This window comes from Alphaproteobacteria bacterium (assembly GCA_039980135.1).
In the GTDB taxonomy this organism is placed as follows: Bacteria; Pseudomonadota; Alphaproteobacteria; order UBA6615; family UBA6615; genus UBA8079.
Window position 1 is genome coordinate 573391 of sequence record JBDXCV010000003.1, and the last position, 112957, is coordinate 686347.

The 112957-nt window shown below is 62.1% G+C and carries 118 protein-coding genes and 2 tRNA genes (2 of these 120 running past the window's edge); 46 read left to right on the plus strand and 74 right to left on the minus strand.

Going from position 1 to position 112957, the window contains the following annotated elements:
• The 7 genes from neuC to ABJ363_04645 form a co-directional block, all read left to right on the plus strand.
• Positions 1-436, plus strand: partial view of a UDP-N-acetylglucosamine 2-epimerase gene (neuC, locus tag ABJ363_04615; protein MEP4378263.1) — the final stretch only. 749 nt of this gene lie to the left of the window's left edge; 436 of the gene's 1185 nt are visible here — the last part of the coding sequence; its start codon lies off the left edge, out of view; it ends in the stop codon at positions 434-436.
• Positions 433-1392, plus strand: coding sequence for a class I SAM-dependent methyltransferase (locus ABJ363_04620; GenBank protein MEP4378264.1), 960 nt, complete (start codon positions 433-435; stop codon positions 1390-1392). Before neuC ends, ABJ363_04620 begins: the two co-directional genes overlap by 4 nt.
• Positions 1389-2210 (plus strand): methyltransferase domain-containing protein, encoded by an 822-nt coding sequence (locus ABJ363_04625; protein MEP4378265.1) that lies wholly within the window; start codon positions 1389-1391, stop codon positions 2208-2210. Before ABJ363_04620 ends, ABJ363_04625 begins: the two co-directional genes overlap by 4 nt.
• 75 nt (positions 2211-2285) lie before the next feature.
• Positions 2286-2361: transfer RNA gene (locus tag ABJ363_04630), tRNA-Thr, on the plus strand.
• A gap of 268 nt (positions 2362-2629) precedes the next feature.
• Positions 2630-3289, plus strand: a complete 660-nt coding sequence (locus ABJ363_04635; protein ID MEP4378266.1) for a hypothetical protein — start codon at positions 2630-2632, stop codon at positions 3287-3289.
• Positions 3290-3312: 23 nt separating this feature from the next.
• Positions 3313-4581, plus strand: a complete 1269-nt coding sequence (locus ABJ363_04640; GenBank protein MEP4378267.1) for an alpha/beta fold hydrolase — start codon at positions 3313-3315, stop codon at positions 4579-4581.
• 66 nt (positions 4582-4647) lie between these two features.
• Complete coding sequence (locus tag ABJ363_04645; protein ID MEP4378268.1) at positions 4648-5877, plus strand: OsmC family protein; 1230 nt, start codon at positions 4648-4650, stop codon at positions 5875-5877.
• A 26-nt stretch (positions 5878-5903) separates the two neighbouring features.
• On the opposite strand, the gene ABJ363_04650 is transcribed toward ABJ363_04645, so the two are convergent.
• The 18 genes from ABJ363_04650 to ABJ363_04735 form a co-directional block, all read right to left on the minus strand.
• Complete coding sequence (locus tag ABJ363_04650; GenBank protein ID MEP4378269.1) at positions 5904-6581, minus strand: SDR family NAD(P)-dependent oxidoreductase; 678 nt, start codon at positions 6579-6581, stop codon at positions 5904-5906.
• A gap of 56 nt (positions 6582-6637) precedes the next feature.
• Positions 6638-7327 carry a glutathione S-transferase family protein gene (locus tag ABJ363_04655; protein MEP4378270.1) on the minus strand — a complete coding sequence of 230 codons (690 nt, stop codon included), beginning with the start codon at positions 7325-7327 and terminating at the stop codon, positions 6638-6640.
• Positions 7328-7348: 21 nt separating this feature from the next.
• A complete protein-coding gene (locus tag ABJ363_04660; GenBank protein ID MEP4378271.1) occupies positions 7349-8620 on the minus strand; it encodes an alpha/beta fold hydrolase in 1272 nt (423 codons plus the stop codon).
• A gap of 21 nt (positions 8621-8641) precedes the next feature.
• Positions 8642-9550, minus strand: a complete 909-nt coding sequence (locus tag ABJ363_04665; GenBank protein ID MEP4378272.1) for an SMP-30/gluconolactonase/LRE family protein — start codon at positions 9548-9550, stop codon at positions 8642-8644.
• A 10-nt stretch (positions 9551-9560) separates the two neighbouring features.
• A complete protein-coding gene (locus ABJ363_04670; GenBank protein ID MEP4378273.1) occupies positions 9561-10454 on the minus strand; it encodes an SMP-30/gluconolactonase/LRE family protein in 894 nt (297 codons plus the stop codon).
• 320 nt (positions 10455-10774) lie between these two features.
• Entirely contained in the window at positions 10775-11716 is a 942-nt protein-coding gene (locus ABJ363_04675) for a LysR substrate-binding domain-containing protein (GenBank protein MEP4378274.1), read from the minus strand.
• A 286-nt stretch (positions 11717-12002) separates the two neighbouring features.
• Positions 12003-12659 (minus strand): hypothetical protein, encoded by a 657-nt coding sequence (locus tag ABJ363_04680; GenBank protein MEP4378275.1) that lies wholly within the window; start codon positions 12657-12659, stop codon positions 12003-12005.
• Positions 12656-13381: a carboxymuconolactone decarboxylase family protein gene (locus ABJ363_04685; GenBank protein MEP4378276.1), complete on the minus strand. Its 726-nt coding sequence runs from the start codon at positions 13379-13381 to the stop codon at positions 12656-12658. Before ABJ363_04685 ends, ABJ363_04680 begins: the two co-directional genes overlap by 4 nt.
• Before the next feature lie 72 nt (positions 13382-13453).
• Complete coding sequence (locus ABJ363_04690; GenBank protein MEP4378277.1) at positions 13454-14626, minus strand: cupin domain-containing protein; 1173 nt, start codon at positions 14624-14626, stop codon at positions 13454-13456.
• 13 nt (positions 14627-14639) lie between these two features.
• Complete coding sequence (locus ABJ363_04695) at positions 14640-16316, minus strand: thiamine pyrophosphate-binding protein (protein MEP4378278.1); 1677 nt, start codon at positions 16314-16316, stop codon at positions 14640-14642.
• 48 nt (positions 16317-16364) lie between these two features.
• Positions 16365-16724 carry a hypothetical protein gene (locus ABJ363_04700; GenBank protein MEP4378279.1) on the minus strand — a complete coding sequence of 120 codons (360 nt, stop codon included), beginning with the start codon at positions 16722-16724 and terminating at the stop codon, positions 16365-16367.
• Positions 16725-16772: 48 nt separating this feature from the next.
• Positions 16773-17024, minus strand: a complete 252-nt coding sequence (locus ABJ363_04705) for a hypothetical protein (protein MEP4378280.1) — start codon at positions 17022-17024, stop codon at positions 16773-16775.
• Positions 17025-17156: 132 nt separating this feature from the next.
• Positions 17157-18446 carry a TRAP transporter large permease gene (locus ABJ363_04710; GenBank protein ID MEP4378281.1) on the minus strand — a complete coding sequence of 430 codons (1290 nt, stop codon included), beginning with the start codon at positions 18444-18446 and terminating at the stop codon, positions 17157-17159.
• Positions 18439-18975 carry a TRAP transporter small permease gene (locus tag ABJ363_04715; GenBank protein ID MEP4378282.1) on the minus strand — a complete coding sequence of 179 codons (537 nt, stop codon included), beginning with the start codon at positions 18973-18975 and terminating at the stop codon, positions 18439-18441. Before ABJ363_04715 ends, ABJ363_04710 begins: the two co-directional genes overlap by 8 nt.
• A gap of 290 nt (positions 18976-19265) precedes the next feature.
• Positions 19266-20312, minus strand: coding sequence for a TRAP transporter substrate-binding protein DctP (gene dctP / locus ABJ363_04720; GenBank protein ID MEP4378283.1), 1047 nt, complete (start codon positions 20310-20312; stop codon positions 19266-19268).
• A gap of 548 nt (positions 20313-20860) precedes the next feature.
• A complete protein-coding gene (locus ABJ363_04725; protein MEP4378284.1) occupies positions 20861-21424 on the minus strand; it encodes a cupin domain-containing protein in 564 nt (187 codons plus the stop codon).
• Between the two features lie 50 nt (positions 21425-21474).
• Positions 21475-22032 (minus strand): hypothetical protein, encoded by a 558-nt coding sequence (locus ABJ363_04730; GenBank protein ID MEP4378285.1) that lies wholly within the window; start codon positions 22030-22032, stop codon positions 21475-21477.
• Positions 22033-22044: 12 nt separating this feature from the next.
• A complete protein-coding gene (locus ABJ363_04735) occupies positions 22045-22617 on the minus strand; it encodes a hypothetical protein (GenBank protein ID MEP4378286.1) in 573 nt (190 codons plus the stop codon).
• A 152-nt stretch (positions 22618-22769) separates the two neighbouring features.
• Between ABJ363_04735 and ABJ363_04740 the strand changes: the two genes are divergently transcribed.
• Both ABJ363_04740 and ABJ363_04745 read left to right on the plus strand, forming a co-directional pair.
• Complete coding sequence (locus tag ABJ363_04740; protein ID MEP4378287.1) at positions 22770-23471, plus strand: GntR family transcriptional regulator; 702 nt, start codon at positions 22770-22772, stop codon at positions 23469-23471.
• A 118-nt stretch (positions 23472-23589) separates the two neighbouring features.
• Positions 23590-24813, plus strand: coding sequence for a M24 family metallopeptidase (locus tag ABJ363_04745; GenBank protein MEP4378288.1), 1224 nt, complete (start codon positions 23590-23592; stop codon positions 24811-24813).
• A 14-nt stretch (positions 24814-24827) separates the two neighbouring features.
• Here ABJ363_04745 and ABJ363_04750 read toward each other — a convergent pair whose 3' ends face one another.
• Both ABJ363_04750 and ABJ363_04755 read right to left on the minus strand, forming a co-directional pair.
• Positions 24828-26603, minus strand: a complete 1776-nt coding sequence (locus ABJ363_04750) for a CocE/NonD family hydrolase (GenBank protein MEP4378289.1) — start codon at positions 26601-26603, stop codon at positions 24828-24830.
• Between the two features lie 259 nt (positions 26604-26862).
• Positions 26863-27708 (minus strand): DMT family transporter, encoded by an 846-nt coding sequence (locus ABJ363_04755; GenBank protein ID MEP4378290.1) that lies wholly within the window; start codon positions 27706-27708, stop codon positions 26863-26865.
• A gap of 240 nt (positions 27709-27948) precedes the next feature.
• Here ABJ363_04755 and yghU point away from each other — a divergent pair, with 240 nt between their 5' ends.
• Positions 27949-28791, plus strand: a complete 843-nt coding sequence (yghU, locus tag ABJ363_04760) for a glutathione-dependent disulfide-bond oxidoreductase (protein ID MEP4378291.1) — start codon at positions 27949-27951, stop codon at positions 28789-28791.
• A 29-nt stretch (positions 28792-28820) separates the two neighbouring features.
• On the opposite strand, the gene ABJ363_04765 is transcribed toward yghU, so the two are convergent.
• Entirely contained in the window at positions 28821-29429 is a 609-nt protein-coding gene (locus ABJ363_04765; protein ID MEP4378292.1) for a glutathione S-transferase family protein, read from the minus strand.
• Positions 29430-29567: 138 nt separating this feature from the next.
• Between ABJ363_04765 and ABJ363_04770 the strand changes: the two genes are divergently transcribed.
• Together ABJ363_04770 and ABJ363_04775 are read left to right on the plus strand one after the other, a co-directional pair.
• Entirely contained in the window at positions 29568-30467 is a 900-nt protein-coding gene (locus ABJ363_04770) for an NAD(P)-dependent oxidoreductase (GenBank protein MEP4378293.1), read from the plus strand.
• Between the two features lie 379 nt (positions 30468-30846).
• Positions 30847-31683: a cupin domain-containing protein gene (locus ABJ363_04775; GenBank protein MEP4378294.1), complete on the plus strand. Its 837-nt coding sequence runs from the start codon at positions 30847-30849 to the stop codon at positions 31681-31683.
• A gap of 18 nt (positions 31684-31701) precedes the next feature.
• On the opposite strand, the gene ABJ363_04780 is transcribed toward ABJ363_04775, so the two are convergent.
• On the minus strand, positions 31702-32757 hold the full coding sequence (locus tag ABJ363_04780; GenBank protein ID MEP4378295.1) for a zinc ABC transporter substrate-binding protein: 1056 nt from the start codon (positions 32755-32757) through the stop codon (positions 31702-31704).
• 130 nt (positions 32758-32887) lie between these two features.
• On the opposite strand from ABJ363_04780, the gene ABJ363_04785 reads away from it, so the two are divergent.
• The 4 genes from ABJ363_04785 to ABJ363_04800 all read left to right on the plus strand — a co-directional run bounded on the left by ABJ363_04785 (position 32888) and on the right by ABJ363_04800 (position 36214).
• The gene (locus ABJ363_04785; protein ID MEP4378296.1) at positions 32888-33724 is read left to right on the plus strand and encodes a metal ABC transporter ATP-binding protein; all 837 of its coding nucleotides are present in this window, start codon (positions 32888-32890) and stop codon (positions 33722-33724) included.
• Positions 33714-34532, plus strand: a complete 819-nt coding sequence (locus tag ABJ363_04790) for a metal ABC transporter permease (GenBank protein MEP4378297.1) — start codon at positions 33714-33716, stop codon at positions 34530-34532. The genes ABJ363_04785 and ABJ363_04790 overlap by 11 nt, the downstream gene beginning before the upstream one ends.
• A gap of 4 nt (positions 34533-34536) precedes the next feature.
• Positions 34537-34965 carry a Fur family transcriptional regulator gene (locus tag ABJ363_04795; protein ID MEP4378298.1) on the plus strand — a complete coding sequence of 143 codons (429 nt, stop codon included), beginning with the start codon at positions 34537-34539 and terminating at the stop codon, positions 34963-34965.
• A gap of 136 nt (positions 34966-35101) precedes the next feature.
• Positions 35102-36214 (plus strand): amidohydrolase family protein, encoded by a 1113-nt coding sequence (locus tag ABJ363_04800; GenBank protein MEP4378299.1) that lies wholly within the window; start codon positions 35102-35104, stop codon positions 36212-36214.
• Between the two features lie 77 nt (positions 36215-36291).
• Here ABJ363_04800 and ABJ363_04805 read toward each other — a convergent pair whose 3' ends face one another.
• The 5 genes from ABJ363_04805 to ABJ363_04825 form a co-directional block, all read right to left on the minus strand.
• Complete coding sequence (locus tag ABJ363_04805) at positions 36292-37089, minus strand: DUF2971 domain-containing protein (protein ID MEP4378300.1); 798 nt, start codon at positions 37087-37089, stop codon at positions 36292-36294.
• 294 nt (positions 37090-37383) lie between these two features.
• Positions 37384-38223, minus strand: coding sequence for a sugar phosphate isomerase/epimerase (locus tag ABJ363_04810; protein MEP4378301.1), 840 nt, complete (start codon positions 38221-38223; stop codon positions 37384-37386).
• An 80-nt stretch (positions 38224-38303) separates the two neighbouring features.
• The gene (locus tag ABJ363_04815) at positions 38304-39671 is read right to left on the minus strand and encodes a TRAP transporter large permease (protein MEP4378302.1); all 1368 of its coding nucleotides are present in this window, start codon (positions 39669-39671) and stop codon (positions 38304-38306) included.
• A gap of 32 nt (positions 39672-39703) precedes the next feature.
• The gene (locus ABJ363_04820; GenBank protein MEP4378303.1) at positions 39704-40231 is read right to left on the minus strand and encodes a TRAP transporter small permease; all 528 of its coding nucleotides are present in this window, start codon (positions 40229-40231) and stop codon (positions 39704-39706) included.
• Between the two features lie 157 nt (positions 40232-40388).
• Positions 40389-41474 (minus strand): hypothetical protein, encoded by a 1086-nt coding sequence (locus ABJ363_04825; GenBank protein ID MEP4378304.1) that lies wholly within the window; start codon positions 41472-41474, stop codon positions 40389-40391.
• Between the two features lie 314 nt (positions 41475-41788).
• Here ABJ363_04825 and ABJ363_04830 point away from each other — a divergent pair, with 314 nt between their 5' ends.
• Both ABJ363_04830 and ABJ363_04835 read left to right on the plus strand, forming a co-directional pair.
• Complete coding sequence (locus tag ABJ363_04830; protein MEP4378305.1) at positions 41789-44110, plus strand: amidase family protein; 2322 nt, start codon at positions 41789-41791, stop codon at positions 44108-44110.
• Between the two features lie 83 nt (positions 44111-44193).
• Positions 44194-45540 carry an LLM class flavin-dependent oxidoreductase gene (locus ABJ363_04835; GenBank protein ID MEP4378306.1) on the plus strand — a complete coding sequence of 449 codons (1347 nt, stop codon included), beginning with the start codon at positions 44194-44196 and terminating at the stop codon, positions 45538-45540.
• 291 nt (positions 45541-45831) lie between these two features.
• Here the strand turns inward: ABJ363_04835 and ABJ363_04840 are convergent, their stop codons facing one another.
• Together ABJ363_04840 and ABJ363_04845 are read right to left on the minus strand one after the other, a co-directional pair.
• On the minus strand, positions 45832-46341 hold the full coding sequence (locus tag ABJ363_04840; protein ID MEP4378307.1) for a flavin reductase family protein: 510 nt from the start codon (positions 46339-46341) through the stop codon (positions 45832-45834).
• A gap of 23 nt (positions 46342-46364) precedes the next feature.
• Entirely contained in the window at positions 46365-46676 is a 312-nt protein-coding gene (locus ABJ363_04845; protein ID MEP4378308.1) for a hypothetical protein, read from the minus strand.
• A gap of 111 nt (positions 46677-46787) precedes the next feature.
• Between ABJ363_04845 and ABJ363_04850 the strand changes: the two genes are divergently transcribed.
• A complete protein-coding gene (locus tag ABJ363_04850; protein ID MEP4378309.1) occupies positions 46788-46919 on the plus strand; it encodes a hypothetical protein in 132 nt (43 codons plus the stop codon).
• On the opposite strand, the gene ABJ363_04855 is transcribed toward ABJ363_04850, so the two are convergent.
• Genes ABJ363_04855 through ABJ363_04875 form a run of 5 tightly spaced genes read right to left on the minus strand, consistent with a single transcriptional unit; the run spans position 46916 to position 50241 of the window.
• Entirely contained in the window at positions 46916-47809 is an 894-nt protein-coding gene (locus ABJ363_04855; protein ID MEP4378310.1) for a DMT family transporter, read from the minus strand. The genes ABJ363_04850 and ABJ363_04855 overlap by 4 nt on opposite strands.
• A 9-nt stretch (positions 47810-47818) precedes the next feature.
• Positions 47819-48184, minus strand: coding sequence for a hypothetical protein (locus tag ABJ363_04860; protein ID MEP4378311.1), 366 nt, complete (start codon positions 48182-48184; stop codon positions 47819-47821).
• Between the two features lie 28 nt (positions 48185-48212).
• Positions 48213-49028: a hypothetical protein gene (locus ABJ363_04865; protein MEP4378312.1), complete on the minus strand. Its 816-nt coding sequence runs from the start codon at positions 49026-49028 to the stop codon at positions 48213-48215.
• A 56-nt stretch (positions 49029-49084) separates the two neighbouring features.
• Positions 49085-49537, minus strand: a complete 453-nt coding sequence (locus ABJ363_04870) for a hypothetical protein (protein MEP4378313.1) — start codon at positions 49535-49537, stop codon at positions 49085-49087.
• On the minus strand, positions 49534-50241 hold the full coding sequence (locus ABJ363_04875; GenBank protein ID MEP4378314.1) for an AAA family ATPase: 708 nt from the start codon (positions 50239-50241) through the stop codon (positions 49534-49536). Before ABJ363_04875 ends, ABJ363_04870 begins: the two co-directional genes overlap by 4 nt.
• A 331-nt stretch (positions 50242-50572) precedes the next feature.
• Here ABJ363_04875 and ABJ363_04880 point away from each other — a divergent pair, with 331 nt between their 5' ends.
• A complete protein-coding gene (locus tag ABJ363_04880; GenBank protein MEP4378315.1) occupies positions 50573-50974 on the plus strand; it encodes a cupin domain-containing protein in 402 nt (133 codons plus the stop codon).
• Between the two features lie 16 nt (positions 50975-50990).
• Here the strand turns inward: ABJ363_04880 and ABJ363_04885 are convergent, their stop codons facing one another.
• Positions 50991-51281: a DUF1330 domain-containing protein gene (locus ABJ363_04885; protein ID MEP4378316.1), complete on the minus strand. Its 291-nt coding sequence runs from the start codon at positions 51279-51281 to the stop codon at positions 50991-50993.
• Positions 51282-51411: 130 nt separating this feature from the next.
• On the opposite strand from ABJ363_04885, the gene ABJ363_04890 reads away from it, so the two are divergent.
• Genes ABJ363_04890 through ABJ363_04905 form a run of 4 tightly spaced genes read left to right on the plus strand, consistent with a single transcriptional unit; the run spans position 51412 to position 55454 of the window.
• Positions 51412-52350: a 3-hydroxyacyl-CoA dehydrogenase NAD-binding domain-containing protein gene (locus ABJ363_04890; GenBank protein ID MEP4378317.1), complete on the plus strand. Its 939-nt coding sequence runs from the start codon at positions 51412-51414 to the stop codon at positions 52348-52350.
• A 36-nt stretch (positions 52351-52386) separates the two neighbouring features.
• Positions 52387-53547 (plus strand): NADH:flavin oxidoreductase/NADH oxidase, encoded by a 1161-nt coding sequence (locus ABJ363_04895; GenBank protein MEP4378318.1) that lies wholly within the window; start codon positions 52387-52389, stop codon positions 53545-53547.
• Between the two features lie 14 nt (positions 53548-53561).
• Positions 53562-54350 (plus strand): IclR family transcriptional regulator, encoded by a 789-nt coding sequence (locus tag ABJ363_04900; GenBank protein ID MEP4378319.1) that lies wholly within the window; start codon positions 53562-53564, stop codon positions 54348-54350.
• Positions 54351-54395: 45 nt separating this feature from the next.
• Positions 54396-55454, plus strand: a complete 1059-nt coding sequence (locus tag ABJ363_04905) for a DsbA family protein (GenBank protein MEP4378320.1) — start codon at positions 54396-54398, stop codon at positions 55452-55454.
• Positions 55455-55465: 11 nt separating this feature from the next.
• Here the strand turns inward: ABJ363_04905 and ABJ363_04910 are convergent, their stop codons facing one another.
• The 6 genes from ABJ363_04910 to ABJ363_04935 form a co-directional block, all read right to left on the minus strand.
• Positions 55466-56683, minus strand: coding sequence for an HD domain-containing phosphohydrolase (locus ABJ363_04910; protein ID MEP4378321.1), 1218 nt, complete (start codon positions 56681-56683; stop codon positions 55466-55468).
• A gap of 90 nt (positions 56684-56773) precedes the next feature.
• A complete protein-coding gene (locus tag ABJ363_04915) occupies positions 56774-57538 on the minus strand; it encodes an SDR family oxidoreductase (protein ID MEP4378322.1) in 765 nt (254 codons plus the stop codon).
• A 103-nt stretch (positions 57539-57641) separates the two neighbouring features.
• Positions 57642-58388, minus strand: a complete 747-nt coding sequence (locus tag ABJ363_04920; GenBank protein ID MEP4378323.1) for a Bax inhibitor-1/YccA family protein — start codon at positions 58386-58388, stop codon at positions 57642-57644.
• Positions 58389-58530: 142 nt separating this feature from the next.
• A complete protein-coding gene (locus tag ABJ363_04925; GenBank protein MEP4378324.1) occupies positions 58531-59319 on the minus strand; it encodes a hypothetical protein in 789 nt (262 codons plus the stop codon).
• Positions 59320-59414: 95 nt separating this feature from the next.
• A complete protein-coding gene (locus ABJ363_04930) occupies positions 59415-61994 on the minus strand; it encodes an FtsX-like permease family protein (protein MEP4378325.1) in 2580 nt (859 codons plus the stop codon).
• Entirely contained in the window at positions 61991-62671 is a 681-nt protein-coding gene (locus tag ABJ363_04935; GenBank protein ID MEP4378326.1) for an ABC transporter ATP-binding protein, read from the minus strand. Before ABJ363_04935 ends, ABJ363_04930 begins: the two co-directional genes overlap by 4 nt.
• A 166-nt stretch (positions 62672-62837) precedes the next feature.
• Here ABJ363_04935 and ABJ363_04940 point away from each other — a divergent pair, with 166 nt between their 5' ends.
• From ABJ363_04940 to ABJ363_04955, 4 genes are read left to right on the plus strand one after another with little or no spacing between them, the layout of a single operon-like run.
• Positions 62838-63452, plus strand: coding sequence for an arylesterase (locus ABJ363_04940; protein MEP4378327.1), 615 nt, complete (start codon positions 62838-62840; stop codon positions 63450-63452).
• Positions 63449-63991 carry an RNA 2',3'-cyclic phosphodiesterase gene (thpR, locus tag ABJ363_04945; protein ID MEP4378328.1) on the plus strand — a complete coding sequence of 181 codons (543 nt, stop codon included), beginning with the start codon at positions 63449-63451 and terminating at the stop codon, positions 63989-63991. Before ABJ363_04940 ends, thpR begins: the two co-directional genes overlap by 4 nt.
• 13 nt (positions 63992-64004) lie before the next feature.
• The gene (locus ABJ363_04950) at positions 64005-64742 is read left to right on the plus strand and encodes an NAD-dependent deacylase (GenBank protein MEP4378329.1); all 738 of its coding nucleotides are present in this window, start codon (positions 64005-64007) and stop codon (positions 64740-64742) included.
• Positions 64729-65316: a uracil-DNA glycosylase family protein gene (locus tag ABJ363_04955; GenBank protein ID MEP4378330.1), complete on the plus strand. Its 588-nt coding sequence runs from the start codon at positions 64729-64731 to the stop codon at positions 65314-65316. The genes ABJ363_04950 and ABJ363_04955 overlap by 14 nt, the downstream gene beginning before the upstream one ends.
• Here the strand turns inward: ABJ363_04955 and ABJ363_04960 are convergent.
• Positions 65313-65720, minus strand: a complete 408-nt coding sequence (locus ABJ363_04960; GenBank protein ID MEP4378331.1) for a metallopeptidase family protein — start codon at positions 65718-65720, stop codon at positions 65313-65315. The genes ABJ363_04955 and ABJ363_04960 overlap by 4 nt on opposite strands.
• Before the next feature lie 65 nt (positions 65721-65785).
• On the opposite strand from ABJ363_04960, the gene ABJ363_04965 reads away from it, so the two are divergent.
• On the plus strand, positions 65786-66094 hold the full coding sequence (locus ABJ363_04965) for a 4a-hydroxytetrahydrobiopterin dehydratase (protein ID MEP4378332.1): 309 nt from the start codon (positions 65786-65788) through the stop codon (positions 66092-66094).
• Positions 66095-66121: 27 nt separating this feature from the next.
• On the opposite strand, the gene ABJ363_04970 is transcribed toward ABJ363_04965, so the two are convergent.
• The 5 genes from ABJ363_04970 to ABJ363_04990 form a co-directional block, all read right to left on the minus strand.
• Positions 66122-66883, minus strand: a complete 762-nt coding sequence (locus ABJ363_04970; GenBank protein MEP4378333.1) for an SDR family NAD(P)-dependent oxidoreductase — start codon at positions 66881-66883, stop codon at positions 66122-66124.
• An 88-nt stretch (positions 66884-66971) separates the two neighbouring features.
• On the minus strand, positions 66972-67979 hold the full coding sequence (locus tag ABJ363_04975) for a hypothetical protein (protein MEP4378334.1): 1008 nt from the start codon (positions 67977-67979) through the stop codon (positions 66972-66974).
• Between the two features lie 4 nt (positions 67980-67983).
• Positions 67984-69084, minus strand: a complete 1101-nt coding sequence (locus ABJ363_04980; protein ID MEP4378335.1) for an LLM class flavin-dependent oxidoreductase — start codon at positions 69082-69084, stop codon at positions 67984-67986.
• Between the two features lie 59 nt (positions 69085-69143).
• Positions 69144-70034, minus strand: a complete 891-nt coding sequence (locus tag ABJ363_04985) for a DMT family transporter (GenBank protein MEP4378336.1) — start codon at positions 70032-70034, stop codon at positions 69144-69146.
• Complete coding sequence (locus tag ABJ363_04990) at positions 70031-70933, minus strand: DMT family transporter (protein MEP4378337.1); 903 nt, start codon at positions 70931-70933, stop codon at positions 70031-70033. Before ABJ363_04990 ends, ABJ363_04985 begins: the two co-directional genes overlap by 4 nt.
• Positions 70934-71141: 208 nt before the next feature.
• On the opposite strand from ABJ363_04990, the gene ABJ363_04995 reads away from it, so the two are divergent.
• The 6 genes from ABJ363_04995 to ABJ363_05020 all read left to right on the plus strand — a co-directional run bounded on the left by ABJ363_04995 (position 71142) and on the right by ABJ363_05020 (position 75957).
• On the plus strand, positions 71142-71843 hold the full coding sequence (locus ABJ363_04995) for a CoA transferase subunit A (GenBank protein MEP4378338.1): 702 nt from the start codon (positions 71142-71144) through the stop codon (positions 71841-71843).
• 35 nt (positions 71844-71878) lie between these two features.
• The gene (locus tag ABJ363_05000; protein ID MEP4378339.1) at positions 71879-72511 is read left to right on the plus strand and encodes a 3-oxoacid CoA-transferase subunit B; all 633 of its coding nucleotides are present in this window, start codon (positions 71879-71881) and stop codon (positions 72509-72511) included.
• A 100-nt stretch (positions 72512-72611) separates the two neighbouring features.
• Positions 72612-73526 (plus strand): DMT family transporter, encoded by a 915-nt coding sequence (locus ABJ363_05005; protein ID MEP4378340.1) that lies wholly within the window; start codon positions 72612-72614, stop codon positions 73524-73526.
• Entirely contained in the window at positions 73523-74422 is a 900-nt protein-coding gene (locus tag ABJ363_05010) for a DMT family transporter (GenBank protein ID MEP4378341.1), read from the plus strand. The genes ABJ363_05005 and ABJ363_05010 overlap by 4 nt, the downstream gene beginning before the upstream one ends.
• 87 nt (positions 74423-74509) lie before the next feature.
• Positions 74510-74878, plus strand: coding sequence for a group 1 truncated hemoglobin (locus ABJ363_05015; protein ID MEP4378342.1), 369 nt, complete (start codon positions 74510-74512; stop codon positions 74876-74878).
• A complete protein-coding gene (locus tag ABJ363_05020; protein ID MEP4378343.1) occupies positions 74875-75957 on the plus strand; it encodes an adenylate/guanylate cyclase domain-containing protein in 1083 nt (360 codons plus the stop codon). The genes ABJ363_05015 and ABJ363_05020 overlap by 4 nt, the downstream gene beginning before the upstream one ends.
• A 21-nt stretch (positions 75958-75978) precedes the next feature.
• On the opposite strand, the gene ABJ363_05025 is transcribed toward ABJ363_05020, so the two are convergent.
• Both ABJ363_05025 and ABJ363_05030 read right to left on the minus strand, forming a co-directional pair.
• Positions 75979-77244, minus strand: a complete 1266-nt coding sequence (locus ABJ363_05025; GenBank protein MEP4378344.1) for a class I SAM-dependent methyltransferase — start codon at positions 77242-77244, stop codon at positions 75979-75981.
• 45 nt (positions 77245-77289) lie between these two features.
• Positions 77290-78270, minus strand: a complete 981-nt coding sequence (locus tag ABJ363_05030) for an NADPH:quinone oxidoreductase family protein (protein ID MEP4378345.1) — start codon at positions 78268-78270, stop codon at positions 77290-77292.
• 70 nt (positions 78271-78340) lie between these two features.
• Between ABJ363_05030 and ABJ363_05035 the strand changes: the two genes are divergently transcribed.
• Positions 78341-78889 carry an RNA methyltransferase gene (locus ABJ363_05035; GenBank protein ID MEP4378346.1) on the plus strand — a complete coding sequence of 183 codons (549 nt, stop codon included), beginning with the start codon at positions 78341-78343 and terminating at the stop codon, positions 78887-78889.
• Between the two features lie 78 nt (positions 78890-78967).
• Positions 78968-79504 carry an invasion associated locus B family protein gene (locus ABJ363_05040; GenBank protein ID MEP4378347.1) on the plus strand — a complete coding sequence of 179 codons (537 nt, stop codon included), beginning with the start codon at positions 78968-78970 and terminating at the stop codon, positions 79502-79504.
• Here the strand turns inward: ABJ363_05040 and ABJ363_05045 are convergent, their stop codons facing one another.
• Positions 79505-79771, minus strand: a complete 267-nt coding sequence (locus tag ABJ363_05045) for a hypothetical protein (GenBank protein MEP4378348.1) — start codon at positions 79769-79771, stop codon at positions 79505-79507. It abuts the gene before it with no gap.
• Positions 79772-79900: 129 nt separating this feature from the next.
• On the opposite strand from ABJ363_05045, the gene rlmN reads away from it, so the two are divergent.
• From rlmN to ABJ363_05060, 3 genes are all read left to right on the plus strand, one after another.
• Positions 79901-81043, plus strand: coding sequence for a 23S rRNA (adenine(2503)-C(2))-methyltransferase RlmN (gene rlmN / locus ABJ363_05050; protein MEP4378349.1), 1143 nt, complete (start codon positions 79901-79903; stop codon positions 81041-81043).
• A 148-nt stretch (positions 81044-81191) separates the two neighbouring features.
• Complete coding sequence (locus tag ABJ363_05055) at positions 81192-81449, plus strand: hypothetical protein (GenBank protein ID MEP4378350.1); 258 nt, start codon at positions 81192-81194, stop codon at positions 81447-81449.
• 105 nt (positions 81450-81554) lie between these two features.
• Complete coding sequence (locus ABJ363_05060; GenBank protein ID MEP4378351.1) at positions 81555-82766, plus strand: argininosuccinate synthase; 1212 nt, start codon at positions 81555-81557, stop codon at positions 82764-82766.
• A gap of 24 nt (positions 82767-82790) precedes the next feature.
• On the opposite strand, the gene ABJ363_05065 is transcribed toward ABJ363_05060, so the two are convergent.
• Positions 82791-83492, minus strand: a complete 702-nt coding sequence (locus ABJ363_05065) for an NnrU family protein (protein ID MEP4378352.1) — start codon at positions 83490-83492, stop codon at positions 82791-82793.
• Between the two features lie 91 nt (positions 83493-83583).
• Here ABJ363_05065 and ABJ363_05070 point away from each other — a divergent pair, with 91 nt between their 5' ends.
• Positions 83584-83940 carry a DUF3253 domain-containing protein gene (locus tag ABJ363_05070; protein MEP4378353.1) on the plus strand — a complete coding sequence of 119 codons (357 nt, stop codon included), beginning with the start codon at positions 83584-83586 and terminating at the stop codon, positions 83938-83940.
• Between the two features lie 15 nt (positions 83941-83955).
• Here the strand turns inward: ABJ363_05070 and ABJ363_05075 are convergent, their stop codons facing one another.
• From ABJ363_05075 to ABJ363_05090, 4 genes are read right to left on the minus strand one after another with little or no spacing between them, the layout of a single operon-like run.
• On the minus strand, positions 83956-84354 hold the full coding sequence (locus tag ABJ363_05075) for a hypothetical protein (GenBank protein ID MEP4378354.1): 399 nt from the start codon (positions 84352-84354) through the stop codon (positions 83956-83958).
• Positions 84355-84359: 5 nt separating this feature from the next.
• Positions 84360-85292, minus strand: coding sequence for a bifunctional methylenetetrahydrofolate dehydrogenase/methenyltetrahydrofolate cyclohydrolase FolD (gene folD, locus ABJ363_05080; GenBank protein ID MEP4378355.1), 933 nt, complete (start codon positions 85290-85292; stop codon positions 84360-84362).
• Positions 85293-85308: 16 nt separating this feature from the next.
• Complete coding sequence (locus tag ABJ363_05085; protein ID MEP4378356.1) at positions 85309-85620, minus strand: DUF167 domain-containing protein; 312 nt, start codon at positions 85618-85620, stop codon at positions 85309-85311.
• 13 nt (positions 85621-85633) lie between these two features.
• Positions 85634-85915 (minus strand): YggT family protein, encoded by a 282-nt coding sequence (locus ABJ363_05090; GenBank protein ID MEP4378357.1) that lies wholly within the window; start codon positions 85913-85915, stop codon positions 85634-85636.
• 219 nt (positions 85916-86134) lie between these two features.
• On the opposite strand from ABJ363_05090, the gene ABJ363_05095 reads away from it, so the two are divergent.
• Positions 86135-86210 (plus strand) — tRNA-Ala (locus ABJ363_05095).
• A gap of 133 nt (positions 86211-86343) precedes the next feature.
• Here ABJ363_05095 and ABJ363_05100 read toward each other — a convergent pair.
• The 10 genes from ABJ363_05100 to ABJ363_05145 form a co-directional block, all read right to left on the minus strand.
• Positions 86344-86853 (minus strand): hypothetical protein, encoded by a 510-nt coding sequence (locus ABJ363_05100; GenBank protein MEP4378358.1) that lies wholly within the window; start codon positions 86851-86853, stop codon positions 86344-86346.
• A gap of 520 nt (positions 86854-87373) precedes the next feature.
• On the minus strand, positions 87374-87850 hold the full coding sequence (locus tag ABJ363_05105) for a glutathione S-transferase domain-containing protein (GenBank protein ID MEP4378359.1): 477 nt from the start codon (positions 87848-87850) through the stop codon (positions 87374-87376).
• A gap of 319 nt (positions 87851-88169) precedes the next feature.
• Positions 88170-88613: a nitrile hydratase accessory protein gene (locus ABJ363_05110; protein MEP4378360.1), complete on the minus strand. Its 444-nt coding sequence runs from the start codon at positions 88611-88613 to the stop codon at positions 88170-88172.
• Positions 88610-89275, minus strand: coding sequence for a nitrile hydratase subunit beta (gene nthB, locus ABJ363_05115; protein ID MEP4378361.1), 666 nt, complete (start codon positions 89273-89275; stop codon positions 88610-88612). The genes ABJ363_05110 and nthB overlap by 4 nt, the downstream gene beginning before the upstream one ends.
• Entirely contained in the window at positions 89272-89901 is a 630-nt protein-coding gene (gene nthA / locus ABJ363_05120) for a nitrile hydratase subunit alpha (GenBank protein ID MEP4378362.1), read from the minus strand. Before nthA ends, nthB begins: the two co-directional genes overlap by 4 nt.
• A gap of 18 nt (positions 89902-89919) precedes the next feature.
• Entirely contained in the window at positions 89920-91335 is a 1416-nt protein-coding gene (locus tag ABJ363_05125; GenBank protein ID MEP4378363.1) for an amidase, read from the minus strand.
• A 32-nt stretch (positions 91336-91367) separates the two neighbouring features.
• Positions 91368-92372 (minus strand): zinc-dependent alcohol dehydrogenase family protein, encoded by a 1005-nt coding sequence (locus ABJ363_05130; protein MEP4378364.1) that lies wholly within the window; start codon positions 92370-92372, stop codon positions 91368-91370.
• A gap of 79 nt (positions 92373-92451) precedes the next feature.
• Positions 92452-93756: a TRAP transporter large permease gene (locus ABJ363_05135; protein MEP4378365.1), complete on the minus strand. Its 1305-nt coding sequence runs from the start codon at positions 93754-93756 to the stop codon at positions 92452-92454.
• Positions 93757-93791: 35 nt separating this feature from the next.
• Entirely contained in the window at positions 93792-94379 is a 588-nt protein-coding gene (locus tag ABJ363_05140; GenBank protein MEP4378366.1) for a TRAP transporter small permease, read from the minus strand.
• 68 nt (positions 94380-94447) lie between these two features.
• Positions 94448-95530 (minus strand): C4-dicarboxylate TRAP transporter substrate-binding protein, encoded by a 1083-nt coding sequence (locus ABJ363_05145; protein ID MEP4378367.1) that lies wholly within the window; start codon positions 95528-95530, stop codon positions 94448-94450.
• A 141-nt stretch (positions 95531-95671) separates the two neighbouring features.
• On the opposite strand from ABJ363_05145, the gene ABJ363_05150 reads away from it, so the two are divergent.
• Complete coding sequence (locus ABJ363_05150; protein MEP4378368.1) at positions 95672-96295, plus strand: TetR/AcrR family transcriptional regulator; 624 nt, start codon at positions 95672-95674, stop codon at positions 96293-96295.
• Positions 96296-96594: 299 nt separating this feature from the next.
• On the opposite strand, the gene ABJ363_05155 is transcribed toward ABJ363_05150, so the two are convergent.
• The 6 genes from ABJ363_05155 to ABJ363_05180 form a co-directional block, all read right to left on the minus strand.
• Positions 96595-97938: a hypothetical protein gene (locus ABJ363_05155; GenBank protein MEP4378369.1), complete on the minus strand. Its 1344-nt coding sequence runs from the start codon at positions 97936-97938 to the stop codon at positions 96595-96597.
• Positions 97938-100676: an MMPL family transporter gene (locus ABJ363_05160; protein MEP4378370.1), complete on the minus strand. Its 2739-nt coding sequence runs from the start codon at positions 100674-100676 to the stop codon at positions 97938-97940. The genes ABJ363_05155 and ABJ363_05160 overlap by 1 nt, the downstream gene beginning before the upstream one ends.
• 60 nt (positions 100677-100736) lie before the next feature.
• Positions 100737-101546, minus strand: a complete 810-nt coding sequence (locus ABJ363_05165; protein ID MEP4378371.1) for an outer membrane lipoprotein-sorting protein — start codon at positions 101544-101546, stop codon at positions 100737-100739.
• Positions 101547-101571: 25 nt separating this feature from the next.
• Positions 101572-102333 (minus strand): metallophosphoesterase, encoded by a 762-nt coding sequence (locus ABJ363_05170; protein MEP4378372.1) that lies wholly within the window; start codon positions 102331-102333, stop codon positions 101572-101574.
• Complete coding sequence (locus ABJ363_05175; GenBank protein ID MEP4378373.1) at positions 102330-102824, minus strand: cyclic nucleotide-binding domain-containing protein; 495 nt, start codon at positions 102822-102824, stop codon at positions 102330-102332. The genes ABJ363_05170 and ABJ363_05175 overlap by 4 nt, the downstream gene beginning before the upstream one ends.
• 94 nt (positions 102825-102918) lie before the next feature.
• Positions 102919-104853 (minus strand): adenylate/guanylate cyclase domain-containing protein, encoded by a 1935-nt coding sequence (locus tag ABJ363_05180; protein ID MEP4378374.1) that lies wholly within the window; start codon positions 104851-104853, stop codon positions 102919-102921.
• A gap of 292 nt (positions 104854-105145) precedes the next feature.
• Here ABJ363_05180 and ABJ363_05185 point away from each other — a divergent pair, with 292 nt between their 5' ends.
• The 3 genes from ABJ363_05185 (at position 105146) to ABJ363_05195 (ending at position 107876) form a co-directional block, all read left to right on the plus strand.
• Positions 105146-106252, plus strand: a complete 1107-nt coding sequence (locus ABJ363_05185) for an autotransporter outer membrane beta-barrel domain-containing protein (GenBank protein MEP4378375.1) — start codon at positions 105146-105148, stop codon at positions 106250-106252.
• A 100-nt stretch (positions 106253-106352) separates the two neighbouring features.
• Entirely contained in the window at positions 106353-107093 is a 741-nt protein-coding gene (locus ABJ363_05190) for an alpha/beta fold hydrolase (protein ID MEP4378376.1), read from the plus strand.
• 66 nt (positions 107094-107159) lie between these two features.
• A complete protein-coding gene (locus tag ABJ363_05195; protein MEP4378377.1) occupies positions 107160-107876 on the plus strand; it encodes a hypothetical protein in 717 nt (238 codons plus the stop codon).
• 19 nt (positions 107877-107895) lie between these two features.
• Here the strand turns inward: ABJ363_05195 and ABJ363_05200 are convergent, their stop codons facing one another.
• The 3 genes from ABJ363_05200 to ABJ363_05210 all read right to left on the minus strand — a co-directional run.
• A complete protein-coding gene (locus ABJ363_05200; protein MEP4378378.1) occupies positions 107896-110268 on the minus strand; it encodes a caspase family protein in 2373 nt (790 codons plus the stop codon).
• A 258-nt stretch (positions 110269-110526) separates the two neighbouring features.
• Entirely contained in the window at positions 110527-112662 is a 2136-nt protein-coding gene (locus ABJ363_05205; GenBank protein ID MEP4378379.1) for an adenylate/guanylate cyclase domain-containing protein, read from the minus strand.
• A gap of 152 nt (positions 112663-112814) precedes the next feature.
• Positions 112815-112957, minus strand: the 3' portion of a protein-coding gene (locus ABJ363_05210; protein ID MEP4378380.1) for an MFS transporter. It continues 1093 nt past the right edge of the window; only the last 143 of its 1236 coding nucleotides appear in the window; its start codon lies off the right edge, out of view; the stop codon is at positions 112815-112817.

Below are 112957 nucleotides of genomic sequence, written 5' to 3' on the forward strand. Positions count from 1 at the left end.
CATGCAGACGGTCTGGCTGTGGCCGAACGTGGACGCAGGCTCGGACGACGTGTCCAAGGGGCTGCGCATGTACCGGGAGGAAAACCCGGACGCCAACGTACATTTCTACCGGAACTTTCCGGCCGAGGATTACGCCAGGTTGATCAACAACACCGCCGTGCTGGTGGGCAATTCGAGCTCGGCCCTCCGCGAGGGCGCCTATCTTGGTGTGCCGGCCGTCAATGTCGGCACCCGCCAGGGCGGCCGCGAGCATGCCGCGAATGTGCGACATGCCGGCTATGACCCGGATGCCATCGAGCTGGCAGCGCGCGAACAGATGGAACATGGCCGATATGAATCGTCGCACATGTTCGGCGATGGACACGCCGGCAAGCGGATCGCCAACTTGCTCGCGGAATCCGAGATCGTCGTCCAGAAAAGGCTGGCTTACGCATGAGTATCGCATCCCTCGAACAGGCCGCGTTCGACCTTCCCGATCTCCGCGACGCGGTCGCCTTTCCTGATTGCGGCGTGTGCGGGGCGCAGGCCTGGATTCCGATCTATGAGGGTCCGGTTCGTGACGGCGGGTTCGGGAGCAGCCGCAAGGGCGCGGCAGTCGCGGAATGCATGGGCTGCGGTGTGCGCCGCCTCGATGAACATTCCTGCCACGACGACGCGGTCTATACGGACGAGACCTACCGGGAAATCCTGGGCGAGGAGACCGATACCAACGGTTTTCACGCGGCCCATGACCCCCTCCAGCTTGAGCGGCTCAACGTCGTCGACCCGATGACGTTGCGTGGCAAGGTTGTCGCCGATGTGGGCTGTGCGGCGGGCAGTTTTCTGGATTTCGTCTCCGGCCTGGCGCGCAGCGTCATCGCGGTCGAGCCGGGCAAGCCCTATCACGACTCGCTCAAACGGCGTGGGTTTCACGTCTACGATTTTACAAGCCATGCGCTGGATGATTGCGCGGGCGCGGTCGAGCATGCGTTTTCCTTTCAGGTTATCGAGCATGTCGCCGAACCCGCCGCGTTCCTGACCGAGATTGCCGCACTCATGGCGCCCGGTGGCCGTCTGACCATCTCGACCCCCAACCGGGGCGATCTCCTGATGGAACTCCTGCCCGAGGACTATCCGCCCTTCTTCTACCGCTGTGTCCATCGCTGGTACTTCAGCGACGATTCCCTCGCCCGCTGCGGCCGTGTCGCCGGCCTGGTGCCGGTCGAGACGCGCTACGTACACCGGTTCGGTGTGGCCAACACCCTGCGCTGGTTGCGTGAACGCACGCCGGGCGGCCGCAGCCCCCTGCCGGGCCTCGACGATCCCGCGCTCGATTCCGTCTGGCGTGACACGCTGGCGCGCGAAGGCACGGCCGACACGATCTACATGACCTTCGAAAAGCCGCTGCCGTGAGCCTCGCCGAAGCCCGCAAGGCGCCTGATGAGAAGTTCTCGCCCGCGATGCTCGACGGTCATGCCGAAGTGCTGGCCGAGCGGGTGTTCCAGGTCGATACCAAGTGGCCCCATTTCAAACGCCTGCTGACCGACATCCGCGCACTTGCTGGTGAAATGCCGGCCGGTGCGTCGGTCGTCTCGCTTGAGCGTGGGCTCTTGTATGGCGGCTGCTCGCTCATCGCGCCGTTCTTCCAGGATCAGGATTACCAGGCCCTCGATTGCAGCCCGCAGAGCGCGGACGATCGCGGCGCCTACAACGCGGCGATGGTCGATGACCCGCGATTCCTCTTTGTGCCCGGCGGGCACCGCGTCGGCGTGTCCGACACCGGCCTGGAAGACTCCGCCGCGGATCTGGTGCTGGTACCCAATCTCGTACACCACGTCGCCGATCAGACGGCGTTTTTTGCCGAGCTGGCACGGATCACGCGCCCGGGCGGGCGGGTCTATGTGTTCGAGCCCCTGCTGCGTGAACTGCACCAGTCACCCGACGATTACCTGCGCTGGACGCCTTTTGGTATGGCGCGCGCCATGCGTGAAGCGGGCCTCCAACCGAATGAAGCCAAGACCGCCGGCGGCCCGTTCGAGGCGATTGCCTATTGCTGGGTGCAGGCGCTGGAGTATTTCCCGGAAGACGCCCGCGACGAGATGGCGGCCTGGTTCTATGACAAACATATGCCGGAATTGATGGGCTGGGATGCGGCGCACACGCGGAATAACGTGCGCGATCACACGTCTTTCCCCGTCGCCTACTCGATTACGGCAGGCAAACCCGGCTGAAAGAAGCCGCGGCCCGGCCCGCAAAGTCCTTGACCGGAGACCGCGTCCCACCTAGGTAAAGCGCGGCCTTTCGGCGCCGCCTTAGCTCAGTTGGTAGAGCATCGCATTCGTAATGCGGGGGTCGCAAGTTCGAGTCTTGCAGGCGGCACCATTTTCTTCGATGAGCTAGCGAAATCTCGCTGGCTCATTTTTCGTTCCGGGTTAACGCTCGGCGTGAATCCGGGCGCCATTCTTGCCGATACACCCCATGCCCCAACGGAATGACGACATTCGAATAAATTATTTCTGGTTATCGGTTGGTCTGCCTATAGTTTTCGCGGTGGCGACATGACTTTCGTTGCCGCAAGACCTGCGAATCCGGCCGTTCGCCCGTTCCGGTCAGAATTTATTCAAGCCGACCCAAACATACTGGAGCAATCGTGCATATCGTCCGATTCAATGACATAGAGTGGGAAGACCGGGTCAATATCGACAACTGGCCCTGCCGCACGCGCACATTCTACAGAAACGCAGACAGCGACCTGCGTATCCACTTGATCGACTACCCGTTCGGTTCCGTTGAACCCCGGCACGTTCACGCCGGCATGCATGCCGCAACCGTGCTGGAAAATCATGCGATCGTGGACGGCGTGAAGATGGAGCCGCTCGATGTCGTGCTCGGGCCGAGCAATGAGCCACACGGCCCTCTGGAATACCCGGAAGGCTGCCGCCTCGTCTCGGCGTTCCAGGGGAGCAACGTTCATTCCGAAGTCGAAACCCTGTCGGACGAAAAGGTCTACCGGCTGATCCTGCAGAACGACATCCCGTGGGTGCCCCAGGAAGACGGGAGCGAGACCAAGACCCTGGTCGACTACGGCCTGGGCCACCTTCACGTCGTGGCGATGCGCTTTGCGGCCGGAACCACCCACAAGCCGGACTTCCTCGCCGCCATCCTGGTCGAAGGCGAAGCGTCGGTCGGAGACGAGTCGCTCGGCGTGTGGGATTTCATCTACGCTGACGAGGGTGAACAACGCTCCGACATAAACTTTGCGCGTGACACCATCATCCTGACCTTCAGTCTGCGCGAAACCAGCGCCTAAACCCCCAACCTCGGAAACCTGCCATGTCCAAGCTCACCGAACGCCGCCGCGACAACCAACAATGGATGCTCGACCTGGCCATCAAGACCACGGGACGGGTCCAGAACTTCGCCTATGACGCCCGGGTCATGCCGCCGGAGGTAAAGTCCTACGCGCAGATTCATCGCATTCTCGACAAGCATGGTCGCCATGTGATCTCGATCGCCGAGGAGGCCGAGAAGGCCGGTCACACCCAAACCGCCGCCGAACTCTACTGGACCGCGAGCGAACATTATCGCGAGGCCCAGCACTGCATCTTCGAGGATGACAATCCCGAGAAAATCTACCTGCACAACATGCTGCTCAAATGTTTCGACAAGGTGATGGAGCATGCATCCCACCCGATCGAGCGGGTCGAAATTCCCTTCGAAGGCAACTTCATCCAGGGCGTCCTTCACATGGTGCCAGGTGGTGAGAAGGCCCCGACAGTCGTGTTCTGCCCCGGCATGGACATGACCAAGGAAGCCTTCATCGACGCCCTGAACCACCCGTTCGTGAATCGGGGCATGAACTGCCTGCATCTCGACGGCCCCGGTCAAGGCACCAGCAACATCCGCAAGATCCGCGTCACGCTGGACAATTACGAGCGGGCCGGCTCCGCCGCGATCGACTATCTGTGCACGCGCCCGGAAGTCGATGCCGACAAGATCGTCGTCTCCGGCTTTTCCATGGGTTCTTATTGGGGCATGCGCCTCGCCGCACTCGACAAGCGGGTCAAGGGCGTCGCGACCGCTGCCGCATGCTACGGCCCCAAGGTACCGATCTTCGAACAGGCGTCGCCGCGTTTCAAGCAGGTCTTCATGTATATGGCCGGCATCCATGATGAGGACGAGTTCGATGAATTCGCGTCACAAATGGTGCTCGACGACGTGGCGGGCGACGTCACCTGTCCGGCGCTGCAGGTGACGGGTGAATACGACCCGCTGGCACCGTTGGAAACCGTGCTCCCGATCTACGAAAAGGTCGCGGGGCCCAAGGAACTGTGGGTCATCGAAAACGACTTCCACAGCCCGCGAAACCGGCCGAATTTCGGCGGAATCGATGCTTTCGGGTTTCTCGCCGACTGGCTCAATGACGCTCTGGCGGGCAAATTCGGCCCCGGCCACAAGCGCGAGATACTGATACCCGAACATGGCGACGGCGGACCCTATGTTGGCCAGGTCCAGGGCGGCTTCCAACTGCCGGAGCGGGTCGGCGCGGCACCGGGGCTCAGTCCCGCGCAGCTCGGGCCGGGCGGCATCGTCGGCGGATAGGGTCGCCACAGGAGATCGCAGAATTCCGCGGGGGCCTGATATAACCGGCCCAGGAGAGCAGCACCCATGCCGATGACGCGCGAAGCCGCTCCATCCACCGGCGCCCGGCAACCCGAATCGATTATGGGCTCGGGCTATCCGCTGGCATTCAAATTCAGGCAGGGGACCGAGCGCCCGCCCCTCGTGGCGCAGGAGAATGCCCGCGGCGTGTTCGTCACAGAGGCGCGGCAACTCGCACGGTTCGGCAAGGAAGGCGTCATTCACGAGGGCGCGAACGGCAGCGTCTGGCGGCTGACGACCGACGAGGGAAAACATTTTGGCGCCGACGACGTGGCCCCTTTCCCCCTCGGCTTCTTCAACGCCGGCCTGATCGGCGATCTGGCCAACCGTCTGCTGGCCATCGCGCGGGTACGCGGCATTGCCGTCGACGCGCTTGAGGTCGATTTGGACAATCCATTCTGGATGCAGGGCTCATTCGTGCGCGGCGACGCCTTTAGTCACGCAGACCCGGCGACGATTGACCTGCGCTTGAATTCGCCAGCGGATGCCCACACGATTCGCCGCCTTGTGGACGACGCCATCAAGGCTTCCCCGCCAATGCACGGGCTGCGCACGCAACTCAAGAACACGTTCGCCATTTACGTCAACGGCCGCCGTCGCCCCGTGACGAGCATGGATGCCTCAACGGCCCCCGACGCGGCCGACCCGTTCCAGACCTATTCGACGCCGCCCGCGCCGCTCGCCAACAGCGATCAGTTCGACGACATCATCACCAAGACCGGCAAGGTTCATGACGGTGAGGTCATGCGTTACCCGAGCGGGAGCAAGGCAAAGCTGGTCCGTCACGTCATCGGCAACGGCCGGTTGATCGACCCCGCCGGCATCATGGCGACCGAGTGCGCACTCGATATGCCCGGTGTGAGTTTCTTCCGCTACAAGACCGATGAGCGGTCACATATCGAGCAAGGACCGTCCGGACTGGCGCTCTTCTCCGCCGCGATCGCGTTCTGCTACATGACCCAGATCGCCCGGTTCATCGAGCATCAGAAGCTGAGTATTCGCGGCGTACGCATTGTGCAACACACGCCCTACATGCTGACCGGCAGCATCGCCGACGGGACGTGGACCGGCACGCAAGGCCCCGTCGACACGCATCTTTTCCTGTCGGGCGATGAAACCGACGAGACCCATGAGCGGCTCATGACAACAGGTGCCACAATCTGTTTTCTGCACTCCGCACTGCGCGACGCCAACGACCCGGTCGTCTCGATCGAGCTCAACAGCAACGAAATCTAGCCCGGAAGGACCCGTCGTCGATCAGATCACCATGCGTGGATTTCACCGAGATAGTCGAGAAAGCGACCGCTTTTGGCGGGACCGACATCAGACAATGTACGCCGGATACCTGCTGCGCTGTCCTCGACGGCAACCGGATTGTTGGGCATTCGCGGCACACTCACCTGTCCCGGATGCATGACGACGACCGAAACACCACGATCGGCAAGGTCGTCGGCGAGGGCTTTCACGGCGTTGTGTAACGCCGCCTTCGAGGATCTGTAGATATAATTGCCCGGAAATTTTCTGACGAAGCTGCCGGCCATGCTGCCCATCGCGACAATCAGCTTACGCTCCGAGGCGGCGACATTATCGACCAGTCGCGCCGCCATGTAGAGGGGCGCGATCACATTGACATCAAACACCTGTGGCCAGATATCGAAGTCGGTCTCGGCGAGCGATGCACCGGGCTGCGGGTTGATCCCGGCATTGAGATAGAGCAAGTCGATCGGGCGGCCTTCAAGGCGGGTCGCCAGCGCATCGACGGCAGCGCGGTCGGTCACGTCGAGCCGCTCGACGGAAACATCTCCCGGCAGCGCGGTCAGCCTGCCGGCGGCCTCGGCATTCCGGCAGGTCGCGATGACCTGCCATCCGTCAGCGGCATACTGGCGTGCCAGTTCGAAGCCGATGCCGCCACCGGCACCTGTGAGCAGCATTGTCGGCATGTGTTTGTGATGTCCGGTTTCGGTTTTGCGCGGGTTTCTCGCCGACCGGCCCGGATTCAGACTTCGCGCATATCAGCGGCGGTCGTCCCGGTGCCTGTGTCGTACGCGTATTTCGACCAACCCTGGATGACCCTTTCCTTCGTCGGTGCGATCTCCGTTACCGACGGTCGCTGTCCCATGAGGTCGAGCCATTCCCTGACTTTCACGCATTCGTCGGGAACGCGGAAATCCCGGTAATGCTCGATGACGGAAAGCCTCAGTGAATGCGGAAGGAATGTGAAATCGACCAGGCTCACTTCGTCTCCCAGCCAGTAGGGGCCGGGTGATTGACTCAGCCCGTCGCGTTCCATCATCAGCAGCGCTTCCGTCAGCTTCTCCGCATGCACCGCCTGTTTCTCGGGTTCCTGCGCGAGCAACAGCTTGTAGAGCTGGGGAACGAATCGGACATTCGCGAAATCGATCCAGATGCGCGCTCTGGCCTTGTCCGCCGGGTCCTTGGGCAGCAACGGATGGTCGGGGAAAATATCCTCGATATACTCGTTGATCACCGAGGACTCGAATATGACGGTCTCGCCGTGGCGCAGCACGGGCACTTTGCCATAGGGAGATATTTTCAGGAACCAGTCGGGCTTGTCGTTCAGATCAATGACGTTCAGATCGAAATCGACTCCCTTTTCGCGCAAGGCCATGCGGGTCCGCAGCGCATAGGGACAAATTTCGGAACTGATGATCTCGATTTCTGACATGGTTCGTCCTCCTGTCTGCGCCTAACTTTCGTCGACGATGCCGGCCGGCCCGAGCTGGCCGTCGCTCAGACCCGGTGCCGCACCGACGCGCTCCGGTAACAGGAATCCGCCCTTGATCTGTTCGCCGTAGGGGCCGCAGCCGGAATGATCCGGCACCAGCGTTTCGCGTTGGTGATCGTCCGGATACTTACCCGCTAGCGCGTCTTTTAGCCAGTCGATGAGGTATGGGAAGAAATCCATTTTGCCGAAATTCGGCCGATTGCGCGGAATATGATAATCGTTCTCGACGACCCAGAGTTCTTTCGGCGCCGGCACCGTGTCGTAGAACGCGAGAACGGTCTCGAGCGGTGCCAGTGGATCGTATTCCCCGGTCACCATAAGAACCGGACAGGTAACATCTTTCGAGATGTCCTTGAGGTTCATTTGCGACGCGAATTCGTCGAACTCGTCCTCGTCATGGATACCGGCCATATACATGAAAAACTGCTTGAAGCGCGGCGAAGCCTTCTCGAAAATTTCCACCTTGGGCCCATAGTTGGCCGCCGCGGTTGCGACAGCCTTGACGCGGCTGTCGAGCGCCGCCAGGCGCATGCCCCAATGGGATCCCATCGAAAACCCTGTCACCACGATCTGGTCGGTATCGACCTCGGGCCGTTCGCACAAAAAATCGATGGCGGCGGAACCGGCACGTTCGTAGTTGTCGAGCGTAACACGGATCTTGCGGATGTTGCTGGTGCCCTGGCCCGGTCCGTCGAGATGCAGGCAGTTGAAACCGCGCGGAATGGCCGGATGCGTGAAGGGATTGATGATCGCTTCCTTGGTCATGTCCATGCCGGGGCAATAGACGATCGTGGGCGCCTTGGGCTTGCCCGGCAGCATATGCAGGAGACCCTGGATGTAATTTCCTTCGAACGGAATTTCGACCTGTTCGATCGGGTGATTGGCGTACTCGATCACCTTGTCGAAACACTTCAGGAGCATGCCGTGGAGGTAGATCTTCTCCGGGTTGTCATCCTCGAAGATGCTGTGTTGCGCCTCCCGGTAGTGCTCGCTGGCCCGCCAGTACAACTCCGCCGCCGTATCGAAATGGCCGGCCTTTTCTGCGGCCTCGGCAATGGACAGGACGTGCCGGCCATGTTTATCGGCGATCCGGTGAATCTGGGCGTAGGACTTGACCTCGGGCGACACGATGCGTTCGTCGTAGGCGAAATTCTGGACCCGACCATGGGTCTTGACGACCAGATCCAGCATCCATTGCTGATTGTCGCGGCGGCGTTCTGTGAGTTTGGCCATTTCTGATCTCTCTGATGGGATTTACGCGGTGCGCACGAAACCCCGGCGCGATGTTTCGGCGGCAAACAGCTCGCCGGCAGCCGTTGTGACGTACAAGGTATCGAGTTCGGGGCCGCCAAAGGCGCAGCGATTGGGCATGTCGACCGGCACGCGCCAGCTTTCCAGCACCGCGCCGTCCGGCGAGAACACATAGACCAGCGCGCCAGGCCCGTTGCGACTCCACCCGCCGCAGGCGACGATATTGCCATCGGCATCCAGGCACATGCCTTCGATGCCACGCTGGGGACCACGATGGTCAGCACCGAATGTGTGCAGCACATGGTAGTTGCCGAGGGTACCGTCCTCGCCGATCGGATAGGCACGCAGCTCGCGCACATGGTCGGCCCGCGCTTCGCCCTCGGCGACGTAGAGCGTTTTCTCGTCGTGCGACACCAACACCGCACGGGGCGCCTTGGTGTCGTAGGTCATGCGCTGCATGACCCAGGCCCGGCGGTGATCGCGCGCCACACGCAGTACGGAGGCATGATCGAGGGGCGGAAAGAATTGCGGCCCCTGTGCAAGCACCGGACTGAACGGGTCGGTGAACCAGATACGCCCCTGGCTGTCGACCGACAGATCACCGGGATGGTTATGATGGTCGCCGTCGAGCAATGCGTCGATTGCCGTCGAGCTGCCATTGGGCAAAAACTCGATCAAACGGCGGCTGGCTTCCTGGCCGCCATAAAGCTCACCGCCCGGACCGATCGCGAGACCGCCGGTTCGGCTGGTGTATTTGCGCGCTTCCGAAACGTCGCCGCTTGCCGGGTCGAGACGCATCAGGCGTTGCTCTTCTCGCAATGCGAACAACAGGCTTTCACCGTCCCAGACAACACCATTCGCCGGACTCTCGAACGGACCCGCCACGCATTCGAATTTCACGTCTTGTGCCATAGCTCGTCCCTCACCAGACAGCGACGCCGGGAACACCCAGGCGCGTGCGTACGACCGTGTGAAATGTGGTGATGTAGAACGACGTCCAGTCGTCACCGCCCCACGCAATATTCGTGCAGTGCCCAGGCACCATCAGACGGCCGATCAAGTCGCCGCTGGAGTTGGTGACGTGAATGCCGCCGGGCCCGGTGCAGTAAACGTTGTCGTTTACGTCCACCTTCATGCCATCTGCGACACCCTCTTCACTGCCGGTCTGTTTGTTGAACAGACGCCCCGGCCCGACGCTGCCGTCAGCGTTGACGTCGAAAGCACGGATGTGGCCGAGTTGGGTGTCGTTGACATAGAGCAGCTTCTCGTCGGTCGAGAAGGCCAGCCCGTTGGGATAAGTGCAGTCGGCGATGGCGAGATGCACCTCGCCATCCGGCGTCATGCAATAGACACCCTGAATATCGAGGTAGCGCTGCTGATCGTGCCCCTCCATACCCGGAATGGACAGGGCGCCGGGCGGGTCGGTCCAGTAGATCGACCCGTCGGAACGGACCACGATGTCATTCGGGCCGTTGAGCGGCTTGCCATCATGCTGTGAGGCCAGAACTGTCGTTGTGCCGTCATGCTCCATGCGCCAGACGGAGCGCGACGACCAGCCAGCAACAAGCAGCCGCCCCTCCAGATCGAATGTCATGCCGTTGGCGTGCGCACTCGGGGCCATCAGCTTGCGACTGCCGACGCCGGGCCGATACTCCCAGATTGCGTCGCCGATGATCTCGGTCCACAGGAACCGGCCCTCACGTCGGTCCCAGACCGGACCCTCGCCGAAATACAGGCCGTGCGCGATGGTATCAAGCGACGGTTCGCGGTCGCCGATGACCGCATCGAACTCCGGCGATACCCGATCAATGTCCATGTTCGTTACCCCCCGCATTCTCTGCGTCGGCGAGACCCTGGCGCGGGATTGCCGTCGGAACGGGGGCACGATGAACACCGGCTTTGCGCGGAAAACGTGCGAAATATTCCTCGCCGACCGTCAATGACATGCTGGGCGCCTCCCGAATGCGCCGATCCTTTCCCGGACCGGTCGTGATTGATAGGACGCCAGACTAAAGTCCACCTCGAATGCCTAGAAGGAATTTATTATTATGTCGTAATGCCCATTGGTTATGACGGTTCGAATCCGTCCATACACGGGTGCGGTCTGAAAAAATCAGGTTTCCGGGACCAAATCCGTCATTCTTGGTCCGGCGTATCGGCGCCGGCCATCATGCTCACGATCTCCGCCCGCGGCCAGTTCGGCGCGACCATTTGCATGAAATCATACATGTACTCGCGCAGAAACGTTTCGGGATGGAGGATGATCTGCGCTTTCAGAATGCCGAAAAGGTCGGTCGCATCGACGGCCTCGAGCGGTTTGTCGAGCTCGGCGTCAAAGGCGACGGCCGGGACCACCGCAACGCCCAGGCCAATGCGAACATAGGCCTTGATCACTTCGGCGTCGGTCGCGCTGATGACGATCTCGGGCGCGAGGCCCTCGCGTTCGAAGGCGCGTTTGACAGCCATTCCGCCCGGGTAGGAAGCATTGTAGGAGATGATCGGGTACTGGCTGATCTGCTGCAACTTCAGCGGCTGCACGTCGAGTAGCGGATGATCCGGTGGCATAACAAGCGAACGCCCATACTCGTAGATCGGCAGCTCGACAAGCTCGTGCTGCGTGTTCGGCAGTTCGCTCGTGATGCCGATATCCGCACGTCCCGATCCGACCAGCTCACCGGTATGTTCCGGGTCTATCTGCAGCAGGCTCAATCTCACCTTGGGATAGATTTTGCGGAATTTCTCGATGATCGCCGGCAGGACATAGCGCGCGTGCAGATGTGTGGTCGCGATGACCAGTTCGCCGGCGTCGGTATAGGAGAAGTCGTCGCCCAGCCGCCGGATGGCCTGCACGTCACGCAGGATCTTGCGGGCCAGTGCCACGACAATTTCGCCCGGTTCGGTCACACCGTCGATCCGACCTTTTCGGCGGCGCAGGATCTCGAACCCGAGCTCCCCCTCGAGCAGACGAATCTGCTTGCTGACGCCGGGTTGCGACGTGTTCAGGACGTTCGCCGCACGGGTGACGCTTAATCCCTGGTCAACGATCTCACGGAGAAAAAGGAGTTGCTCGAAGCGCACGTAATGCCTTCCTTGCTGCACGCTGGAAGGCAGAAGCTTAACGACTGTAAATTCATTACACCAGCCGATCACGGGCGGCGGATGGCGACATCACCTGCAGCCGTGTTTCAACCGGCTGAGCGCCGCCGCGATGAAAGCATGTCCGGAGACTCAAGTCAGTTTGCGGGCGCCGGACATATCGGTCGCCCGACCAGTCCGTCATCGCTGACTTGAGTCTCCGAACATCTCCAAACGGCGGCAACGATTCACCGGGTCTTCCGGCCGGCCGCCGTACCTATGTGTGGCCTCAGTCTTCCTCACGCATCGTGTAGGTGAGCAGGGTGGTGTCGGTCACGAATTCGATGTCGGCGCGTGCATCCCCCGTGTCGGCATAGATGAAGTCCCATACCCCCAGACTCTCCCCGCTGACCTTTATTTCGCCATCCTGCACCAACGCGGCCAGGAAGACCGGGCTGTGGGTCGCGCCGGCGGGAAACCGCATCGTCTCGACCAGCAAGCGGCCGGCGCCATGATCGACCTGTGTTTTCATTTTGCTTCCGTCCGGTCCGTCCACCCATGGCAGGTCGACATGCTGGATCAGTCGGTAGTGTTTTTCGGACGACAGTTCCTCGACCTCGGAATGGAAAAAACTACCCTGGAAGGCCGAAATGAGGTTGCAGCCGAGCGGATAGTGCAGCGGGCCGTGCGGTTCGTTGCTCGGGCCGATGACCACATCGAGCGGGCCGAGCGTGAGGCCATCGACAATCGCCGTGTTCTTCAACACAGTCGTCGCGTGAGTCCCGGCATGGACGTGACGCGGCTCGGTCGATCCGAACGGATAGTCGATCAGCCTGATGACCAGCTCCGTTTCGTCGTTGGCATAGTAAAGCCCGGCCTTGCTCAACCAGTTATCGACATTCTTCCTGTCTTCCCAGGGGATGCTATCCAATTTGACAATATTCATACGTCGCTCCTCATGTTTGCGTGTTGCCTGGTGCCGTCGGTTTGCGCCGCGGCAGGTTGTATTGAGTCCCGGTCAGCCTGACCGGATGGGGAAAACCGGCCCGCGAACGCTTCGACATCGTCGATCGACAGCGACGTGTCCTTCACGGCATCCCATTGTTTCTTGTTGATTTCGAGAGGCTCCAATTCGGTCCAGAAGGAATCGTTGAGGCGATTGATCATGTTGAACATGGCCGACGCCACCGTGACCTCGACGATCTCCACGTCGCTACACAGGCGCTTCAGTTCGTCCCACAACGCCTTGTCGCGCCGGGATGTATTGAGCGTCACGGCCTCGGCCCAGGCGATGACGGCCTTTTCCTTGTCGGTGAACAGCGAACTTTCCTTGTAGGCGTCGCTGTCGAGCAGGGCGCACTCGTCGGGGATGATACCCAGTCCCTGGCCGAACACCGACGTGTGCTCGGTGCAGTATTCGCAGGCGTTGGCCATCGAGGTCTTGATAATGGCCAGGCTCCGCAGACGCGGGTCTGATGTCGCACCCAGTGCGGGCTGACGCACGGTCGCGACAAGGCCGAGAATCCAGCGTGCGAAGTAAGGATTATGTTGGGCGAGAATGCGCTGCAGGTTGGCCGTACGGCCCAGCAGCAGGGCACAGGCATCGAGCACTTCCTTGCCAACGCCGGTGGCGTCGTCATCCGAAAGCATTTCCAGGCGCTTTGGCATAATGCGCTCCTGTGATGACCTGCCGCCCGCGGGAATCACCCGCGAGCGGCGTGCCGACAACGTGAAAAAGGCCTAGTAGGCGCCGCCATGCGATGCGATAGCAATCCTGCAGGGCGCCGAAGACTTGTTGCTCCACGCATGGTTGGTGCCGCGCTGAACCACAACATCTCCGGCTTTTACCGACACCGAGCCCGTGTCCAGGATCAGGTCGACCTCTCCTTCCAGGATGAAGCAGAAATCGAATGCTTCGACTTTCTGCATGTACGGATGCGGCGCCGACGGCGAATAGGTCGATGCGCCGGGCGAGCCCATGGACTCGAAAAATGCCGCGACATCGTCGGGACCGACCTTGCGTTCCCAGCTCGCGTCCGGCGGAAAGGTCACGACACGACAGACGGAACCGGTTTTGGGTGGCTCGATTGTGTGGGGCAAATGCAGGGTTTCCAGCATCATTTTCGCGGGCGACTGCTCGATCACCCACAGCCGCGCTGAGGCGTAACCGGGCCGTGCCGGGTCAAAGCGCATATCGGGCGCCGGTCCGTCGGCGATGATGCTCGACCGCCCCTGTTCACGGTCCGCGACGACAATTCGGCGCGCCGGTTTGACGCCATCGGGGAACTCAAACCCCTCGGGCAGCTCGACCACAGCTTCGTCGCTCTGGACGACGCCCAGATCGCCGTCCTCGAACACGGCGTCGATCATGTCGAAACCCATGATGCAGCCGAGCCGTGGAGACGACCAGTTGTGCCAGGAGCCGACCTGGATGGCGATATCGCCAGGCTCCATTAGCAGCATGCCTTCGTCCGTGGTCAACTCGCGTTCACCGGAAAGCATGATTCCGAAATCGATCGACTGGGTCTTGTGCATGCCGGCGGAGTAGGAGTTCTTCCCGCCGCGATCCCAGCTGCGCCCGCTGGGGCGTGGTGTCGGTTCATGGAAATCGTGAATGTCGGGATCGTTTGCCGGATCGTAATCCGCCTGACGTGCCAGTGTTTCAACAACGCGCACATGCCCGCCGCCGCGCGGCCCGGGAAAATCATATGGCGTATCGCCCTCATCCGTCGTCCCCGAAAGCGCAAGCGGCGCGCCATCCCAGACCCAGATGTTGGTGTTGTGGGTGCGGCTCGCGAGCGCGGTGTTCGTGGCGTTGGGCGCGGGCCCGTCCCAGACAACCGTCGAGCGACCCTGCTCATCGGTCCCGGTCACCACGCGGCGGATGGGTGTCATCGGCAGGTCATTTGACATGGTCTTGCTCCTATCAACCGATCGGCAGCGGCGCTTGCGCGTCGAGGTCGGTCACAACATCAATGATTGTCGGCCGCCGGGATGCGATTGCCTTCTCCAGTGCCGGCGCAAATTCGGACGGCTTTTCGACACGGAGACCCTGCGCCCCGAAAGTCTCGGCGACTTTCGAAATGTCCACGTCGGTCCAGACCCACAGCTCTTCGGCTTGTTCGGTCTGCTTGCCGCCATAGACCTGGTCATAGCCGAGCTTGGACTGGTTGCCGGAATGGTTGTTGTTCACGACGATCACCGCCGGGATATTCCAGCGAACCATCGTTTCGATTTCGGCGACGTGATAGAGGAAGCCGCCGTCGCCCGTGAAACAGACGACGGGCCGGTCCGGAACCCCGCACTGCGCCCCGATCGTCGCCGAGAAGGCCCACCCCAGGTGACCCGCACAGCGGACGTAGCTTTGCGTCGGCTTCTGCAAGTCGTACATGCCGCCCATCCACATCCCTGCATGGCCCGTATCGACGACGACGAATGCGTCATCGGGAAGGTGCTTGGACAGATCGCTGCAGATGCGCTCCGGCCGTGTCGGCGCCTCTTCGGAGGACAGGAGTTCGCTATACTGCTGATACCAGCCGCCCACATGCCCGCGTGCCTGGCCGATCCAGTTCTTGCGGCTCGCTGCGGTTCCGGCATCGGCATGCTCCACCATGCGCTCGACCGTGACCTTGGCATCACCGAGAACCGCCGCGTCGAGCATGTAGTTGCGGCCCAGTGCTTCCGGGTCGATATCGATCTGGATCGCCGGGGTGCCGAGCTTGGGAACCTTCCAGAAATGGGTGGTCATCCCCCCGGTCTCGGTGCCGATGAAGCAAACGAGATCGGCTTCCATGACGACCTGGTTCGCGGAACCGCGCGAATAGGTGCCGACGACGCCCACGCTCAACGGATGGGTGCCGGGAATCGAATCCTTGCCGTTGAGTGATGTTGCGACCGGGATCTGCAACTTCTCCGCCAGTGCGACCACGGCCGGGCCGGCCTCGGACCAGCGCACACCGCCGCCCGCGACGATCACGGGCCGTTTCGCCGCCTGCAGAACCGCGACGGCCTTCTTTACGCTCGCATCGTCGGGTTCCGGCCGAAACGGCGGGACTTGCGAGAACTGGGCTTCGACGAGCGGCTCCATATCCGCTTCCTCGACGTCCATCTGTCCCTCGTTGCCGCGGAACTGAAGATGCACCGGTCCGGGCGTTCCCGACACCGCGACCCGGAAAGCCTGCCGCACCATGTCGGGGAACCGTTCCACGGAATCGACCGTGGCGTTGAACTTTGTCACGGCATCGAACACCGGTACGTCGTCATTCTGCTGATAGACCTTGCGGAATTTCGTGGCGGGGTCTCGTCCGCCGGTCATGGCGATCACCGGCGAATGGGCCAGCCAGGCGTCTCTCAGACCGGCGGCGAGATTCAGCGCGCCGACCGTCTGCGCCATGCAGATGCCTGGCCGACGCGACGCCCGTGCATAACCGTCCGCCATGTACGCCGCGGACTTTTCGCCGTGGGTACGCACCCGACTGATCGAGGTCGATGCTTCGAGCTCGACCATGGTTCTGCGCAAGATCGCGGGCACATGGAATATGTGGGTGACCCCGTAATCTTCGAGCATTCGCGCCATTGCCTGGGCGCCGGTCATCTTTGCCATGACGTTACTTTCCTTCTTTGTGCGCGCCGGCTTCGGCGCAAATACGGACTAGGACTTCGAGGTCGTGCCGCCTTCTTCTTCATGGTTCCACCAGCAGTCGCGCATATAGGCGACATAGTCGGCAGGATCGATCTTCACCGACTTGGTGAACTTCTCCATCACCGGCGCGTCCTCGATATCGATCTGCAGGCTGTCGGTGAACCGGTTCCAGAAATTGAAGAATCCCGAAATCATCGTGATCTCCACAATCTGCGCGGAATTGAAATGTTCCTTCAGTTCCGGCATCGCCTTCGGGTTCTGGCCGAAATACGTCTTCTCGGTCAGCACCTCGGCCCACTTGATCGCCGCCTTTTCAGCCGGCGTAAAATGATCGGATGACTGGAAGTCCCCTTCGAGCGCCTCAACCATAGAATCTTCAAAACCCAACCCCCGACCGAGCGTTACGTTGTGACTGATTCAATGGTTGCAGCCGTTCAGCATGGACGTCTTGAGGATGATCAGTGCCTTGAGACGAACGGGCAGATTCTCGGTGATTTCCTCGCGCAACAGCGGCACGTTGAAACCGAAAACAGCCTGCGCCAGCTTCGGCGAATGGGCCGCGACACGGATGGCGTTCGCCACCCGCCCGTACAAGACCCGGTTGTGCTTGAACAGACGTGCCACGGGGCCCGTGGCTTCCTCGTCCGTTATGTATGGCAGTTGAGCCATTGAGGTTCTCCTCCTTAGCTTGGGGAACGATAAAAAACTGAGTTTACGAGGCCGCGAACCTGCGCGGCCATGGCCTGTCCGGCCGATGACCGGCGACGTCGCGGCTCTCGAACTGTTTCGGCATCATGCGTGTCAGAGCTGAGCCGGCAGCCAGAGTGCCAGTGCCGGGAAGAAAATCAGCAATATGAGACGAAGAATGTCGGAAGCGAAAAACGGCATGATTCCGGCGAAGATGGTCGACAGTTCGACATCCTTGAGCATGGCTTTCATGACGAACACGTTGATGCCGACCGGCGGCGTAATCAGGCTGATTTCCGTCGCCACCACAAGGAAGATCCCGAACCAGATAAGGTCGATTCCCATGGCGCTCACGATCGGCACGAAGATTGGCACCACCAGGAGAATCATCGCCAGTCCCTCAACGAACATGCCCAGGACAATGAGAATTCCGAGAATGACGAATATTGCAAACGTCGGGCTCGCGTCAAAGCTGGTCACAAAATCCGTGATGACGAAGCTCACGCCGGACAGCTGAATGAACTGATTGAGCGCCAGCGCACCGAAGATCACGGTAAACAACATACCCGTGGTCTTTCCCGCGTCGTAGAGCGACAGGAACAGGCTGTGCCATGACATCCGCCGCCGTCCGACCGCGAACAAAAGCGCGCCCGAGGCCCCCATCGCGCCAGCTTCGGTCGGGGTAAAGACCCCGAACATGATTCCGAACATGATCATCAGGAACAGGGCGACCACACCCCAGACCCGCCCGAGCGTGCGTATCCGATAGCGCCAGCTGCTGCGTTCACCTGCCGGACCGCTATCGGGGCGAAACGCCACGATGAGCTTGATCACGCCGATATAGAGAATAACGGTCAGGATGCCAGGCACGATGCCCGCGACGAACAGCTGGCCAACATCAGATTCGGTCAGCAGGCCGTAGACGATCAGGGCATTGCTCGGGGGAATAAGAATTCCCAGTGTACCGCCTGCCGCGATCGTGCCGGCCGCCAGACTGTCCGAGTAATTGTAGCGGCGCATCGAAGGCAGCGCGACTTTGGCCATGGTGACAACCGTCGCCACCGAATTGCCCGAAACCGCCGCAAACCCTCCGCTGGCCGCGACTGTCGACATGGCCAGGCCGCCCCTCAGATGTCCGAGCCACGAATATGCCGCGTCATACAGGTCGTCTGATAAACGCGCCTGGGATACGAACGCTCCCATGAGCAGGAACAGCGGCAGGACCACGAAACCCGGTGCAATAGCGATGTCGAAAATGACAGTACCGATGCCGTACAGGGCGATGTCCATGCCACGCACGGTCGCCGTGCCGAAAAAGCCGACGAGCAGCATGGAGAAACCCAGTGGCACACGGGCCAGCAACAGCAGCAGCAGCGCTGCCATCCCAATCGAAACTTCAAACATTGGGGTTCTCCGGCCTGTGGACTGCGTCGGTATCCTGTCTCAGGAGGCGAATGAAGTTTCGTATCGAGTAGACCGTGGCAATCATCGCCAACACGGAAAAAACCAACGAAAAGGGCCAATTGTAGAAATCGATATTCTCGTGAAACGTATTGTTGCCGTACGAGTGGACGGTCACCCTCATCAACCGCTCGGCAATGAACCCCAGCGCGCCGATGCTCACGATGTAGACGAAGATACTCTGCACTTTTCGCGCACGACCGGTGATGAAACGGTCCAGCAAGCCAACCGTAATATGTTCATCCTCGCGGCAGACGTTGATCAATCCGCTGAATATTGTCAGGCCGAGGATCATCCCGATGACGGAAATTCCCCAGGAAAGCGGCGCGCTGAAAAGATAGCGCAGCGTCACATCGACGGTGCCGAGAAGCATCATCGAACCGATGAATATCGCGACCAGAAAATTCAGTGGCCGCCATCCATCCTTGGTCGGATCCGGCGCTTCTAATGGGTCTTGTTCGTTGTTTTCCATGAATAAAAGTCCCCACCCTGACGGCTATTTTTCGTTTGGGCCGATGAGGATGGCGGTCAGGCACTCGGTACCGCCATTCTGATCGGTCCGAATCTGGCGGTTCAGACCAACTCTTCTTGATTGATTAGCCCGGTTCTCGGCTGCCGGTGGTTTCCGGTTATTTGTCGAGCCGACTTTACAGAACCGATGCGGATGGCGGCCGGAACACAAGTGGCCGCCATCCTTCTTCGGTTGGATCAGGCGAATTTGCTCTCCGGATCAATCCGCAGAGCAAATTCGGTGCTGACCGGCTATTTCTTCTCGGCCTGCACGGCTTTCAACTGCTCGTTGAAGTACGCCAGGGCAGCCTTGCCATCGACCCCGCGGTTCGCGGCTTTCTCAAGCCATTGGTCGGTGTACTTCGCCGTGATCTGCTTGACCTCGGCAGTCATCTCCGGGCTTGTCGGGTGAATCTTGACGCCGTTTGCCCGCATTTTCGCCAGAGCATTCACGTTGCCCTCGTCCCAGCGGCCACTGACATTCCGCGTGAGCGCCTCTCCGAGATACTTGTCCATGATCGCCTGGTCATCGGCGGAAATGGATTCCCACTTCTGAATGTTCAGAATCGGCGTCCAGATCAGGGAGACGAACGCGCCGGGATACTCCACCCCGTAGTTCAGGAACTGATCCACCTTGAGAACCGCGGCCAGGGCGGCAGAGCCGGTCATGCCGTCAACCACGCCCTTGGATACCATCGGGAAAATCTCGGTGGCGAGCGAGGGGATCGCCGCGGCGCCGAGATCCACGAAAATGTCCTTGGCCAGACCGTTACCGCTGCGCAGCTTCAAGCCCTTGATATCGGCAACCGAGTTGATCGGCTTGTCGATGGTGAAGATCTGCTCACCGGTATAGGTGTAGGTCGCGAGGAGCTTGGTGCCTTTGTATTCACCGGCCGCCTCGAAATGCTTCTTGTAGGTCCGCCAGCTGGCGACGCCCAGTGCCGTTGCCGACGGGTTGTGGCCGGTCAGACGACCGATATCCATCAGATGCAGGCGATTCCGCTCGAAGCCCGCATGGATATACGCCGCATCGACAAGACCGCTGGTCACATGATCCCAGTTACGCGCCGGCGGGGCGACCGCACCCGGCGTGAATTCGAAAACGACCCGGCCTTCGGTGTCGCGTTCGACATTCTCTTTCAGCCAGTTCCAGCCGAGGTTGTTGGGATAGGTGGCCGGCGCGAAGATGTGGACGAGAATTTTCGTCTGCGCCGAAGCCGGCGTCGGTACACCAGCCGATGCAACCAGGCCGGCAGAGAGCGCCGCGGCTGCAGTTAACAGTTTAATTGAGCGTTTCATTTGTCGTTTCCTCCTCGTTTCGTTCGGGCGTTCTTTTTGGAACGCTTCCTTGGACATTTCGTTCTCATTGCTACTCGAAAACCTTCATCCGATAAAACTCGTCAGACAAACACACCGGTGCCGAATGTTACCGAACCCTTGAAAAATGGCGACATTGCGAAGTTTCCGTCCCGGTGACGCAGGGTGTGCATAACCCGACGCACCAATCCCAAATCGTCTCACCATAGAGGCTAGAGGCCGTTTGGTATTCCTGATACGAATTTATTTTCATGGTCCCATTCCATTTGGTTATATGAAAGTTCGGCCGGGAAGTACCGGAAAACCGGGGGCTGAAACCATGTCTTTGCCGGGCGATGTCCGGCGGAAACCACCAGTTGAATATATTGCCCGGATGGCCCCGGACCCTGCCTGTCACGCGGGTCGATTTTTCGTACCGATGCTGCATCCGGCTTCCCGGCGCGCAGCCGGGTTCCGCACCGTGCGTACAGCTCGGCTATCGGGTGTCTTGCGTGGCGGGAAAGCGCATTGCCCTTCCGGGCGCCCGAACGTCAGTCGCTGCGTTCGTCGCTTCCATGGTGAGAAGAAATGATCAACGTACAGGGCGCCGATGTGCGGTTGCTCCAGGCGTGCCGCGCACCGCGCTGTACCACCGAATCTCCCTCGTCCAGTTCGACCTCTTCGGTGTCGAGAACCAGTGTCACCGATCCGTCCAGAACATAGACATAGTCGAGCGTCTCGGTCCGTTGCATGTATGGATGCGGTGCGTTCTTTTCGTACTGACACGCGTCCGGAGATCCGGCTTCGGAAAAGAAGGCTCTGACCTTATCTTCGTCGATCGCTTGCATCCAGGATGCGTCGGGCGGAATCGTGACGTAGCGACACACGGACCCGTCGACCGGCGGCTCGAGCGTGTGCGGCAGGTGAAGCGTTTCGCGGACACCTCGGACCGGCGCCGGCGTATCTTCGGTGACCCAGATCCGCGTCATTCCGAATCCGGGCCGGGCAGGGTCGATGCGGACGTCCGGCGACGGGCCGTCACTGAAAATCACCGGCTTGCCGGGCTCTTCGTCGCCGACGACGATGCGTCGTACCGGGGCTATTCCGTGGGGCATACTTTCACTCCCTGTCTCATCCGCTGTTGGTTTTGGCGCGATTGTGCCAGCTATTCATCGTGGGCGTACTCGCCGCCGATCATGTCGAACATCATGATGCTCGGTCGATCCAGGTTGTCCCAGGAATGCCAGTGGGCGAGCTGCACCACCACGTCGCTCTTGCGCATCACGAAGTCGGATTCCGGCAATACGTGAATGCGCTCGCCCCAGGTGACGAAGCCGTAGTCGACCGTGCGTGTGCGGTGCATGTTCCAGTGCCGGTCGCTTCCGGCCATTCGCTCGGAAAGCCCGCCGTCGTTCATTTGCTGGAACTGCGCATCGGCTTCTTCCTGGTTGACCTTGCTCGGGTCTTCAGCCGTGGTTTGAATGACCCGAAAATGCGCGCCTTCTGCCGGCGGAGAATGGCTGAGGGGCCGGTCCGCACCATCCTTTTCTCCCGCCAGGGGCGCGGGAGACGCGTCGAACGTCCATATCTCGTTGAATTGGCTTGCCGCCCCCGCACCGCGCGAATATCGGTACGGATTGGCGCTGTCGTGGAGCACGGCCGATTTGCCGTCTTTCCTCGTGCCGGTGACGACCCGGCGCACCGGTTTGTCCAGCGTGAACATTTGCGCTGCTCCCTATTCCCCTGAGCCGTCGGGATACTCCCCGCCGATCATGTCGAAGATCATGACGTTGTCGCCGCGTGTGCTGTCCCAGGAATGAAAATGGGCGAGCTGAACAACGATGTCGCCCTTGCGCATGGTGAATTCCGATTCCGGGAGCACATGGATTCGCTCGCCAAAGGTGACGATCCCATAGTCCACAGTCCGGGTCCGGTGCATGTTCCAGTGGCGGGCGCCCGGCAGGCGTTCAGACAAACCGCCCTCATTCATCGATGCGAACTGCTGGTCGGCTTCCTCCTGATCGACTTGGGCATCGTCCTCTTTCGCCGACTGAATAACCCTGAAATGTGCACCTTCGGCGGGCGGCGAATGGCTCATCGGCCGGTCGGCACCGTCACGCTCTCCGGCCAGCGGGGCCGGCGATGTATCGAACGTCCAGATTTCGTTGAAAACGATCGTGGATCCGCCGCCACGCGAGTACCGGTAGGGGTTGTCGCTGTCGTAAAGCACCGCCGACTTTCCGTCGGCGCGTGTTCCGGTGACGACCCGGCGGACGGGTCCGTTAATCCTGTCCTTCTCGCGGCTCATCTGACGTTTCCTTCGTTTGCACCTCTGAACCGGGCGCCTAGTACTGTATACAATCATAAATATTGTATACAGTCTTGAGCTACGAACCAATGACCAATTATCAACGCGCCTGAAGGCGCTCGACATTTCTGCCCGTTGGCGAGGCATTGCAGATGACCACGGACGAACACCCAGCCCGAAAGCTGCCACCCCGGCGGGCCGATGTCGAAATCACAAGCTGGCTGCGCGATTCGATCATTGAAGGCGATATCCCACCGGGTTCGCGGTTGTCGGAAACGAGCATCGGTAATGAACGGGGTGTCTCGCGCACACCGGTCCGTGAAGCGTTGCGTGTGCTCGCCTCGGAGGACCTCATCGTCTGGCAGCCGAACCGAAGCGCCGTCGTGAAACAGATCAGCGATCAGGCCGTCATCGAGGCGCTGGATCTTCTCGGTGCGCTCGAAGAGCTTGCCGTCCGTCTCGTCGCGACACTTGCCGATGATGAACAAATGGCGCGCCTTGAGGTCGCCTATGCCCGGTTCAGACGTCGGGCGCTCGACCCTGAAATTCCGAAATATTTCGGCGTGAACATGCACCTGCACTTGGCGCTCGTCGAGGCGTCGGGAAACGAAATGCTCATGCGTTTTCACAAGGCCGTGGTGACACAGCTCATTCGTGCGCGTCAGACGGTGAATATCACCGGTCGTTCGATGAGTTCATCGCTTCAAGACCATGGCGACCTCATGGAGGCCGTGTTTTCGAGAAATCCGCGAGCAGCGCAAAACGCGGTGATGGTCCATATCGAGGCAATGAAGCGGACCCTCGTGCTCGGTGACGGCGAACAGACCGATCCGGACGGCGCCAATCGACAATAACACGCCATTATTTCCAGCCGATCAGGAGCCGCTCGGTCACGCGCGAACGACCCCGGGAATACCCGGCCGCCGAGCAGCTTCAAGCGTTAATAAATTGAGCCACAGGAGGGAACGACCCATGGAATGTCCGAATTTTTTCTGGCCATGGTTTTCACCGGAAGAATATGAGCGCCGCTATACGCTGGTGCGTAAGGGGATGGAGGCAGAGGGTCTCGACTGCCTGCTGGTGTACGGCATCAGCCGCTCCCTGGGGATGGAGGTCGGACAGTCGAACCTCGTCTATCTGACGAGCGTTCCGTCGTTCAGCCAGTCCTACCTGGTGGTGCCGTTGCACGAGGATCCGACGATGTTCGTCGCGACCCCGAGCCACATCAAGAATATCCGCGACAACGCTGTCATTGATGATATCCGCGGGGCGGGATCCCTGTTCAAACAGTCGGGGGGTATGTCGTCGAATACCGGCCCGGTCATCGAGCGCCTGAAGGAACTTGGCCTCGAGAAAAAACGAGTTGGTATCGTCGGCGATTCAGGCTGGCTGAATATCAATCTGCCCCATGAGGCGCATATGACCATCACGGAGGGACTGCCGGACACGGAGTTCGAGGTGGTCACGCGGTGGTACGAAAACCTCAAGCTTGTCAAAAGCGAGGAAGAGATTGCCCGGATGCGAAAGTCGGCCGCGGTGACCGATGCCGTCTATGACGTCATGATGAACGCGGTCCGTCCCGGTGTCCGGCCCTGCGACCTCTACAGCATCATGGCGCGCACGGCGATCGAGATGAACGGGCGCCTTGCCTTGCACCATGTCGGCCGCACACCGATGAGCAATCCGGACATGGACTATCCGCATTTCTATCCGCTTACGACGCCGATCGAGATGGGCGATGTCGTGATGACCGAGGTCGCGGCGGGAATAGGCGGCTACTACGGCAAGATCTGGGGCACGTTCTTCATGGGCGATCCGACACCCGAATACGAGAAAATGTTCGAGCTTGCGGTATCGACCAGCCACAACCTGCACGCGGCGATCAAGCCTGGTGTGCAGGCGAAGGATCTGGTCCCGCTATGTCATGACGACATCCGGAAAGCGGGCTATCGGCCGAAAACCAGCATTTCAGGCTGGTCGACCATGAACGAACCGCCGGATATCCGGGCCACGGCCGATTCGGTGACCGAATCCGATTTTGTGTTCCAGAAGAACACCTGCGTGAGCGTCACCGGCTGGCCCATCAAGGATGACGAGACAATGGGTGTCTGGCTCGGCGATATCTGTGTCGTCAATGACGACGGCGCGGAGAATCTTCACCAGTACCCGATCCGGGAACTGAATGTCGTCACCTGACGTCGCCAGGACTATTAGGCCTTGGGCGGAATAACCGGCAACAGGAGAAACGGGTCTCTGCCGCCGCCGGCATGCAGCGTGACATCCGTATCGAATATTGCCGGCGGCCGGTTGTCCTCATCGTTGTGGGTCATGCCGCCGGTACCGCGAGTCGCGTAGTGGAATTTCTGCGCGAACTCCGAGAGTTCACCCTTGTACTCGTAGTCCTTGCCGCGCACCGAAAGGCAGAGGTCCCATCCGGCCGGCACGACGATGCACGATGTGAGGATCTCGACGTCGCACTCATAGACCTCACCGGGTTCCAGAGGTTCGGTCCGGTCGTGGGGATGGAAGGGGCGTTCCGGGCGGCTCTTTTCCGGATCGAGACGACGTTGCGAGGCGCGAAGCCAGCCATTCGCGATCGGTGTGTTGGGATCGGTTGACCCCATGAAGGTCACCTCTTCGCCATCGGGGTCAAACAGACGCACGATCAGGAAAAGGTCGGCATCATTGGTTTGTGACGACAGGAAGATCTTCGACGCCATCGGTCCGATGATTTCCATATCCTCGTCGCGCCGCGGTAGCCAGAAGTCCAGACCTTCGCCCATCGTCGCATACGTCGCCTCGGTCTCATCCTTGATGGGTTCGGTGACGAGGCGCGCATTGTCGAGATCGAGGTAGAATTTCGTCCATTGGGTGCGCGCGAGGGGCCATTCGTCTTCTTCGCGATAGACGAATTTCTCGCCGGGGTGCCGGATGTTCAGCATTACCTTCGGTCCGCGATCCCAGCCATTGTCCTCGCCTTTCAGGAAATGGTCGAAGAAGAGTTTCTGCAGGGCGCGTCCATAGTCGGTGTAGAACATCGACCAGTGCGAATCGCCATGGACCTCGAGCCATTTCTGCTTCGAGCTCGAATCCATATAGCCATTGAAGCTGCCCCGGGGGTGGATGCCCTGGCCGCCCCAGTTGGCGCAGGACAGCAGCGGCACCTCGATCTTCTCGAGTTCGGCGGCGCGGCTTTGATGAAACTCGTTGAACAGCGGGTTGGCCTTGATGTCGTCAAAGGTTCCGCTGCGATTTGCCAGCACCTCTTCCTCGGGCAGGGTGACGGGGCCGGCGACGGATTCGCCGGTATTCGGGTTCTTTCGCGCCCGATCGCCGTTGCCATACTGGGACCCGACGACCTGGACCCTCGACGATTGTTTCTGGAATTCACTCAGGATTCCGCCGTGATAGTCCGAATCCCGATAGGGATCCGCGACCCCTTCCCAGGGAATAATAGCCGCGAGGTGAGGCGGATGCTTGGCCGCAACGCGCCACTGGTTGCGGGCGAAATACGAAATGCCGAGCATGCCGACCTTGCCGTTCGACCATGGCTGGGTGCCGGCCCATTCGATACAGGCATACACATCCTGGACTTCGCGCGGCGACATGTTCTGCATGTAGCCCGGCGACCAGCCCGCGCCGCGCGAATCGACCCGGATCACCACATAGTCATGGGGTATCCAGCGTTCGGGGTCCGTCACTTCCCAGTTCTGATACTTGTTCGTCGAGCCTTCGAGAACTTCCGGATAATCCTCGATCATTTTCTGCCACTGCAGGGCGAACCCTTCCTGGAAAGCCACACCCTTGCCGAAGGCGCCATAGGTCAGGATAACCGGATACTGACCGTCCTCGATCGGCTGAAACATGTCGGCGCGCAGCACGTTGCCGTCATCCATCTCGATGGGTTCATGCCATGTGACTTTCATGCCATCGCGGACTTCCGTCCGGTGATAGGCGTCGGCGGGGTCGGTCGGTTTATCGGTCATTGCATCTCTCGCCCTTGTGTTTTTGTCGGTGTTTTTTTCGGCGCGTATTCGTCGGATAGTGATAAATCCGATGCCTTCCGACGTGCCTTCCGTCACACGTCTGTCCCGCCTATTCGGCCCCGATAATATGTATCGACCGCATGGCTGAAAAGCGCCCTCACCTCATGCCTTCACCAACTTTCGCGCATAGCTCGCGGGTTCGGAATGCGGCGGACGCCAGTTCGGGTCTGGCGGGCGGCAGCATTCTTTCCGCGAATGATCATCGTGCGAAGCGCAGCAGGATGGCGCCTGTGAGCGTGATGACGGTTGAGGCGACCTTGGCCAGGTCGAGCCGTTCCTTGAGGAAAAACACCCCGATCAACAAGGCGGCGATGATGCTCGTCTCGCGCAGCGCCGTGACCAGTGCGATCGGTGCCTGGGTGAAGGCCCAGACCACCAGCGCGTAGGCCGCGAAGGACGCCGGTCCGCCGAACAGGAAGGCGCGCGGCCCCTCCGTCGGGATGCGCGTCAGCAGGCCCGGCTTCATGACCCGCATGATGGCCGCAAACAGCACGGCGTTGACCAATGACAACCAGGCGTAGAAGCCCACGGCGGTTCCGGCCTCGCGTGCGCCCAACCCGTCATTCAGCGAATAGCCGGCGATGAAACAGCCGGTGACGAAGGCCAGGGCCGCGGCGCGCGGGTTGCGCAGCCCGTCGCGCTGGCGCACGAGGCTCAGGCTCATGATGCCGATGGCGATCATGAACACGGGCAGCAGCTGGCGCGTTGTGAGCGCGACGCCCAGCACCAGCACCGAAACAAGCGCCACGAGGATCGGCGCCGTGCCTCTGGCAATGGGGTAGACCTGCGTCAGGTCGCCGATCCGATAGGAATTCAGGAGGAACAGCTGGTAGCCGATATGGAGCACCATGCCGGCCAGAAAATACGGCCAGCTGGCGAAATCCGGCAGCGGCGCGAAGAGTATCGCGACGATGGAGATGGGAATGTGACCGAGCACGACCGCGGTCATGCCGAGATGCTTGTCCGCGCCGCCCTTGACGACCGCGTTCCAGGTGGCGTGCAGAAGTGCGGCGACCAAGACGATGAGAAAGACGGTGGTTTCCATATTGGCGTCCTCGGGCGCGGATCAGGCGCGCGCCCGATTTGACCCGACATCAATACCGGATCGGCCGGTGCGTTTGGGAAATTTGATGCGCGGCATGGACATACCAGCTCATTCTCGTTGGTCAGACACGTTGCGTCGCGGGCGTCTTTATCCGAAATTGACAGTGCGATCATCAGGTCCATATGACCCTCAACGCGTTTTCATGCGCGAGGGTCCGATCACAATTGGAAAGCGATAATCATGGCCGAAGAATCTTCATACACCCCGGCGAAAGTCTGGACGTTTGACAAGGAGAATGGCGGCAGATGGGCCGGCCTGAACCGGCCGATCGCCGGCGCCACCCATGACAAGGAACTGCCGCGCGGCAAGCATCCCCACCAGCTCTATTCCCTGGCCACGCCGAACGGCGTCAAGGTGACCGTGCTGTTCGAGGAGCTCCTCGCGTTGGGCAAGGAAGAGGCCGAGTATGACGCCTGGCTGATCAGGATCGGTGACGGCGACCAGTTCGGCAGCGGCTTCGTGGAGGTCAACCCGAACTCCAAGATTCCGGCGCTGATGGACTACAGCACCAAGACCCCGACGCGGGTGTTCGAGTCCGGCGCGATCCTGCTGTATCTGGCCGAAAAATTCGGTGCGTTCGTGCCGACGGAACAATCGGCACGCGCGGAGTGTCTGTCATGGTTGTTCTGGCAGATGGGCAGCGCACCCTATCTGGGCGGCGGCTTTGGCCATTTCTACCACTATGCGCCCTTCCCGCAGGAGTACCCGATCGATCGCTTCACGATGGAAGTGAAGCGTCAACTTGACGTGCTCGACCGGAATCTGGCCGACCGGCAGTATCTGTGCGGTGACGACTACAACATCGCCGATATCGCCACCTACGCCTGGTACGGAAACCTGGTGCTGAACAATCAGTACGAGGCCGCCGAATTCCTCGACGTGGCCTCCTACAAGAACGTTGTTCGCTGGGCCGAAGAGATTCAGGCCCGCCCTGCGGTGCAGCGGGGCCGTCGCGTCAACAAGACCTCCGGCCCCGAAGAGCTGCAGGTGCACGAGCGCCACGAAGCAAGCGATATCTCCTGAGCGGGGAAGCTGAGGCGGTCGCGCGCGGTCTAGGCGGCGACGACCGCCTTCACCGTGTCGCGGGCGCGCATGCGCTCGAGCCATGCGGTGACGTTGCCGGTCTTTTTCAGCAACTCGATGCCTTCGGGGGCCATCGAAAGGTAGTCGACGACCGGCACGTAGAAGCAGTCGGCCAGTGTCAGCGCGTCGCCGGCAAAATACGGCGACTGCCCGAGAACTTCGTCGATGACAGCAAGGCTTTTCTCGGCGGCCGGGATGCCGGCCGCGATCATCGCCTCGTCGGACGGGTCACGGAGCAGGCGCTGGATGACAATCTGGCGCATCACCGGCGGGTCGAAATAGGCATTGTAGACCGAGATCCACTGGTCCATGTGCGCCCGACCAGCCGGGTCGGCCGGCTGCAGGGCGGGGCCGTCGAAGGCCTCGTCGATATAGCGGGTGACTGCCAGAGTTTCATACAGGCAAACATCGCCATGGGTCAGCGCCGGGAGCTTGCCCCAGGGGTGGCGGGCGAGTTGCTCCGGGGTCTGCGGTCGTGCCGGGTCGAGGGTGAATTCGACCCCTTTCTCGGCGAGCGTGATAAGGCAGGTGCGTACGAGGTTGCTGCGCGGTGCACCATGTAGAATCAGCTCGGGCATGATTGATCTCCTGAAGTGTCGGGCCGAGACTATCACCGAATGCGACCGGCGCGATGCCGGGGATCGTTGCGTTGCCTTGGTAGCGCGCGGGTCATACTGTCCCGCGGCGTGCGCAGGATGAAAAAATCGGGGATGGAAATGGCTGAGAATTTAAACGACACGGCGACGGCGCCTGAACGGGTCGTGGTGATCGGCGCGGGCGGTTTCGTCGGTTCGGCGATCGTAGTGGCGGCACGTGACCGCGGTTTCACGGTGCTGGAACTCGGCCGGGGCGAGGTCGATCTGCTGGCGGACGGCGCGGCCGACACACTGCGCGGCATGCTCCAGCCCGGCGATGCGGTGGTGTTCGTGTCGGCGCTGGCGCCGTGCAAGGACTATGCAATGTTCGATCAGAACATCCGCATGGCGCGGAATGCATTGGACGGCCTGACGGGCCTGCCGCTGGCGCAGCTTCTCTATATCAGTTCGGACGCGGTCTATAGCGACTTCGATGGCTCGCTGACCGAGGCGTCGGTGACGGCACCGGACAACCTCCACGGCCAGATGCATGTGGCGCGCGAGACGATGTTTTCGGCCGCGCTCGCGGAATCGAATCCCGACACGGTGTTCGCGTCGCTGCGCCCGACATTGATCTACGGTGCCGGCGATCCGCACAACGGCTACGGCCCGAACCGGTATCGTCGTCTGGTGCTGGCGGGAGAGAATATTTCCCTGTTCGGCAACGGCGAGGAACGCCGCGACCATGTCAGCGTCCTGGATGTTGCCGAGCTCGCGGTGCGCATGCTCGAACATCGGACCAGAGGCGCGCTTAACGCCACCACCGGCACAGTGGCGTCATTCCGCGATCTGGCCGAGATGACAATCGGTTTCGCCGACCAATCGATCGAAATCGAAAATCTGCCGCGCTCGGGGCCGATGCCCCATAACGGCTATCGGCCGTTCGAGCCGTCTGAAGTCAAACGCCTGTTTCCGGATTTCGCGTTCACCGATCTGGAGGCGGGCCTGCGCGCGGCCTTCAACGAAGTGCGGGATACCTAGGCCGGGCTGCCACGGGAAATTTCTGGCCGCTAACCGAATTTTAGACATTGTCCGCGATACATATGGCGCGTCTGGAAAAATTCGGTGATCCCATGCCCTATGTAACGATCGATGGCCCTGTTTACGAACGTTCCAAACCCCGCCGGGGTGCACACCTTGTCTTCCGGGCGTTGGTGCTTGTCTGTGCCGCGATCGGGATCGTCGGTATCATTCTGCCCTGAATGCCGTTGACGGCAATGGTCGTCTGGCTCCCGGTTGCATCTGTCACGCGCTGACCGAACAACCTGGAACGGTCCCTGGCCGCTGATTCTTCGGGTCCCATTGCTGTGCACATCCCTGGGCCTTAGAGTCGGGCCAGACAACACAGGGGAGCCGGACCATGGCGACGTCCAAATACTTCACTCACATCAATGACGTGACCCCGGAGAACATGGACGCCGGCGACGGCTGGCTGATTACCGAGTTCCGCCTGCCCTTCAGCGACCGTCAGGGATTGGGCACGACCATGTTTCACGCGCGGTTCAATCCCGGTGCCGTGCACAAGAAGCACAAGCACGAGAATTGCGAAGAGATCTATTACATCGTCAGCGGCAGGGGCATTGCCGGCGCGGGCGGTGCCACGGAAGAGATCGGTGCCGGGCATTTCCACTATGTGCCGGCCGACACCGAACATTGGTTGGCCAACGAGAGCGACGACGAACCCATCGTGGTGATCGGCTGGTATCTCGGCGCGGGTAACGTGGCGGCCACGGGTTATGTCTATATGGGCGATGTCACCGAGGCCGATCTCAAGGGCCCCCACAAGGGCTACGATGTGGGTTCGCTGGTGAATGTCGCCGACGTCGCCCCGTCCGATATGAGCGGGATTGAGGGCTGGGGCGGGTCCGAATTCCGCGCCTGCCTTGGCGCCGCACAAGGCATCGGCCACTCGACATGGCAACCGGTGCTCGCGGGCGGTCAGGCCCTGAAGGCCCACCGGCACAACAAGGCCGATGAATATTATCTGGTGACCTCCGGCGCGGGCCGGGCCGGGATCGGTGATGCGGTCGCCGATCTGAGCGTGGGGTCGTGCGTGCATGTCCCGGCGGGAACCGCACACTGGTTCCAATCGACCGGCGCGGACCCCCTGATCACGGTCGGCCTGCACGAGGGCGTGGATTCGCTCGTAGCGGGCGGCTTCGAGGCGCTCGGCGATATTCCGGCCGCGGCCGAATAGGGACCACCCCGTCGGCGGCTACCCCGTCGGCGACAGGCAGGCGCGCATCGACGCGGCCATGTCCCGCATCAGCGTGAAGTAGAGATCCGGCCCGTTGGGGATGCCCGCGCCTAGCGGGTCCAGCACGCCCGCCTTTGCCGCGGTGCCCTCGGTCACGACATTCACGAGCCGCGGCGTGAACTGCGGTTCGGAAAACACACATGTGGCGCCGAGCTCTTCGACCTTGTGTCGAATGTCGCTCACACGCTCCGCGCCGGGGATCACCTCGGGGCTGACGGTGATGGAACCCGCGGCATTCAGGTCGAAACGGCGCTCGAAATGCTGGTAGCCGTCGTGGAACACAATGAAGGGCCGCTCATGTACCGGTTCCAGGGTCTGGCGCAGCTCCGCGGTTAGACCATCGATGCGTGCCTTCAGAGCCTCGGCATTGGCCTCGTAGCGCGCGGCGTTGGCGGGATCGGCGGCACTCAGCGCCTCGGCGATCTCGTGGGTCATCGCCTTGGCATTCTCGGGGTCGAGCCAGATATGCGCGTCACGCCCTTCACCGCTGTGATCATCGTGTCCGTGCCCTGCGTGTTCGTCTTTCTCGTGGTCGTCGTCGTGACCGTGCTCGGCGTGGTCTTCTTTTTCGTGGTCGTCGTCGTGACCGTGTTCGGCGTGATCTTCATCCTCATGGTCATCGTCGCCATTTTCGTCATGGGCGTGGTCTTCGAAGGGGCCGCCTTCGCGGAAGGACGCGTGTTGCAGGCCGTGAGCATTCATGAGGGTGACGACGCGCGCATCCTTTCCGAGAGAATCGATCGGTCGGTCGAGGAAGGCCTCCATCCCGGGCCCGATCCAGAAGATGACATCCGCATCCTGGAGCGTGCGGGCGTTCGAAGGACGCATGCTGTAGGTATGGGGCGAGCCCGCCCCCTCGATGACCAGGGACGGGGTGCCGACCCCCTGCATGACGCCGGCGACCAATGCGTGGACGGGCTTGATCGAGGCGACAACGGAGGGCGTGTCCGCATAGGCGCTGGTTCCCAGCAATGCCAGTGACCCGGCCAGAAGGCATGTTCGGTTCAATTTCATATCTCTCGTCCCTGTGGCGTGTTCGCCGCCGTGTGGTTGTCCATAAATGTAATGTCATAACATTATTGCGTGATGGTATAACGTGTGCGATCACCCGCTTTCAAGGTTCTTGTACGAAATACGGTGTGGAATGCTCGACCGAACGACATCGTTGGTGACGCTGGAGAATGTCGGCCTCAATCGAGGTGGCCGCTGGCTGGTGCGCGGCATCGATCTGGCGGTTCGCCGCGGCGAGTCCGTGACCCTGATCGGCCCGAACGGGTCGGGGAAGTCCACGACGGCCAAGATCGCCCTTGGCCTCCTCGCCCCCGATGAGGGCCGTGCCGCGCAGGCGCCGGGCCTGAAGGTCGGCTACGTGCCCCAGAAACTCTCGATCGACTGGACCCTGCCGCTCACGGTGCGCCGCTTCATGTCCCTCACCAACAAGGTCAGCGACCCGGAGGTGCGGGACGCCCTCGAAACGGTGGGGATCGTGCACTTGGCAGATGCGGAAGTGCGCCATCTTTCCGGCGGTGAGTTTCAGCGCACACTGTTAGCCCGCGCGATCGCCCGCAAACCCGATCTTCTGGTCCTCGACGAGCCGGTCCAGGGCGTGGATTTCACGGGCGAGATCGCGCTCTACGAGTTGATCGGCAACATTCGTCGAACGCTGGGCTGCGGCATCCTGATGATCTCCCACGACCTGCATGTGGTGATGGCCGATACCGACAGTGTGGTTTGTCTGAACGGGCATGTCTGCTGTCAGGGGCCGCCGCAGATGGTTGCCGAGAATCCGGAGTATCTCGCGCTGTTCGGATCGCGTGCAGCGGGGGCGCTTGCCGTGTACGAACACACGCACGACCACACCCATCTGTCCGATGGCACCGTCCGGCATGCAGACGGTTCGGTCACCGATCATTGCCACCCCGACGACGGGCATCACGGGGCAGAATCCGAAGACAGTCAGGCGCATGACCATGCTGGATGATTTCTTTGTCCGCGCGCTCGTCGCCGGCGTCGGCGTGGCACTGGTTGCCGGTCCGCTCGGCTGCCTGATCGTGTGGCGCCGGCTCGCCTATTTCGGCGACACGCTCTCCCACTCGGCGCTGCTGGGCGTGGCGCTGGCGCTGTTGCTGCAGGTCAATATCACCGCCGCCGTCTTCGCCGTCTCGGCCCTTGTGGCCCTGTCGCTGCTTTCGTTGCAGCGGCACGCCAGCCTGTCATCGGATTCCCTACTCGGGCTGCTCGCCCATTCTTCGCTTGCCCTCGGTCTGGTGGCGCTCGCCTTTCTCCCTTCGGTGCGTGTGGATCTCCTGGGCTTTCTGTTCGGGGACATACTCGCGGTCTCGAACCTCGATATTGCCGTGATCTATATCGGCGGCGCGGCGGTTACGCTTGTGCTGATATTCGTCTGGCGGCCGCTCTTCGCCGCGACGGTGAATTACGAACTCGCCGAGGCGGAAGGCATGAAGCCCGCCCGTGCGAACGTGATCTTCATGCTCCTCATGGCGACGGTTATCGCGATTTCCATGAAAATCGTCGGTGTTCTTCTGATTACCGCGCTGCTGATCATCCCGGCCGCCACGGCACGCCGCATGGCATCGGGCCCGGAGGCAATGGCCCTGATCGCGATCGTGCTGGGGGTCGTCGCCGTGGTGGCGGGCCTGTTTGGCTCCCTGGAATGGGATACACCATCCGGCCCCTCGATCGTCGTCGCGGCCCTGATCCTCTTCCTGTTGGCGTTGCTGCCGGCAGCAGGCATAATCCGTCCACGCCCGCCCAGCCAGGGAAGCTGAGTCCATGAATGCCGCCGCCGCGCCACAGACCCAACCTGACCTGACCCGCAACCAGGCGCTGGTGTTCGGGGCGCTTCAGGAGGCCGACACGCCACTCAGCGCCTACACGATCCTCGACCAACTCCGCGACGACGGCCTGCGGGCGCCGTTGCAGATTTACCGGGCACTCGACAAGCTTGTCGCGTTCGGCCTTGTGCATCGTCTCGAAAGCCTCAATGCCTTCGTCGCCTGCAACCATCCGGCCGGTGAATCGTCCGGCGAATCTCACGGCGCGGCGGCGTTTGCGATCTGCGAGAATTGCGACAGCGTGGCCGAGTTTGCCGAGCAGGATGTGACCGAGCGGTTGCGCAGCCTGGCCCGGGCCGAAGGGTTCGAATCCCACAGCACGGTGATCGAGTTACGCGGTTTGTGCGAAGCCTGCCGCGCGGCGTAAGCAGGGCCACCGTACCGGGCCACCTTACCCGACCATCGTACCGGGGCATCTTTCACCAAGTTACGCTTGACGCCACGCCCCCCGTTTGGGACACCCGCACCTCGAATTCCACAAAAAGAAAATTGGAGGCGCGGCCATGGCCGGCAATGTTGCAAATATCGATCCCTATGGTTCCAGCAAGGGCCGGGTTCATCCCGATCACTACCAGCGCCCGGACACCCTGATCGTCGACATCCATGGCCACATCATGACCGAGGGTATCGATGAGGAAGTCCGCAAGCACGTGCCCGCCATGTCCCTGGACGCGGTCAAATATGCCAGCCCGCTGACCCGTGAAATCAGCAAGAAGCAGAATGAAGACCGACATGAAGAGCTGACCGGTGTGACCAAGCGCCTCGAAGATATGGACAAGATGTGCGTCGACGTGATGGCGATGTCGCCCCAGCCGCCGCAGATGCATTATGACGCGCCGGATGCGCTGGGCCAGGAAACCGCCCAGAAGGTCAATGACAACATCGCGCGCGCCGTGTCTGAGGCGCCCGACCGGCTGGTCGGCCTCGGTACCGTGCCCCTTCAAAACACCGACATGGCGCTCAAGGAGCTGGACCGGCTGATTGGCGAGCTCGGCTTCAAGGGCATCCAGATCGGCGCCCAGGTCGGTCAGGACGAGCTGTCCGCCGAGCGCCTTGAGCCCTTCTGGGCGAAATGCGAGGAGCTCGACATTCCGATCCTGCTCCACCCGACGTCGTTTGCCAGTGAGCGTTTCGGCGCACACTACCTGACCAACATCATCGGCAACCCGCTCGATACCACGGTCGCGATCCACTACCTGATCTTCGACGGTGTGCTCGCCCGTTACCCGGGCCTGAAGATCGTCGCGGTTCATGGCGGCGCCTTCGTGGCGGCCTATGCCGCGCGCATGGACCACGCCTGGGGCCAGCGCGAGGATTGCTGCCTGCACATCGACCAGCCGCCGACGAGCTACCTCAAGCAGATGTATTTCGATACGACGGTCTTCTCAACAGACCAGCTCGATTTCCTCGCCAAGAAATACGGTGCGGACAAGATCGTGCTCGGCACCGACTATCCGTTCGACATGGCCGATTACGACCCGACCGAACACATCATGGGTCTGGAAGACTTCTCGGCGACCGACAAGGAAGCCATGTGCGGCCTCACCTCTGCCGGCCTCCTGAAGATCGACGTTAACGACTTCGCCCGCGCCAAACCCCAGGAGAACTGGAGCTAAGCGCCGCTGCCGGGAATATCGTTTCAGAGTGCGCGAAAGCCGCCGGGTGACCGGCGGCTTTTTTGCATGTGGTTGGATCAGGTCCTAAGTGGAATTTCTGAGAAGTAAACTTTTGAACTAGCGTCTTCTACCCCGAGCTCAGAGAGCGTAGTAGCGAATGCTTCGTAAATTTGGAAATGATAGTCCGACGGTCCGATAATAACTCGATCTAGAATCTCTGGAATCTCGGCGCCGACCAGTCCTTGGTCAGGTATGTTCACAAGAGGAATCTTCTTCACTATTTGAGGGACGCCTTCAATTACTTCGACTGCCGTTTCCAGGTGGTCCACTTTGCCTGTGAAGGCGCCTGGCAAGTGTATCAGTCTCCATTCTCGCTCTTCGTGGAATCCAGGATTCTTGGAACAAGTTACCGCGAACAAAAGTGTAAAAAATATGTACGCAACTATGTGTTCTCGCTGGACAGTTTTCAGGAATTCTTGTTCTGACCGAATGTTTTCCACGATTTTTATGAAGTCACCTAAAAACTCTTCCTCATCTACGTATGCGACAGGACTTGAGTAAACTTTGAGGGCATCAGATTCAGATCGAAACACATCTGGCTTTAAAACAAGTGCTACGCCTATGTCTCGCTGATAGGCGCGCCACATGGAGAGGCGCCCGTACTTGTCTTCGGATTGGTCATGTTCGGAAAGGCAGGTGATGAAGGTCGAAGTTCTTATCCGATCTATCCAATCATCGAAGAGCCCGATTGTTTCTTCTGCCAACTTTGGGGAAACGGCGTTCAGCGCATTGAAGAATGAATCTTTGCGCTCCTCCTCAGCAAAGCAGTTTCGAAGGTTCTCAAATCCGTGCTCAACCTCCGAAATGTCGTTCATGCATCGTGCATTCCTCATCCAGACTTTGCTCGAGCGGAGAATGCTGATGGCATTTGATGCCGTGGTGTAGTGAACAAAGCGGTTCCCACTTTCAAAAAATTTATCCATTCGCTCTTGGGCGCGAGGTTGGAAAATTTTTGCGAGTCGCGAGAAGTCGGTTTGATGTTCCATGTCCAGACTTTCGAACGTTCGAGTAGAACTCTCTTTAACGTTAAAGATTTCGGGTGAGTCTGGAAGAGTTTTGAACCACGAGAGAATTGCCGAATGACCAGCGGCTTTCTCGTTTGCGGTGCGCTAGGGCACGTCCCCGAAAATCTCCCGGTGTCGCGCGATGGCGACCTCGATCACCTCGTCGGGGTCGCGCTGCCACCAATTGCGCTCCGAGAAGAGTTCCAGCTCGTCGAAGCCGTCGAAACCCGCCGCGCGGACCTGATCGCCCAACACACGCAGGGGGATCACCCCGTCGCCGGGCATGCCCCGGTCCGAGCCGTCCGCGGCGGTGGTGTCGCGCAGCCAGTCGCTGATCTGGAACGACACGATGCGGCCCCGCGCAGCTTCAATCGACGCCGTCAGGTTCGGGTCCCACCAGACATGATAGGCATCGACGATCAGGCCCGTCCCGTCACCCAATTCTTCGCAGACCGCGTTGGCCTGGGCCAATGTGCTCCAGACGCAGCCGCTGGCCACGCGCATGGGGTGGATCGCCTCCAGCGCCAGGCTGACACCTGCCGCGCGTGCTTCGGGCAGAAGTTTCGCGACCGCGTCGCGGGCGCGGGCGCGGGCGCCCGCCAGATCAGTTGAGCCTTCGGGAAGGCCGCTGGAGATCATCGCCAGGTTGGTGGCCTGCAGTTCGGCTGCCAGCGCGATGGCGCGGATGTTTTCCTCATGGTTCGCCGCGATCCGGGCCGGGTCGTCTTCGGTGAGTGAGGCGCAGCGCGACACGCCGAGCACCTTCATGCCGGCATCGGAAATGAGCCGGGCCGCATTCGTGATGCCGTATTCCTCTACCAGGGAGCGGCGCACGGTGAGAGCGGGGATGCCGTGCCGGGCATAGCCTTCGACGGATTCGACGAAGCCCCATTTGCGTTCGGTTGTGCCCTGATGCATCGCAAAGTTTGCCGGTGCGGTTTCCATGTTCTCTTCCCCAGGTGATGAAAAAGCCGCCGGGCGGACCCGACGGCTTTTGGCATTCTTAATCTAGTGTCGCGTCAATGCTACGGGAATAACGCGTTGGGCAATAATGTCGCGATCTCCGGGAAGCGGACGAGCAGCGCCATGGCGGTGAGCATGATGATCCAGTAGGGGATCGAGCTCTTGAAGATGGTCATCACGTTCATATTGGGATCGATATCCTGGATCGCCGATTTGACCGTGTAGACCAATAGGCCAAAGGGCGGCGTCAGCAGCCCGGCCTCGATGGCGATGATCGCGATGATGGCAAATGCGATCGGATCATAACCCAGCTGGATGGCGATCGGCGAGAAGATTGCCGCGGTCAGGAGCATGATCGAGATCGAATCGATGATCATCCCCAGCGCGAACCAGATCAGCACCATCACGGCGATGATCATCCAGGGCTCCATGCCCGAGCCGATGAACAGGCTCTCGATGGCGTTCGCCATGCCGGTCATCGCAAGCGTGCGCGAATAGAGCGAGGCGGCGACCAGCAGCAACAGGATCGGCGCCGACGTCTTGCCCACCGACAGGACCGCGTCGATGAAGTCCCGGAATTTCATGCCCTTGATGAGCGCCAATATCAGACCGATGAACGCACCCGCGCCCGCGCCCTCGGTCGGCGAAAAGATGCCGAACCAGATGCCGCCCAAAACGGCGACGATTACGGCGACGATGCCGAACAGGCTGATAAAGAACTGGGTCGTCGAAACGTCGGGCGTTTCTTCGCCCGGTTCCGCAACGGCGGCTGCCGGGTTCTGAACGACGCCGACACCGACAACGCTGGGCTTCAATAGCGCCATGGCGAAGACATACATGATGAACATGGATGTCAGCATCAGGCCGGGCAGGATCCCGCCCGCGAAGAGCTGACCGATCGATTGCTCGGTCAGGATGCCCCAGACGATCATGAGAACGCTCGGCGGGATGAGCATGCCCAGGCAGCTCGACCCGGCCACGGTGCCGAGCGCGAAGCCCGGGTGATATCCGAAGCGCTTCATCTCCGGATAGGCGATGCGCGAGAAGGTGGCGGCGGACGCGATGCTGACCCCCGTCACGAAGGAGAACAGCGCGTTGCCCAGGACCGTGGCGATGCCGAGCCGGCCGGGCAGGTGGCGCAGCATGCGGTTCAGCCCGCGATAGACATCCGTGACGGTACCCGATTTGCTGATGAATTCACCCATCAGCAGGAACAGGGGTATCACGGCGAACACGAACTCGCGGATCGCCTCATAGGCGGTCGCGGCGAGCATGCGCTGGACGGTGTTGAAGGCGTAGCTGTCGGCCCCCGTCACCAGGAAAATGCCGAGCGCGCTGGTCATGCCCAGGGCGATGGCGATGTGCACGCCGATGGCCACCAGGGTGATCAGGCACACGATCAGCAGGATTGCGGTATTGGCTTCGAACACGTCGGTGGTTCCTTATTCGTCGCGCGGCGGGGCTAGTGCTGCGGCGTCGCATCCGGATCCACTTCGGAATCCAGCAACTCGGGTTTGAAAAGGTCGGCATAGGCCATGACGAGATAGTTGATCATCGCCAGGGCGCTGCCGCCGATCACGGTCCAGCGCGCGGGCCAGGACGGCACGCGCAGCGCGCCTTCGCCTTCATATTCACCTTCGACGAAGGAGGAGATGCTCTCCTCCCAGCCGCCGGTGATGATCATCAGGAAGAAGGCGGCGCCCAGCAGATAGCCGATTGCGGCGAGTGCGCGCTGGACACCCGGCGAGAGATGGACGACGAGGAAGTCGGCGCGCAGCATGGAGCGGCTGCGGATGGCATAGCCCGCCTGCAGGAACACGATGATCACGATCGAGGCCGTGACGAGTTCCGTGGTCCCGTTGATCGGGGCGGCGAAAGCGCCGCGTCCGATGACATCCGCGAGAATCATGAAGGTGAGGCCAAAGGCCCAGATTGCGGCCAGCACCATCAGAAATTTGGAGATGCGGTCGCTCAGCGTAATCAGGTTCATTTTGTCTTCCCTCAGATGCCGCGTGGCGCATCGACGTTCGGAAGGTGTCAGGGGTCACCGGGCAATTCCGGCCCCAATGAACGACCGGCTGGAATCCCCGTCACAGGGCCCCAGCCGGCTATTCAGTCAGATCGGCACGGGCCGATCAACCCATGCGCTACTTGATGGTGTAGCGCACGGGCCATTCGTAGCCCTGCTTTTCGGCAGCGGCCAGATAGTCATTGAGAATGGCCTTGGCCGGGAAGCCCTTGCCTTCGAGCTCGTCGGCATGCTTCTGCGGCCAGTGAGCCAGACCTTCGGCCCAGCCCTGACGTACTTCGGCCGGCAGGTCGGTGACGGTGATGTTCTCACGCAGCCACTTCATGTCCTTCTCGTAACCGGCCTTGTTGCCGGTGCCGGTCAGGGCCTGGAAACGGCCTGCCACTTCCTGGACGATCGGCTTGGCGTCGGCCGGGAGACGATCCCAGAACCGGTTGTTGACCGTCAGGCCATGCCAGGTGATCGAGCCGAAGCCGATGGTCGTGTAGTACTGGCCGACCTCATGGAGCTTGAACACGGGACCCCAGGCGCTGGGGAACATGATGCCGCCCTCGGCAACGCCCGTCTTGATCTTCTGGTACCAGCCCGGGAGACCGTCGGTCACCGGAATGATGCCGATACCGGCCTGTTCCATCCAGTTCAGGTTGAGGCCCGCACCCAGGATCTTGTGACCCTTGAGATCTTCGAGCTTCTTCCAGGGGAAGTTGGTGCCGAGGTTGTAACCGCCGTCGCCGATGATGGCGATGAGGGTCTGATCGAAACCCTGGAACCGCTCGGCCAGGCTCGGATACTTCTCATAGATTTCCGCGGCTGCGGCGACACTCTGGACCGGATCCATGGTGCCGAAGGGCAGCATGATCTGGAACGCGTGCATCGGCAGCTTGGAGGCCTCGAAGCAGTAGCAGAAGCCGCCGATGTCGACGACGCCGTTCTGGACGCCTTCGAAGGTGTCGAACACCTTGACGATCGAGCCGCTGTAACCCTCGATGAAGTTGACCGTGTGATCGGTCTTGGCCTCGATGGCCTTCTTCAGTTCGGGCTGGAAGAAATTCTTCATCAGGCCCGCATACACGACGGTCGGCGGATGGCCGGACGCGATGCGGATATTGATCGTGTCCGCGACCGACGGGGCGCTCGCGGCGACCATCGAGCCGGCGATCGTGCCGGCGGCGAGGGCCAGTTTCATGTTCTTAAGGTATTTCATCGCGATTCCTCCCGGGGTAGTGCGACGTATGGAAAACGTTTGACGTGTTGCGGGATGGTTCACGCGTTCGCGCGCCTCCCGACGTTATGGTTGTACAAGACTAGACCAACGGGACGCTCCCGGCGACCCGTCTGCGTCGGAATCCTTGTCCATGCAGGCACAACTGTACGGAAATCTCGGTCACAAGGGATGGATTTTATCGCCGGTCCCCATTTTGTGATCGCCGGATGGGCATTGGCCATCTCGCGCGCCCTGGCCGCTGGATTTTTGCCCCCATCCATTCCACTATCGGACCAGATTGATGGGGGACGTTCATGGCCACGAAACCGGGGAATCCCGACACATCCTTCGACGTGGTCGAAGCGACGATCGATGATTTGCACGCCGCCATACGGGACGGTGCCACGACCCTGGTCGAGGTGGTGCAACAATATATCGACAGGGCGAAGGCCTATAACGGCGTCGCCGGCATGCTCGTCACCGAAGACGGCCAGCCGGTTCCCGAGGCGACCGGGACCGTGCGCGCCGGTGCGGCCCTGACATTCCCGACCGAGACCGTCGCGGCGTCCGATGTTCTGCCCGACCTCGACAAATATGCCGGCCCGCCGCTGGAGTACGGCCGGATGGAAGCAACGGCGTCGGACCCCGACGTGCAACAGCAGTTCGGCATGCTCCGGGGGGTTCCTGAGGGCGGACAGCTCAACGCCCTGCAGACCCTGAACATCCGCGGCGAACGGTCCGTGACCTGCAAGGGCGATTTCGACCGGCATCCGTCCGAAGGCCCGTTGCCCGCGGGTGCGCCGCCGGTCTGCGAGATATTCCGCCAGATGCCCGATGCGCTGGAGCGCGCCGCCGAACTCGATGCGGAATATGGCAACGACCCCGATCTCGAGGCGATGCCCATGTATGGCGTGGTCTTCTCGTTCAAGGATCCGTTCGACACCAAGGACATGCGCTCGACCGGCGGTGCCGACGCCGCCTATGACATCGACTTTCCCGCCCGCGACCACACGCTGGTGGCACAGCTGCGCAACAAGGGCGCGATCATCTTCGCCAAGGCGGTGCTGACGGAATATAACGGCCGGGCGGGTGACCCCGGGGGCACGCACAAACGCGAAAAGGTCCTGCCATCGACGGTTGGGTACCAACGCTCGACCTGGGCCGGCAACCCCGCCAATCCCTATGATACGACCCGCGCCGCCTCGCTGGGCTCTTCGTCGGGTTCGGGTGTTTCGGTGTCGGCAAACCTGGTGATGGCGAGCCTCGGCGAGGAAACGCGCGCCTCGACCCGCGGGCCGGCCAATCACAACTCGGTTGCGTTGATCCTGCCGCACAAGGCGCTCATTTCATTCCACGGCAACGCGATCGGCGCCGATATCCAGTGCGATCGCACGGGCATCCTGTGCCGGCGGGTCGCCGATTCGGCCAAGGTGCTCGATGCGCTGAAGGACCCCGAGGACGGCTACTATGATCCCCGCGATCCCTGGACTGCGGTGCCGCGTTCCGGCGTGCTCGACGGCTACGCGAAACACATCGCCGACGGCGCGCCCGGCGTGCTCACCGGCATGCGTATCGGGATTGTCCGGGAATCGATGATCGCGACGCCGGGTTCGAAAACCGAAGGGCCCATCACCACCGCGGCGGCCACCGAAATCAAGGCGGTGCTGGCCGATACACTGAGCGCGACCCTGGTCGAATCCCGGCATTCGCGTTGGGAACCCGACCCCGACTGCGAGCAGATGACGGTCGATTTCCGGACCGCGCTATGCCGCATGGTGGGCATCTTCATGCCCAATCTGATGTTCTATCTGAAGCCCGACGGCACACCACTCTATCCCGAATTCGCCGCGGCGATCGAACCGACCGAGTTCGCCCCGGGCAAGATGTTCGGGTCCGGTGAATTGACGCCGATGGAGTATTTCGTCGGCCTGTCGGAGGGCCGGATCGAACCGCCGGCGGATTTCGACATCCGCAATATCCAGCCCCAGGCGCTGGCCCACACCTTCCAGTTCCACATCGCGCAGTATCTGATGCGGCGTAGCACGGACTGGGCGGCGATGGGCTTCGAGGAGACGCTCGCGACGTGGTCGGATCTGAACGCGCGCTCGAAATTCTGGGGCGAGGATCACCGGGCCGGGTTCGCGAACTGGGAAGAAACGGCGGATCCGCGCAACAAGCTGGGGCAACGTCAGGGCATTGACGAGCGGATCATGCTCCGCGAGCTGTTGCGGCGCATCGACATGATGGTGATCCTCGAGAACAAGCTCGATTGTCTCGTCCGGCTGCACACGCCCTGGGCACCTGCCGTCATCGGTGGCGCGCATCAGCCGGCGGGCGGGCCGAACAATCTGGCGCTGGAATCGCTGTACGGGCCGAACGCCGGCCTGACCGAAATCCTGATCCCGGCCGGTTTCGTCACGACCGTCTATGATCCGGTGTTCAAACTCTCCGAGGATGGTACGCGCTACGAGAGCCACCATTCCGATGTCGCGACCGAGCTGCCGGAACCCGGCCTGCCCTTTTCGCTGACCTTCCGGGCCGAACCCGGCATGGAGGATGTTTCCCTGAAGGTCGCGTCGGCCTATGAGGCGGCCTCGAACCGCCGCGTGCCGCCGCCGGCCTTCGGTGCGCTGTAATGGCGTTTTGACCTGTTGGCCGGGAGGCCTATTTTGTATCTCGTCCAAGCAACCGCCACCGACCGGCGACAAATGAGGCAGCCATGACCGACAACGGCCGAATGCATCTCGCGGCGTTCATGCGTCCGATCAGTATTCACACCGGCGCGTGGCGCTATCCGGGCGGCACCCCCGACGCCAACTTCAACTTCCCGGCGATCGTGAAATATGCCCAACGTCTGGAGGAGGCGAAGTTCGATGCCTTCTTCATGGCCGACCATCTGGCGATGCTCAACATGCCGATGGATGCGCTGAAGCGCAGCTCGACGGCGACCTCGTTCGAACCCTTCACCCTGCTGTCGGCCCTGTCGATGGCCACCGAGAATCTCGGCCTGATCGCGACCGGCTCGACGTCGTTCGACGAACCCTTCCATCTGGCGCGCCGGTTTGCCTCGCTCGACCATATCAGCGGCGGGCGTGCAGGCTGGAACATCGTCACCACATCGAACCCCGACGCGGCGAAGAATTTCGGCCTCGAGGAGCATCTCGACCATGGCGAGCGCTATGCCCGTGCGCGCGAGTTCTACGATGTGGTCACCGGCCTGTGGGACAGCTGGGCCGATGACGCCTTCATTCGCGACGTGGAGTCAGGCGTCTACTTCGATCCGGACAAACTCCACACCCTCGATCACAAAGGCGCGTTCTTCTCGGTGCATGGCCCGTTGCATGTCGCGCGGCCGGTCCAGGGCTGGCCGCTCATCGTGCAGGCGGGGGGATCGGAGGCCGGGCGCCAGCTCGCCGCCGAGACCGCCGAGGCGATCTTCGCGGCCCAGCGGACGATCGAGGACGGACGCGAGTTCTACGCCGATGTGAAGGGCCGGATGACGAAGCTCGGCCGCAACCCGGACCATCTGAAGATTCTGCCCGCCTGCCTTGTGGTGGTCGGCGACAGCGTCGAGGAGGCCCGCGAGAAGCGTGCGGTACTCGATTCGATGGTGCATCTGGACAGCGCGATTGCGTCGCTCTCGATTTCGCTCGGGCATGACGCCTCCAAATTCGATCTCGACGGGCCCTTGCCGGATATCCCCGAGACCAACGCCTCCAAGAGCGGGCGCGAGCGGGCGATCCGGTTGGCCGAGGCGGAGAATCTCACGGTGCGCCAGTTGGCCCAACGCATGGGCGGTTATTCGGGGCTTGCACTGGTCGGCACGGCCGAAACCATCGCCGACGACATGGAAGAATGGATCGAGACCGGGGCCAGCGACGGTTTCACCATTATGTTCCCGTTCCTGCCCGAGGGTCTCGACCTGTTCGTGGACCGTGTGGCGCCCGAGCTGCAGCGGCGTGGCTTGCTGCGAACCGAGTATGCAGGCAAGACCCTGCGCGAGAATATGGGCCTGCCGCGCCCGGAGAACCGGTTCTTCGCGGCGACCAACGAGGCCGCGCAGTAGGTCTGCCGGACGGGCGGGACACAGACCCACCCCTACATGTCTCTGGCGCATTCCGGTGAAACCCGCCGATATATGCATTCGAGACTATCTGTAGGGGCGGGTTTCAAACCCGCCCGCATTCAAGAAAATTTTATCGTCATGCGCGGACTCGATCCGCGCATCTCGGCGACCCTTCGTGACGCCCGCTTCGCGGGCTCCTCAGGGTGAGAGCATTTCCTTTTAGCTTCATGCTGAGGCGCGTTCTGACGAAACGCCCTTCAAAGCATCCGGGTAACGAAATCACCTTGATTGCTAATCCAGATACCCGCCGCGGAAATACACCAGCGGTGCGGCATCGGGATCACCACCGACGGCGACAACCCGGCCAATCGCCAGAATGGTGCCGTGGCGTTCGAGCGTTTCCTCGAGCCGGCAATCCATGACACCGACGGCGCACTTGTAGACCGGTGCGCCGGTCGCGAGCGAGGACCAGCTATGGGCGTCGAACCGGTCGGGACCCTTGATGTCGCTCTTGCCCGAGAAAAGGTCGACCACGTCCTCGGTGCCGCGCGGCAGATAGTTGATGGCGAAATGGCTCGAGTCCCGGATCGCGCCGAGCGCCGACGTGCGGGCATCGATCGACACCAGCATGGTCGGCGGGTCGGCGCAGACATGGGTGGCCGACAGGCCGAGGAAGCCCGCAGGGCCGGCGCTGCCGCGCGCCGTGACGATGGTCGCCGCCACCGCGCGCTGGCCGACCGCTTGCCAGAAGGCGCCAATATCGATGTCGGCATTGCCGGCGCCCGTCCCGTCCGTTCCCATCATGTGCTCCCGTGTCTGCGCGGCTAGGCCTTCTGACCCCGACTCTCGATGCGGTCGTTGATCCAGTCGGAGTAAATGTCCACGGCCAGCCAGATCGCCTGCGCCGCGGCGTAGTTCAACATGCCGAACAGCCAGGGGAACTCGAAACCGCCCGCGAACCAGACGCCCGCGGCCAGGAAAACGGCGATGCAGATGATGGCCGAGGCGATATTCGTGGCAACGAGCCGGGAGAGCTTGCCCTCCCATTTTTTGGTGAGCCGGAAGATGATCCGGCTGACCAGGAAGCTCGGCACGAACGCCGCCGCGAAGAACCCCATATTGAAAACGAAACCCAAAGGGACCTCACAAGTCGATCCAAACGTGTCACTAGCATACAATGCGCGCACGCGTGGCCGAACCGCATTTCGGCGTTATCTGTGATTTTTCGCTCCCGAGGGAACCGATTTATGGATGAGCAGACAAAAAGCGAAGAGCGGCCCGCTTCGGGCCGGCTGATGCTTGCGGCGGTTCTGACCGTGGTCGGGCTCGGCGCGGCGGCGATGCTGGTTTTGGCCGCGGCGTCGGTCGTATTCCGCTAGGCGGTCCTGCGGCGCCGTGCGCGGCTTTCGCGGTGCGCGATATAGGTGGCGCTGGCGACGATGATGCCGCCGCCGACCCAGGTCCAGATTTCCGGCTGTTCGCCAAACAACGTCAGGCCCAGTAATGTCGCCCAGACCAGTTGCAGGAACTGGATTGGCTGGGTGACCGTGATGTCAGCCGAGCGAAACGCCTGGGTCAGGGTTACATGGCCCGCTGTGGCGCAGACGGCCGTCGCGAACAACCAGCCCAGTTCGACCAGCGTGGGGGTCCGCCAGACAATCATCGCGGGCGGCAGTAGGGTCAGGGTCACGAAGATCGACAGATAGGCGACGATGGCCGGGCTTGATTCCGTGCGGGTCAGGCGCTTGGCGATCAGGAACGAGCAGGCAAACAGGGGCGCGGCCACCAGCTGCGCGACCGACCCGATGCTGATTTCCTGGAAACCCGGCTGCAGCACGACAATCGCACCGCCGAAACCGATCAACACAGCGCCGACCCGGTACAGGTGGAGTTTCTCGCCGAGAAACAGTGCCGCGCCGAGCGTGGTGAAGATCGGGGCGGTGAACCCGAGCGCGGTGACCTCGGCGATGGGTATCTTCGCCATCGCGAAGAACCAGAGCATTACGCCGATCCCATGGATGAGGCCGCGCACCGCATACAGTCCCATGGTGTTTCGGTCGCGGATGAAATACCCGACCTTGAAGAACACCGGCGCCAGCAGCAGCAAGCCGAACACGTAGCGGATGAATGCGGCCTGAACCGCGCTCATGTCCGTGCCCAGATGGCGCACGATCCCGGTGACCGCCACGAACAGGACGCCGGTCGTCGCCATCCAGAAGATGCCGCGGAGGTTTCCGTTGATACGCGAACCCGCGTCGCTGACCGACATCGCGTTGGGTCAGGATGGCCGCGACGCGTGGCCGATGGTCACGAAGGCCTGCAATATCAACAACAGCGACAGGACGAAGACCGGGCCGTCGGGTGCGTTGGTGCGGCCGCCGACGAACGCGTTTGCGGCCAGTCCCACGACCCCGATGACCAGCGCGACCAGTGCTGCACGTTTCAGGAGGCGGGCCTGGTCATGGGTCGGCCGGATGAGTTGTCGCCAGGTGACTACCGAGGTGCCGATCACCAGTACGGCGACCGTGGCACGGGCCGAGCGCCAGATGGTGAGGCCGTCATCGCCGGTCACGGACAGATAGATCGTGTACAGGGCGCCGAGCCCGGTCAGGCTCGCGATCAGGAGGAGTGCAGCGCGGTTCATACCCGCGTCATAGCACGGGCGAATGCGCTTATCGTCCGAAAAGCCGTTTGATCCCGGTGCGGTCGCGCGGCGGCAGGCTGTGTTCTGCGTCGATCTCGCCTTCAACCACCCGGTCGTCGACGCGATACAAATGACAAAGCACATGGTCGACGCCCGTCTCGGCACCGAAGGGAAGCGCGATCACGCCGCAATTGATCGGGCCGGCGCCCGTGGGTACCGCGTCGGTTTCGTGGACCGGCCCACCGGTGATCACCACTTCGCGTCCCAGGCCGACGATCCAGTCGACGGTCATGGCATCGATGGGGATCGCGGATGTGGGGCCGCCGGCGGTCGGCGCGAACATATGTGCGACCTCCAGCCCGGGGCGGCGGCCGCCCTCGGTCACCCGTAAAAGAAGACTGTTGGGCCATTGTCCGGCGATCGTGACCGGGTCGACATCGGACATGTTCGGGCGCAGGCGGTCGGCTGCCAGATGTTCCCAGAGATCGATCATGGCCGACGGCGCCACATGGGCATGCCGGCGTGCGGCGGCCCCCGTCGTTTCGAGAGTTTGAGTTTGCGCAGAGGGAAAGGCCCGGCGTGGCGCGGACGGGGTAGTGTCGGCGCATAGTTCGATGACGGTGGAGGTGTCGGCCTTGTCGGGAATCGTCGTCGGGTCGGTTTGCGCTATCTCGGCACACGCGGTCTCGGCATGTGCGCTCTTGGCATGTGCGGTCTCGACGTGGACGGCTGGCATGGTGCGGCGGGCGGCATGCCGGATAGACACCCGGGTCAGCGACGCGGCGGGTGCCCGGGGGTCGGTTTTCGCGCCATCGGCGCGCGCTGTCTGATCATGCTCGGTCATTATCTGCTCCCCATCGCCAGCAGTTGCGCTCTCATGTCCGGACGTCTGCGCGGGTTTCAAAGAAGCGGCCGCCGGGTCGCGGAATCGGCGTATACCGGCGGCGCACCGGCACACGCATGGTGTGTGCCGTTCGGCTGCCCGGCGCTTTGGGGCGGCGCTTGGGCGGGCGTATGACCCGTTCGGGCGAGCAGGGCGTCGAGTGCTTCTGTGAGCAATCGCTGCCGGCTGACGTTCCGCGCCTCGGCCGCACGGCAGAATGCGCTGTGGCGGGTCGTGTCTATCCGGAACGTGAATTTCCGCTTCTCGGTTGCGGCCGGCCCGGTCAGACGGGCGGCGCGTGGCGGCTGTAACCGGCTCCGCGCGATGTTCGCCGCCGATTGCGGCACTGTCATGTGCAGGTTGATCGCAGGAAGCAGGATCGTCCGGCGCGCGTGAAATCGTGCCGCGTCGCCGGGATGAGTCGCGGCGGGGACCGCAGCACCTTTCCGCACCAGGAGTGGGTCGCTCATGACGCGCCGTTCCAGCGCGTTTCGCCGTTTGCGCGGCCAGGCGCCAGGCGGGTGAATCCGTCGGAGATTATTGTCGGGCGGCTGCGTTGGGTCAGGCGGCCGTCGAGATAGCCCCAAAGGTCCGAAATCTCTTCCGCGGACTTTCCCGCACGGGGCAGCTCCATCACGGTCCGCCCGTCGATCATGCTGGCCGCGAAATCGGTTCGTTGATGGATCGTGACCGGGGCGACCGTGCCATGCTGAGACAGAACCACCGCCGCCTCGCCAGTGATGCGCGCGCGTGGGTTGGCGGCATTGATGACGAAGACGAGCGGCTTGGCGGCGGATTCCACCATGGCGATGGTCGTGCCGGCGGCGCGCAGGTCATGGGGGCTGGGACGGGTCGGGATAACGATGAGATCGGACAGCGCGATGACCTGCTCGATCATGTCGGTGATGGCCGGCGGCGTGTCGACGATCACCTGATTGAAACCCAGGTCGCGCGCCCGCGCCAGATCCGTGTTCAGCGTTGCGACCGAGGCGCGCAGGAACGCCGGTGTCGAGGCCTGCCGCTCGTTCCACCAGTCGGTCAGGCTGCCCTGCGGATCGGTGTCGATCACCGCGACGGGGCCCGCACCGGCGGCCTGGGCCGCGACGGCGAGATGTCCGGCGAGCGTGGTCTTGCCGGAACCGCCTTTTTGAGAGGTCAGTGCGAGAATATTCATGGAGACCTCCGGGTCGATCTACGGGGCCCAAACTCGGGGCATGTTCGAAGCGGAGGCTAGATTCCGGAGGGCCCGATCGCCAAGCGGCATTGGATAAACATGATCCTGTCTTTGATCGAAAAACGCTGATTGTTCCGTTGTTTCATCGATGCAAAGTCAATCGATTTTTGGCGTGATCCGCGTTCCTTATCGAACATGTTGCCGCCCACGGTTTCGCCCCGGCCGGGAGTGGCTCCGGCCTCGCACCGTCGCTATTGTGGGCACACGGAAGAATACGGGCGGCGCGATGAGTGCCGCTTCGCCGGAACGGAACAGCAAGGGAGGATCAGTGATGGCAAATGCCGAAACCAAGACGGAGGGCGCCTACAAGGCCGGCAATGGCGCGTATGTGTTCGACGTCGACAAGTTGCAGGGGCTCGATGCCGGGCCGGGATACGCCGAGACCTTCGGACCTGTGGTCGAGGGAGAGCTGACCCAGGTCGGGGTCATGACCCTGCCCGCCGGTCAGACCTCCGCGCCGCACATGCACCCGAACGAACAGTGGATCTACCTGCTGCAGGGGCATTTGCATGCCACGGTCGACGGTCAGGAGTCCGATGTCGGCCCCGGTCAGCTGATCTATATTCCGGCGAACACCGTGCACTCGGTCACGATCTCGCCGGACGAGGACTGCCACTTCTTCACATGCAAGGACCTGCGTAGCGGGATCGCCGGAACGCCTGTCGGCAGTTGATGGCGCGGGGCGCGCCCTAGAGCGCGTCGAACATCAGCACCGGACCGGTCGAACCGTCATTGCGCGACGCCAGCCAGGGTTTGTACTCAGGATCCGCGTACAGGGCCTCGACTGAGGCCTGGTCGGGGAACTCGAGGAGGACAACGACGTTTGGGGCGTCGCCGTCGCCCTCCATTTTCCGGACATCGGGAGTCTGGGCGAGGTAGCGTCCGCCATGCTTGGCGACCAACGCATGGACGGGTGGTCCATAGGCCTCGATCCAGGACGGGTCGGTGATGGTCAACGCGGCTGTGACGTAGGTGGTCATGCTGTTTCCCCTGCTGTATGGCGCTCGACGGCGCGGCATTGCATCATTGTAGCAGGCGGCGCAAAACTGCCCCACCGCGGGCGCGCTGTCGGCGTCGACAAATATCAAGCCGTAAATGCCGGAGAGAGACATGGAACGATCAAATATTTCCACCGTCGGGATTGTCGGCGCCGGTACCATCGGTTCTTCATGGGCGGCGTATTTTCTGGCGCAGGGGCTGAAAGTCCGATGCTGGGACCCGCTCGACGGCTATGCCGAGAATGTGACGTCGTTTGTGGTGCGGGCCTGGCCGCTGATGACCGAGTTGGGCCTCGCCGACGGCGCGTCGCTGGACAACCTTTCCTGCCATGACCGGATCACCGAGGCGCTGGACGGGGTGCAATTCGTCCAGGAAAGCGGCCCGGAAGACTCGGAGATCAAGGCGCGCTTGATGGCCGAAATCGACCGGGACATTCCTGAAGACGTCGTGATTTCGTCGAGTTCCACGGCCTTGCCTGTGTCGGAGTATCAGCATCTGGCGGCCCATCCCGGCCGCATCGTGCTCGGGCATCCGTTCAACCCGCCCCATCTGATGCCTGTGGTCGAGGTCGGCGGCGGCAAGCAGACCGAGACCTGGGCCGTCGACCGGGCGATGGAATTCTATGACGCGGTCGGCAAGACGCCGATCCGGCTGCGTGCGGAAATTCCGGGTCATCTGGTCAACCGGCTGCAGGCTGCGCTCTATCGCGAGGCGGTCTATCTGGTGGCGGAGGGCTATGCCTCGGTCGAGGATATCGACAAGGCGATCACCGGCGGTCCCGGCCTGCGCTGGGCCTTTATGGGGCCACACATGACCTATCATCTCGGCGGCGGAGACGGGGGCATCCGGCGCTATCTCGAGAATCTCGGGCCGAGCCAGGAACGCCGCTGGGCCGCACTGGGCGACCCCAAACTCACCGATGATGTGAAACAGAAGATCATCGACGGGGTCGATGCGGAGGCCCATGGCCGCTCGATCGGCGAATTGGCCGCGGACCGGGACGCAACCCTGTTGAAGCTGCTCAAGGCGCTCGGCAAAACTGAAGACTAGGGCCTCTGCCACGGTTGGTTTTCCAAGGAGTATTCCATGTCCACGACCGAGCCATCATCCGCGTCGTTGTTTTCGCCGTTCGATATTCGTGGCGCCCGGTTTCGCAACCGGATCGTGATTTCGCCAATGTGCACCTATTCGGCGCAGGACGGCATGGCGAGCGACTGGCATCTCGTGCATCTGGGCAAGTTCGCGCTCGGCGGCGCGGCGGCCGTATTTACGGAAGCTGCCGCCGTGGAACCGCGCGGCCGGATCACCCATGGCGATCTGGGCATCTGGTCGACCGACCACGCCGCTGCCCTGAAACCGGTAACGTCGTTCCTGCGCCGGAACGGCGCGCTGCCCGCAATCCAGATCGCCCACGCCGGACGCAAGGCGAGCATGCAGCGCCCCTGGCACGGCAACGGGCCGCTCAATGATGGCGATCGGGCGCGGGGCGAGGATAATTGGGATATCGTCGCGGCCAGCGCCGAACCCGTCAAGGACGGCTGGCTGACGCCGACGGAACTGTCGCTTCCCGAGATCGAGGATATACAGGCGAGCTTCGCGACCGCCGCCGGACATGCAGTGGCCGCCGGGTTCGAGGTACTGGAGATCCATTCCGCGCATGGTTACCTCGCCCATTCATTCCTCTCGCCATTGTCGAACCATAGAAACGATGCCTATGGCGGTGACCTGGCGGGGCGCATGCGGTTCACGCTGGAAACCGCCGAGAGGGTTCGTGCGGTCTGGCCCGACGACAAGCCCCTGTTTGTTCGTATTTCTGCGGTCGATGCGGATGGCAGTGGGGAAGGCTGGCAGCTCGATGATTCCGTCGCTCTGGCGGGTGAACTGAAGGCGCGCGGGGTCGACGTGGTGGATTGCTCCTCGGGAGGCATCGCCGGGCTGGCGACAGCTGCGCTCGGGCCGCGGGGGCAGGGATTTCGCGGGCCCTATGGGTCGCGGATACGCGACGAGGCGGGTGTATCGACGATGGTTGTCGGGCTCGTGCTCGACGCGGCAGTCGCCAAGGATCTTGTGGCCTCCGGGGCGGCAGACCTCGTTGCCGTCGGCCGCGAAGTCCTCTACAACCCCAATTGGCCCCATCATGTGGCGCATGAACTGGGTGCGGATCCGGACTATGCGGCCTGGCCCGAGCAATATGGCTGGTGGTTGGTGCGCCGCGAACCCCTGCTGCAGGCCGCGCGTGATGATTGACCGCGTCAGCTGATATGACGGAAGCCCGCTACCAGAACCAGTCGGCGGAACGCAGTTTTGCGATCCTCGAATGTGTGGATGCGGCCGAGAACCCGGTCCCTCTGGCCGTCATCGCGCGCGAGACCGGCCTCAATCGGGCGACTGTATTTCGGATGCTCGCGGTGCTGACCCGAATGGGCTGGATCTACAAGAATGAAACCGACGCCACCTATGCGCTCGGGCATAAGGCGTTTGCGCTGGGACGCCGGCGAAATCATCTCGAAACCATCGTTCATCATGCACGGCCGTTTATTCGCCGCCTCGCCCGGGACCTGGAGGAGACGGTGCAACTCGCGGCGCTCGAGGGCCCGCAGATCGTCTATTGCGACAAGGTCGTGCCGCCGGATGGACATTCGGTATCGACCGCCGTTGGCATGCGTCTCGATGCCCACGCAACCGGTGCGGGGAAAGCCATGCTCACCTGGCTGGCTCCGGACGAGGTGCGCGATCTCTATCGCCAGCATCCGCCAGTCGGCCACACGCCGCGCACGATCACGATTGTCGATGCGTTGGTGCGCGAACTGGAGGTGATCCGGCTGCAGGGATATGCCGTGGATGAAGGCGAGATGATCCCGGGGCTCGCCTGTGTCGCGGCACCGGTCCTGAACACACTGGGGCGCGCGGTCGCAGCGCTCTCTGTTTCGGCCCCCGCTTCCGGATTCGATCCGGCGCGTGTCGCCCGGTTGGCCGGTCGGCTGACCGCGACAGCGACGGAACTATCCGATTATATTGCCGATCACGATTCACGAACCGACAGCCGCTGAGCGCGCGTAGCGCGCCACAAAGAGTATTTTTCTCAAGGGGACAGCATGTCAGCACCAATCAAGTTCTACTTCGATTTCGTATCCGCCTATTCCTATGTCGCGATGAACCGGATCGATGCGCTCGGCGCGCGCTGGGGGCGCGAGGTCGAATGGAATTGTGTGCCACTGCCGCAGATCCTCAACCATCACGAGGCAACGTCGCCACGTGATCAGCCGGCAAAGTTCGCCCACAACATGAAGGATTTCCCGCGCCTGTGCGAGATGAACGGCCTGCCGGTCAGCTTTCCGCCGGAGGTGCCGCCCTATGGCGCGACATTGCATCGCCTGGTGTTCTGGCGTCTGCAGCGCAAGGACCCGACCCTGGCGAGAGCCTTCGCGCGGGCCGTCGATCACCGCTATTTCGGCACCGGCAAGGAGGTTCGTACCGCCCAGCAACTCACCAGCGCCTGCAAGGCGCGCGGCGTGGCGGTGAGCGCGAAGGAAATTCGGGCGGCGGCCGAGGATAAGCGCGCGCAGAAGGATCTCGACAACGCCTATCGCCGCGCGTTGAAGGACGGCATGTTCGGCGCGCCGTTCATGGTGCTGGACGGCGAGAGTTTCTGGGGCGCCGACCGGCTGGATCATCTGGAGTATCGCCTCGAGCAGGCGATCAGGGTGCCGCGTGGGTTCGAGACGTTCCAATTCTCCAGCCCGTTCACCACGAACAACGGCCCGCTTTTCGTGAAGCTCGGCAAGGCCAGGGCCGTGTTCGGGTTTCGTGCCGACCACCGCCATCTCAACCCGCGCGACGTCGTACATGGCGGCTGGATGACCAGCTTCGTCGATGTGGCGATGGCGCAATCTGCCATGTACGAGATGGGCGTGGTCGGGCTGACGCCGACGATCCATCTGGAGGCCGATTTCCTGGCGCCGATCTATCCCGGCCAGTGGGTCACTTGCGATGCGCGGCTGGTGAAGACGACCCGCACCATGAATTTCGTCGAGGGCACGGTCATCGCCGATGGCGAGCCTGTCCTGCGTTGCTCGGCGATCTATCGCAAGCCGCGCGACGTCAAACCGCGTATCGGCACGATCATGTCGACGACCGATCCGGTATATGGCTGACCGGCGGGGCGCTAAAGACCAGCCCTGTTGCCGATAAACGCCTGCCAGATGTCGTCGAACTTCTGGTGGGTATCGGCGAAGGCTTCGACGAGTAAGGGGTCGAAATGCCCTTTGGAATCGATGCGTTCGTCACCCAGAAGTATGATGTCGCGCGCCCGCCCATGATCCAAAGCCGGCTTGTAAGGGCGTTCCGAGCGCAGCGCGTCGTAAATGTCGGCCATCTGGACGATCCGCGCGGCGAGCGGAATTTCGTCCTCCCGCTTGCCGGCGGGGTAGCCGCTGCCATCCCATTTTTCATGATGGTTGAGCGCGATGTCGGCGGCCATGCCCAGCCGCGGTGATCGGCTGAGGATGCGCTGGCCGTAGATCGTGTGGTTGTCCATTTCGCGCCGTTCCGCGCCGGTCAACGCGCCGGTCTTGCGCAGGACCGCGGGGGCGACGCCCATCTTTCCGACATCGTGAAGCTGCGCCGAGTAGCGAAGTTCCCGGCAATAGTCGGCCTCCCTGCCGAGGGTGCGGGCGAGAAAATGGCTGTACTCGTTCACCCGGAACACATGGTTGCCGGTCCCCTCGTCATATATTTCTGCGGCGCGCGCAAGCAGTGAGACGGCCATTCTGAACGACTCGTCTCCATCGTCGTCGAGCCGCGCCAGTTCCTCTGCCTGGTCGCGCAGTCGCTCATTTCGTTCCTGCTTGTCGATGTCGATGCTGCCGATCCGTTCCAGGATGTCGGCGCGCTCCAGCGCCGCCCCGACCAGCCGGTTGAAGCGCGCGAGCAGGCCGAGATGTTCGTCGGCGAATCGCCGCCCGGCGCGCGCCTCGTTGGCCAGGACGACAACGCCGACGATCTCTCCCGCATGGTTCGACAGGGCAAAGGCAATCAGCGCGCCGGCGTCGGTGCCGTGGCAGGCATCGATCATGGGGTCGAACGGCACGTCGGCGGCCTCGGTCGTCGCATCGGACAATTTCAGGGTTTCGCCGGTTCGTGCCACCTGGGTCACGATCGACCGATGTGTCAGAGGGATCGCCTCACCGCAGGGTGCGGGGTCGGGCTGGGCGGCCGCGCATTCCAGTAATTGTGTGTCGTTCTCCTGGCGCAGGAGATATAGCGCACCCGCATCCGCGCCCATCAGTTCGCGGGCCTGGCGCAAGGCTTTGCCCGCCAGTTCGCGCGCGGACTGGCCGGGGTGATGGTCGAGCAATTCTCTGAATGATAGACGGTCGGTCATCGCGCGCTGTATGTCTGCCTGGAAACTCGGGGTCTCCCCGGGTCACAGTTTAAGCCGCGCGGGGTGAACACAATGTTACCCCGATGAGGGTCAGACAATCTCGATCCCGGCGCGCCGGGTGAGGTCGTTGAACTGCACCTGGTTATGGACACCCGCCAGATCCGCCGGGGCCTCGCGGGCGAGCCACGCCAGAATCTTGGCAGGGCGCTCGGGTGGCTGGCCATCGTCGGGTGTCATCGCGGCCGCGCGAAACACCGGATTGGCATAGATGTCATCGACCATGTCGGTCTGGGTGAAGCCGGGGGACAGGGCGAAGATTTTCACCTTGCTGTCTTCCAGGTCGTAATGCAGGCACTGGGTCATCGACAGCAATGCGGCCTTGGACGCGCAATAGGCGGCGTAGAACCGGTCCGGAATGAAGGCCCGGGCGCTGGTGATGTTGATGATGACGCCGTCGTCGCGCTCGGTCATGGAGGGCAGCGCGGCCGAGATCATGTTGTACGGGCCCATCACATTGATCTTGAGCACGTCGAGAAAGGCGTCCGGCGGCACGTCCGCGACCGATCCCATCAGACCGGTGCCGGCGTTGTTGATCAGCACGTCGATGCGGCCATGTTCGGCCAGTACGCCTTCGACGAAGGCTTTGTCGGCGTCGAAGTCCGCGACCTCGAACCCGTGGGTCTCCGCGCTGGCGCCGAGCGCCTCGACGGCAGCCCTGGTTTCGTTACAGGCCTCTACGCTGCGCGCGCACAGGACCAGATGGGGTCCGTCCGTCGCGAGTTCCCGCGCCGTGGCGGCGCCGATGCCCCGGCTGGCGCCGGTGAGAACGATCACCTTGTCTTTCAGGCTGGCCATGATTTTCCCCTTCCGGTTGATAAATGAATTCTGACCCGCCTCGGTGCAAAAGAAAACGCCCGGGCGGAACCCGGGCGTTTTGTTATCGTTATGTTCTGCCGTTCTAGTCGCGCTGGCCGAACAGGTGCAGCAGCATGATGAACAGGTTGATGAAATCGAGATACAGCCGCAACGCGCCCATGATCGCCTTCTTGCCGGCAACCTCGGAGCCGTCGAGCTCGTCATACATCTCCTTGATCTTCTGGGTGTCGTAGGCGGTCAGGCCGACGAACACGATCACGCCGATCACCGAGATCACGAACTGCATCATGGTCGAGGCGATGAATATGTTCACGATACTCGCAATAATGATGCCGATCAGGCCCATGAACAGGAATGTGCCCAGGCCCGTCAGGTCACGCTTTGTCGTGTAGCCGTACAGGCTCATCGCGGCGAAGGTCGCGGCGGTGATGAAGAAGACCCGCGCGATGCTGGCGCCGGTGAACTGCAGGAAGATGTGGCTGAGCGAAAGCCCCATCACGCCGGCGAACAGCCAGAAGAGGAGCTGTGCCGTGGAAGCCTTCATGCGTTGGATGCCGAACGACAGCACCAACACGAAGGCCAGCGGCGACAGCATGGCAATCCATGCCAGCGGCGTTGAAGCGACCTGGCCCTGCGGCCCGACCGCGTAGAAAAGGTTGAGCACAGCCGGGGTATTCGCCACCAGATAGGCGATGATGCCCGTCAGCGCGAGGCCGGTCGTCATGTAGTTGTAGACCCGCAGCATGTAGGACCGGAGGCCCTCATCGATCTGCGCTGTGTCTGCGGCGCGGCCCTGAACAACCGTCCCGCGCTCGAATTGATTAGCCATGGTTTCGTGACCCTCCCAAGGGTTTCCTGTCATTCGAAAATGTTAGCTGCGAGGAATATGGGGCGTCCGCGGGCGCAATTCAACCGGTACCGGGTTGGATTTTACGTGATGACCTTTTCTCTAAACCATTGATTTAAAATGATTACGTGGATGCATCGCCGCGTCGTTCCAGCAGCGCGTAGCCCATCAGGCCGAAAGCGATCGCCGTCGCCAGGACGGCCAGCGCCGTCACTGCCGGCGGTGGTGCCGTGGGCACGATCGCGGCGGCCAGCGCGACCCGCACAACCAGATCGGCCCCGGTCCGCCAGATATCGCGTTGCGGGGTATGGCGTCCGGCCTGCAGCGCCGCCTCGGCGAAACCGAGTCCACCGGCAGCAATGACCCAGACACCGGCCAGCCCGAGGCGCCAGACGAGGAGCGACAGCGACAGCACCAGGAGTGCGCCGGCCATCGTGCCGAGCCTTTCGCTGAAGCCGCTCGTGGAATAGGTGATCCGGGCAAGCCAGCCGTCGACGGCCCCGAAACCCGCGGCCGCGACCCCCATCAGGGCGACCGACCAGAGCAGCGGGTCGGGCGGGTTTCCCGTCGGGACGATGGCGAGACCGCCCAGCAGGCAGGTCATGCCGACCCGCGCCACCGTGAATCGGGTGCCCGTGGTGGCGGGTGTGCCGGATGGATTGGGCGTGACCGCCGCAAACACGATCAGCAGCGCGAGGAGGCCGATGCCGGCGACGGGCGGCGCGGAGCCGAGTTCGAATGCCAATGCGAACAGGCCGGATATGGCGATGGTGACGAGGATCGTCAGCGGCAGATGGCCCATGCGCATCGTGTGCACCTTGGGCGGGTGCAAGGTGGGTTTCGGCCCCGATTGGAACGGCGCCTCGGGGGGGGCGCCGGATGGCGGGTTTGATTTGTTCGGTTCTCCGCTCACGCCTGATCCTGCTTCGTCGAGATGTTGCTACGCGCTTTGTAACCCTACCCGTTTCGCAACCCTATTCATTTCGTAACCGTATTCGTTCCGAGGCCTTATTCGTTCCGCAACCACGGTGCCGCCGACTGACCCATCGCGCGCCAGGTGCCGACAAGACCGGCGCCGACGGTGATCAGGGTCCCGATCACGGCGGTGACGATGACGGCAGCCGGTTCCGGCGTCCAGGCAATCCCGAGCAGCCAGGTCACCACGGCCCAGCCGGTCACGCTGCCGACGATGGCGGCGATGATCGCGGTCACGAGGCCCAGCAGTCCGTATTCCAGGATATAGGCGGTGACGATATCGCGCCGCGTGGCACCGAGCACCTTGAGGACCACGCTGTCATAGATGCGCCGGCGGCGGCCCGCGGCGATGGCGCCGGCGAGAACCAGCACGCCCGAGACCAGGGTGATCACGGCCGTCAGACGGATCGCCGTGCCGACATTTCCGACCAGAGTTGCCACGGTCTCGATCGCCGCGCGCACCCGGATGGAGGTGATATTCGCGAACGCGTCGGTGACTTCGCGCTCCAGCGGATCCTCGGCTGCGGCGTCGGCATGGACGATGGCGATATGCATGCGCGGCGCGGATTCGAGGATTCCCGGCGAGAACACCATGACGAAATTGATGGCCAGGCGCTGCCAGTCGATCTGCCGGGTGTTGGCGATGGTGGCGGTGAAAGCGCGGCCCAGCACATTGACGGTGATGGTGTCGCCGATGTCGAGTTCCAGTCCGTTCGCGACCCGCTCGTCGAGGCTGACCAGCATGTCGCCGCGATAGTCTGCCGGCCACCATCCGCCCTTGACGATAGAATTGTGTGCCGGCGCCGTCGCGGCCCAGGTGATCCCCCGATCGCCGCGCAGCACCCAACGCGCGTCGGGCGCGATGTTGGCCTCGGCGGCGGGAACGCCGTTGATGCCGGTGATCCGGCCGCGCAGCATCGGTACCTGCTCGCTGCGTTCCACGCCCGCGACATCGGCCACCAGCGCCTCGAACGGGGTGACCTGCTGGGGCTGGATGTCGACGAAGAAAAACGCCGGCGCGTCTTGCGGAAGCTCCTCGGAGATCTGGCGAGACAGATTTCCCTCGATCGTGGCGACCGTCACCAGCATCGACAGGCCCAGGCCGAGCGACAGGACGACGGACGCCGTCGCCGCACCCGGCCGGTGCAGGCCCGCCAGCGCCAGGCGTACGGCAGGTCGGCGGACCCGCTTGACCCGTGCGGCGGTGGCGGCGATCCCGACGGCGGCCAGCCTGAAGGCGATCATGGCGCCGACCGAGCCGACAACGAACCATGTGGCGAAGCCCGCATCCGACGCGGTCGTGATGGCGAGCCCCGCGAGGGCTGCGGCCAGCGCCGCGGTGGCAAGGATATAAGCCGTACGTGGCCGCCCCCGGGTCGGCGAGACCAGCGCCCGAAACAGCCCCGCGGGCGGAATTTCGCCGGCCCGCGCGACCGACCAGACCGAAAAGACCAGCGCCGTCAGAAAGCCGAACAGCGCGGCGATGGCGAGCGGGACGGGGTACAGGCCCGTGGCCACCCGAATGGGGACGACGCTCGAAAGCGCGTCGGCGGCCAGCAGCGGCAGCGCGGCCCCCAGCACGAGCCCGATGGCGATTCCGCCCAGTGCGAGGACCATCACCTGCAAGAGATACACGCGGAAGATCAGGGTGCGGGGTGCGCCGATGCATTTCAGCGTTGCGATGGTCTCGGTCTTGCCGTCGAGCCAGGCCCGGACGGCGTTGGCGACGCCAACCCCGCCGATCAGCAGCGCTGTCAGCCCGACGAAGGACAGAAACAGCGTGACCCGGCCGATCAGGCGGCTGAGCCGGGGCGACGATTCGTTGAGGGTCCGGATGCGCCAGCCGGCATCCGGGAATTCGGCGTTGATGTCCGTGATGAACGCCGCCGGCGTCGTCTCGGCGGGCAGGCGAATCCGGTAGTTGTAATGGATGAGGCTGCCGGGCTGGACCAGCGCGGTCTCGTCCAGCGCGTCGCCGTCGATCAGCACCCGTGGACCCAGGGAGAAGAGCCCCGACCCGCCGACGCGGTCCGGCTCATGCAGGATTGTCGCGCGCACCTCGAAACTGGCGTCGCCGATCCGCACTTTGTCACCCCGCGAGATGCCCAGCTTTTCGATCAGTTCGGGCGCGACCGCGGCGCCCCACAGGCCGTCGCGCCGTCCGAGCATGTCCGCCAGGGGCAGTGCGGGCGCGGTCTCCAGGGTGCCATACAGGGGATAGGTCGCCTCGACCGTCTTCAGCTCGATCAGGGATTGCGCGCCGGAACGGCCGGCCGTTCGCGCGCCGGCGCGGGCCATGGCGCGCATCTCGGCGCTGCCGGCCAGGGCGCCGGCGGCGGCAAGTGAGTCGCGTTCGGCAGCCGTGGCGGGGCGGTGCACGATGTCGACGAGCACGTCGCCCCCGAGGATTTCCCGCGCGTCGGAACTGATGCTTTCTTCCAGCATGGCGCGGGTCGAGCCGACCGCGGCGATCGCGGTCACGCCGAGAGCCAGACAGGCCAGAAAAATGCGAAAGCTGCGCAGGCTGCCGCGCAGCTCGCGGCGCGCCAGCTTTGCCGCCAATGGCCATCCGGCGTCGTTGGTTGCGACCCTGGTGATGGGGGTGTCGCTCACGCCGCGCCGTCTTCCGGGGCATCAAAGATCTGCCCGTCGCGCAGGTGGACAACCCGGCTGCATCGCGCCGCGATGGCCGGATCGTGGGTGATCAGCAGCAGGGTCGATCCGCGCCGGGCCGACAGGTCGAACAGGGTATCGATGATCGCCGCCCCGGTCTCGCCGTCGAGGTTGCCGGTGGGTTCGTCCGCCAGCAGCAGTTCCGGCCCGGGTGCGAAGGCGCGGGCAATGGCGACCCGCTGTTGTTCTCCGCCGGATAATTGCGAGGGGTAGTGATCGAGGCGGTGGCCGAGCCCCACGGTCTCGAGGCTCTCCCGTGCCACGGCGAAGGCGTCAGCGTTGCCCGCGAATTCGAGAGGCACCGCGACATTCTCCAATGCGCTCATGGTGGGGATCAGATGGAATGCCTGGAACACGATGCCGACATTGGCGCGACGAAAACGTGCCAGCGCATCCTCGTCGAGTGCCGCCAGATCGTGACCGGCAACCGCGACGGTGCCGCCCGTCAGCCGCTCCAGTCCGGCGATCACCATCATCATGGTGGATTTGCCCGACCCCGACGGGCCGACCACGCCGACGGTCTCGCCCGGGGTGATCGACAAATCGATTCCGCGCAGGATGTTGACGTTGCCGCCCGCACCCGCCAAATGAAGTTCGGCACCGTCGAGCGCGATCATCGGTGCCGCGTCGCCGCCACGCTGTGTGGCCGGGCCCGTTTCGGGCTGATCTTTCATGCTGGTTTACCTTCAACCGATGACTTGCTGTTCGACTTCTACATATGGCCGCGCGGTCCGCATCATCAATGCCGGAGCGATACAGCGGCTGTGCGCAATCGCGGTGACGGTGGCGCTTCTTCTGATTCTATCGGCATTGCCCGCGGCAGCGGATGACAAGCCGGTGATCATCGCCTTCGGTGACAGCCTGTCGGCGGGGTTCGGTCTCGATGAGGCCGATTCCTTCCCGGTTCGCCTCCAGGCCGCCCTGCTGGCGGACGGGCTCGACACAAGGGTCGTCAATGCCGGGGTGTCGGGGGATACCACCGCCGGCGGTCGCGCGCGCCTCGACTGGTCGTTGCCCGACGATGTCGATCTGGTGATCCTCGAGCTGGGCGCGAATGACGGGCTGCGGGGGATCGATCCCGCGAACACCGAGGAAAACCTCGATGCGATTCTGCAGGTATTGCGGGTGCGCGGTTTCACCGTGCTGTTCACCGGCATGCTGGCGCCGCCGAACCTCGGCCGCGAATACGCCGCCGCGTTCGATGCGCTCTTCCCGCGCCTGGCGGCGAAGCACGACGTGATCTTCTACCCGTTCTTCCTCGAAGGTGTCGCGGCCGAGCGATCTCTGAATCAGCCCGACGGCATTCATCCGAATGGCGAAGGGGTGGATCGTATCGTGGCGCGCATTCTGCCCTTCGTCCGACGGGCGCTGGCAGATACGGCATCCGCAGCTCAATGATCCGGCTGTTCGTCGGCATTGGTCTTCCCGATAGCCTCGGCGAACGGCTGACCGGCCTGCGCGGCCAGATTCCGGGCGCGCGTTGGGTGCCGGTCGAGAATCTACACATCACCCTGCGTTTCGTGGGCGAAGTCGACGAGGACAGGGCCGTCGATCTCAACACGATTCTGGCCCGCCTGGATGAACCGGTACTCGATGTCGCGCTGGGCGGGGTCGGGCATTTTGAATCACGCGGTTTGGTGCGCTCCCTCTGGGCGGGGGTCGATCGCACGCCCGCACTCCATCATCTGCAGGCGCGGGTCGAGACCGCCTGCCAGCGCGTCGGCCTGACACCGGAAAGCCGCAAATTCCATCCGCATGTGACCCTGGCCCGCTGCCGCGACACGCGGACCGCGCGGATCGCCGGGTATCTGGCCGACCATGGCGGCTTTCGTGCGCCCGCATTTCCCGTCCGTTCATTCGCGTTATATTCGTCGACCCTCGGGCGGGGCGGCGCGGTTTACACGCGTGAAGTCGACTACCCGCTGGGCCGCCCGTGAACAGGAAACGCCCATGAGCCTTCGCGACAATATTTCTCCCACCGACCCGATCGTCATCCTGACCGGCGCGGGCATTTCCAAGGAATCCGGGTTGCAGACCTTCCGTGACCCGGACGGGATCTGGGCGACGCACAAGATCGAGGATGTCGCCACGCCCCAGGCTTTCGCGCGCGACCCCGACGCCGTGCTCGGTTTCTATAACCTCCGCCGTGCCTCGATGAGTGACACGGATATCCGGCCCAACGCGGCCCATAAGGCACTGGGTGCGCTCGAGGGCGCATGGCCGGGCGGCGTGCTGCTGGTGACGCAGAATATCGACGATCTGCACGCGCGTGGCGGCAGCCGGAACCTCATCCACATGCATGGCGAGCTGGCGAAGACCCGCTGCAACGATTGCGGCCATCTGGTAGCCGGGATCGGCGACATCGAGACCGACATGACATGTGCCGAATGCGGCGCGGCCGGGACCTTGCGCCCCCATGTGGTCTGGTTCGGCGAGATGCCGTTGGAGATGGACCGGATTGGTGCGGCGCTCGGGCGCTGTGGCCTTTTTATCTCGATTGGCACATCGGGCAATGTCTATCCGGCCGCGGGTTTCGTGCAGGAGGCGCGCAATCACGGCGCCTACACGGTCGAGCTCAACCTCGAGGAGTCTCTCGGTGCGAGCCAGTTTCGCGAAGGGCGTTACGGCCCCGCGACGGAGGTCGTGCCCGCCTTCGTCGAAGAGTTGGCGGCTCTTGCCCGGGGCTGACACATCCCTCGATGCGATCCTGGCGGCGGCCCGAGCCTGCACGGTCTGCGAAGGGCTGCCGCTCGGGCCGCTGCCGCTGGTTCGGGCCGGCGCGTCCGCCCGCCTGTTGATCATCAGCCAGGCGCCCGGCACGAAGGCGCATGCGAGCGGGCTGTCCTTCGATGATCCGTCCGGCGACCGGCTGCGGGAATGGCTGGGGATGGACCGCGATGTTTTTTATGACGAGGGCCATGTGGCGATCATGCCGATGGGGTTTTGCTATCCGGGGCGTCTGCCACGCGGCGGGGATGCGCCGCCGCGTCCGGAATGCGCGCCGCTCTGGCATGACTCCATTCTGTCCGCGATGCCGGATGTGCGGCTGACGCTCTATGTCGGCAGCTACGCCATTCGCGCGTACCTGCCGGGCTATCGCACGATGACCGATGCGGTGGTCGATTGGCGCAGCCATGGAGACACCAGCCTTCCGTTGCCCCATCCGAGCTGGCGCACAGTGTCCTGGGAAAAGAAGAACCCGTGGTTCACCCATGAGCTTTTGCCGGAACTGAAGAGACGCGTCGGAGACCTCGGGCTTTAGCCCGGGCTGGCCTCGATCTGTTCCATGTCGTCGTCGGAAAAGCCGAAATGGTGGCCGATCTCGTGGATCAGCACATGGCGGACGAGGTGGTAGAGGTTTTCGTCGGTCTCACACCAGTAATCCAGCAGCGGGCGGCGATAGAGATAGATGCGGTCGATGTCGCCGGGTATATCCGAGAGTGACTTTTGATCGAGGCTGACCCCGACATAGAGCCCCAGAATGTCAAACGGGCTCTCGAGCTCCATCGCCTCCATCGTCTCGTCGTCGGGGAAATCCGTGACATGGATGGCCACATCCGCGACATGGCGCGACAGCGCGCGCGGGATCGTCGCAAAGGCCTCACCGGCGATTGCTTCGAGTTCCACGAGGGACGGGGACGATTCGTATCTTCCGGTCGCAGCCATGAAGCCATCATATAGGGCCCCTTGATCCCGGCGCCAAGCGCGGTCAGGTTTGGGCTCTGAATTTATTGGTTTCACGGGAGGCGCAAATGGCCGAAAAACTCGAACTTGCGGACCGCGACACGGCGCTGGCATCCCTCGATGGCTGGGATCTGGTCGAGGGCCGGGACGCGATCACCAAGACTTTCCAGTTCGCCGACTTCAACGCGGCGTTCGGGTTCATGAGCCGCGCCGCACTCAAGGCCGAGGCGATGAACCATCACCCCGAATGGTTCAATGTCTGGAACCGGGTCGAGGTGACCCTGTCCACCCATGACGCGGGCGGGCTCACAGCTCTCGACATGGAACTCGCCGCGTTCATGGATGGCGCGGCCTGACTTATTGAGCGACTACGGCTTGAGCGCCTAACGCGCGGCCATGCGCAGCGCGCCGTCGAGGCGTAGCACCGTGCCGTTGATCAGCACGTTCTCGCACATATGCATGACCAGGCTGGCATATTCGTCGGCGCGGCCCAGCCGCTTCGGGAATTCCGGCTGTTCGGCCAGGCTGGCGCGGGCCTCGTCGGGCAGGCCCGCCATCATCGGCGTATCGATCAGGCCCGGCGCGATGGTGTTGACCCGGATGCCGCGGGACGCGAACTCCCGCGCCGCCACGAGGGTCAGGGATACGATGCCGCCCTTGGATGAGGCGTAGGCGGCCTGGCCGATCTGGCCTTCCGAGGCCGCGACCGAGGCGGTGCTGACGATCAGGCCGCGCTCACCGTCCTCGAAGGCGTCGGCCTCACCCAGGTCGGCGGCGAACAGGCGCATCATGTTGAACGAGCCGACCAGATTGACCTGGATGACGGTATTGAAGGCGTCAAGCGGCAGGGGGCCGTTTCGTCCGACGATCCGTCCCGGCGTGCCGATACCGGCGCAGTTGACCAGCAGGCGCCCAACCCCGTTGGCATCGCGCGCGGCGGCGATGGCCGCCTCACCGCTTTCGGCGCTGGTGACGTCGCATTCGACGGCGGCGCCGTTGATTTCGTCGGCGACAGCATTGGCGCCGTCCATGTTGACGTCGAGGAGGGACACCTTCATGCCCGCCCTGGCGCAATGACGCGCAACCTCGGCGCCGATGCCCGAGCCGCCGCCCGTGATGACCGCTGCCAGTCCGTTCACGTCCATCCGAATTCCCCCTGAAGAATGATTGTTTCTTGGCACCGGTTCTACAGTGCCGGTCGGCCGGCATCAATTGGTCCCGCGTCGGCGCGGCTCAGGCGCCGCGCGGCCGCAGACGTGCCGGGTCGAGCCCGAGAATCCAGCCCTCGATGTCCCGCTGCACCGGATCGGCTGGGTCGCCGGGCGGGCGATGGCCGAACACGACGTTGAGCATGCCGAGCAGCCCGACCGTCGCGTCGAACCGGTCCTCGCCGTCACCTCCCGGCCCGAACCCGTCGCGGATGTCGGTGGCCAGCGCGGACGATAGTTCGACGTCATTGTCCGCGGCCCAGGTGAGCATTGCGTCTGCGTCGTCGCGGCGGTCCGCCTGATTGCGCTTGGACTTGTTGGGGGCGCCTATTCTCAGACGCAGGTGGGCATAGACCTCGCCGGGGTAGGTCTCGGCCACGACGATCCCGGGGCGGTCGAGCAGGGTCGCGAGATTGCCGTCGAACGGCCAGATATGAAAATTGTTGCGCGCGCGCCGGGCGGGCGCGATCAGGTCGCGCCAACCGCTGATCGCCGCCTTGCCGACCTGCTGTCCGCCCAGGGTCCAGAATAACGGGCTCGCCGCGAAGCGTTGATCGGTGGGGTGATCGCAGACCCGGCGCAGATCGTCGATCCCCGCCACGCCGAGGCCGTCGGTGAGATGCTTGTGGCGGGTGCCGCCGGGCTTGTCGGGGTAGAATGGCCGGCGGATCGAAATCTCGTCCGGCTTCCCGGCGGGGCTGTAGAAATCGGCCCAGCGCCCGCGGCCGAACCGCGCCAGCGCGGGAATGAAATGGTCAAGGCCCGCCGCCGTACCATAGCTTTCCGGCAGGCCCAGCGGGAAATCGAAACCGGCGAACACCGTCTCGCCTGCGCCGGCACCCGCGGCCAACCGGTCGAAGAAATCGCCGATCCGGCTGACGGGTTCGGGCGCCAGGGCCACATATCCGCCCGTCGCCGTGCGGGTGGCGCGGGCGACCCAGCGCTTGCGGGCGTCCACGGACCAGTCGGCATGGGCGAGAATCGCCGGCGAGGCGAGCCCGGCGACGCGCCGGATCGCGTGTGAACCCGTCACGGGACTATTTCGCCGCCGCACGTGCCGCGCTTGTCGCGCGCGCATACCGTCCGGCACCGGCGAGGGGTCCGAGGCTTTTCTCGACCAGCGGGATAACCTCGTCCCCGAAGCGTCGGATCGAGCGCATGACCGACTCATGGTCGGTGTCGCCGATGGTCATGTAGAGGGCGATGTGGTCCGATCCGACCTTCTCGATTTCCTCGACCAGCCGCGCGGCGACGGTCTCGGGATCGCCGATCGGGTTCCATCCGAGGATGTCCTCCGGCGACATCTCGTCGTCGAAGGCCTGTTCCGGCAGCCACGGCGCCTCGAGCGCGGTCTGTCCCTGGCGCAGATAGGCCGACAGCCGCACCTGCGATCGCGCATTCTCGGCGAAGGCCAGTGCGGCGGATTTGTCGTCGGTGACGAAGCAGTAACGCAGCGTGCCGAAGCGGATCGTCTCGGGGTCGCGCCCCGCCGCCCGCCAGGTCTCGTCGGCCCCCGCGCGTATTTCGGCCAGGGTATCGGCGTCGCGGCCGAACCCGGTGGCGATCAGCGGGTGGTCGCCGTTCAGCGCGCGCCGCTGCGACCCCGGGCTGTTGCCGGCGATCCAGATTTCCGGTCGCGGCGTCTGCACCGGGTCGACCGTGAACCATGTCTGTGGCAGGTCGATATATTTGCCGTGGAACTCGAAGGATTCCCGGCCCAACCCCTGGGACAGGAAATCGATCCACTCGTCGGTGATGGCGCTGGATTCGGCGAGGTCGATGCCGAACCGGCGCAACTCGTAGGCCTGATAGCCGCTGCCGAGGCCGAGGACCAGCCGGCCGCCGGCGAGATTGTCGGCGAATGCGATGTCGCCGAGCAGCCGGGCGGGCTGATACAGCGCGGGAAGGACCACCGCCGTGCCGAGCTTGATGCGTGTGGTTTGCGGTGCGAGATGGCTGACCATCATCAGGGGCGAGGGGGCCATCGAGTAGTTGGTGAAGTGATGTTCGGTGAACCAAGAAATGCCGAACCCGGCCGCCTCGGCGGCCTGGATCTGTGCCACGGTCTCGGCGATGACCTGCGGCACCGCCTGGCTGCGGTGGCGCCGGTTCATCAGATTGAAGATCCCGAAATCCATGCTGTCCCCCCGGATGCGAACGAGCCGTATTAACCCGTCGCGGGCGGGATGGAGTCAAGTCATCCGGGGTTTGGTTTGCGCGTTCCCAGTCGGGCCGATGCGAGCGTGGCCCCGACGATCACGAGGGCACCGATGATGGTGAAAAGGTCGGGCACCTCACCGAAGGCGAGGTAGGCGATCAGGGCCATCAGCGGCAGGCGAATATAGTCGAACGGTGCGACCAGCGAGGCCTCGGCCAGATCGAAGGCCCAGGCGACCAGGAATATGGCGGCCGTGCCCAGACCGCCCATCGCGGCCGCGCGCCAGGTCGTCTCCCAGCTCGTCCATTGCCAGGCGGGCAAAGCGATGAGGGTCAGCAGGAGCGCCGACCAGGCGGTCTGATAGAAGGTCGTGGTGGTCTTCTCTTCCGTGCTGCCCAGCCGTTTCATGAGGATGAACCAGATGGCGTAGGCGACCGCGAAACCCAGCGGCAGGATGGAAGCCGGCGAGACCGGGGCGACGCCGGGGCGCAGGATGATCAGCACGCCGGCGAACCCCACCGCGATGGTAAGCCAGCGCGCGGCGTTCACCCGTTCCTTGAGGATCACAATCGCCAGGACGGCCGCGAACAGCGGTGCGGTGAAACTGAGTGATGTGGCGAAGGCCAGCGGCAGCAACGAAAGCGCGGCGAACAGACACAGGGTCGAGGTGACGGTCATCACGCCGGCGAGAAAGTGCAGCCCGTGGCGGCGCGTGTGCAAAATGCGGCCGCGGCTGCGGATCAGCCAGGGCAGCATCAGCGGCAGAGCCCACAGAAACCGCAGCGCGGAGGTCTCCAGTGCGCCGACCTCGTCGGCCACGGACCGGACCAGCCCGTGATTGCCGGCCAGGCAGGCGGCGCCGATGACCATGGCCAGGATGGCAACCAGAGTCCGCGGCAGGCCGAAGATATGCGTTCGCTGGTCGGTCAAGTGCCGGTGGTCGTGGTGACGCGCTTGGCGGCGAGCGCTTCACGCCGGGCGATATAGACCGCCGAGCAACCGATGATCGTCGCACCCACGATCGTCCAGACATCAAGGATTTCCGCAAACCACACGAAGCCGATCAGGACCGCCATCGGCAGGCGGATGAACTCCAGCGGGACGATCGCGGAGGCCTCGGCGAGACTCATGGCCTTGGTCAGCATCAGGTGCGCTACGGTCGTGGTCACCCCGACCGCGAATGTGACAGCCCACATCACCGGGCTTGGCCAGACCCAGACGATAATCGCCGGGATGAGGGTAAAGAATGTGATCGCCAGATTGAATGTCAGGACGATGGCGCGGGTGCTGTCTTCCTGGGACATGATGCGGATCAGCAGAACATTTACCGCGATCGACATGGCGCTGCCGAGCGCCAGCAGCGCGCCGAGTTGCACGGTCTCGACCCCGGGCCGCACCACGATCAACACGCCGATGAATCCGATGATGGTCGCGGTCCAGCGTCGGACGCGGACCATCTCGCCCAGGAAGATCGCCGCCAGGATCGTGGCGAACAGGGGCGCGGTGAAGTTCAGCGCCACCGCTTCGCCCAGGGGCATGATGGCGATGGCGGTAAACCAGGCGAGCGTGTTCACGGCGGACAGGGCGCCGCGAATAAGGTGCAGCCTGGGGCGTTTGAGGCGCAGGTCGGAGAAGTCCCAGCCGCGAAGGATCAGCGGCAGCATGAAGACCAGACCGAAGCTCGAACGCAGGAAACCGATCTGGAACGGGTGCAACTCGCTGCTGGCATATCGCACCAGCCCGTGGCCCATGGAGAACAGCACCATCGCCCCGACCATCAAGGATATCGCCACGACGGTGGGGGACAGGGCGGAGAAGCGGTTGGGCATGGCCAGCGAGCATAGAACAGGTGCCGGCCGTCTCGATAGTCGCCCGCCGCATCTCAGGGCTGCGTGCCCGTATTGCGTACCTGTCCACCTGAAAACCGCTTCCCGGGCTATGAAGGGGCCGCCCGGTTGGGCATAATCGGGTCAGATCGGGTTCGTTGACATTGGGCGCAAGACCCAGAAAACAGAACAGGCAATTCGGGGCGAAGAGATGAGCAACAAAGTTTATTCGGACGCAAAGTCGGCACTCGACGGGCTGCTCCACGACGGCATGACGATCCTCGCGGGTGGTTTCGGCCTGTGCGGCATACCCGAGCATATGATCCTGGCGATCCGGGATTCGGGCGTGAAGGACCTGACCATCGCGTCGAACAACGCCGGGGTGGATGATTTCGGTCTCGGGTTGCTGCTGCAGACGCGCCAGGTGAAGAAAATGATCTCGTCCTATGTGGGGGAGAACAAGACCTTCGAGGCGCAGTTTCTGGCGGGCGAGCTGGAGCTCGAGTTCAATCCGCAAGGTACGCTCGCCGAGCGCTGCCGCGCCGGAGGTGCCGGAATCCCGGCCTTCTACACCAAGACGGGTGTCGGCACGCTGATCGCCGAAGGCAAGGAAACCAAGGAATTCGACGGTGTGACCTATCTGATGGAACGCGGTTTGACCGGCGATCTGGCGATCATCAAGGCGTGGAAGGGCGACACCACGGGCAACGTCGTGTTCCGCAAGACGGCGCGCAACTTCAATGCTCCCATGGCGACGGCGGGCAAGACTTGCGTCATTGAAGTCGAGGAACTGGTCGAGCCCGGTCAGCTCGATCCCGATGGCATTCACCTGCCCAGTATTTACACCGACCGGATTTTCCAGGGACAGGATTTCGAGAAACGCATCGAGTTCCGGACCACCAGCGACGGCTGACCGGGACACGAAGAACAGATTGAAGGAGACGGAATATGGCTTGGACACGCGATGAAATGTGCGCCCGCGCGGCGCGGGAACTCGAAGACGGCTTCTATGTGAATCTCGGCATCGGCATGCCGACCAAGGTGGCCAACTTCATTCCCGACGACATGGATGTGAACTTCCAGTCGGAGAACGGCATGCTCGGCATGGGCCCGTTCCCGACGGACAACGAGGTGGATGCGGACCTGATCAACGCCGGCAAGCAGACCATCACCGAGACACCGAAGTCGGTGTATTTCGACAGTTCGCAATCCTTCGCGATGATCCGCGGCGGGCATATCAACATGTCGATCCTCGGCGCGCTGCAGGTGGCCGAGAATGGCGACCTCGCGAACTGGATGATCCCGGGCAAGATGGTCAAGGGCATGGGCGGCGCGATGGACCTTGTCGCCGGCGTCAAGCGCGTGGTGATCCTGATGGACCATAACGCCAAGGACGGCTCGGCAAAGCTGCTCAAGGAATGCAATCTGCCGCTCACCGGTGCCGCGGTGGTGGACGACATCATTACCGAACTGGGTGTGTTCCGGATCGGCGACGGTGGCGTGCACATCCATGAACTGGCGCCGGATGTCACGGTCGACGAAGTGCGGGACCGGTCCGAAGCCACCATCGTCACCCAGTAGTCACCGCCACTGCCGGCCTGGCCCGGGCGTGTGAGTGTCAATGAGGCCCCATGTTGCATGATCTGCCATATGGGGCCTTTTTGCTGAAAGGATCTCGCGCGTGAATCGTGACGCGGCCCTCGGCGTCGGTGCGGGCATGGGCGTGATGTTGCTGTTCGCGGGGATGCTGGTGGTGTCGCGGTTTGGCGCAACCTCGAGCCTTACCGTCTACGACATGGCCGGCCTGCGCTTCGGCATCGCGGGCGTCTGCACCCTGCCGGTCATCCTGCGCATGCGCTGGCCGCGTCTCGAAATCTGGAAGATGCTGGTGATCGCGGGCACATCCGGCGCACCGTTCGTGCTGTTTTTGTTCGGCGGCTTGTCGTTTGCGCCGGTGGCCCATGGCGGGGTCGTGACGAACGGCGCCATGCCGGTCCTTGCCGCGTTGATTGCCTGGGCCGTGTTCGGCGATCGTCTCGGCGGGTGGCGCGTGATCGGGATCGCCATGATCGTCGGCGGCGTGCTTGCGACCGGCTGGGACGCGCTGGCCAACGGGATACCCGGACAGTGGCGCGGACATCTGCTGTTTCTCGGTGCCGCGGCCTGTAATGCCGCCTTCCTGACGACCGTTCGCGGCTGGGGCATCACCGCGTTGCAGTCCCTGATCATCGTCAACGGCATAAACCTCCTGTTCTATGTGCCGCTCTGGCTGTTCTTTCTTCCCAGCAATTTTGCCGTCACACCGTGGCCTGAAATCGCCCTGCAGGGCGTCTACCAGGGCATCATCGCGGCCTTCTTCGCGTCGATAATGATTGCCCATGCCGCGCGCATGCTCGGCGGCATGCGCCAGGCGGCGATGATGTCCGGGGCGCCCGCGGTGGCCGTTCTCATCGCGATCCCGGCGCTGGGCGAAATTCCGTCCGCCATCAGCATCATTGGCGTGGTCGTTGTCACGGCGGGTATTCTGGTGGCGCTGGGTCCCGGTCTGTTGTCGGGTGTCGCGTCGCCACGCAGAGGAGGGAGCGCCGGAAAATGAACGGGGGATCGCCAAGCTATGCTGTCGGGCTGAGCTGCGGGCTCGTCGTGCCGTTCATCTGGGGCGGCTGGATCGTGGCGTCGCGGTTCGGTGTGCTCAACGCGCTGACTCCGTATGACGTGGCCGCGATCCGGGTCGGTTTCGCCGCCATCATCGTGTTGCCGCTGTTGCTGGCGCGCGGGCTCGCCGGCCTGTCCTTGTGGAAGGGCGCGGTCATCTCCTTCGGCGTGGGCGCGCCGTTCGCGCTGACATCGTTCGGCGGCATGTCTCTGGCGCCGGTCATTCATGCCGGGGTGCTCACGAACGGCGCGATGCCGATTTTCGCCGCGCTCATCGGATACTACTGGTTGCGCGAACTGCCAGCGCGGTCGCAGATCGGCGGGTTGTTCCTGATCGTCGTCGGCGGTGCGATGATCGGCGGCGACAGTTTCAGTCTCGACGCGCCGCCAACGCAATGGTTTGGAGATCTATTGCTGATCGGTGCGGCGGGGTGTTTCGCGCTCTACATGACGGCGCTGCGCCGCTGGAACGTCACAATCCTGCAGGCGATCATCGCGGTGCCGACGATCAGTTCGGCGATCTACATTCCCGTCTGGCTCTTTTTCCTGCCCTCGGGACTTTTGCAGTTCGACAATTTCCCACCCTGGCAGGAGGTCGCGCTCCAGACCGTCTATCAGGGGATCGTCGCCAGTTTCATCGTCGTCATTTTGGTCACGCGGGCGACACGGTCGATCTCGGCGACGACGATGGCGGTCCTGCTTGCGGGTGCGCCGGCGTTGGCGGTGTTGTTCGGGATCGTCTTGCTCGACGAGGTGCCGAGCGCGCTGGCCTGGGCCGGCCTTGCGGTGACGACATCGGGCATGGTTCTGGCGGTCGGCCGGCGCGCGAACTCATAACGCTACGCGCGAAATGTCGGGCCCGCGCAGGGATATCGGAATTGCGGAAATCTGCAGGTTTTGGCAGATTGGTGGGCGGGGGCTTCGATGAGCAGATCTTTGTTCGACAAGTACGGCGGTTTTGCGAGCGTCAGCAAAGTCGTGTCTGCGTTTTATGACAAGGCCGTCGAATCCGACATTATCGGACCCTACTTCGACGATATCGATATGCGGGCACAGGTCGACCATCAGACGAAGTTCATTTCGTCCCTGATGGGCGGGCCGGCGAGCTATTCCGACGAGGCACTTCAAAAGGTGCACGCACATCTTGCTATTGATCGGACATCGTTCGAGGAAATGGCCAACCTTCTGCGCGAAACGCTCGAGGAGTACGAGATCGAGGGCGCGGACGTCGATCGGATAATGCACGAAATCGGGTCACGCGCCGATATCATCATTACACGGCAAGACTCTTGACCGATGCAGCGGAGCACATCTCCATGGACATGGAGCAGTTCCGCTCCATGCTGCTCGATTCCGTCGGTGTCGGATTGGCGGTTGTCGAGCAGGAAACATTTGGTGTGCTTCTGCACAACGCGATGTTCGGCGAATGGTTTCCGGACATCGTCTCAGGTGAAGTGAGTTTCACGGACCTGCTGCCGAAGTTCGATGCCGAACTCGTCAAGCAACGAATTGCCCAGGGCGAATCCTGGAAATGCGAGGCCGAGGTCAAGCCGAAGCGCCGGGCGATTTCGCTCGCCGTCGAGTTTGTACCCGCGGATGGTGCCGGGCATGGCGAAATCATGGTTCAGTGCCAGAACATCTCGAAGATCAAGGAACTCGAATATATGATCGAGTCCTACTCGAAGATGATCGAGCGCCAGAACCGCGATCTGAAAAAGGAAAAGGAACGGGTTGAGAAGCTGTTGCTCAACATCATGCCGCAGCAGGTCTATGAGGAGTGGAAGGAGTTCGGTGTCACCACGCCGCAGCGTTTCGACAGCGCCTCGGTCCTGATGCTCGATTTTGTCGGCTTCACCCAGATGGCGATTTCTCAGGATCCGACCAAGCTGATTTCCGAACTCAACGACATCTTCACGGCGTTCGACCGGATCGTCGAGCAGTTCGGCTGCGAGCGGCTGAAAACCATCGGCGACGCCTATGTCGCCGTGTCGGGATTGCCCGAAGCGAATCCGGATCACGCGCGCAATATTGCCCGTGTGGCGCTGCGTTTCGTGCGTTACCTCAAGCGGCGCAATGAAAACAGCGAGGTTGAGTGGAACTGCCGCGTCGGCATCAACACCGGACCCGTGATCGGCTCGGTCGTGGGGGTGCAGAAATATGTCTATGACATCTTCGGTCCCGGCGTGAATCTCGCTGCCCGTATCGAGGCGGTGTGCGAGCCGATGGAGATTCTCGTCGGTGAAGGAACCTATACCCAAATCCAGAACGAGTTCCGGCTGAGCGATGTCGGCGAACACGAGATCAGGGGTTTCGGGTCGCAGCAGCTGTACCGCCTCGACGGCGATTTCACCCCGGCAAACGATTCCATTTAGCGCGCATTGGTTTGCGTTTGTTCAAGCCGGCAACCTGAGCACCATCCGGTTGATCGCGTTCATCACACGGTAGAGCTCGTCGAACTGGCGCTTGAAGGCGTCATAGTCCAGATCCCCGCGTTTCTCCCGGATCCTCGCGTGAATTTCGGCCAGTGAATGCTTGCCGTCGCACAGGGCCGCGATCGGCCGGGACAATGCCGGGACCACCATGTCGGTCTTCAGGCCCTCGGTTGTTACGGTGATCTTGCCGCCCGGCGGCAGTGTCTTGCCCGCTTCCTCGGCGCTCTGGTTGAGCAGGTGGGGGATGGTGCGGGGGTCGTCGGTGGTGGGCAGGGGCACGGGATTGCTGTCGCGCACGGCGTAGAAGATGTGCTTCTTGAGATTTCCGGTGAACAGCTCCGCGAAGCTTGCCCGCGCGATCGGGTCGAGGCCGCGCAGGCGTTTGAGGATGCGCGGTTCGCGGACCAGCCAGTCGGGGTCATAGCGGAACGGCTCGATGAAAGTCGTCAGGCGCAGGCCCGCCTGGGTCACGAACGCCGCGACCTCGGGCACCCGGTAGGCCCGGTCGCGTGAATGCAGGAACAGATCATAGACCCCCGGGTCGCCGCCGCCGACATGATCGCGAATCAGGCCGTTGCGGGTGAGCCATGACGTGCTGGGCAGGTTGCCGGCCAGGCGCTTGGCCATGTCGACCCGCTGATCGTCGGGCATCTCGCCACCCGGCGCGATCGCGCGCAGCATGTCTTGCATATGATAGACGCCCGTCCGGCCATACTCGCCATAGACCATGACCCCGATCCCGCCGTCGGGCGCGAGTTGCCCCGCCAGGGCCGAGAGACCCGCATCGGGGTCGTCGAGATGGTGCAGCACGCCGCAGCAATCGATGTAGTCCCACGGCCCGGGTGCGACCTCGGCGATGTCGAGCAGGGAACCCGTCACGAACCGGATATTCTCCAGGCCGCGCACCGCGGCGCGCGCCTTTGCGACGGCCTGGCTGGGGCCGCTCAGGTCGAGATGCACGACCTCGCCCGGCACGCCCGCATCACGCATATGCTGTGCGAGCATGATCACGGCGTCGCCGGTCCCGCCGCCGGCGACCAGCGCCCGCAGCGGCTGCGACAGGTCCCGCATCCCGCCGAACACATAGTGGTTGAGTTCGAACAGATTGCTCGGTGAGCCGGCGATCAGGCGTGTCTTCTCGTCCTCGGGATTGCGCTTGGGGTAGGGGTAGGATTCGTACTGGGACTGGACGAGCCGGTCGCGCGCGTTCTTGTCGGGGTCGGTCATGGATTCTGTATCCGGTCAGTCGGGTCGTTCCGGCAGGCTTGTGCGTCAGCCATCGATGTCGATGACCAGCCGTCCCGTGGCCTGCCGGCCCTCGAGCATCGCCAGCGCCTTGGCAACGTCGGCCAGGGGCAGCACCTGGGACACGTGGGGGTTCAGCTTCCCGGCGGCCCACCATTTGGTGAGATCCTCGAATCCGGCACGGAAAGTGCCGGGCTCGCGCGTCCGGTAGGCGCCCCAATAGACGCCGACGATCGAGATGTTCTTGACCAGCAGATAGTTGGACGGAAACTGGGGGACATCGCCGCTGGCGAAGCCGATCACCAGCAACCGGCCAGACCAGGCCAGAGATCGCATCGCGGTTTGCGCCAGTTCCCCGCCGACCGGGTCGTACACGACGTCGACGCCGTTTCCGTCGGTCAGCTTGCGCAGTGCGCCGCGTAAATCCTCTTCGGTGTAGTTGATCAGATGGTCGGCCCCGCGCGCGCGGGCCAGCTCCAGTTTCTCCGCCGTGGACGCCGCAGCGATCACCGTGGCCCCCAGCGCCTTGGCGCATTCGACCGCCGTCAGCCCGACACCGCCGCCGGCGCCGAGCACCAGCACGGTCTCGCCCGCTTTCAGTTTTGCCCGGTGGACCAGGGCGAGATGGGATGTGCCGTAGGCGACGGGGAAGGCCGCCGCAGTCGTGTCGTCCATGCCGTCGGGCGTGTGGAACACCGTGGTTGCCTCGCACACCGCTTGTTCGGCATAGGCGCCGGCGGAGACGACGGCCATAACCCGGTCGCCGGGCTTGAAACCGGTCACGCCGTCGCCGACCTCCATGATTTCGCCCGCGCCCTCGAGGCCCGGTGCGAAAGGCAGTTCCGGCTTTTCCTGATACTGGCCGCGCACCAGAACACAATCCGCAAAATTCACGCCGGCGGCGCGCATCCGGATACGGACCTGACCCGGGCCGAGTACCGGTTCAGGCAGTTCGCCGAGTTCGAGCGTATCCGGGTCGCCCCATTCCTTGCAGACGATTGCGCGCATGAAATCCAGTCTCCTGTCCGGGTTTGTTGCCAACTTGCCTCGGCCCCGGAGGCCATGCAAGTAAGGTCCGATGAGCGATACGAAAATGCGTGGATATTTCGGCGTCGGCGTCGAGGGTATCTCCAAGCCGATGAATGTGGGCGCGATCATGCGCACCGCCCACGCGTTCGACGCCAGCTTCGTCTTCACGATCGGCGCGGTCTACGCCAAGCGCGAGGGCGGGCGGTCGGATACGTCGGATGCGCCCGAGCATCTGCCGCTCCATGAATACGACTCGCTCGATGAATTTCGGTTGCCGCGCGGTTGCGACCTGGTCGGCATCGAACTCATCGAGGATTCCGCCGACCTGCCGAGTTTCCGTCACCCGCGCCAGGCGGCCTATGTGCTGGGGCCGGAGCGGGGTTCCCTGTCGCCCGCACTCGTTGAACGTTGCGACCATGTGGTGAAAATTCCCACCCGGTTCTGTGTCAATGTCGGCGTGGCGGCCGCGATCGTGATGTATGACCGGACCCTGACCCTCGGCCGTTTTCCGCCGCGCCCGATGACGCCGGGCGGCCCGGTCGAGGCGCTGCCCGAGCATGTCCATGGCGGGCCCGTGCTGCGGCGTCCGAAGAATTGATAAAAGGCCGAACAATAACAAGACGTTGATCAGGCCAAGGCTTGGCAAGACTCGGCGCCGCTTGTTAAGGGCCGGGTCATGAATGCGATCTCCAGAATTATCCTCCCGGCGGCGTCCTTCGCGCTGGTCTGTGTGCTGGCCCTGACGCTGCTGGCGCCGGCCACGGCCCATGCACAGGACGCCAAGCGCATCGGTCAGCATGGTGACTGGGATGCCTATACGCGCGGCACCGGCAACAGCCAGTTCTGCTACATGGTCTCGAAGCCGAAGACCGCGAGCCTGCAATCGCGGCGTGGCGAGATTTTCTTCCTCGTCTGGCACAGGCCCGGCCAGAAGGAGTTCGATGTGGTGCAGGTCGACATCGGCTACCCGTTCAAGGAAGCGTCTGAGGTCGAGGTGCGCATCGGCGGAGAATCATGGTCGCTGTTCACCAAGGACGAAAGCGCGTGGACCTATAAACAGGCCGACGATCAGGCGCTCGTGGCGGCGCTGCGCAAGGGTGCACGGATGACGGTCAAGGGTACGTCCAGCCGCAACAACCCGACCACCGACAGTTACTCCCTCAAGGGGACGAGCGCCGCCTACGCCGCCATCAACAAGGCCTGCGGGCGCTAATCAGAGCGGGTAGTCGCGCGCGGGATCCACGCCGGCATCCTCAATGAATTTTGAAACCCGCCGGACTTCATCCGGGTGCAGCGTGTGCTGTGGGTGATGGAACTCGGCGAAATGCTCATTCAGCCGAAACCCGACCCGCCCGCCATGGCGTTGTTCGATGGTGCCCCCCAGTTCCTCGATGACGGATTCGACGGCCCGTGGCGCGATGTTGGCGCTGACGGGGTGGGCAAAGAGGGAATGCAGGACTTTCCGGTGTTTGTGATTCATGATCGCCCTCCGCATCTGTGTATCGATTCCCGGAAGTATGCGTCCCCGGGCCGTTGGCGCATTGATCTGGCTCACAATCGGGGCAGCGCGCGGTTGCGTTCACCCGCCGTCGGGCCTATTTGAACCGTCATGCCGATCACACCCGAAAATTTTGCGGCCCCGGAGTCCGCACCGGCCCCGTCCGAAGCTGGCCCGATCAACCTGATCGGGATGAGCCGGGCCGAATTGACGGCGACCCTTGAAGGCCTCGACGAACCGCGTTTTCGGGCCGACCAACTGTTCAAGTGGATCTACGGGCGCGGTGCGACCGAGTTCGACCAGATGACAAATCTGTCGAAAACCCTGCGCGCCAAGCTGGCCGATGATTATGTCGTCGCCCGGCCGCTGATTTCGCAGGATCTTTCCTCCACTGACGGGACCCATAAATGGCTCCTGCGTCTCGACGACGGCAACGAGGTGGAGTGCGTCCATATTCCCGAATCCGACCGGGGCACCTTGTGCGTGTCGAGCCAGGTCGGCTGCACCCTGAACTGCCGCTTCTGCCACACCGGCACCCAGCGGCTCGTGCGCAATCTCGGGCCCGCCGAAATCGTTGGGCAGATCATGCTCGCCCGTGACCATCTCGGCGAATGGCCGACCGCCGAACGGCCGACCATCTATGAACGCGAACTCTCCAACATCGTCATGATGGGGATGGGCGAGCCGCTGTATAACTTCGACAATGTGGCGGCCGCGCTCAAGATCGTCATGGATGATGCCGGGATCGCGATTTCGCGCCGCCGGATCACCCTGTCGACCGCGGGCGTAGTACCCCTGATCGAACGCTGCGGCGCCGAGCTCGGGGTCAATCTCGCCGTGTCCCTGCACGCGGTGCGTGACGAGCTGCGTGACGAGATTGTCCCGATCAACCGCAAATACCCGATCGCCGAGCTACTGGCCGCGTGCCACGAATATCCCGGCGTGCGCAATTCGCGGCGCATCACCTTCGAGTATGTGATGCTCCGCGACGTCAATGACAGCGATGCCGATGCCCGTGAGCTGGTGCGCCTGATCGCGGGAATTCCGTCCAAGGTCAATCTCATCCCGTTCAACCCCTGGCCGGGCGCACCCTATGACCGCTCGACGGATGCGCGGATCGAGGCGTTCGCTGATATCGTCCGCGCCGCAGGCTACCCCTCGCCGGTGCGCACCCCGCGCGGCGAGGACATCATGGCGGCCTGCGGGCAGCTGAAGTCCGAGAGCGAGCGTCCGCGCCGCTCCGCTGCGGGGTAGAGTCCGTAACTTTTTGATATAGCTAGAATTTTTCCCCTCTCAGAATCGTGTTCTTGCCGTTTTGGGCCGACGACACTAGGTTCATCGCAAGGGAAGAGGACGACGCACCCAGGATCCAAGCGCGCAACCATCGCCGGATCAAAGGGACATGATCGATGATTTTCTAATGGGACTGGCCCTCACCATTCTTGGTGGGACCCTTGCCGTTATGGGCTTGCCGACCATACGCCGCTGGCGTTTGCCTTCCCTGACCCCTCATCATACCAGCCGCGCGGGCCGGGTCTTCCGGATACTGATGTCGACACTCGCGATTGGCGCGGGATTGCCCCTGGCGTTGGCCGGACTGGCCATTGTCGCGGCGGCGCTGGCCGGCATGCGGATTATCTGGCCGGCCTGGCCGATCTGAGCATCGCGGAACCGTACGGGTTTCGCCGCTGCCGCACCCTTGCTCCCGGGGCGCGCGCGACTATACTCCGCCGCGATTTACCCAAACGCGAAACGGATCAGAGCCATGGCGTCAGGTGACGTGAAAAAAGTCGTGCTCGCCTATTCGGGCGGCCTCGACACTTCGGTCATTCTCAAATGGCTGGTGGAGACCTATGACTGCGAGGTGGTGACCTTCACCGCCGACCTGGGACAGGGCGAAGAGCTCGAGCCGGCCCGGGCCAAGGCCGAGATGTTCGGCGTCAAGGAGATCTACATCGAGGATCTGCGCGAAGAATTCGTGCGCGACTACGTGTTTCCGATGTTCCGCGCCAACGCGCTGTATGAGGGCGTCTATCTGCTCGGCACCTCGATCGCCCGGCCGCTGATCGCCAAGCGCCAGATCGAGATCGCCCATGAAACCGGCGCCGATGCCGTGTCCCATGGTGCGACCGGCAAGGGCAATGATCAGGTCCGTTTCGAACTCGGCTATTATGCGCTCGACCCGGACATCAAGGTGATCGCGCCCTGGCGGGAGTGGGATCTGACGTCGCGGACGAAGCTGATCGATTTCGCCGAGAAGCATCAGATTCCCATCGCCAAGGACAAGCGCGGCGAGGCGCCGTTCTCCGTCGATGCGAACCTTCTGCACATTTCGGCCGAAGGAAAGGTGCTCGAGGATCCGTGGCACGAGCCCGAGGAGTATCTCTACTCCCGCTCGGTCTCGCCCGAAGCCGCACCCGACACGCCGACCTATGTCGAGATCGGTTTCGAGGCGGGTGATCCGGTCTCGATCGACGGCGAGAAAATGTCCCCGGCGACATTACTGACGAAACTGAACGAACTGGGCGGGGCCAACGGGATCGGCCGGCTCGACCTGGTCGAGAACCGATTCGTGGGTATGAAATCCCGCGGCGTCTACGAGACCCCCGGCGGGACCGTCTTGCTGGCGGCGCATCGGGCGATGGAATCGCTGACGCTCGACCGGGAGGCGGCCCATCTCAAGGATGAGCTGATGCCGCGCTACGCAAAGCTCATCTATAACGGGTTCTGGTTCGCGCCCGAGCGCGAGATGATTCAGGCGCTGATTGACAAGAGCCAGGAACATGTCGCCGGCACGGTCCGCCTCAAGCTCTACAAGGGCAATGTGGTGGTGGTTGGCCGCCAGTCTCCGAACAGCCTGTATTCCCTCGACCATGTCACCTTCGAGGATGACGAGGTCTATGACCAGCGCGACGCCGAGGGCTTCATCAAGCTGCAGGCGCTTCGCCTGCGGCTGGCCAAGGCGCTGCGGGATTAGCTGGCGGGACGGGCCGAACCGCCGTTACCCCAGCCCCGGCCAGGCGGCCACGCCGAGCGCGAACGGGTGGAGCGCGACCAGGCCCAGATAGATCGCGACCGTAAGAAGAAGCCGCCACCAGCCGATCCCGGCCCAGTCGAAGCTGGTGCGTTTCGACAGGATGGCGCCGAAGGGAACCAGGCTGGTGGTCAGCAGGATCGGACCCCAATCCGCGCCGTACAGATACTCGCGCCGCTTGTCGATCCGCCACATCCCGACCACGGACAGGATCAGCATGCCCGCGAACAGGGTGACCGCGCGGGTGTCGCCATTGACGACAAGATGTGCGCCGGACCACAGGGACATGCCGTTGAGAAAGGGGTGCCGGGTGATGCGAATGATGCCGCGGGTCAGGTCGCGCCCCGGGTCGTCCGGCGCGGTGCCGGCGATTGTCGGTGATGGCGTCGTCACGCCGCAGATGATTAGGAACAGCGCCAGTGGCATGGCGATCGCGGGCAGCCAGAGCAGGGCGTCCGGAGTCTTCCAGAGCGGATCGATCGGCGCGCGGATATAGGCGAGGATCATCCACGCAAATACCACCACCATCAGGATCGAGTAATAGGCGAGAAAACGCGTCTCGCCCATCCGGTTGATGAGCGCCAGGCGAATCGGCGCGCTGGACAGCATGAAATGGCCGCCGACGAACAGCGCGGTGGCCGCGAAAAGCGCATCCAGACTGCCGATCATGATGTCTCCCGATTTACGAGCTGTGGTGCCGTGATTATCCGGCGGGAAACTGGGAGTCGTCCAGTCATACCCCGGCATGCTAGTCAGGGGCATGACCGATACGAATGACACAAATCAATCCGACGAAACGTCTGACGCGGACACGCCGACGGATCCGTCAACCAACACGGCACCCACGCCCGACCCGGTCGCGGCGATGATGCTCGAACAACTCGCGGCGGCGAAGCCGGGGGGATCGCTCTCGCCCGAGGAAATGGCACGCGCCGTCGCCGACGTGCGTCGCAAACCGAATGATCCGCCCGATCTCTGGCGGCGCTACATGTCGGCGGTCAAGCAGCAGGGCATTCATCTGGCCCGTGCCGGGTCGATCCAGGTGTTGCGCAAGGGCAAACTGGTCGAAGATCCGGCCCGCGTTAAAGGCGTCATCCGCTACCGATTGCCGGCATAGCCGGGCCGTTGGCGTCTATCGCGCCGCGAACAGTTCTTCCATCGTCGGTGCGGTCGTGACACCGGTGAAATAGGCGGTCTGCGCCGGCACATCGTCCGCGCCGGTCGCCGCCACATAGCGGCTGACAAAGGCGCGATAGACCCCGTATTTGAGATAGAGTTCCCGGGCCGTGACGGTGGCGCCGGCATACTCGGATTTCAGCGCGCCGACGCCGCACTCGCCCGGGTGCACCTCGAAACGTTCGATCGTCGCCGTCGGCGCCGCGCCGGTTGGATCGGCGATTACCGTGTAGCCGTGGGGCGTCGAATTCTGGGAGCGGCGGAATTCGCCCAGACCGCCATGGCCCGCGCCCGGGCTGCAGGCGCTCAGGACCAACGCGCCGGCAATCGCAACCGACGCGGAGAGGCGGGTCATACCCTCTACCAGGCCGGCGGCTCGATGCCGTTCTGACGGCAGGCCGCCGTCACCGTGTTGGCCAACAGGCAGGCGATGGTCATCGGGCCGACCCCGCCGGGTACGGGCGTGATCGCGCCGGCGACCGCGACGGCCGCGTCGAAATCCACATCGCCGACGAGGCGCGTCTTGTCCGGGTCGTCGTCGGTGGGCGCGGCGATCCGGTTGATGCCCACATCGATGACGGCCGCGCCTGGCTTGATCCAGTCGCCCTGCACCATCTGCGGGCGGCCGACCGCGGCGACGAGAATATCGGCCCGGCGGCACACGTCGGCGAGGTCCTTCGTGCGCGAGTGGGCGACCGTCACCGTGCAGCTCGCTTGCGTAAGGAGGGCGGCCATCGGCTTGCCGACGATGTTCGAGCGGCCGAGTACCACGGCGTCGAGCCCGGACAGGTCGCCCAGCCGGTCTTCGAGCATCATCCGGCAGCCGAGCGGGGTGCACGGCACCATCGCGGCATCGGGGCCGGCCATCTGGCCGGTCGCGAGGCGCCCGGTGTTGATCACGTGGAACCCGTCCACGTCCTTGTTTGGCGCGATCGCGTCGATGACGGCATTCGGGTCGATCTGATCCGGCACCGGCAGTTGCACCAGGATTCCATGCACCGTGTCGTCATTGTTGAGTTGTGCGACGAGCGCCAGCAGTTCGGCCTGGCTGGTAGACGCATCGAGGCGGTGGTCCGTCGTGGTGATGCCGGCCTCGGCCGCGGCCTTGCCCTTGTTGCGGACATAGACCTGGCTTGCCGGGTCGTCGCCGACCAGCACCACGGCGAGGCCCGGAGTCAGACCGTGGGCGTTCCTGATCCGGGCGACATTCTCGCCGATGCGGCCGCGCAGGGCCTCGGCGAAGGCCTTGCCGTCTATGATCTTGTCCGCGTACGTCACCTTGGGGTCGGTCATTTTCTTGCTCGCTCGTTCACGCGCTGTGATTCACCAACGCCTCTAACATGGAGATGAGAGTCGGGCCATCGCCGGCAATGTGGATCCGCTTGTCGCGTCCGGCAGCTCCCGAGGTCACCGACAGGGAGGATTTCGGCACACGCAGCGCGTTCGCCAGCAGCGCACACACGGCCGCGTTGGCCTTGCCGTCGGCGGGCGGTGCGGTAACCGAGACCTTGAGGGCCGCGCCGTCGCCGGTGTCGAGGATGCCGTTGCGCCGCGCGCGCGGGGTGACGCGCAGCTGCAGGCGGATGCCCGCCTCAAGGACATCCCACGGGCGATCTAGCAAGGGTGGGCGGGGCTCAACCCAGCAACAGCCCCGGGATGAACTGCTGCAGGAAGCCGAGGATCAGGATGACGATCAGCGGCGACAGGTCGATGCCGCCGACGGCGGGGATGACCTGCCGGATCGGGCGCATCGCCGGGTCGGTGATCCGGTAGAGGAAGTCACCGATCTGGTAGACCATGCGGTTGGACGTGTTGATCACGTTGAACTGGACGAGCCAGGTCAGGACCACCGAGATGATCACGGCCCACATATAAAGGCCGATGATCGTGCTGATGAGGTTGGCGATAGCGAGCATGTTCTTCGATCCGCAGGTGCGAAAATGGGCGTCGGAAACGCCATGTACTGGCGGGTTCGAGACTAGCCAGCGCCTTTATCCGTGTCCAGTCACACGCAGGTCATATGGCGATCCGCGCATGACTTGACACGGATGGCGGCCCGCACCCATATTCCCGCCGCGCCGCGATGCCCCCGACCGACTTCCGGGGGTCGCGCGCAGGCCGTTTTCGGCATCGGTGGGGCCGTAGCTCAGTTGGGAGAGCGCTACGTTCGCAACGTAGAGGTCAGGGGTTCGATTCCCCTCGGCTCCACCATTTTCTCTGACGTATCCAATGGAATTGACGATCCAAAGACGCTCATCTGCGCATGGGATACCTACTGTTTCAATTTCGCGCATAGGTATCGCGGCGCCAGCGTCAAGAATCTTGGCTTAAAACCTAAAACGGGTCACGCTAAACGACCCATAGCCAGAAGCGCGCCATAAATGAATAGACCATAGGACCCAGTTGTTCCGAGAACCATTCCAATTGCGCAAACGGGTTGGAAACGCTTCAAGGGCCTTTGGGTGCCATTCCCTCTTAAAACATCGAATGCGTGCTGATAAACCTGCGTGGTCAAGGTTTGGAAAAAGTAAGCGAAGCCAGCCGCGACGCATCCGCTAATTAGCCCAAACACAAACCAAGCTGTAACAGGTAATACACCGGGAATCTCTGATTGTTGGTTGGTCCAAAGTTGCCCAACAAACGCAAGTAGGGCGACGATAGCACCGCCGTTAATGAGGATGGCGGAACGAATGGAAACCAGACCGATGTCTACAGCAGCTTGATTACTAGTGTTGATTCGATTGGTCAGAACCTGCCAAACCGGGTCGTTGGGTGGTGGTTCTTTCAAAGAGTCCAACGCGTCTTCATCGGGGTTGTTAGTAGCGTGGTTCTGATGTTGGTCTGGATGTGTCATCTCTGGCCTTGAATTCAGAGCGGCTGTGCAAATTCGCGCTCAGCCAGGATAAATGAAAGAGTATCATCCATGCTGGGTATATTTCGGTCGTTATCGGGTCATAACGAGGAAATTTGACCAGAGACGAGTTCGCTCGCGCCTCGAAGCACCACCAAATTTCTTAGTGTCTCTGCAGAACGTCAAAGCTATCGACCGAACCTCCGGGCTTCCGGGGGTTTTGTCGTTCAGGGTTTAGGAAGTGTTGGACGTTTCGTCGAATGCTGGCGGAATATGGCCATTCGTCTCTGTTCTCGATTTCGCGATCCAATACTTTTTCGCGATTGGCCTGCTGTTCAGGCGGTGCTTAAGCCGAAGTGGCGACGCTACTGATGGCAGTCCGTTAGCAGATCGCACCGGCGCTCAAGATGGGCAGCTAAGAGGATTGTTGCCTGACGTACTCCGAAGACGAACCCGACCAATCTCGAGTGCAGGGTGAACGTGCTGTGTTCAGTCACCTTGCGACATGAAACCGAATATCGATCTAGTATCCCCGCTCTTCCTTTAGCTCCGCTGCGGTCTTGAAGTACTCGGGGAATTTTTCCGATAGCCGGGAGGTGAAGTAGAACGCCGCTTCGTAGGACGGTCGGGCCTTAATGTCCTCCCACCAGTCACTCATAAGCTCCAGGTCTTGCCAAATGGTGTCGTAACCAAGGTCGTCCATCCGGTCGATCGACGGCGTCACCTGGGCATCGATGAGCGTGTACTGGCCCCCGAGTATCCAGGGGCCGCCCAGTTCGTCGAGCGACCTTTCAACTCGTTCACAGGTCTGGCGGATCTGATCGCAAGCGCTGTCGATCTCCTCCTTTCCGAAACCCTGCTGGGTCATCCGCCTGTAGAACTGCTTGCGGAGCGGAAGCCGGTCAGCGTGGGCATCGAATTCCGCGTCGCTCTGCTTGGCATAGCGCATCGGCGCGAGCAGGTTCGCAAAGCTGGGCACGCGGACAGCCGACGTCGGCACCTCATCGATATAGCGATCCAGGCGCGTGCCCGCGCGCGAAGGACGGGATCCTTGGGCATCAAGGAGGGCTCCGGGTAGACGTCGTCCAGATACTCCATAATCGCTGATGACTCGTAGATTGCCTGGCCGCCATCAACCAGGGTCGGGATAACCCCGTTGGGGTTGAGCTTCATATATTCCGGTTCCAATTGTTCGTTCTTCCCGAGATTCACCTCATGCTCAACCCAGTCCTTGCTCCGTTCGGGGAACCCCTTTTCTGCCAGAGTCAGTCGGACCTTCTGACTGCATGTCGAGCCAGCCGTGTGATAAAGCTCAATGGTCATCGTATTTGATCTCCTGAACCATGGTCGTGTTTCGCATGCTCTGCTGTACTGCGATCGTGGCCGAGAACAATGGGTTCGCCATGCGCTGTTGCACGTGCCGCGAGGTCCCAGGCATCTCGGCGGCAGGCGAGTTCGTCTGAACCAATCACGCCCTTCTCGGCGACAATCAGTTCCAGGGCACGAAGCCAGTGGCTGTAGTAGGTGTCGCCCAGATCGGCGTCACCGAGGTGCTGAGCGTGTTTGATCTGGGCACCAAGTCGGTCCGCCCATTCCGGCCATGTAAACAGACCGCGCGCGTGAAGACTCACGACCATGGCGAACGCCTGGGCCTGCCAAGGTTCAGCAAAGATCGGGCCGTCCTCATCACGTGGCAGACCGGGCAATACGTCTGACCCCGGGTCATCTGCTTTTCTTGTTTCGGTCGTGTTGTTCGCGCTCATCCGGCGGACTCCAGATGGTCGTCCCACAAATCGACCATGATCGTGTCGTGCGCCGCCGCGCCGTCGCCCCATAATTCGCGTGTCGTAAACCGGACAGCATAGACGTGCTGTGGCTTTTTGTTTCCGTCGATGGCGTTGGTGTCGGGAAAGGCAAACACGCCATGATCCCGCACGATGGTGCCGGTGCATCCACGCACGTAACGTGGTGCCCGCGTGTGCGTGACGCGATGCCGGTTTATGACTCTGACGGCGTCACCTTCGTTGAACTTTGCTGTGACAGCTTCATCCACCCGGGCTGAAGCACCGCGCGCTACTCCCGGTGCGACCATTTCGGGCTTGAGTGGTGGCTCTTCGGTCCGTGGAATGGACTCACCTGCCGTCGCGGCATCGAGTTCGGCTTGGGTGACGAGTTCTTTTTCCAGGAGCAAGGTCACCAGGCCATGGAGCCAGGTCTCGTAGTAGCTGCGGTTGAGATAGTCTCTGGCGGGTACGTTCTCGCGGGCGGATCGAACCATGTCGATGTTCCAGCGCCGCCAAGCACCACAGGCGAACGCCATGGCCAGAACCCGGCTTTCCCATTCGGCGTGGAACACGGGTTCGTATTCCTCGCGAAGGATAGCCCCCATGCCATGCATGCCCCCCATATCATGCGCGCCGTTCATCTCGGAGCGTCCCCGGGTGTCGCGGAGACCAGACCGACACCTATCATCGAATCACGAGTGACGATGGCGGTGAGTTCCTCCTCGCTCCACCCCTCGGTTCCGTCGGGCCGCATCGGCAGGACGAGATAACGCAGCTCGGCTGTACTGTCCCAAACCCGGATCTCGGTTTCGTCCGGCAGAGTGACTCCGAATTCCTCGAGAACGGCCCGTGGTTCGACGACAACGCGGCTGCGATAGGGAGCCGATTTGTACCAAAGCGGCGGCAGACCCAGCACCGGCCACGGGTAGCAAGAGCACAATGTACAGACGACCATATTGTGGACTTCGGGCGTGTTCTCCAGCGCAACCATGTCCTCACCCTGATAGCCTCCGAACCCTAGCTCGGCGATTGCTGCCGAAGCATCATCCCGCAACCTTTGTAGGTAGTCTGGATCGGACCAGGCACGGGCAACCACGCGCGCTCCGTTGCGCGGCCCAATTTGATTCTCGTACAGGTCGACAATCTCATCCAGCGTTGCCCGGTCCACCAGACCTTTCTCGGTCAGCAGGGACTCAAGGGCGCGTACTCTGAGTTCTGTTTCACTCAGTTCGGAGCCTTCATCGGCATGTCCATGGTCAGACGACATAACGGGCACTTCCTCCAGTCAATTCAGCAGGGGCGGCTTTCCGATCCGCGATTTCACAGTTCCCAGTTTCCGTTCCGCGGCCAGAGCGACGGCCAGAAGCTTTTCCTCGCTGCCGCCGGGCCCCATGAGTTGCAAACCGACAGGCATATTCTCGGAGTCCAGCCCGACCGGCAACGTGATCGCGCACCAGCCAAAGAAATTCGCGGGCGCGGTGTTGCGGGCCCAGGTGATCTCCGGCGGGTCGCCAACGGCATAGTGAGGTACGCCATCGACGAGCGCGGGCGGAGTTCGCGGAACGGTGGGACAGGCAATCACATCAACATTTCCAAAACACGTCGTGGCCGCCGATGCCAGTGTGTGCACCCGCGACTTGCTGGCCTGATCTTCGGTTATGGTCAATCGCTCCATATATTTGCGCCGCTTCGCAAGGCGTGGCTCCAACTGCTCGATCCATTCCGGGAGCTCGCCTTCCAGGAAGGAATATAATTCGGGCATGGGTATTCGCCCTCGGGAGAAGTCGTGTTGAATCTCACGGCTCTCGGGCGAGATGGTATCTGTCAGCCGGGCACCTGACGTTTCCAGTTCGGTCAACGCCTGGTGGACCGTTTCTGCAATACCCGGGGAGCATTCATCCCAGAAACAGCTATCGGCCATACCAATGGTGAAATCACCCAATCGCGCGCCCGCGAGGTCATTCAGCAGTGCTTGAGAGTCAGCGGAGTGGGTTGGGTCGATGGCGCCAAAAACGAACGCAGCATCCTCGACCGAAAGGGCAATTGGCCCCGGCGTATCGTCCTGTGGATCAAGCGGTACAATGCCTTCGGTCGACCAACGCCCAGCGGTTGTCTTTAGGCCAACAGCGCCTGTCATTGCCCCGGGTATACGAACCGAGCCCCGCGTGTCGGTCCCAAATGCGGCCATGCACGACCCTTCCCACAGGCTCACCACCGCTCCGCTCGAAGACCCGCCCGTGCCGCGAGGTGTCTCAGCATCCCAGGGGTTTCGAGGTGCGCCCCAATGTGGATTGTCACCGATGACGCTCGCTGCAAATTCCACCGTATGGGTCTTGCCGACGAACACGGCAAGTTGCTTCTTCGCTTCCTTGACGATTGGACCTTCGGTCTCCCACTTGATAGGCAACTGTTTTGAGGACCCGGCATAGGTCGGCAAGCCGGCAACGCCATAATGGTCCTTGAAAGATATCGGCAGGCCCTGAAGCGGTCCGAGGTCGAGTTTTGCCGCGAATGCCGCGTCGGCGCCCGTCGCCATCTGTGCCGCCAAACCGGCGGCCCAAACAACATAGGCGTTCAGCTTATTTCCGCGAGCATCATGACGTTCGCGCATGGTCGCCCACAGCGTAGAGGCCGAAAGCTCGCCAGCACGCAGTCGTTTCGCCGTTTTGCCGAGTGTCGCTGTTTCGTTGTCGTGGCCCATCAATACAGGATCCGATGCCCAGCGGAAAACGACTAGGCGTTGGGGAGAACCAACACCTTACCGTCGCGGTGCGCCATGGCGTGGGTTACCGCCTCCTTGATGTCCTCGAGTGGGTAGGTTGCTTCGATGTTCGCAAACATTCGGCCTTCCAAAATGTAGTCGCGCAGTTCGTTGTAAACGGCGGAACGTGACTCGGGCGTTGATCCACGTCCCTGCAGCCACTTGCTGGTCCAGATGCCCTGGTGGCGGATATTTCGAAAGATTATATCACCGGCCGAGAGAACGCATGGATCCCCAGACAGCAAGCCATAGGTGGCAATCACACCGTTTTCGCCTAGACAATGCGCAAGCCGTTGGGTGGCCTCTCCAGCAACCGCATCGATGCCAAGTTTGATGGTAGCTCCGCCCGTCGCCTTTTTCACCCGCTCTCCGAGGTCGGGGCCGTCGACGATACAGATATCTCCGTTGGAGGTCGCGATCTGCTGTTCGAGTCCTTCTCGGCGCACAACATTGACCGTGTGGTAGCCATAGATCCGGGCAAGCTGCATCAGGTAGTTGCCCACGCCCGAATTTGCAGCGTTCTGAATGACCCAATCACCCTCCTCCAGCTCGACAACCGTCTTGAGCAGTTGCCAGGCCGCCGGCGGGTTCGCCATCAGCATGGAAACCTGTATCGGGTCGCAATCAGAAGGAAACTTGACCGAGATTTTGTCCGCCGAAACAACGATCTGCTGACGCCAACAACCTCCGGAATAGAGCGGGATCATCACCCTTTCTCCGACACATACGTTGCTCACATCCTTGCCAACCTCGACAATCGTACCGGCACCTTCGCCCCCCGGTACCGCGGGCAATTCGGGCTGAATCCCGTATCCACCCTGGATCGTCAGAATATGGGGTGGATTGATAGCTGCCGCTTCGATGTCGATCAGGACATCGCCTGGACCTAGGGGATCTGTCTCCATTTCGACGACTTCGAGTACATCAGCCGGTTCTCCGGTCCTCGAAAATTGAACAGCTTTCTTGCCCGCGCCCATGTTGCGTTCTCCAGTTTTCAGTCGTTAGCTCGTCTGCAACGGTTGTCTGATTCCGTGCACCCATCACCCGCCTGCGTGTCTATCGCCCCAGCTCTACAAAGAAGAGGCTGATATCGGGAAAGACCATCACGAGGATCAGCACGATCAACATCGTGACGGCGTAGGGTGCCGCGCCAATGAATATATCGGCGAGGGTGAAGTCCTCGTTTTGGAGCGTTGATTTTATGACGTAGACCGCCAGACCAAGAGGAGGGGTCAGCAACCCAATCTCGACGGCAATAATCGTTACGATTCCGAACCACACCAGATTGACGTCGAACGGTGCCAGGATGGTCAAAAACAGAGGCACCATGATCAGAATGATCGATCCTGAGTCGATGATCGTGCCAAGAATCAGGATGATGACAACATAGATCAGCAGCAGCATCACGAGACTGGCATTCATTTCGCTGACCCAGTTTCCGAGCAGTGTCGGGAGGCCCGAGACGCCGAGCATGCTGCTGTACATGTGGGCGGCGACCAGCAGGAACAGGAGCGTTGCTGTGATGTCGCCGGTTTCAATGAGAATGTCCCGCATACGGCGCAGCGTCAGCACACGACGCCAAAGAGCAAATAGCAGCGCGACAAAGGCGCCCGCTGCGCCGGCTTCCGTTGGCGTGTAGAGACCGGCATAGATGCCGCCCAGCACCACAAGAACAAGAACGACGATCGGAAACAGCTTGGCAAAAACCTCACGGGCAGAGAGCTGTTCCTGGTCGATCGTGGAATCTTCGCTCAACTTTACGATGGCGGCAGGATTGAGAACCTTTGTCGGCAACACATAGGCCATGAACAGAATCAGGCCACAGTAAGCGAGGGTTAGCAAAAGCCCGGGACCGATGCCCGCGAGAAACATATCCCCGACGGACTGTTCTGCGATGAGTGCGTAGATGATCAGCAACACCGAAGGGGGGATCAGCATGCCAAGCACCGATGAACCGGCGACCGTGCCGACAGCGAACCGCTTATTGTAGCCGAAGCGGAGCATCTCCGGGACGGCGATACGGGAGAAGACGGTCGCGGAGGCGATCGAGACTCCGGTGATTGCGGCAAAAATGGCGTTTGCGACAACGGTCGCCATGCCAAGCCCGCCGCGAATTCGGCGTACGAAGAAGTGAGCGACCTGATAGGTGTCTTTCCCCATCCCGGCGGCACTTGTAAGCAAGCCCATCAGCACGAATAGAGGAATGACCCCGAACAGGAATTCATTGACGGTCTTGAAGGCTGAAATCCAGAGCAGGCTTGCCGCAACATTGGCGTTGCCCTTGAGGACCCAGACACCAATGAATGAAACCAGTGCCAGCACGATCGGCACATGCATGCCCATGTAGATCAGGAACAGCATCACCGCGACGGAAACCAGTCCGATCTCCAAACCGCTCATGACGGGTCACCCCGCTCGGCCGCTTCGGCCTCGATATCGACTGATTCTTCGGTTTCGAGAGGCGGCTTGCCCAGCATCGCGCGCAGGTGATCGATCCCCATGATCAGGAACTGGATGACCATCGCCGTGCAGCCGATGACGACCATTAAGCGCTGCGGCCATTCTGGAATTGTGAAGACATCCGTGTTGCCGACAAAGTACCCGCGCTCTAACGCCTGCAACCATTTTGGCCATCCCTGCTGGACGATCACGCCCATCAAGAAGACGCCGGCGAGACTGAACGCCACCCCCATGGCGTTGCCAAATTTGGGATGTTTTTCCAGGATTCTTGCAAACAGCGCGTCTGAACGAGTGATGCGTCCGGCCTTGAGGGCGTGCGTGACCTGCATGAACAAAATAACGACGATCGAGATCTGGACGATTTCGATAACACCACTCAGCGGTGCCCCGAATACGAACCGCAGGGTGATGTCGAGTGTGATCAAAACCATGATCACGAAGATCCAGACCGAGGCCAGCACACTCATGGATCGCACAAACCATGCAAAGAGCTTGTACAGGGTGATCAGCACGTCGCTAAACACGGCTATTTCTCAGATGGAACATGGAACACCGCCCTTCTCGATCGCTGACCCAAGCCAGCCTCTGATGATTAGTCCCGATCCCAGTGTCGCAGAATGGGCTGGTTTGCTTCGCGCATGGTGTCCATGTAAGCCGTGAGAACCTTGGTTCCCGGCTGCCCCTTGCCATCGAGCACACCCGCCCATTTCTTGGCAAAGTTGGGCATCATCGTCGCCCACTTGGTGCGATCTTCGTCGCTCATGACAGATGTCTTCGCGCTGAACTGTTCCTTGCAGCGCGCAAGCCCTTTGGCGGCGCCTTGGGTCACCCGTTGAACGTTGGCTGCGTGCCAGGTCTCTGCTGCAGAGACGAAGGCCGTCTGAACCTCTGCTGGCAAACCATCAAAGAAGTCCAGGTTGATGTTGATGCCGCCGGTCTGAACCGCACCGAGCTGAGGATCGATCATGTACGGAGCAGGTTCACAGAGTTTGAACGCACCCATTGCCTGTTTCCAGGCGAGCATGTTGTCGAAGATGCCGGTCGAGAGGCTGTTATAGGCTCCACCGATATTGGTCTGCACGCCAGCCGCACCGATCGCCAGCACCCAAGGCAAGTTTGGCCCAGCTGCGCCGACCTTGCGGCCTTTGACATCTTCCAATGTCGTGATGGGTTTCGCCGAAATGAGGACGTAGTTCTCGACCGTCCCTGTCGGATGCAGGTTCATCTGATTGAATCTTTCCCAGCCTTTCTGGAACTCGGGAAACTGATCCTGCAACCCCTTCACCGTACGGGCGACCAAATCCAGATTTTGGGTTGTAAACGGCGTTTTGAATGAAATTTCATAGAGCGGCACTTTGTCCGCATGGAAGGCTGAGACGACGATCCCGACATCGCCCAAGCCGGATTCCAATGCCTCAAGCTCGCCTCGCACTTTGACGACCTGACCGCTGTGCGCCAGATTCCAATTGATCTTGTAGTTTCCCGTTTTTGCCAAAGCCTCGTCGATGGTCGGTGCGAACGTCTCTACCGCGGCGCCAACGACCGTCGTTACCGGCGGCAACCCCGAGATAAAGGTGACATCGATCGACTGTTGAGCATATGCGCCGCCACTCTGAAGAGCCATCGTTGCTGCGACGGCGGTGGTGACAAGCATCGTTTTGAACTTGGCAGACATTTTTGGCCTTCCCTTCATCGTCCCTCGAACTGAGCGCGCTTTTCCTGCGCTAAGATTGGCATGTGATCCCAGGTTGAATTTTTTAGTGATTGATATAATAAAAGGCCCAACCCCAACGTCAATCATTTTGTAGTGATCACTATGAATAATTCTGCTGCTAACGGCAAACGCCGCGGACGGCCTCGCTCATTTGATCGCGAGGCGGGGCTCGACAGCGCCATCCAGGTTTTTTGGGCTAAGGGCTACGAAGCCACATCAATTGATGACCTAACGCAACGAATGGGAATCAAGCCCCCGAGCCTGTATGCAGCGTTTGGGAACAAGCATGATCTGTTCATGCAGAGTCTGGACAGATATGCCGAGACAATCGGCCATACGCCGACTAATGCGTTTCTGGACGAGACGGATCTTCGCCGAGCAATAAAGGCCTTGTTCGATAAGACAATCCAATGTGCAACGATGCCACGGAAGCCCAGAGGTTGCTTGCTGGTCAGCGTGGCGACACAAATGGCGGAGACTGATCCTGAGGTCCAGGCGTGGATGTCGCGCGCTTATGCAGCCCGTGTGTCTCTTGTTGCCGAACGTGTCGCTGCAGAACAAAAGACCGGCCGGATTTCGAAAACGCCCGACGCGGCCAGTTTTGCCAAAATGGTCGTGTCCATCACGCACGGACTTGTTGCCCGGGCACGAGTTGGATCAAGCCGCAAAGAGATATCTGATCTGGCTGAAAACTATGTGGACCTACTGGTCCCGCCATCAGTTTGATCCGAGCCTTTACCGGCCTAGAAACGACGCTTTATTCGAAACTGGATTGGAAAGTCGAACAAGGGGTCGTTTGCTCGCGACCTCTGTCTTCTATTGGCTCTCTATGCCCAGTGAGGGCGTTTTCTGGACAGTCTCAAGGACGCAAACGTCCGTAAGCCATTTAGTAATACAAAGGAAAACAAAGCGATTGTTGGATCGAAGTTCGCAATTCGATTCCCCTCGGCTCCACCATTTTCACTGGAAAATCGGCCAATAAACGATTGGCCCCGATCTGAATTAGCGAAACACGCGCGCGCATATCAGAAGCTGCGAATGAAGCCCAGCTCGATATAGTCGTTCTTCCGCCAGCGTCCGAACTGGGTGTCGTCGGGCCCATTGTAGAAGCCCCCCGAAAGCCGGAACTCGGTGTTGTCGTCCGGTTCGAAGCTGATCTGGCTGCCGAGGCTCGAATCACCATCGCGGAAATTATGGGTCCCGCCGATCCGGAAGCTCCATTCGTCGTCACGCTGGAAAGTGATGCGCATGAGAACGCTCTGGCGGTGGGGGCGTGAGCGGGCCGAGTTGGTGACGAAGTTCGTCGCCGTCTGGGACGACATCGACAGGTCCTGGGAGAATTCGAGGACCGGGCGGATCTCCTCCAGGCCCAGCTCTGAAGCGAATTCGGTTTCGCGCACGGTGCCGCCGACAGAATATTTTATGAATTTCTGATCTTCATCGTCATAGGTGTGCTGGTAGATGGCGTCGGAATAGAACTGCCATTCACCGAAAGTGACCGAGGCACCCGCCGCCGGCGAAAACGCCTTGGGCTGGCTCTTGATGAAAACATTGGGGGCGGTGGTGCTTTCGAGCACCGGGTATACCGACGGCCCGACATGCGCGAGCGCGTAAAAATCGAACCCGTCGCGTACGCCCTCATACTTCGTCATGTAGGACCAGTTCGAAACGCTGCTGTCGCGGAACCGCTCGTTGATCCTTACGGGCGGCCCGCCCACCACGGTCGGCGTGCTTACGGAAAAGAAGGTCCCGTCGCCCGAAAGGCCCTTCCAGCGCGAATCGCCATCCGATGACTGCGCACGCTCCTCGAAGGGCATGACGTAGAAGGACAGGGTGTCGTTTTCGATGAAGTAGTCGAAACGCCCCTGCCAGACCCCGAACTCCTGGGCGTGAAGCGGGTTCGCCCCCGCGACAAAACCGAACCTGTCCGTCGGGGCGTAGAGATTGGCGAATCCCACCTCGATCGGCGCCTTGCCGACAACAACGGTGTAGTCGAACTTTTCCAGGCTCAGGAAGGCGCGGTTGACGTCGATCCATCGCGCTTCCGACCGCTCGTTGCCCGGCGGCGTCAGGAAGCGGCGCGTTTCGCTGCGGCCCGTATTCGCGACGGCCTGCGCGTTGAAATTGAAAAATAGCTCATCGGTAATTCCGGTGAACGTGTCCATCTCAAGGCGTGAATAGAACTGGAAATGCTTGTCGTCGATCTTGTCCGACTGGTTCTGAACATTCTTCAGAAAACCGGTCACGAATGCTTCGCCCCGATAGGTCGAGTTTCCGAAGAACTCTTTCGCCGACGTTACAAGATCGACGGCCGCGGCCGGTTGCGTCGCCGCGACAAGCAGAAAGGTTGCGATGGCCAGTTTACGCATCAATTCGATTCCCCAACCTGTGCGCGCGTCTCGATGGCGATTAGCCGGCTCGCGAGGACGCGGCTGATATTGTGGTTCAGGCGCGATGCAATACGCGGATAGAAGCGCAAGGCGCGGCTGACCTGTTCGGCATCCAGGGCCAGGAGCTTACCGGCACTCTTCGCGCGAATGGTCGCCGTGCGATCGGCATCGCCCAGATATCCGATCTCTCCGAAGGCCTCACCGGCCGTCATCACGCCCAGGGTTGCCGTCGCGCCCCCGCGGTCCTGGAGTGCCTCGAACTCGCCCTCGAGAACAACATACATATTACTGTCCCTCTGACCCTCGCGGATAACCTCGGTTCCGGCATCCACGTCGCAGACCTCCGACAACAGGACGGCCTTCTTGATCTGCCCCTGCGACATATCGCGGAATATCGGGCTGTTGCGGACCACGTCCTGTGCCAGGTGAAGTTTCAGAACATCCCAGATGCCGACGAGCCGCAGCCGGCGCAGGATGATCGGGGTGAGCAGGAGGTCTGCGAGCATCGCGTAGATCATCGTGAGCGCGGCCAGCGCACCGAACTGGGCGACGATGGCGAAGTTCGAGAACATCATGATCCCGAAACCGAGGGCGAGCGACACGGAAGTTGAAATAACCGGCACCGCCTCCGACCACAGCGTCTCGCGCACGGCAAGTTGGTGGTCGGGATTGTTGCGACACTCGTCATTGTAGCGCGTGAACAGATGTGTCGTGTCGTCGATCGCGATGCCGATCGCTATCGCTGCCACCGTTGCCGTGCCCGGATTGAGCGGGATATCGAGCATGCCCATGAGGCCGAAGTTCATGATCACGGGAAAGGCATTCGGTACGAGCGATACGAGCCCGGCCAGCGGCGATGTGAACAGGACCGCAATGATCACGAAAATAACCACGAGCAGCACCGCCAACGAGGATACCTGTCCGCCGAACAGGGATTCGGCAGCCCGGTTGATCATCAGATTCTCTCCGGAGAACTGATAGGTAATGTCTTCGTCCAGCGTGCGCGCGAGGTAGGCCTCGACCCGCGCAAGCTGCGCGTTCAGTTCCGATGATTCCGACAAATTGTGCCGGACGACGATGTTGGTGCGGCGGTTGTCGGCGCTGATGTAGCGCTCGAGATCGTCGCGCTGGAACATCAGCATGTATTGTTCGACCAGCGGTCGCTGGTCGGGCACCGTGTGAAATGCGGGATCGGCGCCGTTCATTTCCCGGTTCACGAGTGCCAGATGGTCCGGAAGCGAGATGACCTTGTCGTACACCCTCTGTTCGCGCAGGAAGGCAACCGTTTCCTCGGCTTGCTTGAGGAACTCGGGCTCCAGGAAGGCGTCCTCGCGCTCCGACTTCAGGGTCAGGTAGAAAACCTGCATCCCCGACAATTTCTCATGGAGCTGGTTGGCGTCCTCCACGATCGGATGTGCGCCGCGAAAATAGGATAGCGGGTCGTTGCTGACCTTGATCGTGGTCGCAAAAAAGGCAAACACGACGACGACCGAAGCGGTCACGATCATCACGACCTTGCCGTGATTTTCGACCAGATTGATAAACATCAGCACGAGGGCCCCGATGATACCCTTCGGGCGCTCGCCTTCCGGCGCGAGCTTGCTCTGCTTTGGCCCGATGACGGTCAGCAGCAGCGGCACGATTAACACCGTACAGACGAGATTGGCGATCATCGCGAAAGCGGTGGCGAAGGCGAAGTCCCGGATCAGCGGGATGTCGTTGAGGGCGTTGGATCCGAAACCGATCGCCGTCGTGAATGACGTGATGAAGATCGGCAGACCAACATGCTTGGCCATATACCGAATGGCGCGCCGCCGGTCCTTCTCGTCGTCAAGGCCCTGCAGATAGGCCGATAGCAGATGGGTGTCCTCTGTCGAGCCGATGACGATGACGAGAGAGGGCACGATCGCCGTCAGGAGCGTCAGCGGCAGGCCGAAATGTCCCATGAAGCCGAATGTCCAGGCGACACTCAGCAGGGACGTGGCGATCGGAATGACCGCCGCGCTCGACGTCCGCAGGAAAAAGATGATCGAGGTGATGAGAATGAGTGTGGAGATCGGCGACAGGACCTGCATGTCGGCGAACATGCCGCGTTCGATCTCGACGTTGAGGCGGGGCGGCCCGACCTGAAAAACAGCGCCCAGTTCCTCGCGCAGGGGTGCGATCGCTTCCTCGACAGCGTCATGGAATTCGAGGTTGAACTTGGGGTCACGGCGATCGCGCTGGATCGTGACATTGATGGCGGTCGTGGTGCCGTCTTTCGAGATAAAGTTGTCGCGGACCAGCGGGCTGTAGAGCGCATTTTCGCGGGCCTTGTCGATCTCCTCCTGCTCGAAGGGGGTCTCGTACATGATCTGACCCATGTCGAGGAATCCGGCCTTGTCGCGAATGTTCAGTACGCTGAAGAGGCTTTCGACGTTTTCGACCGCATCGAGCGATTCCAGCGCGACGACCGTGTCCTCGATCGCGAGAAGCTTATCCTCCGTCCACAGATCCGTGTCCCGGATATAGATGATCGTCGTGTTGTCGGAGCCGAATTCCGCGACCGTCTCGCGATAACCCGGCCAGCCCGGGTCGTTCTCGCTGATGAGGCTGTCGTAACTGGTGTCGATCTGCAGATTCGGCAGGCCGGAGACAAGCCCCAGGGTAATCAGGATGAGCAGAACGAGCGAAACCAGCCGGTTGCGTGCCCCCAGCGTCATGATCCATTCGACCATCGTGCCCCCAAATAATCGTCGTCAGTTGTGCCGAAGCGATCCAGATATCCCGAAGGCGAACTAGCGCAGGTGGCGGTTCGAGGTGATAAAGCGCGTGTGGAACAGCTGTTCGGGAACGTCGCCTTCCTCGAAGGTGCGCTCGATCACTTCAATTCGGGTCTTGTGCTTGAGTTTTTCATTGTCCATCAGCGAGATGCGTGCCCGATACATATCGCCGTCGATCTGTTCGATCTGCTCGGCGGCCTGCTTTTTGATAAAGCGTCCCCGCCGATCGAAATAATCGGTGCGGGCGATAAAAAAGATGTCCTTGAGAACGAAGAAGCGGCGGGACTTGTAGCCGGTTTCCGCCTTCACCGTGGCATCCTGCGGGAAGGCATCGACGACGAAATACTCGGTGCCGTCAATCGTCTCGTCCGGCAGGCGTTCATAGCTGAACTTGTCGCGCGATTCCGAGATGAGGTCCTCGAAGGTGTAGTCGGTTCCCATGAAGTAATTCTTGCGGCCGCCCTCTGCGATGCGTTTTGCCCTGTTGCCTTGCGCGGGCAAATAGAGCCACTGGTCGTCATCCTGGTTGTCCTGCTGCCATGTGAGCAATGCCGTACCGCGAATGCCGGATGGTGCGTGGAAGGCCATCAGATAGCGCGTCTCGTCGTCGCTAATTTCACGCGCATAACGCTGAACATCGCGCTTTTCTTCATTCCCGCTCCGGTCGATGAGCGTCATCTTCTGGACTTCGAATTCAAAGGGTCTGTCGTGGCGCTCCGAGACCTCATCCATGATCTGCCGGCCCGTGAGATTGTCTTGCGCGCCCGCCGGTGAAACCCAGACTGCGACCGCGGCCGCCGCCACAAGCATTGTGAATCGCCCCATCATCTGCTTCCCCATATTCAACTGTTCAATGTCCAAAGACCGACACCGGCTCGCCGTTGCGCCATTCCTGCAGGCTGACCTCGCCATTCTCGATGACGACGAATGTCGGGTTGAACAACCAAGTGCCCGTATTCACATATAAACGCCCTTCGCCCAAGTTTACCACACCTGCATGGTGGGTGTGACCGAAGCAAACAACGTCGAAACCGCGCCGTAGAATCTCGTCCGCAGCAGCGCTGAAGGCCTTGTCTTCGCCCTCGATTCCCTCGCCGTCCTCGGGCCTGCGAAAGCGCGACTTCAGCTTCTCGAAACGAATCCACTGGTAGTAGAGGCGCGGCCATGCGTGCAGGAAGTAACCGGCCAGATGGGTTACAAACTCATAGGCCGCCGGGTGGTTCGAGAAAAACGGGTCGTACAGATGCCCATGTTCGACGCGGATACGCTTGTCGCTTGAGCGCACATTGAGGAACGGGACGACCTGGAATCCGCCCCATGCCTCGATGAAATGCTCAAAAACGATGTCGTGATTTCCAACCACGTAATACAGGTGGTTGCCGGCATTGAATATGCTGCTCAGGCGCGACATGAGCTCCGGTGCCTCGCGCGCCAGTTTCGTGAACGAGGTCTGCGCGATTTCCAGCCAGTCGCCGTTGATGCACAGCGCGTAGTCGGTCGTGGAGACCCACTCCAGAAACTCCCCGATTTCGCGCTTGGTCGTGCAGAACGGATTGCCGAGATGCACGTCCGACATCAGGATGATCTTGTCCTCGCGTACGTTCGTCTTCACGACGCGTCGTCTCCGCTGCCGGGTTCGTTCTCGTCTTCGGGCTGATGCTGGTATTCCGGTCCGGTGATTGATTTGTGCATCTGCTCCGTGCCCATGCTCGCCTGACGCTCGACCTCGTCGGCATAGCGACCGCTGAGCGAGCGGATGCGCCCGCTCATCTTCTGGAGCATCTCGAACGCGAAGGTCGGATCACGGCGGATCTTGAGCAAAAACCCGCCCGAATGAATGACGTACACCCTGACTTCGCCCTTCGCACGTACGGTCGCGCTTCGGGGCTCGGATTCCAACAGCGACATTTCACCGAAAAAGTCGCCCTTTTCCATCGTGTTGAGAATGATTTCATGATCGCCGGCGCGCTTCGTGGCGACAGCCTGACCGGACTGGATGATGTACATTTCGCGGGTCAGGTCGCCTTCACGGACGATCACTTCACCGTCCTGAAAGACCTTTTCAAGTTCCTGTTCGAAACGCTGATCTTTCTTGAAAAACATACCCTCGGGCCCCCGTCCGTCCCTTCTATATCGCAGCGATAGCGCGGACGCGAATCGCGACAGTCAATTACGCGGTCAATCGGGTGGCCGCGAATCACTTCGTTGTCAGATTGTTGATCGGCTCCCAGTCCGCCTCCGGCGGATCCGCGGCGAGCGCGCGCACCCGCGCGCACCATACCGAAGCCACCCGGTCGTCCGCCGCGATGCTTTCGAACAGTTCGGCGGAATCGTCGAATCGTCCTGCCCTGTATTGGGCTAGGGCTTCGGCGAAAGTCGCGAGACCGGCCCTCTGCTCCTCACTCACATTTTCCTCGAAGCCCAGCGGTTCGAATATTCGCACCGGCGTGTCCCGCCCCTTGACCCGAACCACATCGAGCTCGCGAAACAGGATCCCCTCTCCACATTGACCCTTCGTCACCTCGTTCACGATGATCGTCGAGCCGTACATCTTGTTCACGCCCTCAAGGCGCGAGGCGAGATTGATGTCATCGCCGACAATCGAGTAGCTCAGCCGGCGCCTGGAACCGATGTTGCCGACCAGAAGCGGTCCGGTACTGACCCCGTATCGATTGCGAAGACCCAGGCCACCGGGGAGCGAAATCTCGTCGTTCAACGCCTCGACGCGCTCTTTGCAGGCGAGCACCGATTCGATCGCGTTGCGTGCGTGGTGGGGGTCGTCAAGCGGCGCGCCGAATGCCGCGACCACCGCGTCACCGACGAATTGCGCAACGAAACCGTTATATTCCTCGATGGTATCGGCCATCACGGTGTAGACGGTGTTGAGGAAATCAACCAGTTCGGACGGGGACAGAAGTTCGGAATAGGTCGAATAATTCTCGAGATCCGAGAGCCAAACCGTCATCTCCCGTTCCTCGCCGCCTTGCTCGGGTATCCGGCCCTCCTCGACGAGGCGTTCGACCACGGCCGGTGCCAGGTAATGCTCGAATGCATTGCGGATGTGGCGCTGCTGGCGCCGGTAGAAGCCGCCGACAACCGCGCTGCCGACCCCGTAGGCCGCAGCAATCCCGAGCGACGGCATCACGACCGGGAAGATGAGCGCGTAGGAGAAAAAGACCCAGAATGCGCCCACCCACCAGGCTATAATGAATAAGCCGACGGCACCGAGGCGCAGGAATTGCGGCCAGACCGCGAACGCCAGCGCGATGCCCAGCGCGACCATGAACAGGACACTGACCGTTTCTTCGATGAGCGACGGCACATGGCGCTCGCTGCCTTCCAAGAACTGGGCCAGCGCGTGGGCATGGATGACCACGCCCGGGATGTTCGAAAGATCCGGGTCGAATACGGCGGCGTAGGGCGTTCGGTGCCGGTCGGAATCCGGCAGATCGGCCCCGATCAGGACGATCTTGTCGGCGAACCAGGCATCGGGCAGCAAGGTTGCAGAGTGGATGGGGAAGCGCGCGAAGGTGGCTTTGTTCGTGTCGGCAGGCGCACCACGCCACACCAGAGGGCGGCCGTCATCGGGCGCCGCATGGCCGAGCGCCCCTGCGATGGCGAGACTGAAACCCGGGACGCGCGCGTCACCGGTCCCGGCGCCCGCGGATACGGCGCGTACAACCCCCGAAAGGGTGTCGGAAATCAGGACGATGTGGCCGCGATTCTCGGGCGGGACAAATGCCGTCTGGAATGCGTACTGGCTTTCGGTCAGCCCGTCTTCGATCGTCGACCAGCCGACGATTATCGGGACCGAAAAATTACGCAGAGTCTGCGCCAGCAGCAGATCCTTTTGTTGTTCCGTGCCGCGATCGAACAGCATGTCGATTCCCACGGCACGAACCTTGGCGGCTTCGAGCTTCCGCAAGACCGTCGTCAACACCGCGCGGTCATAGGGCGAACGATATGGGAGTTGCGCCAAACTCTCCTCGGTGATCGTCAAGATCAGTATATCCGGGTGTTGTGCCGCGTTCGGCGTCAACATGGCCACGCGCAAATCGGTCACTTGTCGTTCAAGCAGGACGAGGAAGGGCAGCACGCGTGGAAGCGCGATGATCACTGCGGACAGCGCCAACGTGATCGCTACGGTCGAAAAAATACGCCGCGTGAGATGTCGCTGATGGAACCGCAAACTCCGCTCCGAAATGCCCCCGAATTATGCACCAAACATAACCGACCGAGGGCCACACAACATCCTTTTCGCGCAAAGAAGCAAGCGGCCGGCCATTTCAACTCGGGGCCGAGACCATTCTTGGCCTTCAATAAGGCATATGCTAAAGAGCACTCGCTACATTTGGTTAATATTTGGGGAACAGGCTGTGGCTCGTCATAATCTCGTGGATTCTCGACATGGATCGCTGTCGGCGATGGCTGAAAAGCTGTTCCGCACCAACCGGTTCGATTTCGGGCCGCTGCTCGCGGCAGCCGTGTTGGTGGCGTTTTCCGTTACCGATGCTCAGGCGACAAACAACAGCGATACAACCGAGTTCAACCCGGGTTCGCAGGCCGTCGATTCACAGTTGAGTAGATCGAACACAACCAACTTTGTCGCGGTTATCGGAAACCAGATCAGCCGGTTCGGCGGCAATCTTGCGAGTTTCATTCTGACCGTCGAACTGCCCGGCGAACGCGAGGGTCTGGCTGCCGGTTACGAGCCCGAGCGCGTGGGTGTCTGGACGAACATCTCGGCCACCAATATTCGTGACACCGTCACCGCGACACGATACTCCGGCGAACTTCGCAACTATGTGGTGGGTGCGGATTATCGGTATTCCGACGAGCTGCTGGCCGGCATCGCGCTCGGCAAGGATCACGGCGAAATTGACACGCCCTTCAACAGCGGCAAGGTCAACACGGATTCGAAGACGTTATCCGGCTATGCCTCGTATTCCTTCGACGAGACGTTCAGCGTCGATTCTATCCTCGGCTATGCGCATGGCAGTTTCGATCAGGTCCGCAACGCCGGCGGCATCATCAATGCGAGCGACACGTCGTTCAACCGCTGGTTCGCCCAGGTAAACGGCAATGGCGTATTCCCTATCCCCGAAGTCGACAATCTGCTGCTCGCCGGCCAGGCAGGAGCGCTCTATGCCTTCGAGCGCGTCGATGACTTTACCGAGACGGGCGTGGGTGGCAATCAGGTTCTGAGCAGAAGCAATCCGCTGACCCAGCTTCAGTTTTCCGGGCGGGCCGGCTATAGCTTTTTCGATCTTGCTGACGGTTGGGTCGTCCATCCTTACGGCCAGCTGCGATATATTCGCGATCTTCAGGCCAACCGCGTCGATGTCGGGCCGGGTCAAGTGGACCACTCGAATGACGACAGCGAGGCGCAGCTCTCGCTCGGTGTCGATTTCTTCGGCGGTCCGAACCTGAGCGGGAACCTCGAATTCACGCACAGCATGCTGCGTGAAAATTTCCGCAGCAACGCCTTTTCCGTGAACCTCCGCTGGCAATTCGGACCAAGCGCTGAATAAACCCCAGCGCCCTTTCGCACGCGGTCGGCTCCTCGTCATAGCAACGGCGCTGATCGCTGCGGGATGTACATCCCTCAGCCCCTCGCGCGACCTCGAATCTGTGGCCCTTGAGGCAGGGTTCGAGCCGGTCTCAATCGCGACGACACGCTTCGATCTGTTTTCATGGGTGCGAACACAAGAGAAGACCGGTCCGCTCATCGTGTATGTCGAGGGTGACGGACCCGCCTGGCCGAGCCGATACCGGCCGCCGCGCGACCCGACACCCAGGCGGTCCCTGGTCCTGCGTCTGGCCTCCGCCGACCCCGCACGGCAGGTCGCCTATCTCGCGCGTCCGTGCCAGTTCACCGGCGGCCGCGATGCGCGCAACTGTTCGCTCGCACACTGGACCGAACGCCGATACGCCCCCGAAATCATCGATGCGATGGATGCCGCTCTCGATACCTTGCTGGACATGACCGGCAGTTCCACGGTTGAGCTGGTCGGCCATTCGGGGGGCGGCACGATCGCCGCCCTTCTTGCCGCGCGCCGCGACGATGTGGTCCGGCTGGTCACGGTCGCCGGCCTGCTCGATATCGGGCATTGGGTCGCACATCACGAGCTGACGCCACTGACAGGATCGCTCGACCCGGCCGATTTCGCGTCACAGCTGCGCCATGTGCCCCAGCTTCACCTTGTCGGGAGCGACGACGACATCGTGCCCGCATCCGTTGCGCGCGCGTTCACGGCCGCGCTGGGGCAAAACACGCGGGCAAACGTGGTCAGCGTGGCCGGGTGGGGCCACAATTGCTGCTGGGCGGAAGGCTGGGGCACACGTATCGCGCAAGCGCGTTCGGACAAGTGACAGACAGTCCGTGTTTGCTTGTTTGCCCATTCGGTTTATCGTGAGGGCAACCTACGGGAAATCAAGATGGCTATACTTCGCAACCTCAAGATATGTCTCGCCGCATTGCCGCTGGTCATGGGAACCGTCGCCCAGGCTGCAGATATGGTCGTCGTCGAAGCGTCGGGTGTCTCGTTGGCACCGGGCCAGGTTGTGGATGGCGACAAGGAAATCGAACTGCCGGCGGGCGCCAAGATCACGCTGATCGGCCAAGACGGCACGCCCATCCAGCTCGCGGGGCCGTATTCGGGTGCGCCGGGAGCAGGTTCGAGCGCGGGCGGCAAAAACGATGTGGTCGGCGCACTCGCGCAACTGCTTGGTGGCGGCAATGACGGGCAGACCCGCATTGGCGCCACGCGCAGCGTGACCAACACGACATTTGCGCTTCCGAATCCCGGCTCCGTTCCGGTCGGCCGTTCGGGTGATTATTGCGTGATTGTCGGTGGCCCGACGTCCCTGTGGCGTGTCGATGCCAGCGAAGGGATCGTCGTATCCATGACCGCCTCGGACGGGTCGTGGGAGGGGAAAGTGCCGTGGCCTGCCGGGCAAAGCCATATTCCGCTGCCGCCGAACTTCCCGCAGACGCAGGCGCAGGCCTTCAAGCTGGTGGTCGGCACGCAATCGTCCGACATTGTGCTGCACCGGATGCCGAACGGTCTCAACAAACCCGGGCTGCAAGCGGCGTGGATGGTTGGGGCCGGATGCGACCTTCAGGCAAAGGCGCTGCTCGCATCACTGCAGTAGCCGTCTGGTGCGGCGAAGGTTAACCGTCGGACGTCCTGGCGAGCGCGAAGTCGGCCCCCTCCTGCAGCGATACCGGGGTTTGACGCACCGTGTCATGTTCCATCGCGATTACCGCCACCCGCTCGCGGATATAGTCAATCAACTCGTCGACGGTGACGACACCGTCGCGCGCTCCCGCATCGGCGGCCCCCTGCAGCCCATCGAGGGCGGCGGACGTGAACACACCGTGGCCCAGCGCCGATAGTTCGGTCGCCAGCTGTTCATTGTCGGACGAGGCGATGATGTGAACCCCCGCATTATGTGCCAGCAGGCGCAATGCCTTGATCTCGTCGAACCCCCGGAAACTATCGAGCAATGCCCCTGATTTGCAGGTGTCGATCATGACGAAGATTTTTCGCGCGCCGATCTGGATCGCGCCGTCGCGCAGGTGATCGGAGTTGATCCCGCCGGCGGCCAGAACGTCAGGGTCGGCGGCGTCCGCGACCTCATGTGGGACAAAGTACCAGTCGCGTCCGATCGCCTCACCGTGTCCGGCGAAAAAAATCATGATCACGTCTTCGGGTTTCGTCGCGCGGACCACATCGAGCAACGCGAGGATTCCGTCCCGGGTCGCCGCCGCATCGTAGATTTCATGAACCTTCACCTGTTCGAACGGCAGGTGACGCACACGTTTGAAGAAGTTCGCGATGCCACGCCCGTCAGGCACCCCGTAATTCAGGTTGAGCGATGGATTCACATATTCATTGATGCCAACGACGATCAGGTGCAACTCACCCTGTCCGCCTTCGCCCGACTGGCTCACGGTGAAACTCGCGGGCTTGCTTTCCACGTTGGCCTCATTGGCTGCGATCGCCTGAAACTGATTCTGACCGACCACCAGGGGGACGATCAGCCGCAGCCGGTGCTCGTCGGCCTCTGTCTCGTCCGCGACCAACTGCACGCCGGCTGTCTTCCCGCCGATAATCCGGTTGTTGTGATACAGCCGCAGCTCGGACACGCCGCCGCTGTTGTCGTTCTTCGCCACCACCTCCAGGTCGATCGCGGGCCGGCCATCTAGCGTGGTGGTGCCCTTCGACGCGATGGTGACCCGCGGCGGCACCGGAAAGCCCTCCGATATCGCCGCGCGCGCGCGGACGGTTGCCGCGCCCTCGTCGATCAGTTGGGAAAGCACGCCGGGTTCGAAGTCTTCCGAAATTTTCTGATCCAGCTCGAACCCGCCTTCGGATGTTTGCCATTGGACCGCGTTGATGCCGCCCTCGGAGCCGTCATACGCGCCCGACGCGTCCGCGACGACCCAGCCGGATTTTGTCGAGATCACCTGGGCCAGTTGGTCGCCGGTCGGCAAATCCCAGACCCGCGATGTGCCATCCACGCTGGCGGTGTGCAAAAACTGGTTCGTCGGCTCGAACGCCAGGTGGCGCACCGGCCCCCCATGACCGCGAAAGACACGGGATTCTTCGCCACTTCGCATGTCGTACAAACGTACGATCGCATCCTCGCCGCCAACACCCACGAATCCCCGCCGGTCGTTGACCGCCACCGACAGAGGTTTCGAATCGCTTTGAAAGGACAGGGTCTCGGTCCCGGCTTCACGGTCCCAGACGACGATTTCCCCGCCCGAACCGACGCCCGCGACAACCTTTCCGTTTGTCCCGACGGCGACGGACACAATCGGTCTGTCGTGGCCGGTGAGCGTTTTCAACGCCGTGCCGGCCTCGAAGTCCCACACGCGGACCGTGCGATCGTCCCCGCCGGTGATCAGGAAACGACCGTCCTGGGTCATTTTCATCGACGTTATCGCCCCGGCATGCCCCGATAGTTCCGCGGTCCGTGACGCGCCCGCGATGTTCCAGACCCTCACCATGCCGTCCTCGCCCACGGTGACGAGCGTCCGCTCCGCAGGCTCGATCGCGACGCCGGTGACGGCCCCTTCATGTGCCGCAAACTCCGCGATGCGCCGGCCGTTTGAAAGCTGCCAGACACGCGCGAAACCGTCCTCGCCGGCGGTGGCCAGGAACTGGCCGCCGGCACCGATTGCCAGGTCGAGAATTTCGCCCTCATGGGCGTCGATCGTGGCGGCTTCGCGTCCGAATTCGAGATCCCATATCCGGACGGAGCCATCGCCGAGCCCGGTCACCAGGAATCGCGGTGAACTCAGCGCCAGCGCATGGACTTCGATGGCCTCGCCCGGCTTGATCACAAGCCGTGCGTTGCGGGCGAGGCGGATGTTGGTCTGAATGCCGCGCGTCAGTCTGTCGGTCTGCACCCGAAGCGTCGGGATTTGAATTCTTTGCGCGGAGGCTGTCTGGGTTTGCGCGACAGGAACGATGGTCAATGCGACGAGGACCGCGACGACCCTCAAACCCATCAAGCTATGCCAGTTCAGTTGCATCGAGAAATTCCTCCACATGACACGATCTTTCGTGTTGGTCCGTTCGTTCCGGGAATGTGCACCGGCCCGGTAGCTTAGCGTACTCGCGGTCCAGGCCAATCGAAGTTTCGTGGACGAAGTGAACTCCCGGCCTTCAGAATCCCGGGAAAATTCCACACAACATCATGATATTACGTGATTTTTCCTGACTACCGCCGCCTGAAGGGAAAGCCCGGTCTCGATGCGCCAGGGACCGAGTCCGGCCCCGGCGCGGCCGGACTATTTGGAGGTGAGGTTGTTTATGGCGTCCCAGTCGTCGGGCGGGGGGTCGTTTGCGAATTCCTGCGCGCGTTCCATCCAGCCGCGCGACACCGGGTCGTGTTCGGCAAGCGCCGCGAAGCCTGCCGTTGCCTCTGTGAAACGCCGCCCCCGATAGTCCGCCAGCGCCGCGGCGAAGGCATCGATGCGGGACCGGGTCATGTCGTCCACATCGGCCTCGAACCCGACTGGTTCGAATATGCGGACCGGTGTGTCACGCCCCTTCACCCTTACAATATCGACCTCGCGGAACACGATCCCGTCGCCGCACATGTCCTTCGTGATTTCGTTCACCAGAATCGTCGAACCATACATCTTGTTCACACCCTCGAGCCGCGACGACAGGTTGATGTCATCGCCGACGATCGAATAGCTCAGGCGGCGTTCGGATCCGATATTGCCCACCAGAAGCTGGCCCGTGCTGATTCCGTAGCGGTTGCGCAGCCGCAGATTTCCCGGCAGGGACACGTCGTCGTTGAGCGCTTCCACGCGTGTTTTGCACATGAGCGCCGAGGTGACCGCGTTTCGTGCATGGTTGGGGTCATCCAGGGGCGCACCGAAGGCCGCGACCACGGCATCGCCGACGAACTGGGCGACGAAGCCGTCATATTCTTCCACGGTGTTGGTCATGACCGTGTACACGCGGTTCAACAGTTCCACGAGTTCGGGCGGCGACAGAAGTTCCGAATATGTCGAGTAGTTTTCGAGGTCGGAGATCCAGACCGTCATCTCGCGTTCCTCCCCGCCGAGTGTCGGCATCTCCTTTCGTGCCACCATCTGGCCGATCACCGTCGGCGACAGGTAGTGGCCGAACATCTGGCGCAGCAGATGCTTGTCGCGGTCGGTGACCATGAACCGGTAGGCCGACATGATGGCGAAAGCGAGTGTCGCGGCGGCCGGTGGTTCGTAAAGCGGCACAAGCGTGCCTGTCTCGAAGACCATCGTCGCGAACCCGGCCCAGGCGGCCCATATGCCGACCGTGAGAAGGCCGGCGATTGGCGCGGTAAGCCAAAGCGTTACGCCGGCCATGGCCAGGGCGACGAGGAAAGTCACCAGCGCCGACCAGGACGGCCCGATATCGCGCAGGAAGTTGCCCCGGATGAGGTTGTTCACGGCAAAGGCATGCAGGTAAACCCCGGGGAGGCTGTCGCGTATCTGGGGGCTGTCCTGCCGTTCGGTTTGCGGTTCGAGCCGGCAGCGTTCGCCGAATGCTTCCCCGTCGGGTGCGGTGGCGAAGCGCAGTGAAGTCAATTTGCGGTCTTCGAGATCGGTCACCAGTCCGATCAGCACGATTTTTCCGGCGAAGTTGCGCGCGAAGAAATCATGATCTCCGGTCTCGGCACAGGCATGCATGTCGGCGAAGGAATATGTCGGGATGCCGCGCTGGTTGTCGTCAAAATTGATCAGCAGGTTGTTGCCTTCGCGGGTCGGCAACTCCACGCCATCGCGAATCCCCCGCCCGTCTTCGGCGAATGTCAGCCGGTCACCCAGCGCGCGTTGCGCGAGTTCCAGCGACAGCGATGGTTCGTATCGCGGCGGCCCTTCTTTGGCCGGAACCGGAAAGCTCACGGGAACGCCGCGCACCACGCCGACGTCGTCGGTATAGACATTCGTGGACCGGATATTCCGGGCAGCGCCGACCGCGAAGCGTTGTCCCACGGCCGGCAGGATAGGCTGCCTGGAATGCTGCACCTTGCTCAGGACGATCTTCCCCTTCTGTGCATTGCGGCGCAGACTTTGGAGAAAATTCCGATCGATGCCCCTGATGCGGGACTCCAGCGAGGTGGGCAGGATGAGGTCGATCCCGACAACAGCTGCGCCGCCGGCGGTCACCGAATCGAGAATGGTGGCGATCTCGTCCGTCCACATGACTTTCGGCGTGCTCTGGAACGGTTCGCGGCGATAAGTCTCCTCATCGATTGCGATCACCACGCTCGGCGATTGGTCGCGGTCGTGCTGGGCCCCGAACAGGCTCTGGCGCAGCCAAACCAGCGAATCGAACGAGAGGCCGCGGACCGGCGAAGCCCAGGGACCGGATATCGCGACCATCGCCACAACGGCCGTTGCGATGGCCAAAATCACGGAGCGAAGCAACATGGACTCAATTCCTGCATCACAGGATGATCGTCACTATTGCACAAAATGTGCGGCAGTTTGTCCGGGTGGAGTAAGCCCCGGTAATCCGGGGATATCTCGGCCCGCATTCGGCAACGCGGATGCCGGGCATGGGATTGCGTGTTCAAGGCTTTCTACGCATAGGCCCGCTCGAATCGCGGTGTGCGGACGATCAGGCTGGCGATGATGGCCAGGTTGCCGGCGTTGAAGGCGACACCGATCAGGAACGCCGTCCGGTAGGTGCCGGTCGCGTCGAATACCGCGCCACCGAGCCACG

Excerpts from the sequence above, each read along its gene's own strand:
- ABJ363_04785 (MEP4378296.1), top strand. The coding sequence starts at position 32,888 with ATGCTCGACCGAACGACATCGTTGGTGACGCTGGAGAATGTCGGCCTC.
- ABJ363_05075 (MEP4378354.1), bottom strand. The coding sequence starts at position 84,354 with ATGACCCGCCTCTCCGCGTCGGTTGCGATTGCCGGCGCGTTGGTCCTG.
- ABJ363_05065 (MEP4378352.1), bottom strand. The coding sequence starts at position 83,492 with ATGATCGGCAGTCTGGATGCGCTTTTCGCGGCCACCGCGCTGTTCGTC.
- ABJ363_05200 (MEP4378378.1), bottom strand. The coding sequence starts at position 110,268 with ATGCAACTGAACTGGCATAGCTTGATGGGTTTGAGGGTCGTCGCGGTC.
- ABJ363_04960 (MEP4378331.1), bottom strand. The coding sequence starts at position 65,720 with ATGGCTGCGACCGGAAGATACGAATCGTCCCCGTCCCTCGTGGAACTC.
- ABJ363_04830 (MEP4378305.1), top strand. The coding sequence starts at position 41,789 with ATGGCCACGAAACCGGGGAATCCCGACACATCCTTCGACGTGGTCGAA.
- rlmN (MEP4378349.1), top strand. The coding sequence starts at position 79,901 with ATGCCGATCACACCCGAAAATTTTGCGGCCCCGGAGTCCGCACCGGCC.
- ABJ363_05070 (MEP4378353.1), top strand. The coding sequence starts at position 83,584 with ATGACCGATACGAATGACACAAATCAATCCGACGAAACGTCTGACGCG.
- ABJ363_05030 (MEP4378345.1), bottom strand. The coding sequence starts at position 78,270 with ATGCGCGCAATCGTCTGCAAGGAATGGGGCGACCCGGATACGCTCGAA.
- ABJ363_04890 (MEP4378317.1), top strand. The coding sequence starts at position 51,412 with ATGGAACGATCAAATATTTCCACCGTCGGGATTGTCGGCGCCGGTACC.
- ABJ363_04670 (MEP4378273.1), bottom strand. The coding sequence starts at position 10,454 with ATGGACATTGATCGGGTATCGCCGGAGTTCGATGCGGTCATCGGCGAC.
- ABJ363_05010 (MEP4378341.1), top strand. The coding sequence starts at position 73,523 with ATGAACGGGGGATCGCCAAGCTATGCTGTCGGGCTGAGCTGCGGGCTC.
- ABJ363_05125 (MEP4378363.1), bottom strand. The coding sequence starts at position 91,335 with ATGGGCCACGACAACGAAACAGCGACACTCGGCAAAACGGCGAAACGA.
- ABJ363_04990 (MEP4378337.1), bottom strand. The coding sequence starts at position 70,933 with ATGCCCAACCGCTTCTCCGCCCTGTCCCCCACCGTCGTGGCGATATCC.
- ABJ363_04790 (MEP4378297.1), top strand. The coding sequence starts at position 33,714 with ATGCTGGATGATTTCTTTGTCCGCGCGCTCGTCGCCGGCGTCGGCGTG.
- ABJ363_04735 (MEP4378286.1), bottom strand. The coding sequence starts at position 22,617 with ATGAGCCGCGAGAAGGACAGGATTAACGGACCCGTCCGCCGGGTCGTC.
- ABJ363_04910 (MEP4378321.1), bottom strand. The coding sequence starts at position 56,683 with ATGACCGACCGTCTATCATTCAGAGAATTGCTCGACCATCACCCCGGC.
- ABJ363_05205 (MEP4378379.1), bottom strand. The coding sequence starts at position 112,662 with ATGTTGCTTCGCTCCGTGATTTTGGCCATCGCAACGGCCGTTGTGGCG.
- ABJ363_04705 (MEP4378280.1), bottom strand. The coding sequence starts at position 17,024 with ATGGCTCAACTGCCATACATAACGGACGAGGAAGCCACGGGCCCCGTG.
- ABJ363_04805 (MEP4378300.1), bottom strand. The coding sequence starts at position 37,089 with ATGAACGACATTTCGGAGGTTGAGCACGGATTTGAGAACCTTCGAAAC.
- ABJ363_04810 (MEP4378301.1), bottom strand. The coding sequence starts at position 38,223 with ATGGAAACCGCACCGGCAAACTTTGCGATGCATCAGGGCACAACCGAA.
- ABJ363_04855 (MEP4378310.1), bottom strand. The coding sequence starts at position 47,809 with ATGTCGGTCAGCGACGCGGGTTCGCGTATCAACGGAAACCTCCGCGGC.
- ABJ363_05150 (MEP4378368.1), top strand. The coding sequence starts at position 95,672 with ATGAATAATTCTGCTGCTAACGGCAAACGCCGCGGACGGCCTCGCTCA.
- ABJ363_04755 (MEP4378290.1), bottom strand. The coding sequence starts at position 27,708 with ATGGAAACCACCGTCTTTCTCATCGTCTTGGTCGCCGCACTTCTGCAC.
- ABJ363_05040 (MEP4378347.1), top strand. The coding sequence starts at position 78,968 with ATGAATGCGATCTCCAGAATTATCCTCCCGGCGGCGTCCTTCGCGCTG.
- ABJ363_05135 (MEP4378365.1), bottom strand. The coding sequence starts at position 93,756 with ATGCTGTTCCTGATCTACATGGGCATGCATGTGCCGATCGTGCTGGCA.
- ABJ363_04660 (MEP4378271.1), bottom strand. The coding sequence starts at position 8,620 with ATGGCCAAACTCACAGAACGCCGCCGCGACAATCAGCAATGGATGCTG.
- ABJ363_05060 (MEP4378351.1), top strand. The coding sequence starts at position 81,555 with ATGGCGTCAGGTGACGTGAAAAAAGTCGTGCTCGCCTATTCGGGCGGC.
- ABJ363_04685 (MEP4378276.1), bottom strand. The coding sequence starts at position 13,381 with ATGCCAAAGCGCCTGGAAATGCTTTCGGATGACGACGCCACCGGCGTT.
- ABJ363_05130 (MEP4378364.1), bottom strand. The coding sequence starts at position 92,372 with ATGGGCGCGGGCAAGAAAGCTGTTCAATTTTCGAGGACCGGAGAACCG.
- ABJ363_04920 (MEP4378323.1), bottom strand. The coding sequence starts at position 58,388 with ATGGCTAATCAATTCGAGCGCGGGACGGTTGTTCAGGGCCGCGCCGCA.
- ABJ363_04750 (MEP4378289.1), bottom strand. The coding sequence starts at position 26,603 with ATGACCGATAAACCGACCGACCCCGCCGACGCCTATCACCGGACGGAA.
- ABJ363_04895 (MEP4378318.1), top strand. The coding sequence starts at position 52,387 with ATGTCCACGACCGAGCCATCATCCGCGTCGTTGTTTTCGCCGTTCGAT.
- ABJ363_04875 (MEP4378314.1), bottom strand. The coding sequence starts at position 50,241 with ATGAATATTCTCGCACTGACCTCTCAAAAAGGCGGTTCCGGCAAGACC.
- ABJ363_04745 (MEP4378288.1), top strand. The coding sequence starts at position 23,590 with ATGGAATGTCCGAATTTTTTCTGGCCATGGTTTTCACCGGAAGAATAT.
- ABJ363_04640 (MEP4378267.1), top strand. The coding sequence starts at position 3,313 with ATGTCCAAGCTCACCGAACGCCGCCGCGACAACCAACAATGGATGCTC.
- ABJ363_04905 (MEP4378320.1), top strand. The coding sequence starts at position 54,396 with ATGTCAGCACCAATCAAGTTCTACTTCGATTTCGTATCCGCCTATTCC.
- ABJ363_04980 (MEP4378335.1), bottom strand. The coding sequence starts at position 69,084 with ATGGATTTCGGGATCTTCAATCTGATGAACCGGCGCCACCGCAGCCAG.
- dctP (MEP4378283.1), bottom strand. The coding sequence starts at position 20,312 with ATGAAACGCTCAATTAAACTGTTAACTGCAGCCGCGGCGCTCTCTGCC.
- folD (MEP4378355.1), bottom strand. The coding sequence starts at position 85,292 with ATGACCGACCCCAAGGTGACGTACGCGGACAAGATCATAGACGGCAAG.
- ABJ363_04970 (MEP4378333.1), bottom strand. The coding sequence starts at position 66,883 with ATGGACGTGAACGGACTGGCAGCGGTCATCACGGGCGGCGGCTCGGGC.
- ABJ363_04775 (MEP4378294.1), top strand. The coding sequence starts at position 30,847 with ATGGCGACGTCCAAATACTTCACTCACATCAATGACGTGACCCCGGAG.
- ABJ363_04820 (MEP4378303.1), bottom strand. The coding sequence starts at position 40,231 with ATGAACCTGATTACGCTGAGCGACCGCATCTCCAAATTTCTGATGGTG.
- ABJ363_05015 (MEP4378342.1), top strand. The coding sequence starts at position 74,510 with ATGAGCAGATCTTTGTTCGACAAGTACGGCGGTTTTGCGAGCGTCAGC.
- ABJ363_05025 (MEP4378344.1), bottom strand. The coding sequence starts at position 77,244 with ATGACCGACCCCGACAAGAACGCGCGCGACCGGCTCGTCCAGTCCCAG.
- ABJ363_04935 (MEP4378326.1), bottom strand. The coding sequence starts at position 62,671 with ATGATCGCGCTCGACGGTGCCGAACTTCATTTGGCGGGTGCGGGCGGC.
- ABJ363_04730 (MEP4378285.1), bottom strand. The coding sequence starts at position 22,032 with ATGTTCACGCTGGACAAACCGGTGCGCCGGGTCGTCACCGGCACGAGG.
- ABJ363_04915 (MEP4378322.1), bottom strand. The coding sequence starts at position 57,538 with ATGGCCAGCCTGAAAGACAAGGTGATCGTTCTCACCGGCGCCAGCCGG.
- ABJ363_04865 (MEP4378312.1), bottom strand. The coding sequence starts at position 49,028 with ATGACCGAGCATGATCAGACAGCGCGCGCCGATGGCGCGAAAACCGAC.
- ABJ363_05165 (MEP4378371.1), bottom strand. The coding sequence starts at position 101,546 with ATGGGGCGATTCACAATGCTTGTGGCGGCGGCCGCGGTCGCAGTCTGG.
- ABJ363_05195 (MEP4378377.1), top strand. The coding sequence starts at position 107,160 with ATGGCTATACTTCGCAACCTCAAGATATGTCTCGCCGCATTGCCGCTG.
- ABJ363_04780 (MEP4378295.1), bottom strand. The coding sequence starts at position 32,757 with ATGAAATTGAACCGAACATGCCTTCTGGCCGGGTCACTGGCATTGCTG.
- yghU (MEP4378291.1), top strand. The coding sequence starts at position 27,949 with ATGGCCGAAGAATCTTCATACACCCCGGCGAAAGTCTGGACGTTTGAC.
- ABJ363_04800 (MEP4378299.1), top strand. The coding sequence starts at position 35,102 with ATGGCCGGCAATGTTGCAAATATCGATCCCTATGGTTCCAGCAAGGGC.
- ABJ363_04770 (MEP4378293.1), top strand. The coding sequence starts at position 29,568 with ATGGCTGAGAATTTAAACGACACGGCGACGGCGCCTGAACGGGTCGTG.
- ABJ363_04655 (MEP4378270.1), bottom strand. The coding sequence starts at position 7,327 with ATGTCAGAAATCGAGATCATCAGTTCCGAAATTTGTCCCTATGCGCTG.
- ABJ363_04665 (MEP4378272.1), bottom strand. The coding sequence starts at position 9,550 with ATGGCACAAGACGTGAAATTCGAATGCGTGGCGGGTCCGTTCGAGAGT.
- ABJ363_04690 (MEP4378277.1), bottom strand. The coding sequence starts at position 14,626 with ATGTCAAATGACCTGCCGATGACACCCATCCGCCGCGTGGTGACCGGG.
- ABJ363_04880 (MEP4378315.1), top strand. The coding sequence starts at position 50,573 with ATGGCAAATGCCGAAACCAAGACGGAGGGCGCCTACAAGGCCGGCAAT.
- ABJ363_04710 (MEP4378281.1), bottom strand. The coding sequence starts at position 18,446 with ATGTTTGAAGTTTCGATTGGGATGGCAGCGCTGCTGCTGCTGTTGCTG.
- ABJ363_04725 (MEP4378284.1), bottom strand. The coding sequence starts at position 21,424 with ATGCCCCACGGAATAGCCCCGGTACGACGCATCGTCGTCGGCGACGAA.
- nthA (MEP4378362.1), bottom strand. The coding sequence starts at position 89,901 with ATGTCGTCTGACCATGGACATGCCGATGAAGGCTCCGAACTGAGTGAA.
- ABJ363_04695 (MEP4378278.1), bottom strand. The coding sequence starts at position 16,316 with ATGGCAAAGATGACCGGCGCCCAGGCAATGGCGCGAATGCTCGAAGAT.
- ABJ363_05100 (MEP4378358.1), bottom strand. The coding sequence starts at position 86,853 with ATGACACATCCAGACCAACATCAGAACCACGCTACTAACAACCCCGAT.
- ABJ363_05160 (MEP4378370.1), bottom strand. The coding sequence starts at position 100,676 with ATGGTCGAATGGATCATGACGCTGGGGGCACGCAACCGGCTGGTTTCG.
- ABJ363_05000 (MEP4378339.1), top strand. The coding sequence starts at position 71,879 with ATGGCTTGGACACGCGATGAAATGTGCGCCCGCGCGGCGCGGGAACTC.
- ABJ363_04870 (MEP4378313.1), bottom strand. The coding sequence starts at position 49,537 with ATGAGCGACCCACTCCTGGTGCGGAAAGGTGCTGCGGTCCCCGCCGCG.
- ABJ363_04700 (MEP4378279.1), bottom strand. The coding sequence starts at position 16,724 with ATGGTTGAGGCGCTCGAAGGGGACTTCCAGTCATCCGATCATTTTACG.
- ABJ363_04850 (MEP4378309.1), top strand. The coding sequence starts at position 46,788 with ATGGATGAGCAGACAAAAAGCGAAGAGCGGCCCGCTTCGGGCCGGCTG.
- ABJ363_04715 (MEP4378282.1), bottom strand. The coding sequence starts at position 18,975 with ATGGAAAACAACGAACAAGACCCATTAGAAGCGCCGGATCCGACCAAG.
- ABJ363_05090 (MEP4378357.1), bottom strand. The coding sequence starts at position 85,915 with ATGCTCGCTATCGCCAACCTCATCAGCACGATCATCGGCCTTTATATG.
- ABJ363_05145 (MEP4378367.1), bottom strand. The coding sequence starts at position 95,530 with ATGTCTGCCAAGTTCAAAACGATGCTTGTCACCACCGCCGTCGCAGCA.
- ABJ363_04765 (MEP4378292.1), bottom strand. The coding sequence starts at position 29,429 with ATGCCCGAGCTGATTCTACATGGTGCACCGCGCAGCAACCTCGTACGC.
- ABJ363_04795 (MEP4378298.1), top strand. The coding sequence starts at position 34,537 with ATGAATGCCGCCGCCGCGCCACAGACCCAACCTGACCTGACCCGCAAC.
- nthB (MEP4378361.1), bottom strand. The coding sequence starts at position 89,275 with ATGAACGGCGCGCATGATATGGGGGGCATGCATGGCATGGGGGCTATC.
- ABJ363_04860 (MEP4378311.1), bottom strand. The coding sequence starts at position 48,184 with ATGAACCGCGCTGCACTCCTCCTGATCGCGAGCCTGACCGGGCTCGGC.
- ABJ363_04645 (MEP4378268.1), top strand. The coding sequence starts at position 4,648 with ATGCCGATGACGCGCGAAGCCGCTCCATCCACCGGCGCCCGGCAACCC.
- ABJ363_04840 (MEP4378307.1), bottom strand. The coding sequence starts at position 46,341 with ATGGGAACGGACGGGACGGGCGCCGGCAATGCCGACATCGATATTGGC.
- ABJ363_04680 (MEP4378275.1), bottom strand. The coding sequence starts at position 12,659 with ATGAATATTGTCAAATTGGATAGCATCCCCTGGGAAGACAGGAAGAAT.
- ABJ363_05155 (MEP4378369.1), bottom strand. The coding sequence starts at position 97,938 with ATGCGTAAACTGGCCATCGCAACCTTTCTGCTTGTCGCGGCGACGCAA.
- thpR (MEP4378328.1), top strand. The coding sequence starts at position 63,449 with ATGATCCGGCTGTTCGTCGGCATTGGTCTTCCCGATAGCCTCGGCGAA.
- ABJ363_05185 (MEP4378375.1), top strand. The coding sequence starts at position 105,146 with ATGGCTGAAAAGCTGTTCCGCACCAACCGGTTCGATTTCGGGCCGCTG.
- ABJ363_04825 (MEP4378304.1), bottom strand. The coding sequence starts at position 41,474 with ATGAAATACCTTAAGAACATGAAACTGGCCCTCGCCGCCGGCACGATC.
- ABJ363_05175 (MEP4378373.1), bottom strand. The coding sequence starts at position 102,824 with ATGTTTTTCAAGAAAGATCAGCGTTTCGAACAGGAACTTGAAAAGGTC.
- ABJ363_04885 (MEP4378316.1), bottom strand. The coding sequence starts at position 51,281 with ATGACCACCTACGTCACAGCCGCGTTGACCATCACCGACCCGTCCTGG.
- ABJ363_04995 (MEP4378338.1), top strand. The coding sequence starts at position 71,142 with ATGAGCAACAAAGTTTATTCGGACGCAAAGTCGGCACTCGACGGGCTG.
- ABJ363_04740 (MEP4378287.1), top strand. The coding sequence starts at position 22,770 with ATGACCACGGACGAACACCCAGCCCGAAAGCTGCCACCCCGGCGGGCC.
- ABJ363_04620 (MEP4378264.1), top strand. The coding sequence starts at position 433 with ATGAGTATCGCATCCCTCGAACAGGCCGCGTTCGACCTTCCCGATCTC.
- ABJ363_04950 (MEP4378329.1), top strand. The coding sequence starts at position 64,005 with ATGAGCCTTCGCGACAATATTTCTCCCACCGACCCGATCGTCATCCTG.
- ABJ363_05055 (MEP4378350.1), top strand. The coding sequence starts at position 81,192 with ATGATCGATGATTTTCTAATGGGACTGGCCCTCACCATTCTTGGTGGG.
- ABJ363_04900 (MEP4378319.1), top strand. The coding sequence starts at position 53,562 with ATGACGGAAGCCCGCTACCAGAACCAGTCGGCGGAACGCAGTTTTGCG.
- ABJ363_05035 (MEP4378346.1), top strand. The coding sequence starts at position 78,341 with ATGAGCGATACGAAAATGCGTGGATATTTCGGCGTCGGCGTCGAGGGT.
- ABJ363_05045 (MEP4378348.1), bottom strand. The coding sequence starts at position 79,771 with ATGAATCACAAACACCGGAAAGTCCTGCATTCCCTCTTTGCCCACCCC.
- ABJ363_04835 (MEP4378306.1), top strand. The coding sequence starts at position 44,194 with ATGACCGACAACGGCCGAATGCATCTCGCGGCGTTCATGCGTCCGATC.
- ABJ363_04650 (MEP4378269.1), bottom strand. The coding sequence starts at position 6,581 with ATGCCGACAATGCTGCTCACAGGTGCCGGTGGCGGCATCGGCTTCGAA.
- ABJ363_05110 (MEP4378360.1), bottom strand. The coding sequence starts at position 88,613 with ATGAGCGCGAACAACACGACCGAAACAAGAAAAGCAGATGACCCGGGG.